Source organism: Flavobacterium ichthyis (genome assembly GCF_009915155.1).
GTDB classification, from domain to species: domain Bacteria; phylum Bacteroidota; class Bacteroidia; order Flavobacteriales; family Flavobacteriaceae; genus Flavobacterium; species Flavobacterium ichthyis.
On record NZ_JAABLM010000009.1, the window covers coordinates 57,672 to 158,139 of the forward strand.

Annotated in this window: 84 protein-coding genes (1 of these 84 running past the window's edge); 58 read left to right on the forward strand and 26 right to left on the reverse strand. The window is 35.7% G+C overall.

Translation table 11 applies throughout. From position 1 onward, the window contains the following. A protein-coding gene (locus tag GV828_RS08750) for a 2TM domain-containing protein (protein ID WP_166537106.1) crosses the window boundary here: on the reverse strand, positions 1–717 show its 5' portion. It extends 630 nt beyond the left edge of the window; only the first 717 of its 1,347 coding nucleotides appear in the window; its start codon is at positions 715–717; its stop codon lies beyond the left edge, outside the window. A 360-nt stretch (positions 718–1,077) separates the two neighbouring features. Here GV828_RS08750 and GV828_RS08755 point away from each other — a divergent pair, with 360 nt between their 5' ends. From GV828_RS08755 to GV828_RS08785, 7 genes are all read left to right on the forward strand, one after another. Further along, positions 1,078–2,241 carry a porin family protein gene (locus GV828_RS08755; protein ID WP_166537107.1) on the forward strand — a complete coding sequence of 388 codons (1,164 nt, stop codon included), beginning with the start codon at positions 1,078–1,080 and terminating at the stop codon, positions 2,239–2,241. A gap of 34 nt (positions 2,242–2,275) precedes the next feature. Next, the gene (locus tag GV828_RS08760; RefSeq protein ID WP_166537108.1) at positions 2,276–2,650 is read left to right on the forward strand and encodes a VOC family protein; all 375 of its coding nucleotides are present in this window, start codon (positions 2,276–2,278) and stop codon (positions 2,648–2,650) included. A gap of 10 nt (positions 2,651–2,660) precedes the next feature. Next, positions 2,661–3,050 carry an SMU1112c/YaeR family gloxylase I-like metalloprotein gene (gene gloA2, locus GV828_RS08765; protein WP_166537109.1) on the forward strand — a complete coding sequence of 130 codons (390 nt, stop codon included), beginning with the start codon at positions 2,661–2,663 and terminating at the stop codon, positions 3,048–3,050. Positions 3,051–3,135: 85 nt separating this feature from the next. Then, positions 3,136–3,669 (forward strand): plasmid pRiA4b ORF-3 family protein, encoded by a 534-nt coding sequence (locus GV828_RS08770; protein ID WP_166537110.1) that lies wholly within the window; start codon positions 3,136–3,138, stop codon positions 3,667–3,669. Between the two features lie 131 nt (positions 3,670–3,800). Then, complete coding sequence (locus tag GV828_RS08775; protein WP_166537111.1) at positions 3,801–4,859, forward strand: nucleoid-associated protein; 1,059 nt, start codon at positions 3,801–3,803, stop codon at positions 4,857–4,859. Positions 4,860–4,950: 91 nt separating this feature from the next. After that, positions 4,951–7,257 (forward strand): choice-of-anchor L domain-containing protein, encoded by a 2,307-nt coding sequence (locus GV828_RS08780; RefSeq protein WP_166537112.1) that lies wholly within the window; start codon positions 4,951–4,953, stop codon positions 7,255–7,257. A 33-nt stretch (positions 7,258–7,290) separates the two neighbouring features. Then, positions 7,291–10,029 (forward strand): T9SS type B sorting domain-containing protein, encoded by a 2,739-nt coding sequence (locus tag GV828_RS08785; protein ID WP_166537113.1) that lies wholly within the window; start codon positions 7,291–7,293, stop codon positions 10,027–10,029. A gap of 33 nt (positions 10,030–10,062) precedes the next feature. On the opposite strand, the gene GV828_RS08790 is transcribed toward GV828_RS08785, so the two are convergent. Both GV828_RS08790 and GV828_RS08795 read right to left on the reverse strand, forming a co-directional pair. Next, complete coding sequence (locus GV828_RS08790) at positions 10,063–11,106, reverse strand: RluA family pseudouridine synthase (protein WP_166537114.1); 1,044 nt, start codon at positions 11,104–11,106, stop codon at positions 10,063–10,065. Beyond that, the gene (locus tag GV828_RS08795; protein ID WP_166537115.1) at positions 11,106–11,714 is read right to left on the reverse strand and encodes a PASTA domain-containing protein; all 609 of its coding nucleotides are present in this window, start codon (positions 11,712–11,714) and stop codon (positions 11,106–11,108) included. The genes GV828_RS08790 and GV828_RS08795 overlap by 1 nt, the downstream gene beginning before the upstream one ends. Before the next feature lie 143 nt (positions 11,715–11,857). On the opposite strand from GV828_RS08795, the gene GV828_RS08800 reads away from it, so the two are divergent. Genes GV828_RS08800 through GV828_RS08820 form a run of 5 tightly spaced genes read left to right on the forward strand, consistent with a single transcriptional unit; the run spans position 11,858 to position 14,501 of the window. Beyond that, positions 11,858–12,844 (forward strand): D-alanine--D-alanine ligase, encoded by a 987-nt coding sequence (locus GV828_RS08800; RefSeq protein WP_166537116.1) that lies wholly within the window; start codon positions 11,858–11,860, stop codon positions 12,842–12,844. 37 nt (positions 12,845–12,881) lie between these two features. After that, positions 12,882–13,106 carry a DUF433 domain-containing protein gene (locus tag GV828_RS08805; RefSeq protein WP_166537117.1) on the forward strand — a complete coding sequence of 75 codons (225 nt, stop codon included), beginning with the start codon at positions 12,882–12,884 and terminating at the stop codon, positions 13,104–13,106. Next, a complete protein-coding gene (locus GV828_RS08810; RefSeq protein WP_166537118.1) occupies positions 13,103–13,444 on the forward strand; it encodes a DUF5615 family PIN-like protein in 342 nt (113 codons plus the stop codon). The genes GV828_RS08805 and GV828_RS08810 overlap by 4 nt, the downstream gene beginning before the upstream one ends. 4 nt (positions 13,445–13,448) lie before the next feature. Continuing rightward, the gene (gene coaD, locus GV828_RS08815; protein WP_166537119.1) at positions 13,449–13,910 is read left to right on the forward strand and encodes a pantetheine-phosphate adenylyltransferase; all 462 of its coding nucleotides are present in this window, start codon (positions 13,449–13,451) and stop codon (positions 13,908–13,910) included. A gap of 24 nt (positions 13,911–13,934) precedes the next feature. Then, on the forward strand, positions 13,935–14,501 hold the full coding sequence (locus GV828_RS08820; RefSeq protein ID WP_166537120.1) for a PhnA domain-containing protein: 567 nt from the start codon (positions 13,935–13,937) through the stop codon (positions 14,499–14,501). Between the two features lie 52 nt (positions 14,502–14,553). Here the strand turns inward: GV828_RS08820 and GV828_RS08825 are convergent, their stop codons facing one another. Next, positions 14,554–15,144 carry an NUDIX hydrolase gene (locus GV828_RS08825; protein ID WP_166537121.1) on the reverse strand — a complete coding sequence of 197 codons (591 nt, stop codon included), beginning with the start codon at positions 15,142–15,144 and terminating at the stop codon, positions 14,554–14,556. Between the two features lie 7 nt (positions 15,145–15,151). Between GV828_RS08825 and pyrE the strand changes: the two genes are divergently transcribed. The 5 genes from pyrE to GV828_RS08850 all read left to right on the forward strand — a co-directional run bounded on the left by pyrE (position 15,152) and on the right by GV828_RS08850 (position 19,645). Further along, entirely contained in the window at positions 15,152–15,805 is a 654-nt protein-coding gene (pyrE, locus tag GV828_RS08830) for an orotate phosphoribosyltransferase (RefSeq protein ID WP_166537122.1), read from the forward strand. A 9-nt stretch (positions 15,806–15,814) separates the two neighbouring features. Beyond that, on the forward strand, positions 15,815–16,207 hold the full coding sequence (locus GV828_RS08835) for an SRPBCC family protein (protein WP_166537123.1): 393 nt from the start codon (positions 15,815–15,817) through the stop codon (positions 16,205–16,207). 130 nt (positions 16,208–16,337) lie between these two features. Beyond that, a complete protein-coding gene (locus tag GV828_RS08840) occupies positions 16,338–16,772 on the forward strand; it encodes a response regulator (protein ID WP_166537124.1) in 435 nt (144 codons plus the stop codon). A gap of 8 nt (positions 16,773–16,780) precedes the next feature. Further along, positions 16,781–17,383, forward strand: coding sequence for a biliverdin-producing heme oxygenase (locus GV828_RS08845; protein WP_166537125.1), 603 nt, complete (start codon positions 16,781–16,783; stop codon positions 17,381–17,383). Between the two features lie 6 nt (positions 17,384–17,389). Next, positions 17,390–19,645 (forward strand): ATP-binding protein, encoded by a 2,256-nt coding sequence (locus tag GV828_RS08850; protein ID WP_166537126.1) that lies wholly within the window; start codon positions 17,390–17,392, stop codon positions 19,643–19,645. On the opposite strand, the gene GV828_RS08855 is transcribed toward GV828_RS08850, so the two are convergent. Then, positions 19,642–20,373: a biotin--[acetyl-CoA-carboxylase] ligase gene (locus GV828_RS08855; protein ID WP_166537127.1), complete on the reverse strand. Its 732-nt coding sequence runs from the start codon at positions 20,371–20,373 to the stop codon at positions 19,642–19,644. The two genes, GV828_RS08850 and GV828_RS08855, sit on opposite strands and share 4 nt — an antisense overlap. Positions 20,374–20,463: 90 nt before the next feature. On the opposite strand from GV828_RS08855, the gene rsfS reads away from it, so the two are divergent. The 7 genes from rsfS (at position 20,464) to GV828_RS08890 (ending at position 26,026) form a co-directional block, all read left to right on the forward strand. Continuing rightward, positions 20,464–20,835, forward strand: coding sequence for a ribosome silencing factor (gene rsfS, locus GV828_RS08860; protein ID WP_166537128.1), 372 nt, complete (start codon positions 20,464–20,466; stop codon positions 20,833–20,835). Positions 20,836–20,849: 14 nt separating this feature from the next. Continuing rightward, positions 20,850–22,796: an ATP-dependent zinc metalloprotease FtsH gene (ftsH, locus tag GV828_RS08865; RefSeq protein ID WP_166537129.1), complete on the forward strand. Its 1,947-nt coding sequence runs from the start codon at positions 20,850–20,852 to the stop codon at positions 22,794–22,796. Between the two features lie 117 nt (positions 22,797–22,913). Then, positions 22,914–23,513 (forward strand): LUD domain-containing protein, encoded by a 600-nt coding sequence (locus GV828_RS08870; RefSeq protein WP_166537130.1) that lies wholly within the window; start codon positions 22,914–22,916, stop codon positions 23,511–23,513. A gap of 1 nt (position 23,514) precedes the next feature. Continuing rightward, complete coding sequence (locus tag GV828_RS08875) at positions 23,515–24,318, forward strand: phosphatidate cytidylyltransferase (RefSeq protein ID WP_166537131.1); 804 nt, start codon at positions 23,515–23,517, stop codon at positions 24,316–24,318. After that, positions 24,311–24,967, forward strand: coding sequence for a phosphatidylserine decarboxylase family protein (locus GV828_RS08880; protein WP_166537132.1), 657 nt, complete (start codon positions 24,311–24,313; stop codon positions 24,965–24,967). The genes GV828_RS08875 and GV828_RS08880 overlap by 8 nt, the downstream gene beginning before the upstream one ends. Continuing rightward, positions 24,967–25,233, forward strand: a complete 267-nt coding sequence (locus tag GV828_RS08885; protein WP_166537133.1) for an acyl-CoA-binding protein — start codon at positions 24,967–24,969, stop codon at positions 25,231–25,233. The genes GV828_RS08880 and GV828_RS08885 overlap by 1 nt, the downstream gene beginning before the upstream one ends. 4 nt (positions 25,234–25,237) lie before the next feature. Next, positions 25,238–26,026 carry a superoxide dismutase gene (locus GV828_RS08890; protein WP_166537134.1) on the forward strand — a complete coding sequence of 263 codons (789 nt, stop codon included), beginning with the start codon at positions 25,238–25,240 and terminating at the stop codon, positions 26,024–26,026. Between the two features lie 57 nt (positions 26,027–26,083). Here GV828_RS08890 and GV828_RS08895 read toward each other — a convergent pair whose 3' ends face one another. Then, positions 26,084–28,729: a valine--tRNA ligase gene (locus GV828_RS08895; RefSeq protein WP_166537189.1), complete on the reverse strand. Its 2,646-nt coding sequence runs from the start codon at positions 28,727–28,729 to the stop codon at positions 26,084–26,086. A gap of 326 nt (positions 28,730–29,055) precedes the next feature. On the opposite strand from GV828_RS08895, the gene GV828_RS08900 reads away from it, so the two are divergent. Together GV828_RS08900 and GV828_RS08905 are read left to right on the forward strand one after the other, a co-directional pair. Further along, positions 29,056–29,484 carry a DUF1573 domain-containing protein gene (locus tag GV828_RS08900; RefSeq protein ID WP_166537135.1) on the forward strand — a complete coding sequence of 143 codons (429 nt, stop codon included), beginning with the start codon at positions 29,056–29,058 and terminating at the stop codon, positions 29,482–29,484. Between the two features lie 90 nt (positions 29,485–29,574). Continuing rightward, the gene (locus tag GV828_RS08905; protein ID WP_166537136.1) at positions 29,575–30,765 is read left to right on the forward strand and encodes a pyridoxal phosphate-dependent aminotransferase; all 1,191 of its coding nucleotides are present in this window, start codon (positions 29,575–29,577) and stop codon (positions 30,763–30,765) included. A 277-nt stretch (positions 30,766–31,042) separates the two neighbouring features. Here GV828_RS08905 and GV828_RS08910 read toward each other — a convergent pair whose 3' ends face one another. Beyond that, positions 31,043–37,981, reverse strand: coding sequence for a T9SS type B sorting domain-containing protein (locus GV828_RS08910; protein WP_166537137.1), 6,939 nt, complete (start codon positions 37,979–37,981; stop codon positions 31,043–31,045). A gap of 148 nt (positions 37,982–38,129) precedes the next feature. Here GV828_RS08910 and folE point away from each other — a divergent pair, with 148 nt between their 5' ends. The 6 genes from folE (at position 38,130) to GV828_RS08940 (ending at position 43,180) form a co-directional block, all read left to right on the forward strand. Beyond that, the gene (folE, locus tag GV828_RS08915) at positions 38,130–38,798 is read left to right on the forward strand and encodes a GTP cyclohydrolase I FolE (protein WP_166537138.1); all 669 of its coding nucleotides are present in this window, start codon (positions 38,130–38,132) and stop codon (positions 38,796–38,798) included. Positions 38,799–38,987: 189 nt separating this feature from the next. Next, entirely contained in the window at positions 38,988–40,472 is a 1,485-nt protein-coding gene (cysS, locus tag GV828_RS08920; protein WP_166537139.1) for a cysteine--tRNA ligase, read from the forward strand. Positions 40,473–40,514: 42 nt separating this feature from the next. Next, positions 40,515–40,766 carry a membrane protein insertion efficiency factor YidD gene (yidD, locus tag GV828_RS08925; protein WP_166537140.1) on the forward strand — a complete coding sequence of 84 codons (252 nt, stop codon included), beginning with the start codon at positions 40,515–40,517 and terminating at the stop codon, positions 40,764–40,766. Positions 40,767–40,831: 65 nt separating this feature from the next. Next, positions 40,832–41,764, forward strand: coding sequence for a prolipoprotein diacylglyceryl transferase (lgt, locus tag GV828_RS08930; protein WP_166537141.1), 933 nt, complete (start codon positions 40,832–40,834; stop codon positions 41,762–41,764). A 105-nt stretch (positions 41,765–41,869) separates the two neighbouring features. Continuing rightward, positions 41,870–42,262, forward strand: a complete 393-nt coding sequence (locus GV828_RS08935; protein ID WP_166537142.1) for a hypothetical protein — start codon at positions 41,870–41,872, stop codon at positions 42,260–42,262. Positions 42,263–42,331: 69 nt separating this feature from the next. Then, positions 42,332–43,180 (forward strand): HAEPLYID family protein, encoded by an 849-nt coding sequence (locus GV828_RS08940; RefSeq protein ID WP_166537143.1) that lies wholly within the window; start codon positions 42,332–42,334, stop codon positions 43,178–43,180. A gap of 55 nt (positions 43,181–43,235) precedes the next feature. On the opposite strand, the gene secDF is transcribed toward GV828_RS08940, so the two are convergent. The 7 genes from secDF to GV828_RS08975 form a co-directional block, all read right to left on the reverse strand. Continuing rightward, positions 43,236–46,238: a protein translocase subunit SecDF gene (gene secDF / locus GV828_RS08945; RefSeq protein ID WP_166537144.1), complete on the reverse strand. Its 3,003-nt coding sequence runs from the start codon at positions 46,236–46,238 to the stop codon at positions 43,236–43,238. Positions 46,239–46,456: 218 nt separating this feature from the next. After that, positions 46,457–47,392, reverse strand: a complete 936-nt coding sequence (mdh, locus tag GV828_RS08950; RefSeq protein ID WP_166537145.1) for a malate dehydrogenase — start codon at positions 47,390–47,392, stop codon at positions 46,457–46,459. A gap of 48 nt (positions 47,393–47,440) precedes the next feature. Next, positions 47,441–49,381 carry a DNA topoisomerase (ATP-hydrolyzing) subunit B gene (gene gyrB / locus GV828_RS08955; RefSeq protein ID WP_166537146.1) on the reverse strand — a complete coding sequence of 647 codons (1,941 nt, stop codon included), beginning with the start codon at positions 49,379–49,381 and terminating at the stop codon, positions 47,441–47,443. Positions 49,382–50,351: 970 nt separating this feature from the next. Beyond that, positions 50,352–51,968: an asparagine synthase B gene (gene asnB, locus GV828_RS08960; protein ID WP_166537147.1), complete on the reverse strand. Its 1,617-nt coding sequence runs from the start codon at positions 51,966–51,968 to the stop codon at positions 50,352–50,354. Positions 51,969–52,148: 180 nt separating this feature from the next. Beyond that, entirely contained in the window at positions 52,149–52,595 is a 447-nt protein-coding gene (locus GV828_RS08965; protein ID WP_166537148.1) for a hypothetical protein, read from the reverse strand. Positions 52,596–52,660: 65 nt separating this feature from the next. After that, entirely contained in the window at positions 52,661–54,415 is a 1,755-nt protein-coding gene (locus GV828_RS08970; protein ID WP_166537149.1) for a TonB-dependent receptor, read from the reverse strand. Positions 54,416–54,443: 28 nt separating this feature from the next. Next, positions 54,444–57,461 (reverse strand): tetratricopeptide repeat protein, encoded by a 3,018-nt coding sequence (locus GV828_RS08975; protein ID WP_166537150.1) that lies wholly within the window; start codon positions 57,459–57,461, stop codon positions 54,444–54,446. 225 nt (positions 57,462–57,686) lie between these two features. Between GV828_RS08975 and GV828_RS08980 the strand changes: the two genes are divergently transcribed. From GV828_RS08980 to GV828_RS08990, 3 genes are read left to right on the forward strand one after another with little or no spacing between them, the layout of a single operon-like run. Next, positions 57,687–58,370: a cell division ATP-binding protein FtsE gene (locus GV828_RS08980; protein ID WP_166537151.1), complete on the forward strand. Its 684-nt coding sequence runs from the start codon at positions 57,687–57,689 to the stop codon at positions 58,368–58,370. Then, entirely contained in the window at positions 58,371–59,258 is an 888-nt protein-coding gene (locus GV828_RS08985; protein WP_166537152.1) for a glycosyltransferase family 2 protein, read from the forward strand. Between the two features lies 1 nt (position 59,259). Then, complete coding sequence (locus GV828_RS08990) at positions 59,260–60,204, forward strand: glycosyltransferase family 2 protein (protein WP_166537153.1); 945 nt, start codon at positions 59,260–59,262, stop codon at positions 60,202–60,204. Here the strand turns inward: GV828_RS08990 and GV828_RS08995 are convergent. Continuing rightward, a complete protein-coding gene (locus GV828_RS08995; RefSeq protein WP_166537154.1) occupies positions 60,201–61,277 on the reverse strand; it encodes a glycosyltransferase in 1,077 nt (358 codons plus the stop codon). The two genes, GV828_RS08990 and GV828_RS08995, sit on opposite strands and share 4 nt — an antisense overlap. Before the next feature lie 42 nt (positions 61,278–61,319). Between GV828_RS08995 and GV828_RS09000 the strand changes: the two genes are divergently transcribed. Further along, the gene (locus tag GV828_RS09000) at positions 61,320–62,459 is read left to right on the forward strand and encodes a glycosyltransferase (protein WP_166537155.1); all 1,140 of its coding nucleotides are present in this window, start codon (positions 61,320–61,322) and stop codon (positions 62,457–62,459) included. Here GV828_RS09000 and GV828_RS09005 read toward each other — a convergent pair. Then, the gene (locus tag GV828_RS09005; protein WP_166537156.1) at positions 62,419–63,744 is read right to left on the reverse strand and encodes a glycosyltransferase family protein; all 1,326 of its coding nucleotides are present in this window, start codon (positions 63,742–63,744) and stop codon (positions 62,419–62,421) included. The genes GV828_RS09000 and GV828_RS09005 overlap by 41 nt on opposite strands. Positions 63,745–63,814: 70 nt before the next feature. Between GV828_RS09005 and GV828_RS09010 the strand changes: the two genes are divergently transcribed. After that, on the forward strand, positions 63,815–65,467 hold the full coding sequence (locus GV828_RS09010) for an ArnT family glycosyltransferase (RefSeq protein ID WP_166537157.1): 1,653 nt from the start codon (positions 63,815–63,817) through the stop codon (positions 65,465–65,467). Here GV828_RS09010 and GV828_RS09015 read toward each other — a convergent pair. Continuing rightward, positions 65,464–66,732, reverse strand: a complete 1,269-nt coding sequence (locus GV828_RS09015; protein ID WP_166537158.1) for an O-antigen translocase — start codon at positions 66,730–66,732, stop codon at positions 65,464–65,466. The two genes, GV828_RS09010 and GV828_RS09015, sit on opposite strands and share 4 nt — an antisense overlap. 283 nt (positions 66,733–67,015) lie before the next feature. On the opposite strand from GV828_RS09015, the gene GV828_RS09020 reads away from it, so the two are divergent. Continuing rightward, positions 67,016–68,833 (forward strand): gliding motility-associated C-terminal domain-containing protein, encoded by a 1,818-nt coding sequence (locus tag GV828_RS09020; protein ID WP_317163820.1) that lies wholly within the window; start codon positions 67,016–67,018, stop codon positions 68,831–68,833. Between the two features lie 3 nt (positions 68,834–68,836). On the opposite strand, the gene GV828_RS09025 is transcribed toward GV828_RS09020, so the two are convergent. Continuing rightward, on the reverse strand, positions 68,837–69,439 hold the full coding sequence (locus GV828_RS09025; RefSeq protein WP_166537159.1) for a trimeric intracellular cation channel family protein: 603 nt from the start codon (positions 69,437–69,439) through the stop codon (positions 68,837–68,839). Between the two features lie 14 nt (positions 69,440–69,453). After that, positions 69,454–70,197 carry an RDD family protein gene (locus GV828_RS09030; protein WP_166537160.1) on the reverse strand — a complete coding sequence of 248 codons (744 nt, stop codon included), beginning with the start codon at positions 70,195–70,197 and terminating at the stop codon, positions 69,454–69,456. Positions 70,198–70,216: 19 nt separating this feature from the next. On the opposite strand from GV828_RS09030, the gene GV828_RS09035 reads away from it, so the two are divergent. The 16 genes from GV828_RS09035 to GV828_RS09110 all read left to right on the forward strand — a co-directional run bounded on the left by GV828_RS09035 (position 70,217) and on the right by GV828_RS09110 (position 91,280). After that, positions 70,217–71,185 carry a stage II sporulation protein M gene (locus GV828_RS09035; RefSeq protein WP_166537161.1) on the forward strand — a complete coding sequence of 323 codons (969 nt, stop codon included), beginning with the start codon at positions 70,217–70,219 and terminating at the stop codon, positions 71,183–71,185. After that, the gene (locus GV828_RS09040; protein WP_166537162.1) at positions 71,182–72,114 is read left to right on the forward strand and encodes a hypothetical protein; all 933 of its coding nucleotides are present in this window, start codon (positions 71,182–71,184) and stop codon (positions 72,112–72,114) included. The genes GV828_RS09035 and GV828_RS09040 overlap by 4 nt, the downstream gene beginning before the upstream one ends. Continuing rightward, a complete protein-coding gene (locus GV828_RS09045) occupies positions 72,107–72,868 on the forward strand; it encodes a DUF4129 domain-containing protein (RefSeq protein WP_166537163.1) in 762 nt (253 codons plus the stop codon). The genes GV828_RS09040 and GV828_RS09045 overlap by 8 nt, the downstream gene beginning before the upstream one ends. Continuing rightward, positions 72,869–74,086, forward strand: a complete 1,218-nt coding sequence (locus tag GV828_RS09050; RefSeq protein WP_166537164.1) for a DUF4350 domain-containing protein — start codon at positions 72,869–72,871, stop codon at positions 74,084–74,086. Positions 74,087–74,096: 10 nt separating this feature from the next. Then, positions 74,097–75,122: an AAA family ATPase gene (locus GV828_RS09055; RefSeq protein WP_166537165.1), complete on the forward strand. Its 1,026-nt coding sequence runs from the start codon at positions 74,097–74,099 to the stop codon at positions 75,120–75,122. A 12-nt stretch (positions 75,123–75,134) separates the two neighbouring features. Then, positions 75,135–76,466, forward strand: a complete 1,332-nt coding sequence (locus tag GV828_RS09060; protein ID WP_166537166.1) for a DUF58 domain-containing protein — start codon at positions 75,135–75,137, stop codon at positions 76,464–76,466. Between the two features lie 122 nt (positions 76,467–76,588). Continuing rightward, positions 76,589–77,374 (forward strand): TrmH family RNA methyltransferase, encoded by a 786-nt coding sequence (locus GV828_RS09065; RefSeq protein ID WP_166537167.1) that lies wholly within the window; start codon positions 76,589–76,591, stop codon positions 77,372–77,374. A 21-nt stretch (positions 77,375–77,395) separates the two neighbouring features. After that, on the forward strand, positions 77,396–78,916 hold the full coding sequence (locus tag GV828_RS09070; RefSeq protein ID WP_166537168.1) for a serine hydrolase: 1,521 nt from the start codon (positions 77,396–77,398) through the stop codon (positions 78,914–78,916). 137 nt (positions 78,917–79,053) lie between these two features. Beyond that, entirely contained in the window at positions 79,054–81,276 is a 2,223-nt protein-coding gene (locus tag GV828_RS09075; RefSeq protein WP_166537169.1) for a RelA/SpoT family protein, read from the forward strand. Between the two features lie 370 nt (positions 81,277–81,646). Then, entirely contained in the window at positions 81,647–82,111 is a 465-nt protein-coding gene (locus GV828_RS09080; RefSeq protein WP_166537191.1) for a Fur family transcriptional regulator, read from the forward strand. A 34-nt stretch (positions 82,112–82,145) separates the two neighbouring features. After that, positions 82,146–83,417, forward strand: a complete 1,272-nt coding sequence (locus GV828_RS09085; protein WP_166537170.1) for an adenylosuccinate synthase — start codon at positions 82,146–82,148, stop codon at positions 83,415–83,417. 427 nt (positions 83,418–83,844) lie between these two features. Further along, a complete protein-coding gene (locus GV828_RS09090; protein WP_166537171.1) occupies positions 83,845–85,398 on the forward strand; it encodes an OstA-like protein in 1,554 nt (517 codons plus the stop codon). Between the two features lie 93 nt (positions 85,399–85,491). Then, on the forward strand, positions 85,492–86,685 hold the full coding sequence (locus tag GV828_RS09095) for an aspartate aminotransferase family protein (protein ID WP_166537172.1): 1,194 nt from the start codon (positions 85,492–85,494) through the stop codon (positions 86,683–86,685). A gap of 135 nt (positions 86,686–86,820) precedes the next feature. After that, positions 86,821–88,215: a tetratricopeptide repeat protein gene (locus GV828_RS09100; RefSeq protein WP_166537173.1), complete on the forward strand. Its 1,395-nt coding sequence runs from the start codon at positions 86,821–86,823 to the stop codon at positions 88,213–88,215. A 73-nt stretch (positions 88,216–88,288) separates the two neighbouring features. Then, positions 88,289–89,035 (forward strand): shikimate dehydrogenase family protein, encoded by a 747-nt coding sequence (locus GV828_RS09105; RefSeq protein ID WP_166537174.1) that lies wholly within the window; start codon positions 88,289–88,291, stop codon positions 89,033–89,035. Positions 89,036–89,306: 271 nt separating this feature from the next. Then, entirely contained in the window at positions 89,307–91,280 is a 1,974-nt protein-coding gene (locus GV828_RS09110) for a DUF349 domain-containing protein (protein WP_166537175.1), read from the forward strand. Positions 91,281–91,312: 32 nt separating this feature from the next. Here GV828_RS09110 and mazG read toward each other — a convergent pair whose 3' ends face one another. From mazG to GV828_RS09125, 3 genes are all read right to left on the reverse strand, one after another. After that, positions 91,313–92,089 carry a nucleoside triphosphate pyrophosphohydrolase gene (gene mazG, locus GV828_RS09115; protein ID WP_166537176.1) on the reverse strand — a complete coding sequence of 259 codons (777 nt, stop codon included), beginning with the start codon at positions 92,087–92,089 and terminating at the stop codon, positions 91,313–91,315. 66 nt (positions 92,090–92,155) lie between these two features. Beyond that, on the reverse strand, positions 92,156–93,622 hold the full coding sequence (locus GV828_RS09120; protein ID WP_166537177.1) for an aminoacyl-histidine dipeptidase: 1,467 nt from the start codon (positions 93,620–93,622) through the stop codon (positions 92,156–92,158). Then, positions 93,619–93,897: a (2Fe-2S) ferredoxin domain-containing protein gene (locus GV828_RS09125; RefSeq protein WP_166537178.1), complete on the reverse strand. Its 279-nt coding sequence runs from the start codon at positions 93,895–93,897 to the stop codon at positions 93,619–93,621. The genes GV828_RS09120 and GV828_RS09125 overlap by 4 nt, the downstream gene beginning before the upstream one ends. Before the next feature lie 79 nt (positions 93,898–93,976). Between GV828_RS09125 and GV828_RS09130 the strand changes: the two genes are divergently transcribed. Continuing rightward, complete coding sequence (locus GV828_RS09130; protein WP_166537179.1) at positions 93,977–95,068, forward strand: DUF3810 domain-containing protein; 1,092 nt, start codon at positions 93,977–93,979, stop codon at positions 95,066–95,068. Positions 95,069–95,099: 31 nt separating this feature from the next. Here the strand turns inward: GV828_RS09130 and GV828_RS09135 are convergent, their stop codons facing one another. Continuing rightward, on the reverse strand, positions 95,100–96,404 hold the full coding sequence (locus GV828_RS09135) for an NAD(P)/FAD-dependent oxidoreductase (protein WP_166537180.1): 1,305 nt from the start codon (positions 96,402–96,404) through the stop codon (positions 95,100–95,102). Positions 96,405–96,831: 427 nt separating this feature from the next. Here GV828_RS09135 and GV828_RS09140 point away from each other — a divergent pair, with 427 nt between their 5' ends. After that, complete coding sequence (locus tag GV828_RS09140) at positions 96,832–97,326, forward strand: RNA polymerase sigma factor (RefSeq protein WP_166537181.1); 495 nt, start codon at positions 96,832–96,834, stop codon at positions 97,324–97,326. A 12-nt stretch (positions 97,327–97,338) separates the two neighbouring features. Continuing rightward, positions 97,339–97,980, forward strand: coding sequence for a hypothetical protein (locus tag GV828_RS09145; RefSeq protein ID WP_166537182.1), 642 nt, complete (start codon positions 97,339–97,341; stop codon positions 97,978–97,980). A gap of 30 nt (positions 97,981–98,010) precedes the next feature. Here GV828_RS09145 and GV828_RS09150 read toward each other — a convergent pair whose 3' ends face one another. Both GV828_RS09150 and GV828_RS09155 read right to left on the reverse strand, forming a co-directional pair. Beyond that, on the reverse strand, positions 98,011–98,826 hold the full coding sequence (locus tag GV828_RS09150; protein ID WP_166537183.1) for a lysophospholipid acyltransferase family protein: 816 nt from the start codon (positions 98,824–98,826) through the stop codon (positions 98,011–98,013). A 43-nt stretch (positions 98,827–98,869) separates the two neighbouring features. Next, entirely contained in the window at positions 98,870–99,508 is a 639-nt protein-coding gene (locus GV828_RS09155) for an NUDIX hydrolase (RefSeq protein ID WP_166537184.1), read from the reverse strand. Positions 99,509–99,556: 48 nt separating this feature from the next. On the opposite strand from GV828_RS09155, the gene GV828_RS09160 reads away from it, so the two are divergent. Then, a complete protein-coding gene (locus GV828_RS09160; RefSeq protein WP_166537185.1) occupies positions 99,557–100,000 on the forward strand; it encodes a DUF4268 domain-containing protein in 444 nt (147 codons plus the stop codon). A gap of 268 nt (positions 100,001–100,268) precedes the next feature. On the opposite strand, the gene GV828_RS13125 is transcribed toward GV828_RS09160, so the two are convergent. After that, positions 100,269–100,468, reverse strand: a 200-nt coding sequence (locus GV828_RS13125; RefSeq protein WP_208103167.1) for a hypothetical protein, incomplete at its 5' end; no start/stop codon positions are given.

Genomic DNA, 100,468 nt, shown 5'->3' on the forward strand with positions numbered 1-100,468 from the left:
GTTTTCAAATCGCATTTTCAACAACTTCATATAGGTTTTAGCAAAAGATAATTCTTCCTCCAAACTCACCAATTCTTTGTCTTTATGCTCCAAAACATAGCGGTAAATTTTTGACAGCGAAGCCGTAAATTTTTGGGCATTATCCGGATTTTCCTCAATTAAAGACGACAGCACATTTAAACTATTGAACAAAAAATGAGGATCAATCTGATTTTTTAAACTTTCAAATTGAGCCGATGCGGTTCCGGCAATCATTTTTTGTTCTTTCACGCGGTTTTCGTTGTAAGCTTTGTAAAAATAAAAAGCGTGAATCGCAAGGGTTACAACAAATGTTATGAGCGTTGCTACAATATAATTTGCAAAGGTTTCTTGAGTGAAAAATTCTTCAAAAGTCCTTCCTTCAATAATGACGTCTTCAAAAATTCGGAGTAAAAAAATGGTGAAGATTGTAATGATGAAAGAGATGAAAAACCCCAAAGCAATTCGTTTTGGCGTAAATCTATTTTTTTCAAAAATTTTATCTAACCAAATAAAAACCGCCGCATTTATCATGTAGAGCACCAATCCGTAAAGCATGGTGTAACCAAAATTGGTCAGCATTTTATAGTCAAAAGCAATGCTTGATCCCGCCATAAATCTTATTCCAACCAATATCATAAAAACCACAAAAGAGATGATTGTAGCGTGAAAAAGTTCTTTGATTAGTTTCTGTATCATTTTTTCTGAAATTAAATTTTTAAAAATTTACTATCGTTTAATTTTTGTAAAATTTTGCTATGCAATCGATTTTAAATGTAGCAAAAAGTTTGTCAGCTTTTAAAACAACTTCGCAATCGCTTTGAGGTTGTTGGGCTTGAATTTTAAATCCATTTTAAGATTTGTCTAAACACAAAAATCCAAGATTGTTAGTATCGTAAAAGTAAAAATTGTGCTCATGCTTATTGTTTTATTTGAAGCAAAGTTGCATCAGTTTTGTTTCTTGGCATAAAAAATATTTCTGAACTGTAGAATTTCGCGGATGAATTGTAAAAAATGTATTTGGAAAAATACTATTTTTGATTTTAATAAATTTTTAAGATGAAAAAACTGATAATATTGCTTTTGATTTCAATGTCAGTAAAAGCTCAAAAGAGTTTCGAAAGTGGCTCGTATATTACGAACGATGGAGTAAATAAATCTGGACTTATAAAAAATGTAGGTTGGAATGCGACTCCGGAAAGTTTCATTTTTAAAGAATCGGAAAGTCAGGATTCAAAAACGATAACTTCTGAACAAGCAAATGAATTTCAAATAAGTGGCTTTAAATTTAAAAAATTCACTTTTGACTTGGATGAATCTGTCAATAAATTGAGTCAAATTTCAGAAAATCGTGAACCTAATTATCAAACTAAAACCGATTTTTTAAGAGTTTTATTGGAAGGAAATATCAGTCTTTACGAATATTCAAAAGGTAATATCACACGCTTTTTTATTAGTGAAAATAATTCGGGAAAACTGATACCTCTGGTTTACAAAAAGTACAAACAGAAGGATAAAGTTTTAGAAAACACTGAATTTAGAAAACAACTCTCTTTATTATATCAAAACCAAAACGCAACGGTTCCCAAAATTTTAAAGGTAAATTACAACCGGGAAGATTTAACCGATTTCCTACAGCAATACGACCCAAATGCAATCTCACTAAAATCGACCGATGCAGCAAAGTTGAATTTAAAAATTTTGCTGGGAGGTGGAATTGCGAATGCCAAGGCAACACGTTTACATCATCTAAATTCTTTCAATATTGACGACATCTTTGGCTTAAAAATTGGTATAGAATTGGAACATATTTTTGCTTTTAACAGAAATAAATGGTCGCTTTTTGTTGCGCCAAACTTCCAAACATTCTCAAGTAAAAAAGATATTGTTTACGGAAATAATTTAAGCCATAAATCCGAATTAAAAAATAATTTTTTGCAGTTTCCGGTTGGTGCCCGACATTATTTCTTTTTAAACGATAATTCAAAAATATTTGTAAATGCAGGTTATGCTTTCAACTTTTTATCATCAAAATTCAGCTACCAAAACGACACTGTCAAAACTAAACCAAATGCCGGATTTTTAGCAGGAATAGGCTTTAACTACAAAAAGTTTGGACTTGAAGCACGTTACGAACCTGCCAGACAAATTCTCGAAACAAACCGTTTTTACACAGTAGATTTCCAACCTTATACTTTAACAGCGAGTTATACTCTATTCTAAATTTTTTCGCTAATTTTAGAAGAAAATCAGCATCATGAAAATCCCTGAAAATTACCTTCCCGTAATGCCTTACCTCATTTTAAACAAGGCAAATGATTTTTTCGAATTTGCTAAAATTGTTTTTTCGGCAAAAGAACAACTCATCGTTCCTGCGGAAAATCGAGGAATCATGCATGGCGAAATTAAAATTGGCGACGCCGTAATCATGTTTGCACAATCTACAGAACATTGGCATCAAAAAACTTCGGGAATATTTTTGTTCGTGGAAAATGTAACCGAAACATACAATTTAGCGGTGAAAAAAGGTTCTAAAAGTTTACAAGAACCCGGTTTGCAAGATTATGGTTTTACGGCCGGTTTTGAAGATCCTTTCGGAAATCAATGGTGGATTAATGAAGCTGAAAAATAATTTTTTTGAAATGCTCAAAATCAATAAAATCCATCACGTTGCTATCATTTGTTCGGATTACGAGATTTCTAAAAAGTTTTATACCGAAGTTTTAGGATTTCAAATCAAACAAGAAATTTTCAGGGCAGAACGAAATTCGTATAAACTCGATTTATCACTTGATGAAAATTATGTCCTCGAACTTTTTTCGTTCCCAAATCCACCTAAAAGACTTTCATTCCCGGAAGCTGCTGGATTGCGGCATTTGGCATTTGAAGTGAATGATTTAGAGGAAACACGGCAATATTTGGAACAAAAAAAATTAAATCCCGAAGCCATCCGGATTGATGAATTTACCGGAAAAAAATTCACCTTTATTGCAGATCCGGACGGTTTGCCAATTGAATTTTACCAAGCCTAACAATCATTCAATACATAAAATTAGGAAAAAGCCAAACCTAAAATTTAGAATTTATATTTTACCTTTGACAAATAATTTTTAGGATATGATTTATAAATTTAGAGCAATTCTTGACGCCGAAGAAGATGTTTTTAGAGACATCGCGATTGATGAAAATGACAACTTGGAAGATTTGCACAACGCTATCGTAAATGCATTTGGTTTTGATGGTTTAGAAGTGGCATCTTTTTACACAAGTGATGATACTTGGAACCAAGAGGAAGAAATCCCCATGTTTGACACGGGAGATGTTCCGGGCGAACAAAAAACCATGGCAGATTATACGCTAAACGCCATTCTTGATGAAGAAAATACTAAAATTATTTACGTGTATGATTTTATTAACATGTGGACATTTTTAGTAGAATTAGCCGCTATTGAAGAGCATGAACCAGGACAATCGTATCCGCAGGTTTTATTTTCGGTTGGCGAATTACCGGCAGAAGCCCCAGAAACTGACTTTAGCGATTCTGGCGAAGACGATTTTGATTATGACGACGACGGATATGATGATGATTTAAACGACTTCGAAGACATGGATAACTTTGAAGATTTCGGTTTCGAAGAAAATTGGAACTAAATCATTTTTCAAAACTAAAAAATTTCAATTAAAATAACCTTTTTTCAGCAGTTGCTTTTGGTAATTTCGCTTACGCAAAATTCAGAAAAGTGCAACATTGGCTTGTCCAAAATTTTACAACTTTCCCTTTTATGATCAACCTTTTTAACACACATATTGAAACACTTTCCATTCACAGAGTGGGAAATAAAAGCCGTAATGAAGCCCTTTTTTTATCGGAAAACACTTACGGATTAAACGATGAAATCATGCCGCTTTTAAAAGAATTTTTCTTCAAGCCATTCCGAGAAAAAGAAGAAAATTATTTCCAATTTGCCCATGATGTAGATTTAGAATATAACGATATGTTCAACTTCGCTTCGGAAATTTTCGCAAATCCTTCGAGTGTTCACGATGTTTCAAAAAAAATTACCAAACATTTATTTGAGCAATCCAATCATCCCCATATTAAAAATGGTGAAGTTTATGTAACATATCTTACCAATTTAAGCATTGACAACAATGTTGTTGACGCCATCGGTATTTTTAAAAGTGAGCTGCAAACGGATTTTTTGCAATTTGAAGAAAAAGAAAGCAACCTTGAAATGATTTTACAACAAGGAATCAACCTTAATAAACTTGACAAAGGTTGTCTCATTTTTAACCATAAAAAAGACGAAGGTTATAAAATTTTAACGGTTGATAGTAACCGTTACGATGCCAGATATTGGTTAGAACATTTCCTTTCTGTAGATGCTTTTCAGGATGAGAATTTTATCACCAAAAAATATCTAAAATTCTGTCAAGATTTTGCCAAAGATGTTGTGCTTCCGGCCGAAGACAAAAAAGAGGAAGTAATGTTTATGAACCGTGCCGTAAATCATTTTGCCAAAAACGATGAATTTCTTGAGCAAAATTTTTTAAATGAGGTAATCGACAATCCGGATTTAATGGCTGAATTTAAAAACTATAAAGTGGACAAAGGCGAAAAATACAGCATTGAAGATGTAACAAGTTTCCCAATTGCCAATGCCGCTGTTTCTGATGCGAGAAAAAAGATTAAAAACGTCATTAATTTGGACACCAATATCCAGATAAAATTAGACTTTATTAACCCTGAAAGTGCCGAAAAATTTGTAGAAAAAGGGTGGGATGAAGAAAAACAAATGTATTACTATTTAGTGTATTTCAACAAAGAACAAAAATCATAAAAATTTCCCCGCATGTCGGGGATTTTTTTTGGTGATATTCGAATGAAAAACAGTAAGTTGTCTTTAAATTTGTAGTATCTTTGCACCCGCTATGAAAACAATAAATCACCACCTTTTTATTTTTTTTACTTTTTGCGGAATTTTTTCGGCAAAAGCACAATTCATTCAAGTTGACGACACTTATACCCCACAACAACTTGTTGAAAATATTTTAGTTAACAGCACATGCGCTACAGTTTCAAACATTTCTGTTTTGGGCGGAAATTTTGCTGATGGTTCTCAAAGTTACGGTTATTTCAACGGAAATTCCAGCGGTTTTCCTTTCACCGAAGGTATCATTTTAAGTTCAGGTCGCGCGGCTTCGGCAGTTGGACCAAACAATAGTTTACTGGATGATGGCGGAGGAATGAATTGGCCTGGAGATCGAGATTTAGAAGAAGCATTAGAAATTAATAACTCTATAAATGCAACCCTTTTAGAATTTGATTTTGTGCCGCTTGGCAATAAAATAAGTTTCCGGTACATGCTTTCTTCAGAAGAATATCACGACAATGCACCTTGCCGATACAGCGACGGATTTGCATTTTTGCTTCGCGAAGCTTCTTCATCTGTTTATCAAAATTTAGCTGTAGTTCCCGGAACTTCAATTCCAGTAAAAGTAACATCAGTTCGCCCGCAAATTGGCGGTTCTGGTGGTTGCGAAGCACGGAATGAAGAATATTTTGGAGGATTTAATGGCGCCACACATCCTACTAATTTTAATGGTCAAACCGTTCCGATGATAGCTGAAGCCGAAGTCATCCCTGGAACTTTGTACCATATTAAATTAGTAATTGCTGACGAAGGAAACTACCGTTATGATTCGGCTATTTTTTTAGATGGTGGAAGTTTTACCGTAGAAACCGATTTAGGCAACGACCGTTTGATTTCCAACAACAATCCTTTGTGCCAAAACGAAACTTTGCTATTAGATGCCACAAGTGCTTTTGCAACCCAATATGATTGGTATGTTGATGGGGTTTTGCAAGCGGTTCACACCCCAGATTTTTTAGTGGAAAATCCCGGAACTTACACCGTAGAAGTGACGCTTTCAGCTGGCTGCATTTCCACAGGAGAAATTGAAATTGAATATGCTACAAATCCTACTGGAATTAACAGTACTTTGATTCAATGTGATGCTGATAATGATGGATTTGCCGCTTTTAATTTGTTTTTAGCCGATAGTTTAATCGTGGGAAGTGATCCGGATATTATGGTACAAAACTATTATTTTTCCGCGATTGATGCCCGAGATGGTACTACACCAATTCCCAATCCGGATAATTTTACGAATACACAAAACATTGTTTACGCCAGAATTCTCAATAATTACGGTTGTGTTGGCGTTGCCGAATTGACGCTTGATGTTTCGAACAACATATTGACAAATCCGCCAAATATTGAAGAGTGCGACGTTGACAGTGATCCTTCGGATGGATTTTATGTTTTCGATTTAACCGAAAACGAATCTGCAATTTTAACAAATTTTCCCACTGGATCAGTCCATTATTTTACTTCGGAACAAAACGCACTTTTGAATCAATCTGAAATCACATCGCCAGAGAATTTTGTAAATACGAATGCCTTCAGTCAAACGATTTACGCCAAATTACGCAATGGAAGTGATTGTTTCGGGATTGTTTCGTTTGAAATTATTGTGAATTCTTTTGGCGAAAGCCTAAATGACGTTACCAGAATTATTTGTTCGGGAACGCCAATTACCTTGAATGCAGGAGCTGGTTTTAGCAGTTATACTTGGAACACAACGCCACCACAAAATACGCAAACCATTACCGTGGATAATCCTGGAACCTATACGGTTACTGTTACAAATGCTAATAATTGTGAAGGCACAAAAACTTTTACCGTAACAGGTTCATCCGTTGCCACAGTGCAAAATGTGGAGATCAACGATTTTAACGGCGGAAATAATTCGGCGACTATAATTTTAACACCAGATAGTATTGGCGATTATGTGTATAGTTTAAGTGGAAGTCCGTTTCAAACAAGTCCTGTTTTTGAGAATCTGTCTTCCGGCGAATACACTGTTTTTATTGCGGATCAAAATTTTTGCGGCACGAGTTCACATACTTTTTTTGTGATGGATTATCCCAAATTTTTCACGCCAAATGGTGATGGTTACAACGAAATTTGGCGTATTCCATATCTTCAAACACAACCTAATGCTACCGTAAATATTTTTGACCGCTATGGAAAATTACTGTTTTCATTTAAAGGAAACCAGCCCGGATGGGATGGCACTTTTCAGGGTAAAAATGTATTTTCAAATGATTATTGGTTTGTGATTTCGTTAGAAAACGGTCGCACAATTAAAGGGCATTTTTCATTGATTCGATAGTTTTTTGTTACATTTGGAAATATATTTTTAGCAATGAAAAATTATTTCCTCCTTGCTTTATGCTGCATTTTTGGCAATCTCGGTGTTTACGGACAAGGTGAAGCTGCAAACTGGTTTTTTGGCAATCGTGCTGGGCTTCGTTTTAATGCAGACAATTCAATTACAGTTTTGTCAACGCCGGAAAATCCTATTCAAATTGTAACCAATGAGGGTTGTAGTTCTATGAGTGACGCCTTTGGAAATTTATTGCTTTACACTGATGGTAGAACTGTTTGGGATAGAAATCACTTAGTCATGCCAAACGGAAATTTTACACTTTTGGGAGATCCTTCAAGTACGCAATCCGGAATAATTGTACCAAATCCTGTTGATCAAAACATTTACTACGTTTTTACTGTTGACGAACCACATCATGAAAATGCTGCCGTTTATCCAAATCGCTTTTCTGGAAATTATTCCGATGGCGGAACTATTCCAAATGACGATGATGGATTTAACAACGGATTTAATTATTCTACTGTTGATTTTTCGGTTTCGGGAAGCAATGGAAGCATTGGCGATGTAATTTCGCTCAACAATCATTTAGTGACCTATGACACCGATGCATTAGGTGAAGAAATAAAGTATAAATGTTCGGAAAAAATTACAGCGGTAAAAACTAGAAATGGCAATGGTTATTGGGTTGTCACACATTTTGTTGATAAATTTTATGCCTTTAAAGTTGACGGAACAGGTGTAAACACAACTCCAGTAGTTACTCAAATTACACCGTTTATTCCAGTTACAGGATATCGAAGAAATGCAATTGGACAAATAAAAATTTCCCCTGACGGAAAAAAATTGGCCATTGCCCATCAACAGCAATCCACCGTTGCGGGTTCGTCAACTCCAGATGGTTTTGTGTATTTATATGATTTTGACAACCAAACCGGGATGGTTTCAAACCCTGTAATGTTGATCGATAATTTCAATCCATATGGTATTGAATTTTCACCTCAGGGAAAAAATATTTACATTACCTCAACTGCTGGTTTACATCAAATAAATATAGAAGATTTAAGCCTACCAATTTCAATGACCATGTTACAAAATGGCAACGTTGGCGCTTCTTTACAATTAGGTCCCGATGGAAAAATATACAAAGCTAACCTTAACTCTAATAGAATTGACTTGATTAGTAATCCCGAAATCACGGGAGTTGGTTGTGATTATCAACCTAATGCAGTAAATTTAGGAACCGGAAGATCTTTATTTGGTTTACCGCCTTTTATTACTTCGATTTTTAATTCTGCCATTACTGCCGAAAATTTTTGTTTAGGCGATATGACAAATTTTACCGTACAATCAAACGGAACCGTTGATAGCGTTATCTGGGATTTTGGCGATGGCAATACTTCCACTTCATTAAACCCTTCACATCAATATTTATCTCCCGGAAATTACACCATTTCCGTTGATCTGGTAGTAGAAGGTGTGGCAATAAATAATACCAAAAATATTATCATCTATCAACCGCCAACTGTCACCTCTGTAACGTTAGAACAATGCAGCCCTACAAATGTAGAAACTGGAATCATTTTCCCTCTTAACAATGCTATTGAACTATTGACAGGAAGCGACAACAACTTGTCGGTTACATTTTTCAATGATGTTTTAAATGCTACCAATCTCACTAACGCAATAAGTACACAATTTACTAATACAGCGAATCCGCAAAAAATTTATGCACGTGTAACCCACAATAATTCTGGTTGTTTTGTGATTTCAGAAGTAAATTTACAAGTCAACGTTTTCAATTATCCCACTATCGTAACCCAAAAGTGTGATGATTCCACAGAAGATGGTTTAACCAATTTTAATCTATCTGAAATTACATTTCCAGTTCCGGGAACAGCTGTTTTTTATGCAAATTTAAGCGATGCCTTTTTGCAACAATTTCCGCTAAATACTGCTTTCACTAATACCATTACCAACTCACAAATTATTTATGCGCAAATAAGTAGTGGAACTTCTTGCAATGCCATTTTTACAGTAGAGCTAAAAGTTTTGCCGCTTCCGCAAATTGAAAGTTCGGACGAAAAATATTTTTGTACCAACATTCCAAATTTTACGCTGCCATTACATTCTGGAATTCCTGCAAATCAGGTAGCCAATTATAGATTTGAATGGTCAACTGGCGAAACAACTGCTTCGATAAACGCTCCCAATCCAGGAATTTATAGCGTAGAAATTTTTAACGTAAATAACTGTAGTAAAACCCGCACAATTAACGTAATTCCGTCAAATGCCGCCATTATTCAAAATATTGAAATCGAAGACTTATCTGACAATAATACTGTAACAATCATTTTAGCAAATACTAGTATTGGTGATTATGAATACAGTTTAGATGCGCCAACAGGACCGTTCCAAGAGTCAAATATTTTTACAGATGTAGCACCAGGATTTCATACCGTTTATGTAAATGATATCAATCGTTGCGGCGTTTCGCAACAGGAAATTTCTGTAGTAAAAATCCCGAAATTTTTTACTCCAAACCAAGATGGCTTTAATGATACTTGGAATATCATTGGCGTAAACGCTGACTTTTTCTCTAACTCTAAAATTTATATTTTCGACAGATTTGGAAAACTTTTAGCAGATATTGACCCTAAAGGTCCGGGATGGAATGGCGTTATCAATGGCAGAAACCTTCCGTCAACTGATTATTGGTATTTGGTAAAATTGGACGACGGCCGTGTAATTCGAGGTCATTTTAGTTTGATTCGATAAAAAAATTCCCCAACAAAACTGCTGGGGAACATTTTAATCTTCATCTTCTTCCATCGTGTGAGAATTGGAATAATTTCGCCACTTCTGGATACATTCTGACATATCTGAAGGCATTTCGGTATCAAACCGCATCATTTCTTTGGTTACAGGATGTTCAAATCCAAGCGTTTTGGCATGAAGTGCTTGTCTTGGCAAAACTTTAAAACAATTATCTACAAATTGCTTATATTTAGTAAAAGTCGTCCCTTTTAAAATTAAATTTCCACCGTAACGTTCGTCATTAAATAAAGTGTGGCCAATGTGTTTTAGGTGAACACGTATTTGATGCGTTCTTCCAGTTTCCAATTTGCAAGAAACTAAAGTGACATACCCAAATCTTTCTAACACTTTGTAATGTGTAACCGCGTGTTTTCCTTCGCCATCAGGCACAACTGCCATTTGCATTCTATCTTTTGCATGACGAGAAATATCTCCCACAATTGTACCTTCGTCTTGGGTAACATTTCCCCAAACTAAAGCTACATATTCTCTTTCGGAAGTTTTTTCTTCAAATTGTTTTGCCAAATGTGACATGGCAAATTCTGTTTTGGCAACTACCAATAATCCCGAAGTATCCTTATCAATTCTATGTACTAAACCCGGACGTTCGCTACTATTTAATGGTAAATTTTCAAAATGGAAAGCTAAGGCATTCACTAAAGTTCCGGTATAATTTCCGTGTCCGGGATGCACAACAAGTCCGGCAGGTTTGTTAATCACCAGCAAAGAATCGTCTTCAAAAACAATATCCAGCGGAATATTTTCGGGAATAATAATATTTTCAAAAGGCGGATGTGATAATAAAACCCTTACCACATCAAACGCTTTCACTTTGTAATTTGATTTTACCGGAACATCATTTACATATATATTTCCAGCAGTTGCCGCTTGCTGAATTTTATTTCGCGTGGCATTTTCCACTAAATTCATTAAAAATTTATCAACCCGAAGTGGCGCTTGACCTTTTGCGGCTTCAAACCGGTAATGTTCAAAAAGTTCGTCTTCTAAAGTTTCTTCTGCTAAATTGTTCGGGTTCATTATTCGGTATCTTCTAATTCTTCTTGTGGAATGGTATCTTGCTGGGTTTCTTCAAAGCTTAATTTTCCGTCGCCTAAAACTAAGTCAATTACTGATGCTTTACGGATTTTTTCGCCAGGAATTAATTTTTTACCCCCCGAATGCATTTCTAAAACCATATCTTTTCCTAAATACGGTTTGTAAGTTTTTTTGCCTATTTCAAGTCCCAAAGCTTTGATAGTGGTTTCTGCCTGACGCAGAGTTTTTTCAATTAAATCTGGTACTTTTATCGTAGAAAAGTTCGAAGAATTTAATTTGATATAAATTTTTCTGCCTTCCTTTACTTTTGCTCCCGGAAGTGGATCTTGTAAAACAACAGAGGCTTTAGGAAAATTCGGGTTATAATCAACACTGTCGAGCATTACGTACTCTAAATTTAGCTCTTCTAATTTTTCTTCAACTTGCTGTTCTGTTAGCTTACGCAAATCCGGAACATCAATTTCATTTCCATGATCCGTTGCAAAGTTGAGCCATTGCATCATTAAAAATGCCAAAATTGCAACCACAACAGCTGCTAAAAAAAGTTGTAAAAAAAATGCTTTACTCGTCAGGTATTTTCCTAAGGTCATAAAAAAATGTTATTTGTTGCAAAGATATAAAAATATCAAAGGTTTTTCGTTTCGATAATTAGTGTAATTTTGTTTTATGTTGATGGTGATTTCAGACAACAATGATTAGCATTAACTTTAAACTTTAAACTTTAAACCTAAAAATGAACGTAGCTGTTGTAATGGGAGGTTATTCGGACGAATCTGTGATTTCGCTTCGAAGCGGTCAACTGATTCTCAAAAATCTCGATACTCAAAAATATAAAACGTTTGCCGTACATATTTTATTGGATGGTTGGCATGTGATTGTGGGCGAAAATAAATTTGCCATTGATAAAAGCGATTTTTCTTTTGACTTAAATGGCGAAAAAATAAAATTTGACGTCATCCTAAACACCATTCACGGAACTCCAGGCGAAGACGGACATCTCCAGGCATATTGGGAATTATTGGACATTCCTTATTCGGGATGTAGTTTTTACCAATCGGCTTTAACTTTTAATAAACGTGATACACTTTCAGTTTTATCAAAATTTGGAATTCCCAAAGCAAAATCGATTTATTTGACGAAAGGCGAAAAAGTTTCGGCAGAAAAAATTGCAACAGAATTAGGGTTACCATTTTTTGTAAAACCCAATCAATCCGGAAGCAGTTTAGGCGTTTCGAAAGTGAACCGTATTGAAGATTTCGAAAAAGCATTAGAATTTGCATTTGCCGAAGACAACGAAATTTTGATTGAATCGTTTTTAAATGGAACCGAAGTTTCTGTTGGCGTTTTGAAATACAAAGGCGAAACGACAGTTTTAGGTTTAACCGAAATTGTTTCGGAAAATGATTTTTTTGATTACGAAGCCAAATATTTAGGAAAATCTGAAGAAATCACGCCAGCAAGATTAGACGAAAACACCGAGAAATTGGTTCGTGAGATGGCAAAAAAAGTGTATGATTCTTTGGCAATGAGTGGTTTTACCCGAAGTGAATTTATAATCATGGATGGCATTCCACATTTTTTAGAAATTAATACCAATCCTGGCTTGGCGCCTCAAAGTATTTTTCCGCAACAGGCTGACTATGCCAAAATCAATTTTTCGGATTTATTGGATAACGAAGTTGAACTGGCTTTAAATAGAAAAAGTTTATGGAGAAAATAGTTGGTAGTAATTTTCTTAACTTTACAAAAAATAGTATATGTTTGATTATAAACAATATATCGAAATAAATTCGGCAATTCGTTTCGGGAAACCAATCATCATTGGAACAAGAATTACTGTTTTTGATGTTTTGAATTGGCTTGCTAACGGAATGTCCATAACCGAAATTATCGAAGATTTTCCTGAACTAACTGAGAACCAGATCAAAGCTTGCCTTTCTTATGCGGCAGATCGTGAACATAAAATTCAGATTGCTTCGTGAAATTACTTTTCGACCAAAATATCCCATTTCGAATTCTTTCAAAAATAAATTCAGAATTTGCAGAAGCTCAACAAGGTAGAAATCTTGGAATTGAAAACTTTTCTGATGTGGAAATTTGGAAATTTGCGAAAGTAAATAATTATACGATTGTAACGTTCGACGCAGATTTTTTTGATTTAGCAAATTTAAAAAGACATCCGCCCAAAATTATCTGGCTTCGACTCGGGAATAGCAAAACTGATTATCTAGCGGAAGTTTTAAATTCAAAAAGTTCTATTATTAAAGAATTTATCGCTTCCAAAGAATTTGCAGAAACTGCCTGCCTCGAAATTAAATAAATTTATGGAAAAAATAGCTGTATTTCCGGGATCGTTCGACCCGATTACTTTAGGTCATTTTGATATTATTAAGCGAAGTATTCCGCTTTTTAACAAAATCATTGTGGCGATTGGTGTTAATGCCGAAAAAAAATACATGTTTTCTTTAGACGAAAGAAAAAAATTTATCGAAAATGCTTTTGCCGATGAACCTACCATTGAAGTCACTACTTATGAAGGTTTGACGATTGATTTTTGCAAAAAAAGAAATGCAAAATATATTCTTCGAGGTTTGCGAAATCCCGCAGATTTTGAATTTGAAAAAGCAATTGCCCACACCAACAGAACTTTGTCTAACATCGAAACCATTTTTCTCTTAACCGCAGCCGAAACTTCGTTTATCAGTTCGAGCATCGTGAGAGATGTGATTCGCAACAATGGCGACTATAAATTATTAGTTCCACAATCGGTTAGATTAGAAAAATAATTCCAAAAAAATTACTTAAATATCATGAGCTTAGAAAAAAATTTATTGTCGCGAAGTGGTGGCAAATGCGAAATCTCGGGGGAAACCGAAAACTTGAAAGTTTTTGCTGTACTTCCGTCAAGAACCAATGATTTGCAAGACCATGTTTTGTTAAACCAAAATTTAATTGACCAAATTGAAAATCCTGAAACAATGGATGAAAATTCTTGGCGAAGTTTAAGTGACAGTATGTGGAGCGAACATCTACCAGTACAAATTATTTCTTGGCGAATATTAAGCTGTCTTCAAAAACATGAATTGCTAGACCAAATGTATCTCGAAGAAGACGATTTAAATTGGGCAAAAGCAACAGGTGAAGGTGAAGATGACGAAAATAAAATTATCCACAAAGATTGTAATGGCGTGACTTTACAGACCGGAGATTCAGTAGTTTTAATCAAAGATTTAAAGGTAAAAGGTTCAAGTATGATTGCCAAACAAGGAACCGCAGTGAGAAATATTCGCCTTGACCACGAAAATGCAGAATATATCGAAGGAAAAGTTGACGGACAACAGATTGTGATTATTACGCAATACGTAAAAAAGGTCTAAAAGTTAAGGTTTAAAGATTAAGGTATAAAGATTAAGGTTTAAACTTTCGACTTTAAACTTTCTCAAACAACAACTTAATATTTTCGTAAGAATTTTTAAGCGCCGCCGGAATTTCTTCTGGTGAAAGCCATGCTACTTTTTCAATTCCTTCTTCGGCTTGAGGCAAAGGCGTTCCTACAAAGTCAGTTTTCATTTGAAACCAATGCGTTACTTTTAATCGGTATTTTCCATTTCTGAAAAAAATGTGATAAGTTTTCAATAATTTCTCGGTAATTGTTAATCCTGCCACTCCAGTTTCCTCCTCCACTTCGCGAATAGCCGTGTCTTCAATAGATTCGTTTTTTTCAATTCCGCCTTTGGGCAAATCCCATTTTCCGTTGCGATAAATAAACAAAATTTTTCCTTCGGTATTGTAAACCAATCCGCCACCCGCTTTATTTACCGGAATTTTTTCTTTAAGCTTTTTCATAATTTCCTTTTCATCAGGATGATACAAATAAGCTTTTTTAATTTTATCTTGAAACATATTCACAATAAACTGGTGAATATCTACACTTTCCAATAAAAAAAACTGAAAATCGGTTTCTTTAATGATTTGATTGGTTAAAAAAAGTGGTTTATCGTTGACAAAAACTTTATACATTTGTACTATGATTTTTAATAAAGACACCGCACAGAAAACTGCCGAATTGCTTTTACAAATAAATGCAATTAAATTGAATCCTAAAAATCCTTTTACATGGGCTTCGGGATGGAAATCGCCAATATATTGCGATAACAGAGTTACTTTGTCTTTTCCACCTATCAGAAATTACATTAGAGAAGAATTTGCCAAAAATATAGAAAAACAATTTGGCAAACCTGATGTAATTGCTGGAGTAGCCACAGGAGCTATTGGTATTGGGATGTTGGTTGCCGAATATTTAGGTTTACCATTTGTGTATGTTAGACCAGAACCCAAAAAACACGGGCGGCAAAATCAAATTGAAGGATTTTTGCAAAAAGGTCAAAATGTGGTGGTAGTTGAAGATTTAATTTCTACCGGAAACAGTAGTTTACAAGCCGTGGAAGCTTTAAAGCAAGCAGGTGCAAAAGTAAAAGGAATGGTCGCAATTTTTACTTACGGTTTTGAAATTTCTATCGAAAATTTTAAAAAAGCAAATGTGGAATTGTACACTTTAAGCAATTATGAAAATCTGCTTACTCTTGCTGTCGCCAAAAACTACATTACCGAAAAAGAACAACAAACATTGGCTTCATGGAGCCAAAATCCGGCAGAGTGGAATGCTGAAACTACTTTATAAAATTAAATTATGAATTTACAAAGCGCAAAAGTTAGCCTCAAAAAACCTGCTCAATATATTTTTGAACAATTAAACGATGTTCGAAACTTTGAAAAATTAATGCCCGAAAATATTGCAAAATTTGAAGTTACTGATAGTGAATCTTTTATTTTTGGTTTAAAAGGAATGCCCGAAATTAAACTTAAAAAGAAAGCTCAAACCGAATTTACCCAAATCGTTTTAGGTGCTGCAAGTGATAAAGTTCCATTTACATTAACTGGAAATATAACCCCAACGGACGATGAATCGAGTGATGTGCAACTTTTTTTTGAAGGCGAATTCAATGCCATGATGGCAATGATGGTAAAAGGTCCCATTAGTAAATTTATTGAAACCTTAGTTTCAAATATGCATAAGCTATAAAAAAAAATTCAAGTTAATTAGAAAAGCCTTTCCTTAACGAGAAAGGCTTTTGTATTGGATTATTAAAATATTAACCTTTACTAAATTTTTATTTGCTAAATTTGTTAGTTTACTACCAAGATGTTTTATAATGAAAAATGAGTTTACCATATTCTACACTGACGATGACTTAGAGGATCAAGAATTTTTCTCTGAAGCCATTGATGGTATCAAAGAAAAAATAGAATTGGTTACACAAAATAGTGGAAATCAGTTACTCAACGATTTAGAAAATCCACCACCTAACCCGCACGTGGTGTTTTTAGATTTAAATATGCCCGGACTAAATGGTTTACAAACATTAGAAAAAATACGTTCTATTGGAAAATTTAAAAAACTTCCAATTGTGATTTTTTCAACATCTGGTGACGAAGAAACTATTAACCAAAGCCGAAATTTGGGCGCTAGCTTTTACGTTAAAAAACCCAATGATTTTAATTTGTTAACAAAAACAATCCAGTTTGCCCTTAATATAAATTGGGAAACTTATATTCCAACAAAAGAGAATTTTGTATATTTAGCTTAAAATAATTTATGGACGTTGACACCACCACATCCCTTACATTTTTAGACAACCTTCGAGAAACAACCAAAGAATCCCACTTGTTCTTAGAATCTTTACCAGTTTCCAAATCTATACTTAGCCCGGAAATTGATATAAAATCTTACAGTTTGTACCTCAATTTAATGCTAGACGTAACACTTGCTCTGGAAAGCGAAGTTTTTCCGTTGATTAAAAACGAAGTTGATAATCTTGAGCTTCGCAAAAAATCTTCAGCTATTGAAAATGATTTGAATCAAATTAATCAATCTCGAAATTCAAGAAACTTTTCCTTTAACATTGATGCCAATACCTCAGTTGGTTTTGCCATGGGAATCATGTATGTTTTAGAAGGTTCAACCCTTGGTGGAAGATTTATTTTAAAAAATATTTCCGAAAAATTAAATTTAGACGAAAATAAAGGCGCGTCTTATTTTTCTGGGTATGGTAACAAAACCGGAAATTTCTGGAAAAACTTTTTAGCTAATCTCACTAGTTTTGAAGCGGAAAATAATGCGGAAATAACCATAATAGAAGGTGCCGATTTTGCATTTAAAAAAATTGCACAACATTTAAACAAGCCTGAATTTGCCTAAGTTTTTATGAAAATTAGAGATATAGTTAACCGCGAAATCGTTAACCTTAAAAATTGCGAATTCGAGCCCATTCATATTCCCGGAAGCATCCAACCCCATGGATTTTTAATTGCAATTCATCAAGAACATCATACCATCGACTTTTGCAGCGAAAATATCGATAAGTTTCTCGATACAAACGTCAAAACGGTGTTAGGTAATCGATTCTCAGATATTTTCGGAACCATTGCGTTACAATCTGTTATAGAATATCTAACCGAAAATCTGTCGCATTCTGCAAAGTTATTAAAGTTAAATATCAAAGAAAAAAAATTCCTTTGTACTGTTCATATTTCTGGTAATCAAATCATTATAGAAGCAGAACCAGAACTCGAAATTAAGATTCAAACGGATGTTTATGACCAAACGGCTCGATTTTTATCTTACATGAATGATACCGCGTCATTACAAGAATTATGTCAACAAGTGGCAAATGGAACAAGAGAAATCACCGGCTATGACCGTGTAATGATTTATCGTTTTGACAAGGATTATAACGGCGAAGTTTATGCCGAAAGCGTTCGTGAAGATCTTGAGCCCTTTTTAGGATTACATTATCCTCATACAGATATTCCGGTACAAGCCCGGGAATTATACTTAAAAAATTTGTTGCGTTTAATTACCGACATTCATTACCAGCCCGTTCCTATTTTTACGGCAGATGACGGAAACCATGACAAAAATCTAGACTTGAGTTTATCCATTTTACGAAGCACCTCACCTATCCATGTTCAATATTTACAAAATATGGGAGTTGGTGCCACACTTACCATTTCTTTGATTTACAAAAAAAAATTATGGGGCTTAATTGCTTGCCATCATTATAGCCAAAAAAATATTTCGCCAGATGTACGATTGGCTGCACAATTACAAGGTCATTTTATCACTTCACAAATTGATATTAGGCAATCAAATGAAGAGTACGATTTAGCTCGAAAATCGATAATGGCGGTCGAAAAATTAAATGCCTACAACTTCCCTGGAACAGAAAATTCATTCAGAGAAATAGTGGAAAAGCCAGAACTACTGGAAATTTGCAACGCTTCGGGGGCGGCAATTTTTTTCCGAAAAAAAGTATATTTAAACGGTAAAACTCCTTCTAAAGAAACCATTTCGGATTTAGCAAATTGGCTGACTAAATATACTAAAAACACCTTATTAATCACCAATAATTTAAGCGAACTTCTCCCCGAAAATTTGTCGTATATTCCGGAAGCCTCGGGAATCATTTATCAATCTTTAAGTATTGAAAGTACTGATTGCATAATGTGGTTTAGACCCGAAACCATTTCCGAAGTAAACTGGGCTGGAGATCCTACAAAAGCCATTATAAAAGATCAAAAGGGACTTTCGCCTCGAAATTCATTTCAATTATGGAAAGAAATTGTAAAAAATAAAAGTAAAATATGGTTACAACCCGAAATTAATGCTGCCAAAAGTTACGTTCATTCTTTGCAAAAACAAATCCATCTAGTAGTCGTTACACAAGAAGAAGAACGTTACCGTAAACTGAACGAAATTCTTAAGGAAACAAACTCCGAACTAGAAAATATAAACTGGATTAGTACCCACGATTTACAGGAACCGCTTAGAAAAATTCAAATGATTTCGTCACGATTACTTGGGAGAGATGACGAAAAATTTTCTGAAGTTGTCATTAACTCCGTGACAAGAATGAACAATTCCGCCAATAGAATGCAAACGCTTTTAATAGATATACTAAAGTACACCCGAATTCAGCACATCGACCAGTCTTTCGAAGTGTTAAATTTGAATGAAATTTTAAACGAAATAGTAAAAGATTTGAGTGATCAAATCGAAGAAAAAAACGCTGAAATTGTCATTGACGAATTGCCTAAATCTATTGGAATACTATTTCTGGTTAAACAGCTTTTTTCTAACTTGATACAAAACTCACTAAAATATTCAAAAGAAAACAAACCCCTAAAAATTCACATCACGGGTGAAAAAATTTTTATTGGAAAACAAGAATATGTAACATTAAAATTCACCGATACCGGCATAGGTTTTGACCAAAAATTTGCCCAATCTATTTTTAATATATTTAGTAGACTGCATGGTCAGGAAGAGTACAAAGGTTCTGGTGTGGGGTTAGCACTCTGCAAAAAAATCATGATGGTTCATAAAGGCACCATTGAAGCAGAAGGTAGAGTTAATGAGGGAGCTACATTTAAGTTAACGTTTCCACAGGAGGAATATTAGTAAAGCATTTTAATTTCTTTAATATTATAATGTTTAATGGTATCATCTGCCAGCAGTACAACTAATTTCCCAAAATTGTTTACCCCTTGAATAATACCCATAACCTTTTGGCCATCTAGAGTTTCAAAAGCCATGGGGATATTTTTCTTATATAAATATTGATGATATTTATTCCAAATTAAAGTAGTATTCTCGTTCATAACGCTTGAAATATTTCGACCTAAGTTATGAAGCAATTCAAGCATCAACTTAGTTTTATCAAATTCTACTCCCGTAACAGTTAAAAGCGAACCCGCTTGAGGCAAATGGTTAAAATCTTGCTGATTTACATTGATACCAATTCCAACTATCGAAAAAATTTCGCCGCCATTCCTAATCATGTTTTCAATAAGAATTCCGCCAACTTTTTTATTCCCTGCCAAAATGTCGTTTGGCCATTTTATGGCTAGATTGTCTATTTTAAGTATCGATAAAGTTTCGATAATACTCACAGCAACTGCCACGTTAAGATGAAAAATTGCATTAATATCTAACAACAAATCTTTTACTAATACACTAAAAGTTAAGTTTTTACCCTGTTCTACCAGCCATTGAGACCCCATTTGTCCTCGTCCATTAAACTGATGTTCCGCTGTTATCACAGTTAAATTTTCGACAAATTGCTTTTGTACTAATGATTTTAAATAATCATTTGTTGAATGAATGGCATCGAGTTTGATAATATTCATTTGATTTTTTCTCTTTTGCTTTTAATCTTGTGTTAAGGTTCAAAAATAAAGACAAAAAACAATAACTTTGCGAAAACATAAAAAAATTAAATGGCAAAAAAAAATATAAGCACTGATGAGCTTTTAGCACACATCATCAAAGGCATTGAAGAAGTAAAAGGTAATGACATTGATATATTAGATTTACGCGCTATAGATAATACCGTATGCGATTACTTTGTAATCTGTAACGGAACTTCCAATACACAAGTGAACTCCATTGTAAATTCTGTACAAAAAATAGTTTCCAAAGAACTTAAAGACAAACCATGGCACGTCGAAGGAGCGGAAAATGGTGAATGGGTTTTAATGGACTATGTAAATATTGTGGTTCATGTGTTCCAAAAACATATCCGTGAATATTACAACATCGAAAGTCTTTGGGGAGATGCCAAAATTACCACAATTGAGAACAAATACTAAATAGCAAACAAGCAATGGCTAAAGAAAATAATAATAACAACCCAAGTCCGAAAAAAAACAAAGTTAGCCCGTGGTGGATTTACGGCGGACTCATTTTGTTCTTCCTTGCCTTAAATTATTTAGCAACAGGTGGTTCGAGTCTTGAGGAGGCGAGTAAAATAAAAACCTCAGACTTTAACACTTTACTTCAAAGTGGACAAATTGATCGTGTGGTAATTTATAACCGTACAGAAGCGGAAATATTTTTAAACAAAGAAGGATTAGCAGACCCAAAAAATGCCAAAGTAAAAAATGACATTTTTGATAATCCAAATAATGGCCCCCACTATTCAATTGAAGATGTGGGCGACATTAAGTCCTTTCAAGAAAAATTAGAAACCGCAAAAGCTGAAGGAAAATTAAAAGATTTCGATTATAATTCAAAAAGCGATTGGGGCGGAATTTTCTTAACCCTACTCCCTATTCTGATTTTTGTAGCCATCTGGCTATTCATCATGAGAAGAATGTCTGGTGGCGGTGCCGCTGGAGGTGGTGGACAAATTTTCAATATCGGAAAATCAAAAGCAAAACTTTTTGACGAAAAAAACGATGTAAAAGTTACTTTTAAAGATGTTGCCGGATTAGAAGGCGCAAAAGAAGAAGTTCAAGAAATCGTGGAGTTTTTGAAAAACCCTGAAAAGTACACCAATTTAGGAGGAAAAATTCCTAAAGGTGCTTTACTTGTTGGACCTCCTGGAACCGGAAAAACCCTTTTGGCGAAAGCCGTAGCTGGTGAGGCAAAAGTGCCATTTTTTTCTCTTTCAGGTTCGGATTTCGTAGAAATGTTTGTAGGAGTTGGAGCATCTCGTGTAAGAGATTTATTTAAACAAGCTAAGGAAAAATCGCCTTCAATTATTTTTATTGACGAAATTGACGCCGTTGGTAGAGCCAGAGGAAAAAACAATTTTTCGGGGTCTAACGATGAACGTGAAAATACACTCAACCAGCTTTTGACCGAGATGGACGGTTTTGGAACTAATACGAATGTAATTGTTTTAGCAGCAACCAACCGTGCGGATGTTTTGGACAAAGCTTTAATGAGAGCCGGACGTTTTGACAGACAAATTTTTGTAGATCTTCCAGACATTCGCGAGCGCAAACAAATTTTTGAAGTGCATTTAGGTCCGCTGAAAAAAGTGGACGGATTAGACACCAGCTTTTTAGCCAAACAAACACCTGGATTCTCTGGAGCTGATATTGCAAATGTTTGTAATGAAGCGGCACTTATTGCTGCCAGAAAAGACAAAAAAGCTGTGGACAAGCAAGATTTTCTTGATGCCGTGGATAGAATCATTGGTGGTTTAGAAAAGAAAAATAAAATCATATCTCCAGAAGAAAAACGTGCCATCGCCATTCATGAAGCCGGACACGCTACAGTTTCTTGGATGCTAGAACATGCCGCTCCATTAGTTAAAGTTACAATTGTACCGCGAGGACAAAGTTTAGGAGCCGCCTGGTACTTGCCAGAAGAAAGACAAATTGTAAGACCTGACCAAATGCTCGACGAAATGTGTGCCACAATGGGAGGTCGTGCAGCTGAAAAAGTAACTTTTAATAGAATTTCTACTGGAGCTTTAAGCGATCTTGAAAAAGTAACCAAACAAGCAAGAGCAATGGTTACCATTTATGGATTAAATGAAAAATTAGGAAATATCACTTATTACGATTCCACAGGACAAACGGACTATAATTTTTCAAAACCATACTCTGAAGATACCGCAAAAATCATTGACAAAGAAATTTCTGATTTAATTGAAGGTCAATACCAAAGAGCAATTAATATTTTAGAAGAAAATAAAGACAAGTTAAACCAACTTGCTGATATTCTGATAGAAAAAGAAGTTATTTTCAAAGACGATTTGGAAACAATATTCGGAAAAAGAGCATTTGGCAATCACCACGAAGAAATTTTTGAAGAATAAATAAATTTATTTTACCGCAACATTTAAAAATCTTAATTCAAAATCCTTTTTTTGAATTAAGATTTTTTTATCTTTGATTTGAAATGAATTATTCAAACAGATTTTTGACCCGTATTTATGAGTCTTTTTAAAAAACTTTTTGGCACAGGAGAATCCTCAGAAGAGGAAAGAGATGAAAAGCAGAGTCCTTTCAACCCGGAGGCTGTAATTCCTGTTGATGAATTATTTACACTCAATTTTAAAAAGAACGGCGGTAAATTTCTTTATTGCGAAAATCTTGATGAAGTTAAAGATCATTTTGAACATATTTTAGAAGAAAATGACTGGTTTGAGTCCGAAGCATTATGTTTTGAACAAAAATTATTCTCTCTTTTAGAAGAAAACAAATTAAATTATACGAAACCTCAACAACCTAAATTTCTGTTCGCTAGTTGCGAAAACTTAATTGCTGATGAAGGTTCTGTATTATTTTCATCAAATCAAATCAAACAAAACAAGCCAAACGAATTACCGCCAAACATTATTATTCTCGCTACCACAAGTCAAATTTTGGCATCAAAAAGTGACGGTTTGAGAGAAATAAAAAAACGTTACGACAAAGAATACCCAACAAATATCACCACCATCAAATATTTCGAAAAAGCTAAAGAAGAAGATTTTCTACAATACGGAAGCGTGGCAAAAAACTTGTATTTGTTGCTTTTAGAAGACCTTTAAGATGCGTGAAACCTTAACCAGAAGTCTATCGGGATTGGTTTATATCGTGTTGCTCATTGGTGCAGCGATTTATTCAATAGAAAGTTTTAAAATTCTTTTCGGGATTTTTCTGCTCATTGCCGTAATTGAATTTTGCGTACTCATCAACCTCAAAAAAACAATTCCGCTATTAATTTCAGGAACATTGTACACACTTTTTGCATTAATTCCAGAAATCACGGGAACGCAAAAATTAATTCTCGCCTTTGTTACTTTATTCGTATCGTTGCGATTGTTTAGGTTTGTCTTTAGCAACAACCTTATTCGATTTGATCATTTGTCAAAATACGTTTTAGTCATTGGATACCTGATTTTTCCGATCATCATCATCACTTTACTTCCTTTTTCTGAAGGCGTTTACAATCCAAAAATAATTATTGGTATCTTTATCTTGATTTGGACCAATGATACTTTTGCTTACATTGTAGGAAAATCCATCGGGAAAAGAAAATTATTTGAGAAGATTTCGCCTAAAAAAACAATAGAAGGTTTCTCCGGAGGATTGATTTTTGCCATGATTGCAGGCGTCGTAATTGCTATTTTTTACCTAAAACAAGAAATATTTTTGTGGGTAATCACCGCCATTTTATGTGGAATCATGGGAACCGTGGGCGATTTAGTAGAGTCTAAATTCAAGCGATTAGCAGGAGTCAAAGACAGCGGCAAAATTATGCCGGGACACGGCGGTATTTTAGACCGATTAGATAGTATTTTATTTGTAGCTCCATTCATTTTTTTGTTTTACCAAATTTTAAATTATGCTTAAATTTCATAAAGAAGGCTCAAAAATCATCATGATTGCATGTGCTATCGTGGTTGCCATTATTTTAGCAGCAGATTCACTTTTAATTAACAGAGCCGCAATCATGTCGGTGCAAATTGTTTCGTTAGTTTTTCTTATCTTAGTATTACAGTTCTTCAGAAATCCAAATCGAAACACGCAAATATCTGATAAACAAATCATTGCTCCTGTTGACGGAAAAGTTGTGGTGATCGAAGAAGTTTTTGAGCCGGAATATTTTAAAGACAAACGATTAATGGTTTCAATTTTTATGTCGCCAATCAATGTCCACGTTACTCGATATGCCATGAACGGAATTGTGAAATATAGCAAATATCATCCCGGAAAATATTTGGTAGCTTGGCATCCCAAAGCAAGTGAAGAAAATGAACGCACAACGGTTGTGATTGAAAATGAAGTTTTTGGAGAAGTTATGTATCGCCAAATTGCTGGAGCACTTGCCCGAAGAATTGTAAATTATGCCAAAGAAGGAACTCGAGTAATTCAAGGTGAAGATGCCGGATTTATTAAATTTGGTTCACGTGTAGATTTATATTTGCCGTTAGGAACTGTTGTAGATGTAAAATTGAACCAAAAAGCCAAAGGAGGAATTACTGTAATCGCCAAAAAATAATGAGCGAAAAAGATTTAGAAATCCGTTTTGCGGAAGCATATGAAATCGCCTCAAACATGACAGAAGCGTTACCGCAAGATGTGATGTTAAGAATTTATGCGTATTATAAACAAGCCACACAAGGAAATGCCATGCACGCCAATTATTCCGGACATGATTTACGCGATGCCTTTAAAATTAATGCTTGGATGCAAATCAGTCATTTAACTTCTGCGGAAGCGAAAGAACTTTATATTGAAACAATACAGTCACTAATTAAAAAATAAAATTATGAAAAGAACAAAATTATTGTTGTCAGGAATGATTTTCACAATGCTTTTAACGTCTTGCGGAAAAGAAAAACAATTAGAAGAAGTGGAAGTTCCATCCCCTGAAAGCAGACAAGAAACTTCAACTGAAATGGGAAATCCTGAAGATGTTGCGGCAGATCCTGGAACATTTCAAATGATGAAACTTCCTTATAAATATGACGCTTTGGAACCACATATTGATGCCAAAACAGTTGAAGTGCATTATTCAAAACACCACGTGGGATATGTAAATAATTTAAACAAAGCCATCGCTGGAACTGAACTTGAAAAACAAACTATTGAAGATATTTTAGGCAAATTAGATTTAGAAAACAAAGCCGTTCGTAATAATGCTGGAGGTTATTGGAATCATAATTTATACTGGGAAGTAATGGCGGCAAACAAAGGCGGACAACCAAGTGGCGCTTTAGCGGAAGCTATAAATAAGGATTTTGGCTCGTTTGACGCTTTTAAAACGCAAATTTCTGAAGCCGCAAGTAAACAATTCGGTTCAGGTTGGGCTTGGCTTGTGGTGGATAAAACCGGAAAATTAGCTGTAGGAAGTACCGCTAATCAAGACAATCCTTTGATGCCAGGTCAATCCATTTCGGGAACGCCTATTTTAGGACTTGATGTTTGGGAACATGCCTATTATTTGAAATACCAAAACAAACGACCAGACTACATTGAAGCATTTTTCAAATTGGTTAACTGGGATGTGGTTGCTAAAAAATACGAAGCCGCAAAAACACCCGCTCCAAAAGTATAACTTGTAATTTTTTATTCAAGAAAAAAGCCATCCCGATTGTGAGATGGCTTTTTATCTTTATTGAAGTCCAGCTAAACTTTGTTCGATGGTGGCAATTTTTGCCAAAGCGTCTGCTTCTTTTTTGCGTTCCATTTCCAAAACTTTTTCCGGAGCGTTATTTACAAATTTCTCATTTGAAAGTTTTGCCTGAACCGATTTCAAAAATCCTTGATTGTATTTCAACTCTTCGTTTAACTTTTTAATTTCCTCCTCAACGTTGATTGAACCCGTGATTGGAATAAAATATTCGTTCGACTTTACTCGGAAAGTTAACGCTCCGTCGATTTTTTCGTTTAAATAATTCACAACGGAAACATTGCCTAATTTCATAATCACATCGTCAAATTTCGTCGATATGTTTTCTGAATTAATGGTTTTTAATTCGATGTTGTCTTTAAACGGAATATTTTTTTCTTTGCGAATATTTCTAATGCCCGAAATCACTTCTGTAGCAAAATCAAAATCGCTAATTAAGGATTCATCAAAAGATTTAATTTCTGGCCAAGAAGCAATAATCAAGGCTTCGTCCGGAGTTCTTTCGGCGATATGTTGCCAAATTTCTTCTGTTAAAAATGGCATAAATGGATGCAATAATTTCAAATTGCTTTCAAACATTTCAATCACTTTATCAAATGTTTTTCTGTCAATTGGCTGTTGGTATCCCGGTTTGATCATTTCCAAAAACCACGAACAGAAATCATCCCAAACCAATTTATAAATTGCCATCAATGCGTCAGAAATTCTGTATTTTTCAAAATTATCTTCGATTTCGGCTAAAGTTTTTTGCAATTTTGCTTCGTACCATTCTACTGAAATTTTGGCGTAATTAGGTTGTTCGATTGTATCGCTTACCTCCCAACCTTTTATCAATCGGAACGCATTCCAAATTTTATTGGTGAAAGATTTCCCTTGACGGCACAATTCTTTGTCAAATAAAATATCGTTCCCAGCAGATGCACTTAACAGTAACCCAACCCGAACGCCATCGGCACCAAATTCTTCAATTAAATCTAACGGATCTGGCGAATTTCCTAATGATTTCGACATTTTTCGGCGTTGGTTATCACGAACTAATCCGGTCAAATAAACATTAGAAAACGGTTTTTCGCCCGCATATTCGTAACCCGCGATAATCATTCTCGCCACCCAAAAAAATAAAATATCCGGACCGGTTACCAAATCATTTGTGGGATAATAATATTTAAAATCCTCGTTTTCAGGATTTAAAATTCCTCCGAAAACCGCCATTGGCCAAAGCCATGATGAAAACCACGTATCTAAAGCATCGACATCTTGCTTCAAGTCGGCAGTTGTCAGGTTTGAATTGCCCGTTTTAATTTTTGCCAATTCTAAAGCATCTTCAATATTTTCGGCTACCACAAAATCCTCTTTTGCTCCCGAACCTTCGGAACTATAATAATATGCCGGAATTTGCTGACCCCACCAAAGTTGGCGCGAAATATTCCAATCCCGAATATTTTCTAACCAATGACGGTAAGTATTGTCAAAACGTTTTGGGTACAATTTAATTTCTTCGGTTTCCAAAACGGCTTTGATGGCAGGTTTTACCAATTCCTCCATTTTTAGGAACCATTGGTCTGACAAGCGAGGCTCAATTACACATTTTGTTCGTTCTGAAGTTCCCACTTTGTTCAAATGCGTTTCGGTTTTTGCCAAACTTCCATTAGATTCAAGTTCTTTGGCAATTTCCTCACGAACCACAAAACGGTCTTTCCCTTGGTAATGTAATCCAAAAGAATTTAGCGTGGCATCTTCATTAAAAATATCAATAACTTCTAAGTTGTGTTTGTCGCCCAAAGTTTTATCGTTCATGTCGTGAGCTGGTGTAACTTTTAGGCAACCTGTCCCAAACTCTACATCTACGTAATCGTCTTCGATAATTGGAATGCTTCTGTTGGCAATGGGCACAATCGCTTTTTTACCTTTTAAATGCGAAAAACGTTCGTCATTTGGGTTGATACAAATAGCGGTATCGCCAAAAATGGTTTCCGGACGCGTTGTGGCAACAGTTAAAAAATCTTCGGTTCCTTCAATTTTATAGTTGATGAAATACAATTTTCCCTGTCTTTCTTCGAAAATTACTTCTTCGTCAGACAGTGTGGTTTTGGCTTCGGGATCCCAGTTTACCATTCGGTAACCACGGTAAATCATGCCTTTGTTGTATAAATCCACGAAAGATTTTATCACGGAAGCTGACATGTCAGGATCCATAGTAAATTTTGTACGTTCCCAATCACAAGAACAGCCTAATTGCTTGAGTTGTTCTAGTATTGTCCCTCCGTATTTGTCGGTCCATTCCCAAGCGTGCTTTAAAAATTCTTCACGAGAAAGGTCATTTTTGTTAATGCCTTCCGCTTTTAATTTTGCCACGACTTTTGCCTCAGTTGCAATTGAAGCGTGATCAGTTCCGGGAACCCAACAAGCATTGAACCCTTTTAATCGTGCACGACGAATTAACACATCTTGGATGGTATTGTTGAGCATATGTCCCATGTGCAAAACTCCGGTCACGTTTGGCGGTGGAATGGTGATGGTGTATGGTTTTCTATGATCTGGTTCGGAGTGAAAATAATTGTTTTTCATCCAGTAATCGTACCATTTTTTTTCTACAGATTTGGCTTCAAATTGCGCAGGAATCGTCATTATCTTTTGTTCGTTGTTAGTTTTTATTGTTTTGGCAAAAGCCGAAAGATTACAAAAATGCCTAAAGTTTTTCATTTAGCCCCGATTGAAGCGGAAATCCTTTTATCAATTATCTCGGGTTACAACCGAGGGAATTGATAAAAGATTGCAGCGAAAAGCGGGAATATGGCTGACTGAAACTAACTGATGTTTCGCTCCAACAAAAACCTTTCGGATTTAGGCAAAAATAGTCAACAAACCGCAGTAATGAAAATTTAGATTTTATTTATTTGCAAATTGTGGCGAAAGGATTTATTTTTACCATTATTTTATTGATTTTAAACAAAATGAAACAACTTTTTACATTAATTGCGTTTGCTGTTTTTGGTATTTCGGCAATTGCGCAAACGGGTCCGAAAATTGAATTTAAGCAAGAAATTATTGATTACGGGACGGTTTCGAGAGATGATTCGGGCGTTAGAATTTTTGAATTTACAAATGTGGGCGATGCTCCATTGGTGATTAGCGATGTGAAATCGAGCTGTGGTTGTACGGTTCCGAAACGACCTACTGAACCGGTTGAACCTGGAAAAACCGGGCAAATTGAGGTGAAATATAATATGAATCCAGGAACGATTAATAAAACGATAACGGTAATGAGTAACGCTGTAAATAAAACTGATGGCGTTGTGTTGCTGAAAATTACCGGGAATGTGGTGGTGAAAGAGGAAGTAAATTTGTTAGAAAAGAAAAAATCTTTACCGAATACCTTATAATTAAAACCGGCAAATTTGCCGGTTTTTTTATGCTTATATTTTGAAATTTTGTAGAAAAAAAACCGCAAATTTGCAATAAAACAAACCATCATGCCTAAAGTTTCGCAAAAGGGGCAAAATATGCCCGAATCTCCTATTCGAAAGTTAGTTCCTTATTCTGAAATTGCTAAGAGAAAAGGACACAAAGTGTATCATTTGAATATTGGCCAACCGGATATTAAAACGCCGGAAGTGGCTTTGCAAGCGGTAAAAAACGCCGATTTGCAAGTGTTAGAATACAGCCATAGTGCGGGTTTTGAAAGTTACAGAAATAAATTAGCGACTTACTACCAAAAACAGCATTTACCAATAGAAAGTAAAGATATTATTATCACAACCGGAGGTTCAGAAGCATTGCTTTTTGCCATGGGAAGCACGATGGATGAAGGCGATGAAATTATTATCCCGGAACCGTTTTATGCCAATTATAACGGATTTTCAACCGCTTCGGGCGTGAAAGTAGTACCAGTAATTTCTACCATTGAAGACGGTTTTGCCTTGCCACCTATTTCGGCATTTGAAAAATTAATTACACCAAAAACCAAAGCAATTTTGATTTGTAATCCTGGAAACCCAACGGGATATTTATACTCTAAAGACGAAATTGCACAATTGGCAGACATCGTCAAAAGACACGATTTATTTTTAATTGCAGATGAAGTGTATCGCGAATTTGTTTACGACGGTGAAGAACATTTCTCCATTATGAACGTTCATGGAATTGAGCAACATGCCATTATGATTGATTCGGTTTCTAAACGTTACAGTATGTGTGGCGCAAGAATTGGCTGCATTGTTTCTAAAAATGCTGAAGTGATGGCTACCGCAATGAAATTTGCCCAAGCCCGTTTGAGTCCACCAACTTATGCGCAAATTGCCAGCGAAGCTGCTCTCGAAACACCACAAAGTTATTTTGATGCCGTGATTGATGAATACAAAGAACGCAGAGATATTTTGATTAAAAAATTAATTGAAATTCCGGGCGTAAAAGTCGCTATCCCAAAAGGCGCTTTTTATTGCATCGCTCAACTTCCCGTTCGTAATGCCGACGATTTTGCCCAATGGTTACTAGAATCTTACGACCTTAATGGCGAAACCGTGATGGTAGCTCCAGCCGCCGGATTTTATTCCACTCCAGGCGTTGGCCAAAACGAAGTTCGCATCGCCTACGTTTTGAAAAAAGAAGACCTTATCAAATCGGTTGACATTCTCAAACAAGCACTTGCGGTTTATCCTAACTAAAATAAAATCACACTAAACGTTTCCACATCGGAGGCGTTTTTTTTTTATTGTGGAGCAACACCTTAGGTATTTTTTAAACCTCAGGTTCCTGCTGCTTCGCCATATCTTTTTTAAAATCGCCCGAAGTGTCGGGATTTTAAAAAAGGATATTTGCGAGCATCAGGGCTAAAAAAAAACACTTTAGGTTTCTTTTAAACTTTCTCAAAAAAACGGCAAAGTTTCGGACAAAAAAATAGGCTTCCATTTGCGGAAGCCTATTTTTATTTCAAATTAAAAATTATCGTTTGAGAGAGAAGTGAGCTCTAAATTCTTTTTGCTCTGTTCCTTCGGTGTACAATACTTTAAACCAGTAATCTGTAGAAGGAAGCGGATGACCATTCATTGTTCCATCCCAACCATCGCCTTCAGAACCTACAGTTTTCACTAATTTCCCGTATCGGTCAAAAATATAGATAATTGCATCTGGTCCTAAACCTCTAATTGTCCAAGTATCATTATAGCCATCTCCATTTGGCGTGAAGAATTTAGGATAATTAATCACCATTACTTCAATAGGAATTGGCATCACACAACCTCCATTGTTTAAATCTCTCACTTCAAGTAAATAAGTTCCCGCGGCAACAGGACCAAATACATTAGAAGCTTGCCATTCAGTCGGACCACCTTCAGCTGTAATTAATCTAAATTCATAGTTTCCTAAACTTGACGGATCAACCACAACTGTAATTGTTGCATTGTCGGTAAAGTATCCGCTTACTACAACATCACTAATGATTGGTGCAGAAGTAGCATCAACAGAAGCAGAAGATTCTGGTGTTACAGCAGAGATACAACCCGTTGCAATATTTGTTGCAATTACGCTGTAAGTTCCTACTTCATTCACAAAAATAGACGAACCTGTATCTGGTAACGGATTTGTACCGTTAAACCATTGGTAAGTATAATCCGCAGGATTTGCTCCACCATCAACATTGGCAACTAATTCATAACTGTTCAAAGGATCTAAAGTGGTTGGATCCACACAAAAGAAACCTCCTTGTAATGTTACTACTGGTAGTTGATTTACAATCAAATTAATTGGTGTAATTTGTGGACAACCTGTTGTGGCATTTCTATTAATTACTAAAGCATAAACAGTTGTTGTAGCAGTATTAAACGGATTTACATCTACGATAGCACGTGAATTGGTAGTTGTCGGTCCTTCGGCACCATCTAAAATTGCATCAGCTTCAGTTAAATAATAATGAACTGTGAAATCAGGTGGTGTTTGGGTACCTAAAACTGTGTTATCAAATGCAGACAAGTCGAAATCTGTATAGCCATCATTTGTTCCATCTAAATCATCACAAACCACTTGATCCGCAACTGGATTTGCAACGGCTGGTTCATCAACTACCAAATTAAATGTTCCTACGTTGAAACATCCGGTTGTGTTGTTTTGTACTCTAACCCAAATTGCTTCTGGATTAGTAGTATTTGGATAACTATTTGGCAACACACCAAGAGTTCCACCAGCCTCTGCGTTTATTTGAGAATCATAATAAGTGAAAGTATAATCTGCAACATTTAACGAAGCATCCAAAACACTCGAATTATGATCGCTTAATGTAAATGTATGCGTTGCACCTCCCACACAAGCTACAAAGTTTGGAATTACACCATTCACTCCTAAAGCCGGAATTGGATTCACGATAATATCAAACTGAACCATTTGCGAACATTTGATTGAAGCATTGTTGGCATTTGTGGTCATCAATACATAAATTGTTCCTGATGGTCCTGAATAATCTGTAGGATCTGGAATTGCGTTTGCGAAAGTTCCTGCAGCAGCATCTGCTTCGGCAACCGCTTGATCAGTGTAGTAGTAAAATGCTACAGAAGCTGGAGATGCACCGTTTCTGATGTATGTTTCGTTAACTGTCAAATCAATATTTTCGCCAATTCCATCGCCTTCAACGCCATTGTCACATAAGTTAACGAGATCTTGTGGATCTGTTCTTGGGTTTGGCAACGGCTCAACTCTAATGGTTAATGTAGTGTAACTCACACAACCTGTTACGGTATTTGTGATTACAACATTTAAGGTTTGGGCTCCTGGATTTGCGTTCGTATAACTTGTAGCCGGATCAATCAAAGTACCAGCTAAAGTATAGAAAGCTACATCATAATCAGGAAGATTTCTAGTAAGATTACCGATTTGAGTGGTTAAATCAAAACTAGTGAAACCATCGTTTGGTAAGCCTTCATCACAAAGTGAATATTCCACCGGAGCAAAAGCAAGCGCTGGATTAATAGTAATTGTAAAACTTCCAACGTTGAAACAATTTGTGGCAGTGTTAGTTATTCTTACCCAAATTTGTTGACCATCTGTTGCTAAATAATTTGTTGGATTTGGAATGTTATTTCCTAAACCTGCATTAGCATCTATTGCATCAGTATAGAAACGAATGGAATAAGTTCCAGCTGGTTGTCCAGTCAATAAATCCAATGTATCGATATGAGCCTGAAGATTTACACGTGTAGTTCCATCTTCATTAGTGTCACATACAATTAACGGATCAATCGTGGTTGGAACGGTTGGAGCCGGATTGACAATAAGTTGCATTGGTGCAATTGAAAAACATCCTGAGTTGTTATCAACTGCTCTAATCCAAATCATTCCAGAAGCCAAGTTGCTGTATGGAGAAGTGTATGGGAACAAATTATTTTCGGCATTATAGCTTGTTTCATGGAAAGTGATGGTGTACGGTGCTCCACCAGTAATTCCAGGAATCAGTGAATCTAAATCAAATTGCTCTGTTCCATTATTGTCAGGATCACAAGCCACTTGTGGAGCAGGAACATTAATTAACGGTAATTGTTCTACTCGAAGCGTTAAAGTTGTTTGGGAAGTACACCCCGTAGCTCCGTTAGTAACTACTACTAATATAGTTTGAGCAGGGCTTACTTGGTTTTCATAATTTAATGGCAGTTCCGTTCCAGCAGCATAAGCAGCAGCATCAAAATAATATCTGATGTCCATTCCTGCTTCTGTTGTAATAAATCGTTTGTAATCTTCTAAGTCAAATTCTTCTATTTCATCACCCGGATTGTTGATGTCACACAAAGTATATTCTGGCAATACTCCTGGAGCAGGAATCACCGGATTCGGGTTCACAATCAAATCCATTGGAACGGCTTTGAAACAGCCTGTTACTGCATTTTCCACACGAATCCAAATCGTTTGTAAAAACGGAACGGTATTATTAAAGTTTATTAAACTTGTGATAGGCGGATTTGCTGGTACAGCCGCTTCTGCATCTGATTGATTAATATAATATATAAAATTGTATGTATCCAAAGGATTCAAATCAGCAATCATGTCAGCTTCTCTAATTGTAATATCAGGGAAAGTTGACAAACCATCAGCGGTTGCATCGTCACAAACCTGAATTGGATTTGGAGAAACCGGTTGTGGCGTTCTGTTTACAATTAATCTTAATTGAACAAATGATGGACATGCACTTCCTCCTGGTTCCTCAACTCTCACATACATGAAGTATGGTGTAAGTTCTGGAGAGGCATCCACTAAGTTTGCATATGGAAAATTCTGTTTAGGAAATGCGTTATCCAAAGCATTCTGCATTGTTTCGTGGTAACTCAATATTAACGTTGAAGGACCTCCGGTAATCTCAAGATTTTTGTCTGTCAAATTAAAGAATCCAATACCATCTTCATTGTCATCACAAATTTCTAATGGGGTTGGGTTAATTACCACTGGAGCAGCAATTGTATTTACAGTCACCGAACCAGAAAGGGTATTTGAACAAGCTGGAGTTCCATCGCCTAAAATTGAAATCAAATCGAAAGTGGTTGCGGCAGAAAGATTAGCAGTTGTATATAAGCCGTACCCCATTCCATCCAGTAAAATTGTATCAGTAGTAACGCCTCCATCAGCTGTAAATGTAACCGTACTATTTGGAGTTCCTGTAAATTCAAGTTCTGCAGGACGGTTTTGACAGACATTTACCGGACCCGTAAAAGTTGCCGTTGGCAACGCCTTAACCTGAACAGTTACAGCAGTAGAATAGGATCTTGAACAAGGAACCGCATCGGCAGATTCCACATTTAAAAGCGTATAAGTAGTTGGCGTTGTTAAATTTCCTGTTGGTAAACTAAAGTTTCCGGTTCCATTTAATGTAAGTGTAGTTGGCGTTCCAGAATTTATAGAATAAGTAATTATGCCATTAACTGGTCCTGTGAACAAAACAGAAGTCGCATCATTCTCACAAACAGTATTTTGAGCCAAAGCGATAGTTGCAGTTGGTAGCGGATTTACCGTAATAGTCGCATCGACCCCGGTAAATGAAGCTGTACAAGGAGAAGCACCAGTTGTAGTAATGCTTACTAATGAATAAGTTGTATTGGCAGTTAATGTCGATGAAATTGTAGCCTCCCCAATTAATGGATTTGCAGTTGGTGTAGAAAGGTTTACAACTTGAGGAGTACTTCCATTTACCGTATAAGTAACATCGGCATTTAACGTTCCAGAAATAACAACACCACCAGTAGTATTTTCGCAAATTACAGGACTAATAGGTGAGATTGTTGCGCTCGGATTTCCAATAACGGTTACTGTTGCGGTTCCAGTTTGAGTTTGAGTACATGTTGACGGAGAAGCTGCCGAAACTGATACTAAGTCATAATCATAAGTAGCATCGGATGGCAACGTTTCTGTAAGAATAAATTCACCTGAAGCATCTAAAGTAACCGAGGCTGGTGCACTATTTAATGTATAGTTAACAGTAGCCAAAGGTGTTCCCTGAAATCTAATTCTTGAAGGAACTCCTAAACATATTTGAGTATCTAATGCAGTTATTGATACAGTTGGCAATTCTTCGACAGTAATTGTAACTGAACCTGTAAGCGTTTCTACACAAGGTGGAGTTCCCGCTGTTGAAACCTCATCAAGGGTGTAAGTATAAACCCCATTTGTGGTAGTATTTGGAACTAAAATAGAGCCAACACCGGAACCATCTAATATAACCGTCTGTGGAGTTCCAGTAGCATCAAGAAATGTTACGGTCGATCCAGCGGTACCGGAAATCCCAATTGTCGTGGCATCGCCTTCGCAAATTGTGGTATTTCCAGTAGAAAATACAGCTGTTGGTTGTGGACCTACATTTATAGAAGCAACACCTGTCAATGGTTCCACACATGTTAATCCACTTGTTGTTAACGAAACACTAACTAATGTATAATTATATGGCGATGAAGCAGCTACAACCGCAGGAGATGTAATTGAAGCTGTCCCGGTATTAGTTCCTGTTCCATCATCAACCAGAGTAGTGGTTTGAGTTGCACCAGTTTCATCAGTATAGGTTACTGTTGCGCCAGCAGTTCCGCTAAAATTAATTGGCGCTGTTGACCCTTCGCAAACCGATGCCGAACCAGATATAACTGCGGTTGGATTTGGATTTAATAATAAAGAGTAATAATAAATTAAATAATCTGTAGGATCAGTAATTCTTGACGCTCTTACGTAAATGACTGCACCAGTACCTGAGGGATAAGATGCAACCTGAGCTGGTGTTAAGGCAGTTGCTAAATCATCAGTTGCAATTAATGATTCATGATAAGTAAGAGAGAAATCGGCAGGGACAAATCCATCAGCTGTGATTTGAGCCTGTACGTCAGCTAAGTTATCTTCTAAATTAAAATTTTCAGTACCGTCGTTTGCTACATCACACATTGTAATTCCAGCAACCTCAGTTTCGGTACAACTTCTAATACTAATTGTAAAAGGCAAAATTGCATAACAAGGCGTTGGAGAGTTATAATCTGTTACACGCACATAAATGGTTTGAGTTCTTAATGGTACAGGAAGGTTGTAAATTACTGGTGCTGCTGTGTTTGAAGGGTCATAGAAATTATTAATAGGTGGTGTGTAAAGATCTCCTATTTCATTTTCAGCATCGAATTGACTTAAATAATATCCCACCGTATATAAATTAGGATCTAAAACCTCTGTAGGATCCGTACTAAAAGTACCCAATACCACATCTGTATTAATTCCTATATTGAATTCACGTGGATTAGCATCAGTATCACAATGGGTTATGTCTTGAGGCGCTAAACCCGCTGACTCTCCAACCCTTACAGTCGCAACGTCAGATGCTCTTTGAGGTGGTATTGCAGGATCACAACTTCCAAAAGTAGCGATTACTTGATAATCAGTTGTAGCAGTTGGACAAACAGTAAACGTGGGTGTTGTTGCTAAAATAGTTCCAGGATCTGCAACTGTTGACCATGCATAAGTGATAGGAACCTGAGCACCATTTGGGCTAAATCTCCACGCTTCAGATGTTGTTCCAGTACCATCAACATTCACGCTCCAAGGGTTATTACTAGTATCTCGACCAGGAGCTGCATAACCCATATTCCCAGCTTGATTTTGAATTCCTAGAGTTCCTGCACCGCTAATCCATTGGGGACAAGACACTCTTCTTCTTACATGAATCTCGATAATATTTGTAGATTCGAATAAAACGATTTGATATGACTGATTCCCTTCGTCAGCACATCCGCCTCCATAAAGCGGGACGTTTTGCCAGTTAGCCACAAATGCACGACAAGGGTATGTACCAACGGTAAAATAATTAATTTGAGTCGAATTAGGATCACTTGGAGGTCCAACCACTCTAGTTGAGCCCGTAATAAGTAAATCCTGCAACATCATAATTGCATTTTTATAAGGAGGTCCATAACCTGGACCAGAACCACCATTGATGTTCGCCGAAAAGCTAAAACCGCTACCAGAATTTGGAGCATATAAACCTCCCGGAGAATCAGGATGGCCTTGAATACTAAACGTTACCGCTCCATTATCACCAATTAAACATTCGGCATATTTCTCACCAAAAAAACAAAAGTTAAATGGAGTAGTTTGTTTCCCTCGCAAAGGAATAGTTTGAGACCATCTATCATCCGTAGTAATACTGGTAATATCATTGATATTATCCGGACTTCTCCATACAAAAGGTGTAGATGACACTACGTAACTATCCGTTTGTCTTGGGATACGGTTAATGGGAGGTCTTGCTTCTAAAGTGACGCAATCACCTACCGCACAAGTACCCCTATCATTGGCGATAATATCCAAACAACCAAGGTCTTGAGCATTCAAGGCGGCAAAAAACAGCGTAAATAATAAAGATAAAAGATAATTCTTCTTCATTTTGGGAATATTTTGAGGAGCGAAATTTACATAAATTTAAGAAACTATTATCTTAAATTTTGAATATTTTTAATTTTAACATCGTACAACTGTTTGTATTTTATTAGTTATCTTTGCTGTCTTAAATTTTTATTTTATCAAAACATCGATGAATAACGAGAATTTTCTTGACGAAATAGGTGATAACCACCTTGCTTCGAGCGCACAAAATCCACTTCGAAGTGACGCATTTGACCTAACGGATGATCAAAAAATCGAAAGCATCAAAAAAGATGTGGAAAGCATCTTGATTACTTTAGGAATGGATCTTACTGACGATAGCTTAAAAGGCACTCCAAATCGCGTGGCGAAAATGTTTGTAAAAGAAATTTTTGGCGGCTTACATCCCGACAAGAAACCTGGAGCGTCCACGTTTGACAATCATTATAAATATGGCGAAATGCTGGTTGAAAAAAACATCACGGTTTATTCTACTTGCGAACATCATTTACTACCAATCATCGGGAGAGCTCACATTGGCTACATTTCAAGCGGTAGAGTTGTAGGATTGTCTAAAATGAACCGTATTGTAGATTATTTTGCCAAAAGACCTCAAGTTCAGGAAAGGTTAACAATGCAAATTGTGCAAGAATTACAGAAAGTCTTAAACACCCAAGACGTGGCTTGTGTAATTGATGCCAAACATTTGTGCGTAAATTCTCGCGGAATTAGAGATATTGAAAGCAGTACCGTAACATCAGAATTTGGCGGAAAATTTAAAGATGAAGCTACCAGGAGAGAATTTTTAGATTACATTAAATTCGATACGAGCTTTTAAGCACTTTGCCGCAGCCCTGATGGAAATGGAAATCTTTTTGCAGTAAGGCGTATTTTTTTGCCGAAATCAAAAAGCGACCAGCGGAAGCTCTTTTGATAAGTGCAAAAAAACGCCGAGCCAAAAAAATTGAAATGTACAGCAGGAATGGCTGCCCAAAAGATCATTACCCATTTTTAGCAATAACTTTTTATGACGCCTTTGTACCAAAACCAAACTTTGAAAATTTATAATTCGCTTTCGGGCGAAAAGGAAATATTCACGCCTTTACACCAAGGAAATGTGGGAATGTACGTATGTGGACCAACGGTTTACAGCAATGTTCACTTGGGAAATGTGCGGACTTTTATGTCGTTTGACGTGGTTTTCAGGTATTTTTCACATTTGGGTTACAAGGTTCGTTATGTAAGAAACATCACGGATGCCGGACATTTGGAAAATGATGCGGATGAAGGCGAAGACAGAATTGCAAAAAAAGCGCGACTGGAGCAAGTGGAACCGATGGAAATTGTGCAACGATATACGGTGGATTTTCATTCGATTTTGAATGATTTTAATTTTTTGCCGCCAAGTATTGAGCCAACGGCTACGGGACATATTATTGAACAGATTGAAATTATCAAAAAAATTATCGACAACGGATTGGCTTATGAAGCGAACGGTTCGGTTTATTTTGATGTTAAAAAATACAACGAAACCAATCATTATGGGATTTTAAGTGGCAGAAACATTGAAGACATGCTGGCGAATACCCGTGAATTAGCAGGACAATCGGAGAAAAAAAATCCGCAGGATTTTGCACTTTGGAAACGGGCCGAACCGCAACATATTATGCGTTGGCCATCACCTTGGAGCGATGGTTTCCCGGGTTGGCATTTAGAATGTACCGCAATGAGTACCAAGTATTTAGGCGAACAATTTGACATTCATGGTGGCGGAATGGATTTAAAATTTCCGCATCACGAATGTGAAATTGCGCAAAACCAAGCTTGTACCGGAAACGCTCCGGTAAATTACTGGATGCATGCCAATATGTTGACGCTTAACGGAAAAAAAATGGCGAAATCTACCGGTAATAATATTTTGCCTCGCGAAATTATTAGCGGAAATAATGATATTTTGAGCAAAGCATTTTCGCCATCGGTAACAAGATTTTTTATGCTTCAAGCGCATTACAGAAGTATTTTGGATTTTAGTAATGATGCGATTTTAGCTGCGGAAAAAGGTTACAACCGATTGATGGAAGCGTTTAATTCGCTTTCGGAAATTGAAGTTTCAGAAAATTCTTCTGTGGACATCAATACTTGGAAACAACGCTGTTACGATGCGATGAACGATGATTTCAACACACCCATTTTAATTGCAGAATTGTTTGAAGGTGTGCGTTTTATCAATTTGTTAAAAGAAAAAACGGAAAGCATTTCAGCAGAAGATTTGAAAACTTTTAGCAATGCGATGAGTGGTTTTATCTTTGACATTTTAGGATTGAAAGATGAAAAAACGTCTGGTGCTGGAAATGATAAGTTAGAAAACGTGGTCAACATGTTGATTGGAATGCGAAACGAAGCCAGGGCTAATAAAGATTTTGCCTTGTCTGACAATATTAGAAATCAGTTAACTTCTTTAGGCATTCATTTAAAAGACGGAAAAGATGGCACAACTTTTACCATTAATTAAATACAAAATGATGAAGTGTTAAGGCTTCATCATTTTTTTTATATGGAAAAATTAAAAAAAATAACAATCGCACCGTTCATTTTCTTAATCAGAATATACCAACACGGCATCTCCCCTTTTTTGCCTTCGGCATGTAGGTATTCGCCAACATGTTCTCATTATGCAGTTGAAGCTTTGCAAAAACACGGACTCTTGAAAGGTGGTTTTTTGGCGGCAAAAAGAATTTTGAGCTGCCATCCTTGGGGCGGAAAAGGTTATGATCCAGTACCAGAAAAATTTCCTAAAAAAGATTAACAAGAATTTGTAACGACAGTTTAACTTCAAATTTTTACTTTTACAATTATTTTCAATTTAAAAATATGACTGCACTTAATTTCGTTTGGAATCCCAGCGAAGGAATAGACCTAGGTTTTTTTGTAATTCGATACTACAGTTTAATGTTTGTAGTGGCGTTTGTTTTGGGTTGGTATTTGATGAAAAGAATTTACCTGCGCGAGGGTGAAACTATTGAAAAATTAGACAGTTTGTTCATTTACACTTTTTTTGCCACGCTTTTTGGCGCCAGAATTGGTCACGTTTTATTTTACGAACCTGAACTTTTTAGCCAGGATTTTTGGAGCGTTTTTCTTCCAATTCGTACCAAACCAGAATTAGAGTTTACTGGATTTTCGGGATTAGCGAGTCATGGAGCGGCAATCGCGATTATCATTGCGATGTATTTTTATTCAAAAAAAATTATCAAACGCCCAATTTTGTGGGTTTTAGATAGAATTGTGATTCCGGTTTCGGCGGGGGCCATTTTCGTACGATTAGGGAATTTTTTCAACTCGGAAATTGTAGGAAAAACTACCGATTCTGCGATGGGAATTAAATTTCTTCGCGATGCCATTAAACCGGGGCAAGCGATGCAAATTGTGCAAACGAATGATGCGAACGAAGCCTACAACCAAATTGCGACCAACCCGAAATTTGCTTCGGTTTTGGCACAAATACTTCCGAAACATCCTGCACAATTGTATGAATCATTTTCATATATTTTTGTGTTTGCGATTTTATTTTATTTGTATTGGAAAACCAACGCTAGATTAAAACAAGGTTATCTATTAGGTGTGTTCTTAATTTTGCTTTGGGCTGTTAGATTCATTGTAGAATTTGTAAAAGAAAGCCAAGGCGGTTTTGAAAAAGATATTTTGAATGGAGCGCTTTCTACCGGACAATGGTTGAGTATTCCGTTTATCATCATTGGATTTATTTTGATTTTCCGGGCGAAAAAAGAACCTCGAACCCTTTAAATAATTATAAATAAAATCAAGAGAACCAAAGCGTTCTCTTTTTTTTTACATTTTTTTAGGAAGTTTTTGTTGTAAAAATTGTAATTATGCATTTTAAAATATTGTATGTTTCAACTGATAAAAAATAGCACTTTTACTCCTTTCTTCTGGTTTATGCTAGGGCTTTTTTTCCTAAATATCAGTGTGAATCCGGCTGACATTGATCTTAAAACAAAAACGGCTTCCACTTACAACGAACAAGAAAGTTTAATTGAAATTATAGTAGAGAAAGTGTTTGGGTTTGAAGATGCGATTGCAGAACAAGACGATACAGAGTTAGAAGATTTTTCATTGAAGAATAACTTTAAACTTTCAGTTTTAATGTTTCCGGAAAACAATTATTTTGAAATTTTATTTTTTGAAAATCACTCTTCAAGAAAAATATTTTTGACCAAAAATTTCACTTCATTTCATTATTTTAACCTGATTTCTCCTCCTCCGGAGATGATTTTTTTGTAATCAGTTTAAAATAATTTTGTTTCCAAATGTGAAAAATCATTTGGGAATTATCACAACACGTATTTAAAAATGAAGAAAAAAATACTGCTGTTATCGTTATTTTCGGTAACGGCTCACATGGCGTTGGCTCAAAATGATGCCACGCTCGACAGCTTGTACATTGAAGAAGTACAAGAACAAAAATTACCAGTTAAAGTTTTACATGCCGAACCGCTTTACATTGATTTGATTCGCGATTTAGGAGCTCGAAAAGGCGAACGCGAATGGAATCTTGGTTTAGGCTTGACCGATAATTTAAAATACGATTCATACGAAGCTTTGGTAGAATATGAATGGGCTCCAATTGACCGATTGGGTTTGGAGGTTGAATTGCCTTTTACGTTTTATTCTCCATTACAATCAACAAGCCGTGATTCTATTCCGTCGAATCAATTAAATAGTTTGAAAGTGGCAGCACAGTGGTCATTTTTTGTTAATGAAAAATATGCTACCTCGATGGCAATTGGTTACATCAACGAATTTGAATTGTCTAGTTTTAGAGAATTTGGAAAACCTTTGGTAAAAGGAAATGTTTACAATCCGTTTTTGGTGGTGGCGAAACGTTGGGGAAATAATTTCCATTCCTTAATTTATACGGGTCCAATGATTCATCAGGATTTTGAAAATAACAATTTTCATACTACGTATGACATCAACACCAGTTTTCACTACATGATTCCGGGAACGCGAAATTTTTTGGGTATTGAGTTCAACAAAACTTTGGACAAAAAAGATTTTGACATGACAATAAGACCTCAAATGCGGGTTGGCGTTACCGAACAATTGATGATTGGCATTGTAGCCGGAATTCCAGTAGAACGAGAAAATGAGCGTTTTAGTTCGTTTCTGCGTTTAATTTGGGAACCTAAACACCATTAAACAAAAAGCCCCGACGTGAAAACATCGGGGCTTTTTTTATGATTTAAAACTTAAATTAAGCTACTTCTTCAGCGTTGTGTAAGTCTTCAATTCTTTTGTGTTCTGATTCGGGAATACTATCCACTAATACTGGAGTTGCAATGAATAGTGAAGAATAAGTACCAACTAAAATACCTATCAACATTGCGAAAATAAATCCACGGATTGAATCCCCACCGAAAACAAACATAATCAATAATACGATGATCATTGTTAATGAAGTATTGATGGTACGTGACATGGTTGTATTTACAGAACTATTTACAATTTGTTTGAAATTACCTTTCATTCTTCCGGCTAAATATTCACGAACACGGTCGAATACAATCACGGTGTCATTCATTGAATATCCGATCACAGTAAGAATTGCTGCAATGAAATGCTGGTCAAGTTCCATGTGGAAAGGCATAAATTTGTAGCAAAGCGAGTAAACTCCTAAAACGAAAATTACGTCGTGAGCTACTGCAGCGATTGCACCAAGTGAATATTGCCATTTTCTAAAACTTACCATTAAGTAGAGGAATACAATGGCCATTGCTCCTAAAACTGCCCAAATAGAGTTAGTTTTAATATCTTGAGCTACCGCCGGACCTACTTTTGAAGATTGCATAATTCCAGTTTGTTTACCATCATATGCATTTACAAATTTTTCATATGTAATATCGGCATTGTAATATTTTTTTAAATTGTCGAACAACATTTTGTTTACCTCAACGTCAGCTTCGGTACTTGGATCTTCAATTTTATATTTGGTTACAATTTTTAATTGTTGGTCATCACCTAAAACTTTTGCTTGCACCACGCTTCCGAAAACTTCAGAAAGTTCTTCAGAAACTACTGATGCTTCAACTGGCTTTTCAAATCGTACTTGTAATGTTCTTCCTCCAACGAAATCAACACCTTGATCAAAACCGTTGATGAAGAATGACGCAACCGAAACGAGTACCACAACTCCTGAAATTGCATAGGTGATTTTTTTCTTCCCTAAGAAATCAAAGTTGAATTTCGTAAATAAATTTTTAGAGAAACCTGTAACGAAAGTCAATTTATCTCCTCTGTTAACACTCCACTCTAATAAAATTCTAGTGATGAAAATGGCGGTGAAAAGTGATGTAAAAATACCAATTAACAATGTAGTTGCAAATCCTTTAATAGGACCTGTTCCAAAGATAAATAACACAGCTCCAGTTAAAATGTGGGTTACGTTAGCATCTGTAATTGATGACATCGCACCTCTCCAACTGAATGAAGTTTTAATAGCTTCTTCCAACGAATGTCCTAATCGCAATTCTTCTTTTGCTCTTTCGTAAATAATAATGTTAGCATCTACGGCAGTTCCCATTGTTAACACGATACCGGCAATACCTGGTAAAGTTAAGATGGCTCCAATACTTGCCAAAATTCCGAATAAGAATAATAAGTTAACTGCTAACGCAATATTAGCGAACCAACCTGATTTACCGTAATAAATAATCATCCAAAGCGAAACTAATAACAATCCTACTAATGCAGAAGTAATTCCGTTATCAATTGCTTCTTGTCCTAATGATGGTCCAACAGCATCAAACTGCACGATATCTGCAGAAGCAGGTAGTTTACCAGCTCTTAAAATATTCGCTAAATCTTTTGTTTCAGCAATGTCAAAATTTCCTGTAATTTGAGAAATTCCTCCAGTAATAGCACCACTGGTAACTCCAGGAGCAGAATACACTACATCATCTAAAACAATGGCGATAAAACCTCTTTCTGCGTAAGCTTTTCCAGTTAAAGATTCCCAGTCTTTTGCGCCACGGCTGTTCATTACCATCTCAACAGACGGTTTACCCATTTGGTCAAATTTATCCGAAGCATCAGTTACAACTGCACCACTCATTGAAGGTGTTCCTTGACGGTTACCTTTTAAAGCGTATAATTCAACTACTTCTACTTTTTTCGAGTTTGGTGTAACTTTAGGATCAACGATTTGTTGGTTCAAAACGTTAATAGTTTGCTCTTTACTCCACACGAATTTTGCGTAACGTTGGTCTCCGGCTAATAGCGATTTTACTTCTTGTTTGTTCAAATATTTGTTAACAGCAGCCGTATCTTTTGGAGAAAAATATCCTAAAACCGGACCACTACCAAAAGCGGTGAATTTATCAACCAAAGGATTAGCGCCAGTAACAGCAGCAGAATCTTTTGAAGCATCTGTCAATAAAGTATCAATACCTGTTTTTGGTAATTCTGGAGCGGCAACAGCTACTTCAGTTTTCTTTAGAAGTTCGTTAGTAGCCATAAGGAAATTACTCATTTCCTCTACTTTATAAGTTTCCCAAAACTCTAATTGAGCTGTACTTTGTAATAATTTTTTAATACGATCAACATCTTTAGCACCAGGCAATTCTACCAAAATTCTGCCTGATTCTCCTAACATTTGAATGTTTGGCTGAACTACTCCAAATTTATCGATACGCTCTTGTAAAACACGGAAAGCACTTTCTACTGATTCTTTTACTTTTGTTCTTACAACAGTAGTCACTTGAGCATCTGACATCTTGATGTTCACTTCCTCTAAGTTTCTGTGTGCAAAAATCTCAGGATCGGCTAATCTAACAGTTCCTTTAGATTCTTGATCGAATGCTGCAAAAAAAGCATCGATGTAATCTTGGTTTCCGGCTCTGTTTTTGTCAGCTGTTTCTAAAGCTTTAAGGAAAACCGGATTTTTAGAATCGTTTGCTAAGGTTTTCAAAACATCTTTTACAGAAATCTGCAAAATTACGTTGATACCTCCTTCAAGATCCAAACCTTTCTGGATTTGCTTGTCGGCTACTTCTTCATAGGTAAATTTTGTAAAACCTAAGTTGTACACATTCACCTTGCTGATTGAATCAAGGTATTTCAATTCTTTTTGATCATCGCCTTGGGCAAAAGCTTTTGCATCGCTTTTTACCTTATTTGCAACGAACGTGAACGAAAGCTGGTAAATACTTACCAATGCAAATAAAATTGCAAAAAATTTAACGAGTCCTCTATTCTGCATTATTACTAAAATTAATTAAATTCTTTTTTTTTGAGGTATTTTTAATTTAAAAAACAATATATCAATCACTTACATTTATTAAAATACAAATGATAATAATCGCTTTTTTTTAAAACGAGCAAATATATAATTAACCGAATGATTAACCAATTAATTTGCTAATTATATCATAAAAAAAAGACTGCACAAAGCAGTCTTTTAAAACTTTAAAGTTTATTTTATACCAAAACCGATTTTAAATCGGCATTCATATTTCGAACAGCGTCTGCACTTTTAGCAAATAACGCTTTTTCCTTTTCGTTCAAATTGATATCCAAAATTTCTTCGATTCCGTTTTTGCCGATGATACATGGAACGCCCACACAAATATCTGATTGACCATATTCACCTTCAAGCATTACAGAACAAGCAATCATTTTTTTCTGATCATTCAAAATACTGTCAACCAAATAAGCTACAGAAGCTCCAGGAGCATACCAAGCAGAAGTCCCTAACAATCCAGTAAGTGTAGCTCCTCCAACCATGGTATCAGCCGCTACTTTTTCTAAAACTTCTTCCGTTAAAAATTCTGAAACCGGAATTCCGTTGTAAGAAGCCAAACGCGTTAAAGGAATCATGGTCGTATCTCCGTGACCTCCAATTACCATTGCAGAAACATCGTTTGAAGGTTTGTTTAAAGCTTTTGACAAATAATATCTAAAACGTGAGCTATCTAAAGCACCACCCATTCCGATGATTCTATTTTTAGGCAATCCTGTTGCTTTTAAAGTTAAATAAGTCATGGTGTCCATTGGATTTGAAACCACTACGATGATAGCATCTGGCGAAAATTTTAAAACATTTTCTGCAACCGATTTTACAATTCCGGCGTTAATACCAATCAATTCTTCACGTGTCATTCCTGGTTTTCTCGGAATTCCTGAAGTGATGACTACTACATCACTTTTAGCAGTTTTAGAATAATCATTTGTTACACCCGAAACTTGTGTATTAAACCCTGTGTTAGTTGCACATTGCATAATATCCATTGCTTTTCCTTCGGCAAAACCTTCTTTAATATCTAATAAAACCACTTCACTTGCAATTCCTCTATAAGAAATGACATCTGCACAAGTAGCGCCAACATTTCCGGCACCTACGATTGTTACTTTCATGCTTAATTGTATTTAGTTGTTATTTGTTTGTTTTTATTTTTGCAAAAATTATGCATCGATATTAGCGTAAACCGCATTTTTCTCAATAAATTCTCTACGAGGTGGAACTTCGTCACCCATCAACATAGAGAAAACCCTATCGGCTTCTGCCAAACTATCAATGGTTACCTGACGCAAAGTTCTAAAACTCGGATTTAAAGTAGTTTCCCACAATTGTTCCGCGTTCATCTCTCCTAAACCTTTATAACGCTGAATATTAAAACCAGAGCCCATTTTTGAAGAAATTTCATCGCGTTGTGCATCTGTCCAAGCATATTCTTTTTTGTTTCCTTTTTTTACCAAATATAAAGGTGGCGTTGCGATGTAAACGTGACCGTTTTCAATCAACTCCTTCATAAATCTAAAGAAGAACGTTAATATTAAGGTAGAAATATGTGAACCATCAACATCGGCATCACACATAATCACAACTTTATGGTATCGTAATTTTTCTAAGTTCAATGCTTTTGAATCTTCGGCTGTTCCAACAGTTACTCCAAGTGCGGTAAAGATATTTCGAATCTCTTCGTTTTCAAAAACCTTGTGATGCATGGCTTTTTCGACGTTTAAGATTTTTCCACGCAAAGGTAAAATTGCTTGAAAATTTCTATCTCGTCCTTGTTTAGCCGTTCCTCCTGCTGAATCTCCCTCTACTAAGAAAATTTCACATTTTTCCGGATCCTGCTCTGAACAGTCAGATAATTTTCCTGGTAATCCGCCGCCTCCCATGACAGTTTTTCTTTGCACCATTTCACGTGCTTTTTTCGCAGCGTGACGGGCTTGTGCAGCCAAAATCACTTTTTGAATAATGGTTCGGGCATCATTTGGATTTTCTTCCAAATAATTTTCTAACATTTCAGCAACGGCTTGACTTACAGGAGAAACAACCTCTCTGTTACCTAGTTTGGTTTTGGTTTGTCCTTCAAATTGTGGTTCAGAAACTTTTACTGATACAATTGCTGTTAAACCTTCACGGAAATCATCTCCGGTAATTTCAAATTTTAATTTTTCAAGCAATCCCGAAGCATCCGCATATTTTTTCAAGGTACGTGTCAATCCACTTCTAAAACCTTGCAGATGCGTTCCTCCTTCGTGAGTGTTGATGTTATTTACGTAAGAAAAAATATTTTCAGAGTAACTGGTATTATAAATCAAAGCTACTTCTACCGGAACTTCTCCTTTTTCGTTCTCCATCGAGATCACGTGCGAAATAATCGGTTCACGGTTACCATCCAAGAAACGGATGTATTCTTTCAAACCTTCATCAGAATGGAAAGTTTCGCTTAAAAATTCACCTTTATCGTCTTTTTCTCTCTTATCCGTAAAATGAATCGTAATTCCTTTATTTAAAAAAGAAAGTTCACGCATACGAGCCGAAAGCGTATCGTAAGAGAACTCTGTAGTTTGCGTAAAAATCGTATCGTCTGGGTAAAAAGTTTGGCGAGTTCCGCGTTTGTCGGTTTCCCCAATTTGTTTTACAGGATAAAGCGCTTTTCCTTTTTCGTATTCTTGCTCGTAAATTTTTCCTTCGCGGAAAACGGTAGATTTCATATGGTTAGACAACGCATTTACCACCGAAACCCCAACACCGTGCAAGCCTCCTGAAACTTTATAAGAATCTTTGTCAAATTTTCCTCCGGCACCAATTTTGGTCATTACAACTTCAAGAGCCGAAACGCCTTCTTTTTTATGAATATCAACCGGAATTCCACGACCGTTATCTTCAACCGTAATTGAATTATCTTCGTTAATTGAAACCGAAATCGTGTCACAATGACCTCCCATTGCTTCGTCAATGGAATTATCCACAACTTCATACACCAAGTGGTGCAAACCTCTCACTCCTACGTCACCAATATACATGGAAGGTCGCATTCTCACGTGCTCCATTCCTTCTAATGCCTGAATACTATCCGCTGAATAATTGTTCTTCTTAATTTCTTCGCTCATAAATATTATCTAAAAAAAAGGTATTTTTTGTTTTAACGAACAAATATAAGCAAAACCAGCAGATTACCTATTGAAAATACTAATAATCAATGGTAAGTTATTAACATCTTAACATAAATTTCCAATAAAAAAATTGCTTCGCCTGTTCGGTAATCGCTCGAGTTCAAATTCCAAAAAAATAAACATCAAACAAATGTCTTAATACTTAATACTCCAATCTTAATACTTTTTTCCAGGTGCGAATCAGCCGGCATTTTAATAATCCACATTCCCGCTTTCGCGAAAATTCCAAATTCCAAAAAACTAAACCTCAAACAAATATCTTAATACTTAATACTCCAATCTTAATACTTTTTTACGGGAGCGAATCATCAGGCATTTTAATAATCCACATTCCCGCTTTCGGCTTTATCCACGCCAAATTTTGTTGGCATTAAGACGTGGGATATCGCCTCTATCGGGGCTAATGGAAAACTTTTGGCTTCTTTGGAAACTTTAGGAAAGAAAAATTCTAATACGAAAATTGCTTCGCCTGTTCGCTAATCGCTCGAGTTCAAATTCCAAAAAACTAAACCTCAAGCAAATGTCTTAATACTCCAATCTTAATACTTTTTTACAGGAGCGAATCATCAGGCATTTTAATAGTCCACATTCCCGCTTTCGGCTTTATCCACGCCAAATTTTGTTGGCATTAAGACGTGGGATATCGCCTCTATCGGGCTATTGGAAAAACTTTTGGCTTCTTTGGAAACTTTAGGAAAGAAAAATTCCAATACGAAAATTGCTTCGCCTGTTCGCTAATCGCTCGAGTTCAAATTCCAAAAAATTAAACCTCAAGCAAATGTCTTAGTACTTAATACTCCAATCTTAATACTTTTTTTTCAGGAGCGAATCAGCCGGCATCACAAGCCAAAAAAAAGTGCCGCTTAAAAAAACGACACTTTGCAAAAATATAAACAAACAAACTGCTTTAAACCGCAACTCCAGGTTTTGCGATGGAGGTATCTGCTTTGACATGTGCGGCATTCGCGCGACCGCTTGGGTCTTGGTTTTCTTGCCATTTCGGAATCCATTTTCGCACGGTTTGAGCTGCACTTAATTGTGGATAATGTTTGTGGAAAATATCGCGGTAAAAATACGCTTCTTTGGTGGTTGGCGTGTTGTATTCAAAGCGTTCGGAAGCTTTTTCCATTTGCTCATCGGTAATTTGCGAACTGCAATATTCAATCAACGTATCAATCCAGTTGTAACCTACTCCATCCGAAAATTGCTCCTTTTGGCGCCACAAAACTTCTTGCGGTAAATACGGATTTTCCGGCGTGTCAAATGCTTTTCGAAGGATATATTTTTCAACGCCATCGTAAGTTTTAGGTTGCTTTTCCTCTGGTTTAATTTTGACAGCCATGTCCAAGAAATCTTTGTCCAAAAACGGAACACGAGCTTCTAAACCGTGAGCCATCGTGGATTTATCAGCACGAAGCAAATCGGCAGTGAATAATTTTTGAACTCTTTCAATGGTTTCTTTTTGAAAATCTTCTGAACTTGGTGCATTTCTGAAATACAAATAACCTCCAAAAATTTCATCAGCTCCTTCACCGGAAAGCACCACTTTCACACCTTTTTCGGTAATGGCTTTAGACAAGAAATACATTGGTGTACTGGCGCGAACCGAAGTTACATCATAGGTTTCGAGATGCCAAATTAATTTTTCAAGCACTTCAATTCCTTGCTCGATGGTGAAATGAATTTCGTGATGTTCGGTTCCTAAAAATTCAGCTACTTTTCTGGCAGCAACAGCATCTGGCGCTTCTGGATCAAGACCGATTGAGAATGACAACAATTTTTTTCCTTTTTCTTTTAAAAGTCTTGCCGCAATTGACGAGGTTAAGGACGAATCTAACCCTCCTGAAAGCAATACGCCAATTGGTACATCGCTCATCAGCCTTTTTTGAGTCGCTTCGGTTAGGGTTTCGCGAATTTTTTGCAAATCTAAAGCATCGGTACATTTTGTAAAATCTTCATATTCAGGACGGTAATATTTTACAAAGCCGGTTTTGGGTGTATAATAATGTCCCGGAGGAAAAGTGGCAAAAGTTTTACATTGGTCAGCAATAGGTTTCATTTCTGATGCAAAATAAATTCTGCCGCGATCGTCAAGACCATAATACAAAGGCTTCACACCTATAGGGTCGCGACCTGCGATAAAATCATCGCCATCGATAACTACGAAGGCAAAATCACCATCGAGGTAGTTTAGAAATTCATAACCAAATTCTTCGTACAAATGCACAATAACTTCCGAATCAGATTTTGTGCGGAACGTATGGCTTTTTAAAACCGTTTCACGTAATTTTTGATGGTTGTAAATTTCGCCGTTGTGTACCATCCAAGCCGATTTTGTCCCTTGAATGGGTTGTTTCCCCGAATGTAAATCGATGATTGACAAACGTTCGTGGCTTAAAATATGTCCATTTTCAGTAACGTGCAAGTCGCTTTCATCGGGACCGCGATGCGACATTCTTTTAGAGAGCTGTTTTACTAATACTTCGTCTTTTCCTTTTCCTATAATTGCTAAAATTCCGCACATAACTTTTAATTTTTAATGATAAATATTCAATTGGTTATTGTTGAAGCAAAATTGAATTTTTTATTACAATTTAAAAATCAGGAAAGCATTTTAGGTTATTATTTTAAACGTAAAAATGTATTTTTATTTATTTTTTAAATTTGATGCCCTAAAAAAAAGCGATTTAATTACAAATAGTAATCATTCGATTTTTTGGATAGTGTAATTTGTGCCGTTGATTTCAAATTGGTAACCTTCGGATTGTCCCATTAATTTTTGTCCCAATGGCGATTGTGGCGAAAGCGCAATGATATTTTTTCCTTCAATCGAAATTTTAGGCAAGGCCGAACTCACGAAAAGCAAAATATTATTGGCGGTAACCAAACTTCCAATGGCTATTTTTCCGGAAACAAAATCAGCATCAATTTTATCTAAAATTTCTTTTTGCGAAATATATTCAGCGATTTTATGATTGAGTTTTTCTTGCTCGAGATGCATCATGGACAAAGCCGTTTCATGTTTGTCTCCGGCAGAACCTTTGGCATCGTTTTGGGCATCGATTGTTAGCCCAGAAATCATATCTCGAAACACATCAATTTTGTCTTGAACCATTTGGCGGTATCGTTCCAGCACTTGTTTTTTCATCATGGGCAAAAATAAAAAAACCTGCAAAAATACATTTCGCAGGTTTATTTTTTATTGAAATTAGTTTTTTAAAAATCAAATTTATAACTGGCCCCCACTAAGAACTGAAATCCTTGAACCGGGAAGTTTTGCCAACGTTGGTAATCTTGATTCGCAATGTTATTTGCTTTCAAAAACGCGGTCAATCTTTCGTTGTATTTGTAACCCACGTGAGCATTTAGGTCGAAAAAGCTATCTAAAGTAACCGTTTCATTTTCTGTTCGAAACGGTGAATTGTAACGGAATAAATCTTTTCTTTCTCCAACGAAGTAGATGCTGGTTCCTGCATACCATTGATCAGTAATGGTAATTTCAAGATTGGCGGCTACATCAAGTGTGGGTAAATTCCATGCTTCTGCCTGAAATTCTGTGTTGAAACTATTAAAAGTTCCGGAAATTCCGAAATTCACCTTATCGGTTACATCTGCTTTAATTTCTCCAAAAAAACTAATGGTTTTCAATCGGTCATAAACCACGTCAAATGAATTTCCAAAAGCGTAACCTTCCCTATTGGCATTTGTAAAATCATACGGATTGTTTACAAAAAGCGCCCGATTGTCTTCATTTTTGTAAGATCCACGAATATTGAAACCTACGTTACTTGCCAATTTTCCTTTTAAACCAACATATACATCATATTTTTGATCAGTTGGCGCAATGGCCAAAGTCGGTGACACGAAGAAATTTTGCTGGGTAAATTCGCGGAAAGAATTTTGGCGAAGCGTTCCTTCAGCTCCTGCATAAGCGATGACCACATCATCCACAATTCGGTAAGTTGCGGTTACATTTGGATATACAAAAAAATCACTTTCGCTGTTTTCGCTGTCCATGCTGTAAAATAATCCGGCTCCAAGATTGATGGTCAAATCGTCTTGCTGGTACACGAAACTCGGCAAAACGCCAATGTTGAAAAAGCTGTAGTCAATTGGAGCTTCGGTCAAATAATTTCTCTCGAATGAACCGCCGAGATAGTCAAATACAAATTTGGCATTCACTTGCGTATTATTGAAATCAAAACTTACTTCGGGCTTTACTACAAAACGATTTTCGGCTGAACCAAAATCATCGCTGAAACGGCTGAAACGCAACGTGGCTTCATCGAAAAAACTTTCTTTAGCCGATAATCTTCCGCCAATGTAAATGTTTTGGTACACTTGTTTAGGGTCAATTCCTTGAATGATGGCATTTCTATCATCATCAATTAAATCCGAACCAAAATCGTTTCTCAAACCGTACCAATTGTAAATTTGGTGTTGGTAACCCGCATCAACACTCCAAGAAAAATCTTTTTGGTTGTTGCCGTAAGTCAAGTCGAGGGAAGTGTCGAAAAATTTATCGTTATCCAAAAGCAAATCGTCTATCCCGCCTTGAGACGAGTGATGACGCAACATTCCACCAACATATTCATTTCGGTTGATATTTTCGGTAACGAATAATTCACCCATGACGGTTCCGTAATTTCCAATGCCGAGAGTGGCGTAATTTTTATACAATTTTTCTTGTTTTGCTTTATCCACGCTTGCCGCACGACCTTTTGCAGGTGTAAAAGTTGACGCTACCGGAAAAGAAAAAATATTGTATTGGATATTTTCTTTAGCCGAATTTTCATCGTCGTTGAGATTTGGCGTTTCTTTCACTTTAAAAGCATCGGAAATAGTTGGCGTGTATGGTTTTACCACATTTACGACTTCTGTCCCGATGTTTTCGTCTTTTTTCTGTGCCGAAAGCGTTTGGATTCCGGCTAATACGATGATTGAAGCGATGTATTGAAATTTATTTTTCATAATGATTCTCTTGATTTTAGTTCCCGAATTAATTTTTTACTGATGAATTGCGCTTGGCTTCTTCAGTTTTAATCAAATTGAGTTCGGTTTGCGCTTCCTCGATTACGTCCGGATAATCTTTGAAATTTTTGATCACACTTTCCAAAATGTAATTGGCTTGGAAACTATCTTTTAATCCGTAGAAATTTTTCGCCATTAATACCAAACCTTTGGCTCCAAAATATTTATATCCAGAATAATCTTTCGCTAATTTTTGAACCGCGGTGTTTGAGGCTTCAAATTTTCCTTCTTTGTTTTTGAAATACGCATCATAATACAATGCTTCTGCCGCCAATTCACCTTTGGCAATCGATTGTAATTTGGCGTAAGCTGCTTTTGCTTTCGTTTCGTCATTAATTTTAATGGCAGATCTTGCCACAATCACTTGGGCATCACTTTTTACACGATCATCAGTTTTTGCATTGGCCAAAACTTTATCAGCATAATTAACAGCATTGGCATAATCTTGTTGTTCGTAATACGCTTTCATCAAATTTGATTGTGCAAAAGTTACGTTTTGCGGATAATCGGCTTCACTTTCTAAACGTTTTAAAACCGGCATGGCTTTAGCATAATCCGCTTTTTTGAGGTGAATCTGCCCTAACCTTGCTAAAGATTGTTCGGTAAATTCATTTCTTGGTTTGGCAATGACAAACTCGTAATGCGAAACGGCATTATTTTCTAAACCATCAGCAAAATAAGATTGTGCCAAATAAAAATTAGCCTTCAAAGCGTTGACACCGTTTGGAAATTTGGCCACGTAACCGCTCAAAGCACTAATAGCTTGCTTGGTATTATTTTGCAAATAATATTTTTCGGCAGCTGTGTAAGTATCGTTATCGAGTTCAGCATCAGTAACTTCCACAAAATCAAGTGTTTTTACCCAAGAAGCATATTCGTCCACTCTTCCGGTATCCATGTAAATTAACCGGGCGGTTGCCACGGCTTCAAGCGCTTCAGGAGTATTAGGATATTCTCCCACTACTTTTTTTAATTTTGCCAAAGCTTCATTATTTTTTCCGCCGTTGTAATACACTAAACCTTGACGCAAAATCGCTTTTGAAGAATAAGAACCGCCTTTGTATTCCGCAATGAGTTGATCATAAGTTTTTACCGCACTTTCTATTTTTTCTTCGGCAACATAAGTGTTTCCTAACTCAAACATGGCGTCGTCGCGCAATTGAGATTTTGGATAATTTTTGATGAAAATAGTCAAATCCTCAATTTTCTTTTCATTTCGGCTTACAAAACCATAGCTGATGGCTTTTTGAAAAGCCGCATAATCTGCATCAACGCCTTTCATTTCGATGGCTTTATTGTAAGCTTCCATTGCAGGCCAATATTTTGCCGAAACAAAATGACTGTCGCCCAAACGCAAATAAGCGTCATTTAATCTGGTTTTGTCATCTTTATTGGAAGCAATATAACTTTGAAAACTGGTAATCGCTTGATCGTAATCTTTTTGCTTGAAATAAGCATACCCTAAATTATAATTGATGTTTTTAAATTCTGGGGTATTTTGTGCATTGGCGTCCGCTAAAAATTGTTTGAAAGTAATAATGGCTTCGCCAAAATTATCTAAGGTATATTCCGTTTCGGCTTTCCAAAACAAGGCTCTTGCCGTGAATTTTGGATTGTTTCTTTCCGCTAGAGATTTTTTGAACATATCTAAAGCTTCGCGGTAATTTCCATCGGTATATAATTCTAAACCTCGGTAAAAAGTAACTTTTTGGTACGCTTCGCGGTTTCCGGCTTTATTTTTTTCCAATAAAACCAATGCTTCTCGGTAATTTTTTGAAGTGATGTAAGAATTAATCAATAAAGATTCAACCTCAGCACGATTAGGATTGTTTGGATATTTTTCTAAAAAACCGCTTAAAATACCTGGAATACTTTGGTACGAATTTCCAATTTCATAACTCAATTTGGCATAATTCAAATGCGCATCTTCCTGAATTTTGGCATCAAAAGTCATTTCCGAAGCCGTTTTGAAAGCGTTCAAAGCCTGTTGCTTCTTGTCGGTTTTTAGATAACTTTCACCCAAATGATAATAGGCATTTTGGGCTACAAAATCTTTTCCGTCGATAATTTTATTGAATTGCGCAATGGCATTTTCGTAGTCATTTTGCTTGTAATAAGCATAACCCAATTGGTAAAAATCAGTGTTGCTCCATCTGCCTTTTTTACCCTTATACTCATTTAAATAAGGAATCGCTTGATCATATTGCTTCAAGTTAAAATAACTTTCGCCAATAATTTTATTCAATTCCGATTTTTCTTGCGCATTAGATTTTGCCATTGCGGCCTTTCCTAATTTGATGGCTTCGTCAAATTTTCCCAGTTTAAAATTCATGTCCGCTTGAAAATATGACATTTTTTCCTGGTATTTTTCTTCGCCCGAAACCTCATCAAAAAGCTGATTGGCCTTGGTATAATCATCAGATTCGTATGCCATGAACCCCAAATAATATTTCGCTTGCGAACCGTATTCGTTGCTATTAACCACTTGGTTCAAATAGTTTGCCGCTTCTTTTTTATTTCCGGCGGCGAAAAGCGCATAACCTTTTTGAAAATGGTATTTATCTCGTTGCGAACCACTTAAATTATCCTCGTCCACTTTTTCAAACCACTTTAAGGATTGCGGATAATTTCCGGAGTCAAAATAATAGTGGGCAACTTCAATGTAAGCCTGATTTCTCTTGGTACTTGTGGGATGATCTTCCACAAAACTTTCCATCAATACATCCGCGTTCGACTGATTCAAGCGAATGGCACAATTGGCAATGTAGTAGGCACAATCGGCTTCAATATCTGAATTATCATCGGTATTTTCGGCTTTAATTTTTTCAAAAATAATTTGAGCCGCCTGATATTGCTTGTCATTATAAAGCGATACAGCACGATTGTACTGCGACAAATCATGAGTGTAAATGGCGGTTTGCTGTGAAAAAACCGGAGCACTTCCGGCTAAAGTGGCCAGCAAAAATAACTTCGAGAGTTTATGCATTGCGTGAGTTTTTGTTTTAACTTTCAAATATATCAATCTTCAAAATGATAACGAGACGGCTTCGTTGTTTATTGTAAACATTTTTTTTAACAATTTTCACACCTATTGGATTTGAGGAATTTGCAATATATTTTTAACAAAAAACAATAATTTTTTCGCAACCCAACAATTAAATTTTGATACCCAAATGGAACTTCTTACTTTTACGCAATAATCATTTCCACTATGTCGCAACCTGTGCTTTTTTTAAGAAACGTAAATATTTACCAAGATAAAAATGCGGTTTTAACCAATGTAAATCTCGAAGTAAAACACGGCGAATTCCTTTATATCATTGGAAAAACGGGTTCCGGCAAAAGTAGTTTGATGAAAACTTTGTATGCTGATTTGCCGTTAACTGACGGTCAAGGAAGCATTGCTGATTATGATTTGGCGGCTTTAAAAGAAAAAAATATTCCGTATTTGAGAAGAAAAATCGGTATTGTTTTTCAAGATTTTAAACTGCTTCCCGACCGAAACATTCAGGAAAATATGATTTTTGTGCTTCGCGCCACTGGTTGGACCGACAAACACGAAATGAACGTGAAAATTGAAGAAGTGTTGGAAAAAGTGGGCATGAAAAATTTTGCACACAAAATGCCACATCAAATTTCGGGTGGAGAACAACAAAGAATTGCCATTGCAAGAGCGCTTTTAAATGATCCTGAAATTATTTTGGCAGACGAACCTACCGGAAATCTCGATCCACAAACCAGTGTCGAAGTAATGGAAGTGTTGCGAAAAATTAATGCCAACGGCAAAACGATTATCATGGCAACCCACGATTATGCGTTATTATTGAAATATCCTGCCAAAACTTTAAAATGTGATTCAGGTTCTGTGTTTGAAGTGGTGCAACGAACGGTTTAAATGCTTTCGGTTTTAATTCCTACATATAATTACAATATTTTCCCGTTGGTGAAAAATGTGGCGGCTCAACTTGAAAAAGCCAAAATTGATTTTGAAATTATTTGTTTGGATGACGATTCAAAAAATTATAATACTGAAAACCAGAATATTAATTCTATACAAAACGCATCTTACGAAATTTTACCAAAAAATATCGGGCGAAGTGCGATTAGAAATTTACTCGCCCAAAAAGCATCTTTTGAAAGCTTATTGTTTTTAGATGCCGATGTGATGCCGAAGCAAAATGATTTTGTGGCAAAATATCTTCCGTTTTTAAACAACGAAGAAAAAGTGGTTTACGGCGGAATTGAATACCAACCCGAAAAACCAGATAAAAACGAGCTTTTACGCTGGATTTACGGCAATTCCCGTGAAGCATTATCAGTTGAAACCCGAAAAAAAAATCCGTACATTTCATTTTTAACGCTCAATTTTTTAATTACAAAATCGGTTTTTGAAAAAGTGTCGTTTAATGAAAACATCCCGAATTTAAGACATGAAGACACGCTTTTTTCAAGTGATTTAGCCAGAAAAAAAATTAAAATGTTTCACATTAATAATCCTGTCATTCACAACGGATTAGAAAGCAGCGAAAAATTTTTACAAAAATCCGAAGAAGCACTTTTGGGACTTAAAAACCTCATTGACAATAATTTGATTGATGAAAAATATGTGAAATTAGCCCGAATTTCCAAGAGATTAAACCAATGGAAATTGACTTTTTTGCTGATGCCTTTTTTTAAAAATTACCGCGAAAAAATGATTAAAAATCTGTTAGGCGAAAATCCATCACTTTTTATTTTTGATTTATACCGATTGGGTTATTTTTGTCAATTAAACCAAAAATAAAATGGCTTTTTTTTCGGTAATCATTCCACTTTACAACAAAGAAAATTTTGTAGCAGCCACGATTCAAAGCGCTTTGAATCAAACTTTTACCGACTTTGAAATCATTGTCATCAACGATGGTTCTACTGATAAAAGTGCCGAAAAAGTGAGCCAAATTTCCGATTCCCGCATTCAACTTTTTACCACCGAAAATCAAGGCGTTTCCGCAGCAAGAAATTTTGGAATTGAAAAAGCTTCCGGCAAGATGATTGCCTTTCTGGATGCCGATGATTATTGGTTTCCCAATCATTTAGAAAATTTATTTGAATTGGGGGAAAGGTTTCCGGAATGTGGAATGTTTTGTACCAATTACGAGCGTTTTTTTAACGAAAAAAATATTGTAAAACCTCATTTTGTTGATGTACCAACCCAACCTTGGAAAGGGATTGTATCCGATTTTTTCAAATCAAGTTACGTTGATCGAATTGCTTGGACTTCGGCAGTTGCCGTTCCGAAAAAAGTTTTAGAAAAAGTAGGAAATTTTGATACGAAAATCACACTTGGAGCTGGAGAAGACACCCAACTTTGGATTAGAATCGCTTTGCAATATAAGGTGGCTTTCAACAATGAAATTTCGGCGAGGCACGTTTTAAATTCCGAAAATAGAATTTCACTTGCGAACACTTTGAAACGTTCTTTTGCAAAGTTTGACGAATTTGCAGAAGCGGAAAAAAAAAATCTGTCGCTCAAAAAATATTTGGATTTATACCGAACAGAATTTGCCCTAAAACACAAAATTGCTGGAGATTTAAAAACCTATCGTTATTATCTTCAAAATACAAACCAGGAAAATATTCCGCTTAAAACCAAACTACTGTTGAAGTTGCCGGTTTTTTTACTTCAAAAATTATTTGGTTTCAAAAAGTTTCTAGAGCGAAAAAACATTATGATTTCGGTTTATCATTAAGGTTTTGATTGCAAGAGTGATATCCATTGTTTTCCTATAATTTCCGGCGAAAAACGAGCAACACTTGACTTTGCGTTAGCCTTGCATTTCTCGTGTAATTTTTCATCATCTATCATTCGATTCATGGCTTCAACTAACTTTTTAAAGTTTTGATCTTCAACCAAAAGACCATTTTCTTCATTAAATATTAATTCCGAAGGACCAGATTTACAATCAAAAGAAATAACTGGAGTTCCACAAGCCAAAGATTCCATAATGATGTTAGGCAAACCTTCATTTTTACTGGTTAACGTAGTAAAAGTGGCGTTTTTCATGTAAATAAACGGATTATCGACAAAACCTTCAAAAACAATTTGATCTTCAACATTCAATTGTTTTGCCAAAGAAATTAAGGCAGGTTTTTGAGGTCCGTCGCCTAAAAAAAGTAGCTTGATATTTTTTTGCGGAAGCATACTTTTGGCATAACTTTCAATCAGCAAGTTAAATTGTTTGTTGTTATCCAAAACCATTCGTCCAACCGCCAGAATATATTTAAAATCTACCTCAAAATGCTGTTGCAACTTCCTTTCAATCGCCTGGGTTTCGAGCATATTGTAAATAGTCGTCACATTTTGATAACCGTATTTCTCTCTAACTTTTGCCTCAATCAATTTTGAAACTGTTACGATTGCATAGGCTTTTTTAAAAATATTTTGGGAAAGCCATTTGTTTTCAGGAAAATACCAAGAAGTTTGGTAGCTGTGAACCGTGATGATATAAGGTTTTGTATATAAAAATTTGGTGATTAAAAATTCTTTCCATTGGTTATTTCGGTTTCGAAAATCAACGATAAAGTCAAAATTATTGTCGGAAATAAATTTTTTGAGGATGAAAAATTTGCGAAAACTACCTGCTTCTATTTTTCCTAAATTTATTAATTTGCCCGAAAATTCATACGTAATCAAGTCGTTAAAAATCACATTATGAACCTCGAAACCTTGGCTAAAAAAATAGTTGGACATCACAGCATGAATTTTATCAGCGCCACCATTAGAAAAATTTATGCCAATCAAACAGATTTTAGTTTTGCCCATGCAAACGTGTTTAGTTACATTTGGAAACAAATATAAACATTTATGAAGATTTTACTCGTGGGCGAATTTAGCAGATTGCACAATTCTTTGAAAGAAGGATTGGAATTTTTGGGTCACGAAGTGAAAATTGTTGCCACAGGAGATGATTTTAAAAAATTTCCAATGGATTATAATTTTGCTGCTAAAAGCGTAAATTCTTCAATATTATTAAGTTCGATTAATCGCGTTTCGAGAAAGATTTTGAAAATCGACTTAGAGAAAATTGAAAAAGCCATTCGGTTTCAAAAAATGTTGCTCAAGTTAAAAAACTATGATGTAGTGCAAATTATCAATTCCGACGCTTTGGAAACGTATCCTTTTTTGTCCAAAAAATTATTTGCAAAACTTTTCTATCAAAATAAAAAAATATCACTTTTAATTTGTGGTGACGAAACACCAATCGTGGAAGTTCAGTTAAAAAACAATTTGAAATATTCTGTTTTAACACCTTTGTTTGAAAATAATAAATACAAAAAATTTTACAATTACACCTTAAAGTTCGTAAAAAAGAACCATCAAAATCTATTCGCTTTTTTACTTAAAAAATCGAATGTTGTGGTGGCTTCAGACTTAGACTATGTGATTCCATTGCAGCAAACCAACATTAATTTTACGCATATTCCAAATCCTGTAAACGTTGACAAACTTCGGTATCAATCTACGGAAATCACTGATAAAATTGTCATTTTTTTAGGCAAAAATAAATTTAGTGCATTAAAAAAAGGAACGCTTTATTTTGAAGAAGCTTTGACCATTATCGCTAAAAAATATCCCCAAAAAGTAACGATTAAAACCGCTAACAGCATTCCTTACGAACTGTTCCAGCAATGGATTGATGAGTCGCATATTATTTTAGATCAAATTTACGCTTTTGACCAAGGTTACAACGCTTTGGAAGCAATGGCGAAAGGCAAAGTGGTTTTTACCGGAGCCGAAACAGAGTTTTATGAGTATTACAATTTAGAACAAACAGTTGCGGTTAATGCATTACCAAATGTGGATTTTTTAGTAGAAAAACTTTCTTACCTAATCGAGAATCCTGAAGAAATCACTGCAATAGCGCAAAATGCAAGACAATTTATCGAAGAAAAACACCATTATGTTAACGTTGCAAAAAAATACCTCGGAGTTTGGAATGCTTAACAACCGATTTGAAAAATAGAAAAATCAGCAGCACTATTAGATATTCAAAAGGAAAACCGTAGCGAGAATTGCTACCAAAAGTTGCCAACGCTTGTAAAACAGAAGTCGCTAAAATTATCGTAACGCTGATAATTTCAAAGGATATTTTTCTTATTTTAATAAACAGTACGATATAGAAAACACTTACAATCCAAAAAAAATGTTTTAGCAATGTAAGCAAACTTCGTTGTAAAAAATCTATTCTAAAAATTATTTCTTGAAAGGTTTGATTTTTGTGATTAAAATAGTTTTTTAAGTCGGTCACATTCCAGAAATCTTTCCACGACCGAAACACTTGCGTAAAATAATCATTCGGATTTTGAGCGATTGTTTCCTTTGCGAATTTTCCCAATTCATTCGAAAAATCCGGGAAGTTTAAATTTTTATCGTCGTATTCACCCGCATTGTATGCAAACCAAATTGCCATGGCTGGATCATCATTTCTGGCAATCGCCAATTCGCGATGTTTTACGAAAGGTTGCGTAATCCAGTGGTATTTTTCGGGTGCTTTTTCGGCAAACATGGTGCAATTTTGTGCCATATTCAAACCCCAAAATGTGGTAGAAACAAAATATCCGGTATTGATTTTATTAACCAATGACCAACCCAAAAAAGCAGTAAGCGGAATCGTCAATACCACTAAAGTTTTTGCCAATTTTAACCGCCATTTTGTTTTTGAAATAACAATGAACGCACTCAAAACAAACGGTATGAACATAAAAAAGGGTTTGATTAAAACCAGGAAAAACAAAACTAACGACACGTAAATAAGTTGTTTTAAATTGCCTTGAAGAAAATTTTTGCTGAGAAAATAGAATAACAAACTTGAGGAAAAAAGTAAGGTCGTTTCCGCTAAAATTAAATGTTCGTAAAAATGAATGGATAGATTGAATTGCAAGAAAATTACCAGCCAAAAACTAAATTTTGAATTCAGTTTATTTTGTAAAAATGTTTCAAACCACAGTAATCCTGTCAAAATTCCGAGGAAAATTTGGAACACAATTGTACCCAAAACCTTTCCGAAAGCCAAAGCAATTAACAGCGGATATCCCGGACTTCTTTCGCCGGAATAACCTTGTAAATTAAAGGTGAGTAATTTTCTACCTAACTCCATAAATGCACCACTGTCCGGTGGATGAACTACCGAAAACTGAGATGCTACAAATACCAATCGCAACAAAAGCAACAGCAAAAGCAATTGTAAGTAGGGTTTTTGAGAAAATTTTGAAATTATATAACGAAACATTATAAGGATTTAATTGTCGCAAGCTACTAATTTTTGCCGAAATCCGATTGGTTTGAGTACATTTGCTGTTATGAAAAATCTGTTGTCAAAAAATGTAATTTACGCTTCCGTTTTTGTAATTCTTTTGCTGATTTACGGTTTGTTTTTTGCCCGTATGGGATTTGAACTTTGGGATACTGGTTACATTCCGAGTTATTCTTGGCGAATTGTTAATGGCCAAAATGTTTATGAAGATTTTGTGTATAAAGCACCGCCAATCACACTTTATTTTCATGCGTTATTCATGAAAATTTTTCCCAACCTTCAACAATTTTGGCTAATAAAAATTTGTAATTATTTGCTTTTTGCAGTTCAAGTCATGCTTTGTGTTTTTGGTTTTAAAAATTTTTATCCAAACAAAATCTCGTTTAATATTTGGAGTTTAATTAGTTTTTCATTTGCGATTTCATTACTCAATTTTACCGCATATCCGTGGCCAACAACGGATGGATTGCTTTTCGCAAGCGTTGCTTTTTTCATTCTTTCGTTACAACGAAAAAACCTCTTGCATTGGTTTCTCATTGCGTTATTTGTCACGCTTTCCTCGTTAACCAAACAGTCATTTTATTTAATTCCAATTGGTTTTATCGTAACGATTTATTTTATGTTCGAAAGAAAAAATCTTTACGTTTTCCTGCTGTCTTTAATAATTTGCTATGGTTTATTTTTCCTTTGGATTGAAACATTTACTTCCTGGGAAACTTATCGAAAACAAACCACGGGAGAAACGCATTTCATCGATTTATTTTATACCGGATTTTTAAATTATTTCATCAATTATGGCAAGAAAATAATTATACCGTTGTTTCTTATTGCACCAATTGCACTTTTTTTCAACCGAAAAAACTTCTCTTTTTTAAAATTTTTCAAAATAATTGCTGTCGTTTTAATTGGTTACAGCATCATATTGTGCATTGCAACAGAATTTCTTTTTGCCTCGAGAATTGCATTTATCGGAACCGGAATATTTGTGATTGTAAAAGCAATTGAGAAAAAAAATTTGAAAAATTACTTTCCCGTTTTTCTGGCACTTTTATTGGCTTGGAGCTGCTCGGTAAGTATGGGTTACAACTACCCTATTTTGTTTTCAACCGGAATTATTATGTCGATTGTCGTGGTTTTACAAGAATATTTGGTAAAATTCAAATCCAATAAACTCATACTTTTTTTAGGCATTTTATTGACCTTTCTTGCCATGGCAAAAAATTTTAATCCATATCGAGAAGCAAATATCTTGGAACTCAATCATGATTTAGGCGAAGTTTCTCCAAAACTAGCAGGAATTAACACTTCTGAAAAAACTAAAAATAAGTTAGTTGAGGCCAAAAAATTGATTGAAAAATATGGAGAAAAATACATCATGGCACCAGGATTTCCAATGGCACATTACATTTTTGATACACAAAGCGTGATGAAATCTGACTGGTTAACTAACAACGAAATCAACCGTCAAGCGGGAACTTATATAGAAACTGCCGCACGTGTTGATCATTTTGTTTTTTTGGAAAAATCGTTCATCGAAGGCGAATTGTATTTACCGGAAAATCGTTCAGAGTTTAGCGCGGTAACGGTTTACATTTTGAATAATTTCAAAAAAATTGAAGAAACCGAACATTTTATCATTTTCAACACCAACGAAAAAAAATCAGCATTACCCGTTTTAATCAGTAAATCAGTGTATTAGCGCAATAATTCTTTTCTAAAAAAAATCGATAGTCCTAAAAAATAGATAAGGTAAGTGATAAAATAAGCGATAACCACGCCTTGACTTCCTTGTGCTTCGATAAAATACAAACTACTGCAATACAAAATGCTAAGCGATAAAATTTCGGAAATAATGAATGTTATAGTCATTTTTTTGGCAAAAAACTGATAGCCTAAAATCAGCGAGGCAGCTTTGAAAAAATCGCCTGCCAATTGCCACGGAAGCAATTCGCCGATCGGCAAAAAATCTGCCGAAAAAAGGATTTTGGTAATGAATTCTCGGAAAATGTAAATGCCGATTAGCAATAGGGCAAACACGGGCAAAACACTTTTAAAGTAATTTCTAAAAATTGCTCCGGTTTGTACTGTGGTTTTGGCTTCTACTAATTTTGGCATAAAATAAACGGTTAGCAAAGTAGAAACAAACAGCATATAATTGAAAGAAATTCTTTCGACGGCAGCCCAAAATCCGGCTTCGGTAGTACCAATTGTGTTGATTATATTATTTCGAATCATCAAATAAATCATCGGACCGATAAATCCGGACACAAATGTCATCAGCGAAAAACCCGCCAATTGTTTGATGATTTTAAAATCGAAATGTGCTGGAGAAACCATCTCAGCCAAACGAATTTCTTTGGAAACAAAAATAAGCGACACTAAAAAAATGAAAGCCGGAAGTAACACTGTGGCAATGAAAGCACCGTTGATGCCGTACCAGATTACCAAAAAAACCGTTAAAAGTAAACCTAAAATATTGCCGGCAATATTGATAAAAATCACGGCCTTAAATTGTGCAAAACCGTTGAGAATATTGGTAAATAATAAACCCAAAATGTAAAATGGCAACGCAAATGCCATCAACTGAAACACAAAACCAAATGCGCCAAAACCAAAGACTTCCTGGCGTAAAAATTCGGCAGCAAAAAATAGAAAAATCCCCACAATAATTGCCGCACAAAGCATGCTGATGAACAAAGTAGCGACGGTTTTTTTGAGTTGGCTGACATCGCTTTTATTTTCGGCGGCATATTTTACAATCCCGTTTTGAAATCCCAGCGAAGCCACAGTTTCCACCGAACTGTAAAAATTGCGAAGATTGCTCAAAAGTGCCATTCCCGAAGCACCCAAAAAAGTCGCCACAATTTTAGAAGTGATTAACCCGGAAAGGATTTTAATCACTACAGAAAAACTGTTTAATGACGCCACTTTAACGAATGTAGAATGTAAAACTTTTTTGTACAAAACACAATTTTTGGAGTGCAGAAATGTACATATTTTATTTTATTCCCGCAGCTAATTAATGCGTTATTTTAATGGTTTTTGAAATTCCAGCCTGATAATGTAACCTTAAAGTATGGATAGTGTATAGATGATGTATGGATAGTGTAGGGTTGTAATAGGCTAAAATAAAAATAAAAATAAAAATAAAAGTCAAAATTAAGAATTATTGAAGTACCTCTTTCTAACTCAAACTTAATTACTTAAAAGTTTTTCACTACATTTAAAGCCTTAACCGGATTGTAAGGTGCAAAAAATACTACCATATTATCTTAGTTGTATTTTGTCTTTTGTTTTTGCGTATTCTTTTGCGCAAAACGTAACGCTTTACGAGCAATTCAACGGTAGGTTCGATTTTATTTTCATCGGAAACACCATGAACCTTCTGGAAAACAACCTGACCAACTCGTGCAACATCACCCGAACAACTGCTTCAGCTCACCTCAACTTGTCGTCCACACAACAAATTCACCGGGCTTATTTGTATTGGGCGGGTTCGGGAACGGGAGATTTTTCGGTGAAATTAAATGACAGCATCATCAAGGCTCAAAGAAATTTTGATTTGTTTCAAAACGATCTTCCCTATTTTGCTGCTTTCGCAAATGTTACGCAGCTGGTGCAACAAACCGGAAACGGAATTTATACTTTATCAGACCTTGATGTGACGCCATTTTTAAGTCCGTCGCAATATTGCAACAACCGAACAAATTTTGCCGGGTGGACTTTGGTCATCGTCTATCAAGACGAAAACCTTCCTCAAAATCAAATTAATATTTACGACGGTTTACAAGGTGTTTCGCAACAACAACAAAACCTCACACTTCGGCTCGAAAATCTTTTTGTTCGGGATAATGCCAATTCTAAAGTGGGTTTTGTGGCGTGGGAAGGTGACGTGAATTTGCCTTCGTTACCCATTTTTACGGAAGCACTTAAAATCAATGGCTATACGTTAAGCAACGACTTGAATCCACCCAATAACGCCTTTAATGGAACCAACAGTTTTACTGGCGAAACCAATCTTTACAACATGGATTTGGATGTTTACGACATTCAAGATTATATTTCGGCAGGAAATACTTCCGCGGAAATCACGCTGACTTCCCAACAGGATTTTGTGATGATAAGCACCGTGGTTACCAAACTCAACAGCCAACTTCCCGATGCGATTATTGCCATTGATTCCATTGAAACGGAATGTAATTCCCGCAGAATTATCGTACATTTTACCGTGACCAATTACCAAAGTACCGCACTTTTACGAGCCGGAGTTCCCATTGCCATTTACGCCAATGACGAATTTATCGAATATGCCGAAACTTTCGTGGAACTAGCCATTGACGAAAGCCACCAAGACCGGATTTGGTTAGAAATTCCCGATTATATTCCCAATAACTTTGAACTGAAATTAGGAATTGATGATTTAGGAAATGGCGAAGGAATTGTCAACGAATTAATTGAAACCAATAATATTTTTATCGAAAATGTAACGCTTCCGGTTTCGCCTGAATTTAATGTGTTGCCCAATTTACAAAGCTGCAACATCGGATTTGGTGCCGGAATTTTCGACTTTTCGGAATATGAAAATTTTGTTAAAACCGAAGCTTCACAATTGGTTGCCTTTTTTGAAAATGAAGCCAATGCTGTCCAGAATATTTTTCCAATTTGGAACACAAATGATTACCGCTCTGAACAGAATCCGAAAGAAATCTTTGTGAGAATATCTAACGACAATTGCTTTAGCATCACTTCTTTTTGGATTGACACCAAAAATTGTCCCCCAACGGTTTACAATGCTCTAACACCAAATGGTGACGGTTACAACGACTTCTTTTTCATTGACGGGTTGCAAAATATTTTTACGAATTACGAACTTTTCATTTTCAACCGCTGGGGAAAATTAGTGTGGACCGGAAACCATCAAAGTGAAAACTGGACCGGAAACTCTAATAACGGTGTTCATTTTTTAACCGAAAATTTAGCTGCCGGAACCTATTTTTACATTCTTTATTTAAACGATAAAGATTATCCCGATGCGTTAAACGGTTTTGTTTTTCTTCAAAAATAAAAATTAGTTACGCGTTAGAGGTGGCAAACTCCATCGGTTTTTCACCGCTAAAAGCCTGATAAAAATCATGACCAACGAAGTAGAAAGGTACAAAATATCGTCTTTGAGGTTGAAATATTTCAGTACAAAAAATAAAATTCCACCGATGATACAAATCGTAGCATAAATTTCTTTCCTAAAAATCACAGGAATTTCGTTACACAATATATCTCTGGTAACGCCACCAAAACAGGCTGTCATCGTTCCTAACGAGATGCAAATCAGCGGATTAAGGTTGTTTTCCAAGCCTTTTTCAAGACCAATTAATGTGAAAACACCCAAACCAATTGTATCGAACAAAAACAGCGACCGCCGTAAATATTCTAACTTTTTTCTGAAAACAATCGACAAAAAATAACCTAAAATAATACAATATACATAATTAATGTCACGCATCCAACCTACTGGAGTTCTGCCAATTAAAATATCGCGTAAAGTTCCGCCTCCAACTGCCGTAACAAATGCAATGATAAAAACCCCAAACGGGTCTAAGCGTTTGTTCATAGCCGTTAAAGCGCCCGAAAGCGCAAAGGCCATCGTCCCGATAATATCTAAAGTGTGAAACATTTTTACTGAAAAATTTACATGTTGCCGGTGTAATAATTGTAGTCTTTTAATACTGTCCGGATAAAATCGGCTTGATTGCCGCTTTGGTTTTTTATTTTGGCAACTTCTTCTATTTTGGCAACCAATTTATTAATTAAAATTACATCGTGGGAAGCCATTGCGGCTTTAAAAGTTTCCTTGATAATTCGGGCATCATTATCAGAAAGTCTGATTACTGAAGGATATGTTGGTACATAACCCGAATCAATTTCTTCTAAAATGGTATGGTTGATATTGATGTCGTTTCGCAAACTAATCACAGAAGTTCCTGCGGTAATATCGCCCAATCGTTGCGTTTTTTTGCTGGTCACCATTGAAACCAATCCAACCACCGCAAAACTCAAATTAATATCCACGATACGAAAAGCCCATCTCATAAAATAATCGCCAAAAGACGCTTGGTATCCATCGATTTTCACCACTTTCATTTTCAATAATTTTTTCCCAAATGTTTGTCCTTCAAGCATACTTTCGAGAATGAGTGAGTAAAAAATAGCAGGTAAATAAAATATAATTTGAATGGTAGCAGCACTCCATCGGTCCATTCCATCAATGAGTTTGTTAATCCCCAATAAATAAAAAAACAACCAATAGACCACAATTATGTAGGCAAATTTGATAATCATGTCCAGCAAACACGCCAACATTCTTTCGCCAACAGAAGCTGCTGTAAAATTGATATCAACATTTTGCGTAGTTGTGATGGATAATTGTGTCATATTTTATATTTTAGCGGAGATGAGAGAAGTTGCATTTATTAAGCAAAATAAAGAAAAATGGCTCGAATTTGAGCAGGCAATTTTTGGTAAGATACAAAAAAATCCTGACGAACTCGCGAGCCTGTACATTCATTTGGTGAACGATTTGTCTTTTGCCAAAACCTATTATCCCAAAAGCAAAACAGTAGTTTACCTCAATTATCTCGCGTCGCAAATTTACCAGAAAATTTACAAAACCAAGCGAACCGAACGCAACAAATTTGTGGACTTTTTTGCCTTAGAAGTGCCGCTTTTGGTCTATCAATACCGGCGGTATTTGTTGTATGCTTTTTCCATTTTCTTTTTATTTGTGGGAATTGGCGTGCTTTCGGGGAAATATGACCCTGATTTTGCACGGCTGGTCATGGGAGATCAATATGTAAACATGACTTTAGAAAATATTAAAGATGGAAATCCTGTGGCAGTTTACAAAACGGGTTCTAACTGGGGTTCGGCTTTTGGAATTACCTTAAATAATTTATATGTAGGATTAAATTGTTACCTCTATGGTATTTTTGGTGGCATCGGTACCTTATATATTTTATTGCAAAATTGTATCATGCTGGGATCATTCCAATATTTTTTTTACGAACAGGGCGTTTTTTGGGAAAGCGTTCGTGGGATTTGGATCCATGGTTCGATGGAAATATTTGCCATTGTGATTGAAGCTGCCGCCGGATTTATTTTGGGCGCTTCCATCTTATTTCCCAAAACCTATTCCCGAATGAATTCGCTTAAGATAGGATTTAAAGATTCTTTTAAAATATTAATTAGTACGATGCCTTTTACAATTGCCGCCGGAATTTTAGAAGGATTCATCACCCGTTATGCATTAGAAATGCCGAACTGGTTGAATGTGTTCATCATTCTTTCCACTTTGTCGCTGATTTCTTTTTACTACCTGATTTTCCCTAGAATTGTTTACAAAAAATTGAATTTAAAAAAATGACAGAACTTTACAAGAGTAGAAATTTTGGCGATTTAATCTCCGACACATTTAGTTTCATCCGACAACACGGAAAACATTATTTCCAAACTTATTTTACCGTAAATGGTGCATTTTTGTTAGTGATGGCTATTTTAATGTATTTCTTTTCCAAAATTTATACCGATTTTATCTTTTTTTCTATCCAAAATCCGGGAATGCAACCCGCATTTATGGAAAATTATAGTACTTGGATTTGGGGCGGTATTTTCGGCTTTTTTCTTTTTATTTTTGTTACCATCATTCACCACGCTTTTCCGGTTATTTATTTCAGATATTTCGAAATTGACCCTGAAAAAAAATTTGGAGCCCGGGAAATTGCTATTTCACTTCGCTCCTATTTGAGTAAAATTGTGGCGTTTTTTGTGATGTCAATTTTTGCCGTTTTGCTTCCGGCAATCATCGTCTTCACAATTTTGGTTTTATTGTCGATGTTTTTAATCGGAATTCCAATGTTGATGATTGCCATTCCGGTTTTTTTCACTTGGGTTCAACAATCGCTTTTTCATTACCTAAATACTGAAGATACTTACTTTACTTCTTTGGGCGAAGGTTGGAATGTAACGTTCAAAAATTTTTGGCCCAACATCGGTTCGTGTTTAACCATGCATATTTTGATGCAAGTAATTTTGGGAATTTTTGGAATGATTATATACGTGGTGGGTGCATTTTTGGTAATGATGGAAATGAATAATTCAGGTGATCCCGAAGCTCTTTTCCCAATGTTACAAGTCATTATTTCCATTGTTTTTATTTTTTCTACCTTGTCATCTCTAATATTGAACAATTTGATTTTTATCAACCAAGCCATGATTTATTATAGCCATCGCGAAAAAACAGAAAACATCAACTCCTTTAAAACCATCGACAGCATTGGTCAAAGCTTTGAATAAATTTTTGCTCATCATCGCGTTTATTTTCTGCGGAAGTATTTCGGCACAAGATACCGTTTCTATTGCACAAGATTCGGTAAAAGTGGCTGTGAAATTCACCGAAGACATGATTTTAAAAGACAGTTCAGATATCAAACCGCTGTCTTTTGAAGAAAATTTTCAAGAAAAATATACCGATTCGGATTATGAATATGAAGCCAAACCTCGTGGAGAAAACTGGTGGGATCGCTTTTTAGAATGGTTGGCTTACTGGTTCCAAAAAATTTTCGGAATGAGCAGTTCACAATCTGCTGGAAATGTGATTAATATTATTTTGCAAATATTAGCCGTTTTGGTCGTTTTATTTGTCATTTATTTAATTGCAAAAGCGATTTTGAACAAAGAAGGAAGATGGATTTTTGGAAAATCGAGCGATGCCAAAATGATTCGCTATGAAGATTTGGAAAAAAATTTGCAACTTGTAAATTTCGAAAAATTAATTGACGAAGCCATGCAAAATGGCGAACAACGACTGGTGGTTCGTTATTATTATTTGTGGTTGCTCAAGAAAATGTCGGCTTCAGGAATTATTAAATGGGATCCTGAAAAAACCAACTCCGATTATGTTTATGAGATTTCTTCGGAAAAATTAAAATCAGAATTTTCTTATCTTTCCTATTTGTACAATTATATTTGGTACGGAGAATTTGCTTTGGAAGAAAATACATTCGAAAAAACCGTGAAAGCTTTTCGCAAAACCATTTCTACCTTATAAATGACAAAAACTATTAAAATATACATTGCTATTTTAGTCTTGCTGTTGGTTGGAACGGTTTACATTGACGCCACACGACCAAAACCAATTGATTGGACGCCAAATTATGACATTAGCAAAAAAACACCGCTTGGGCTAAAAGTTTTTGATAAGGAAGTGACGAAACTTTTTGGCAAAGAAAAAATTCAGCGGGTAAGCCAAACCGCTTATGAATTTTTAGAACCTCAGTATAATTATGACTCGCTCGTAAAAACTTACAACATCAGCGGAACCATGATATATATTGCAAAAGAATATAACATTGACGACGAATCGACTCAAGAATTATTGTATTTTGCCGATCACGGAAATAAAATTTTTATCAGTTCCGAAACGTTTCCGGAGAAGTTGATGGACAGCTTAAAATTTGATTATTCGTCAAAATTTAATCCTTCTGACAAAATTTTTACATGGGTGGCCAATCCGAATTTGGGCACGGAAAAAGTCAATACAACTATTGGTAACGGATTTAATTATTTCAAAAAAATTGATACGCTTACCACTGAAGTTTTAGGCTACCGAATTAATCAAAAAGATACGGCCACAACGTTTATCCGTGTGCCGTTTGGCAAAGGCGAATTTTTGCTTCACATCCAACCGAACATTTTTACCAATTATCATTTGCTCAAAAATAAAAATTACCAACTCGCCGAAAAAACCCTTGCGTATGCACAAAACAAAAATATCTATTGGTTAATCAAAGGACAAAGCGGTGAAGTGATTTCAAATTCAAAACTGCGGTATATTTTGAGTCAACCGCCGTTAAAAGCCGCTTGGTACGTGTTTTTGTTCGGTTTGTTAGTATTCGTTATTTTTAATGTGAAAAGAAAACAACGCATCGTCCCGATTGTCAAACCAGTTGAAAATACTACGGTAGAATTTACCAAAACCATCGGAAATTTATATTTTCAGGAAGGCGATCACAACAATATTATTGATAAAAAAATTATTTATTTCTTAGAAAAAATCAGAACCGAATATTTGATTGACACCAGTGTTTTGGATGAAAATTTTGAACAAAAACTACAACAAAAAACCGGCAAGAAACCCGAAGATGTAAGAAAAGTAATTTCGCTCATTAAAAATTTTAGAAAAGGTTATCATCAAAGTATCGAAGCAGATTTGCTGGAATTAAACGAAGCCATCGAAAAAATAAACTCAACAGAAAAAGACACCTAACATTTTGATTATGGAAGAAAATACAAACGGAAATATACCTGAAAACACCGAAAATATTTCGGAAAATGTAAATTTTAAAGCCCGTCTCAACCTCGAACCTTTGCAGCAAAGCATTGCCAAAATTCGTCAGGAAATTGCAACGGTAATTGTGGGACAAAATAAAATGATTGACCAGTTATTAGTGGCGATTTTGTCAAACGGACACGTTTTACTCGAAGGTGTTCCTGGAGTTGCCAAAACCATCACGGCAAAATTATTGGCAAAAACCTTGAGTATTGGCTTCAACCGTATTCAGTTTACGCCAGATTTGATGCCGTCAGATATTTTAGGTACTTCCGTTTATGACTTAAAATCAAGTGAATTTGAGTTTAGAAAAGGACCTGTTTTTTCAAATTTGATTTTAATTGACGAAATTAATCGTGCTCCTGCAAAAACCCAAGCGGCACTTTTTGAGGTGATGGAAGAACGCCAAATTACCATGGATGGAACACGTTATCAAATGGATGCGCCGTTTTTGGTAATTGCTACGCAAAATCCAATTGAGCAAGAAGGAACTTACCGTTTGCCAGAAGCGCAATTGGATCGTTTTTTGTTCAAAATTAATGTGGATTATCCAAAGTTAGCCGAAGAAATTTTAATTCTCCAAAAAGAACATCAGCTCGAAAATCACGGAAAATTAGAAAATATTCAAGCGATACTTTCTGGCGAAGCAATCAAAAATTATCAGGATTTGGTAAAAAAAATTGTGGTAGAACCCAACTTGATGGAATACATTGCAAAGTTGGTGATTAATACACGAGAAAATGCTTTTTTATATTTAGGAGCTTCGCCTCGAGCTTCCATCGCGATTCTTAACGCTGCTAAAGGTTTTGCAGCCATTAACGGACGTGATTTTGTCACTCCAGAAGATATAAAAGAAGCGGCAATTCCCGTATTACAACATCGTGTTATTGTAACACCAGAACGCGAAATGGAAGGTATTTCGAGCGTGCAAATCATCAAACAAATTATTGAAACCATCGAAATCCCGAGATAAATTTTATAAAAAGTGAGATTCTTCAGACAATTATACCTCAACAATTTTTTCTTCTACCTGTTAGGAGTGATTGGCATTTGCTACTGTGTTGCCTTTATTTTTCCAGCATTTTACAATGCCGTGAACTATTTATTGTTGGTATTAATTGGCTTTTTAGGATTGGATATTTTAATTCTTTTTGCCGCAAAAACTGGGGTTGAAGCCAGCCGAACAACGCCGGAAAAATTGTCTAACGGAGACGAAAACGCAATTGGTATTGAAATCAAAAATTATTACACTTTTCCAATTGTCACGAAAATTATCGATGAAATTCCGGAACAATTTCAAGTTAGAAATTTCAATATCACAAAAAGAATCAAAGCGTCTTCTCAGGAAAATTTACAATATTTTTTACGACCAACTGCTCGTGGCGAATATTTTTTTGGAAGGTTAAATGTGTACGTAATTTCGCCATTACACTTAATTTCCCGTCGTTTCAGTTTTGACAAAGACCAAATGGTTCCCACTTATCCGTCATACATTCAACTCAGAAAGTACGATTTGATGGCGTTTTCTAACCATCTTTTGCAATATGGCGTGAAAAAAATCAGGCGAATTGGTCATACGATGGAATTTGAACAAATTAAAGAATACGTTCAGGGAGATGATTTTAGAACACTGAATTGGAAGGCGACGGCTAAAAAAAATGCCTTCATGGTCAACCAGTTTCAGGACGAAAAATCGCAATCAGTTTATATGTTGATTGACAAAGGTCGTGTGATGAAAATGCCGTTTAATGGCTTGAGTTTATTGGATTACGCCATAAATTCTTCATTGGTTTTGGCAAATGTCATTTTGAAAAAACAAGACAAAGCCGGACTTTTTTCTTTCTCAAAAAAAGTAGAAAACCGTGTCGCTGCAGAAAGACGTTCGGGACAAATGAACCGCATTTTGGAAAGTTTGTACAACGTAAAAACAGATTTTTTTGAAAGCGATTACGGCAGATTATATGCAGATGTCAGAAAAAATATTACCCAAAGGAGTTTGCTGATTTTGTACACCAATTTCGAAACCATGGACGGTTTAAAACGCCAGTTGACGTATTTGAAAGCGATGGCAAAAAACCACTTGGTGGTCGTAGTGTTTTTTCAAAATACTGAAGTTCAGGAAATTATAAACAAAAAAGCCGATACCATTCAAGAAGTTTACGATAAAGTAATTGCGGAAAAATTTGCTTTTGAAAAAAGATTGATTGTCAACGAATTACGAAAATACGGAATTTATTCGGTGTTAACCCAACCCGAAAACTTGACTTTGGATACTATCAATAAATATCTGGAAATCAAAGCGAGAGGGATTTTGTAGAGGATTTTAGAATTATGATTTTAGATTTATGAGTAACTTGCAACACGAAAAAATTGACTAAATTCCAAAATCATAAGTCCTAAATCAAATATCTTAAATCATAATTCATAATTCCTGACATTTTGAAACAAATAACATCTGCTCAAAATCCGTTTATCAAATCGTTGGTTTTGCTTCAAGAAAAATCAAAAGCACGAAAACAATCCGGTTCCTTTTTAATAGAAGGAAAACGCGAGATTGACTTGGCGCAAAAAGGCGGTTATGTAATTGAAACGGTTTTATTTGTTCCCGAAATTTTGGCTTTCGCCGAAGTAAAAAACATTACTAATTCGGCGGAAATCATCGAAATCAGCAAAGAAGTTTACCAGAAATTGGCGTATCGCGACACCACCGAAGGCATTTTAGCGGTAGCCCAAACCAAAAATCTTTCCCTAAACGAATTAAAATTAAGCGAAAACCCTTTAATTTTAGTGGCAGAAGCTCCCGAAAAACCCGGAAATATAGGTGCAATTTTAAGAACCGCAGATGCCGCCAATCTCGATGCCGTGATAATTGCCAATCCAAAAAGCGATTTGTACAACCCGAATATCGTGCGTTCGAGCGTGGGTTGTCTTTTCACTAACAACATTGCCGTAGGAACTACTAACGAAATCATCACCTTTTTGCAGCAAAAAAATATTAACATTTATTGCGCTACTTTACAAAATTCCACCGGTTATCATACGCAAAATTACACCACCCCAACAGCTTTGGTTGTTGGAACTGAAGCCACAGGTTTAACTCAAGAATGGCGGGATAATGCTACTCAAAACATTATCATTCCCATGCAAGGCGCGATTGATTCGATGAATGTTTCGGTAGCGGCAGCAATTTTAATTTTTGAAGCCAAAAGACAAAGAGGATTTTAAACTATTTTATTGAAATTAATCATGAAAATTATATTTTATTGCATTACACTTTGTGTATCGTTCAATGGTTTTAGCCAAATTTCTTCAGCGGAAATCGACAATGTTGTGGCGAAAACCATGACAACTTTTGATGTTCCCGGAATAGCAGTTGCCGTAATAAAAGACGGAAAAATTATTCACGAAAAAGGTTACGGCGTAAAATCAATTTTAACCAAAGAAAAGGTAAATGAACACACACTTTTTGGGATTGCTTCAAATAGTAAAGCTTTTACAAGTGCGGCTTTGGCCATTTTGGTTGATCAAGAAAAATTAAACTGGGATGATAAAGTGATACAGTATCTTCCGGAATTTAAAATGTACAACGATTATGTGACGCAAGAATTTACCATCAGAGATTTATTGACGCACAAAAGCGGTTTGGGTCTTGGTGCCGGAGATTTGATGATTTGGCCTGATGGTTCAGATTTTAAAGCTGACGATATTATTAAAAATATTCAATATTTAAAACCCGTTTCAGGATTTAGAACTCAATATGACTATGACAATTTGTTGTACATTATTGCTGGAGAAGTGATTCACAAAGCCAGCGGATTGACTTGGAACGAATTTGTGGAACAACATTTTTTCGATCCTTTGCAAATGAAAAATTCAGGTTCAACATGGAATAGAGTTCGTGATACGTCAAATGTAATCGTTCCACACGTGCCAATTGACGGAAAATTAAAAGTGATTTCTCGGTATAAAAACCAAACCTTCGATGCCGCTGCCGGAATTTATTCAAGCGTTCACGACTTGAGCAATTGGCTGATTATGCAAATGAACAAAGGAAAATTTCAAGACAAAATTATTTTTTCTGAAAAACAGCACAACGAAATGTGGACACCACAAACTTTGATGCCAAACCGAACTTCCCCTCCATACAACTCTATTTTCAAAGCTTATGGTTTAGGTTGGCAACTTACTGATGTCAAAGGAAAATTACAAGTTTCGCACACGGGTGGTTTGGAAGGAATTGTAACGCAAACCATCATGATTCCTGAAATTAATTTGGGAATAATTGTATTAACTAACCAACAATCTGGTGCGGCATTTATGGCGATTTCTAACACCATTAAAGATAGTTATTTAGGTATTGAACCGATTGACCATGTGGCGCAATTTTCTTCAAGAATGCAATCAAATACTGAAAAAGCGGACAAAATCACAACGGAAGTTTGGAAAACTGTTGAAAACAATAAAAAAAATAAAATCGACTTAAAAAAATATGTTGGAACATATCGAGATAATTGGTTTGGCGAAATAACCATTTCCAGAGAAAAAGGAAAATTAATTTTTGCATCAAAAAGATCGCCACAGCTCAAAGGGGAAATGTTTTTTCATAAAGAAAATAGTTTTGTGGTAAAATGGTTCAACCGATACTTCCATGCGGATGCACACGTATTTTTCAACGACAATAATTCAGGATTTACCATGCTACCCATTTCCCCAGAAACCGATTTTAGCTATGATTTTCAAGATTTAAATTTTGTAAAAGTCAATTAAAAATATTTCGAAAAATATCTAACAAAAAACCATCAATTCACGATGGTTTTTGTTTTTAAGAGAAATTTTTAAAAATATTGCACAATACAAAAGTTTATTTTACTTTTAAAGAGGTACAAACATCCCCATAAAACGCCATGACAGAAATAGATTTAGAACAAGAAAACAAGGCTATCGCTCGCGAATACAAAGAATTATTGCGTATTAGTTATCAAACACTTACGGAAGATGACAAAAAATTAATTCGGAAAGCATTTGATGTAGCGGTTGATGCCCATAAAGACCAACGTCGTAAATCAGGCGAAGCCTATATTTTCCATCCCATTGCTGTGGCTAAAATTGTAGCTTCAGAAATTGGTTTGGGAGCTACTTCTATTGCGGCAGCTTTAATGCATGATGTAGTGGAAGATACGCCAATTACCGTGGAAGATATTGAACGCATGTTTAACCCTAAAATAGCAAAAATCGTTGAGGGTTTAACTAAAATGGCGCAGGTAAAAACGGACAACGAAATTTCAATTCAAGCCGAAAATTTCCGCAAAATGTTGTTAACATTAAACGATGATGTTCGGGTAATTTTAATTAAAATTGCGGATAGATTGCACAATATGCAAACTATGGAATCGATGGTGGATTACAAACAAGCCAAGATTGCATCTGAAACATTGTACATCTATGCGCCACTTGCACATCGATTAGGATTGTACAACATTAAAAATCAATTAGAAGATTTAGGATTAAAATACACAGAACCAGAAGTTTACAACGATATTGTTTCGAAAATTAAAGAAACTAAAGAACAGCAAGACGCTTATATCAAGTCGATTTCGGATGTGTTGCAAGAATCATTAGATGCCGAAAATATTGAATATACCATAAAAGGACGACCTAAATCTATCTTTTCCATTCGCAAAAAAATGTTGGTCCAAGGGGTAACTTTTGACGAAGTTTATGACAAATTTGCCCTGAGAATTATTTACAAAGCTAATACTCAGGAAGAAAAATTTCTGGCCTGGAAAATTTATTCAATAGTTACGGATCATTACCGTCCAAGTCCAAGTCGTTTGCGCGATTGGATTTCTTCACCAAAATCCACCGGTTACGAAGCTTTGCACATTACGGTAATGGGACCAAAAGGGCGATGGGTTGAAATTCAAGTCCGAAGTGAACGCATGGATGAAATTGCCGAAAAAGGATATGCCGCACATTACAAATACAAACAAGGCGGAAACGAAGAACACGGTTTGGACACTTGGCTGAATTTGCTGAAAGAAGCTCTAGAAAATTCGAGCACCAACAATGCTGTGGATTTCGTTGAAGATTTTAAACTCAATTTATATTCCAAAGAAATTTATGTTTTTACCCCAAAAGGCGAAATTAAATCCTTACCAAAAGGTGCAACTTCACTCGATTTTGCCTTTAGTATTCACTCCGAAATTGGGGTAAAAACCAGAGGAACAAGAGTGAACGGAAAATTAGTACCGCTGAATCACGTGTTGAATAGTGGTGATCAGATAGAAATTATTACCTCGCCAAACCAAAAACCAACGCCACATTGGTTGGATTATGTGACCACTTCTCGCGCCAGAACGAAAATTAAAAATGTTTTAAACGAAAATACCAAAAAATTAGGCGAAGAAGGAAAAGAATTATTGACCAGAAAATTGCGTCATCTAAAAATTACACTCAATGAAACGGTGGTAAATGAATTGGTAACATATTTTAAACTCAAAACCAGTTTAGACCTTTTTTACCGCGTGGGAATTGGTGCTATTGACAACCAACAACTAAAAGATTTTGCTTCGCAAAAAAGCAATTCTTTTATGAATTTTTTCAAAAACAGAATCAGAAAAACGCCTACTGCTAATCCCGAAGTGATTAACAAACCCGAGTTAAGTCAAAATTATGACATGCTGGTTTTTGGCAAAGAACAGGACAAACTGGATTATAAGTTGGCAACCTGCTGTAACCCAATACCAGGCGACGATGTTTTTGGATTTGTGACGATAAATGAAGGAATTAAGGTTCATAAAAAAGATTGTCCAAATGCCATTAGCTTGCAAAGCAATTATGCTTACAGAATTATTCCCGCCAAATGGATTGACTCTACCCAACAAGAATTTAAGGCAATTCTAAACATCACCGGAATGGATTCACTAGGATTAACAAATGAGTTAACCAAAGTAATTTCTAACAACATGCACGTGAACATACAAAGTATTTCATTAAGTGGTGATGCGGGAATTTTCAACGGACAAGTCGTGGTTATCGTACAAAATAACACGATTTTGAAAAAACTCATTGAAAACATTAAAAAAATTGACGGAATTGATAAAGTAACGAGGATTAATAAAAGTTAGAGATTTAGGATTTTCGATATTTGATTTTAGATATTTGATTGTACAATTTCAAATAAAAATGTCGCCAGCATAAATCAATTTGAAATTTATCAGTTATAATTTTTTTTTCTTCTTCAAATTTTAAATCTACAATCCCATAGCCCCAATTGTAGCGGAAATCCTTGAGAAGAAAAATCTAATTTTTGCCAACAGTAAAAGCGACTCCCGACGCTTCGGAAGAAGCTCTTTTACTGGCGTTGAAAAAAAGATTTTGCGCCGAAAGATTCTACTACCGAACCTTCAGGACGGGAAGCAGCTCCTTAAAAATTTGGCTAAAATTCAATAAACGAGAAACTTGAAACTTGAAAAAAATAATTTACCTTTGCAGGATATGACACTCATCTCTGTTGACAATAATAAAAATCAGGAAATTGTAAAAAATGTTTTTACAAAATATCTTGAAACCAAAGGGCACCGAAAAACGCCGGAACGCTACGCAATTTTGCAGGAAATTTACGATAATGAAGAGCATTTTGACATCGAATCATTGTATATCAAGATGAAAAATAAAAATTATCGGGTGAGTCGTGCTACGCTTTACAACACGATTGAATTGCTGCTGGATTGTGCTTTGGTGCGAAAACATCAGTTTGGGCAAAACCAAGCGCATTACGAAAAATCATATTTCGATAAGCAACACGATCACATTATAATGACCGATACAGGCGAAGTTATTGAGTTTTGCGATCCGAGAATTCAAACGATTAAAAAAACAATCGAAGAAATTTTTGACATCGAAATCCATAATCACTCGCTTTATTTTTATGGCAACAGAAAGGTGAAAACTACTGAATAACTTCACAAAAAAATAAACAACTAACAACTAAAAAATGACCGTAGATTTACTACTCGGATTGCAGTGGGGCGATGAAGGCAAAGGAAAAATTGTTGACGTTCTCACTTCAAAGTACGATATTATTGCCCGTTTTCAGGGAGGCCCAAATGCCGGACACACGCTTGAATTTGATGGGATTAAACATGTTTTGAGAACGATTCCGTCGGGGATTTTCCACAAAAATTCTATTAACATTATTGGAAATGGCGTGGTGATTGATCCAGTGGTTTTTCAAAAAGAAATTGAAGGTTTGGCAAAATTTGACATAGACCTTCAATCGCGTTTGCTCATTTCGCGGAAAGCGCATTTAATTTTGCCAACACATCGCTTGCTTGACGCGGCTTCTGAAGCTTCGAAAGGCAAAGCCAAAATTGGTTCTACGTTAAAAGGAATTGGTCCAACTTATATGGACAAAACCGGACGAAACGGACTTCGGGTTGGTGATATTGAATTAGCTGATTTTGCTGACAGATACAGATCTTTGGCTGATAAACACGAAGCAATGATTGCTTTTTACGATGTAGATTTAGAATATGATTTGCAAGAAATGGAGGAAGAATTTTTTGCATCAATCGAAGTATTAAAAACTTTACAATTTATAGATAGCGAAGCGTACTTGCACGATGCGATGAAAGCCGGAAAATCTATTTTAGCCGAAGGAGCTCAAGGTTCATTATTAGATGTAGATTTCGGGACTTATCCTTTTGTAACTTCTTCAACTACTACAGCTGCTGGAGCTTGCACAGGTTTAGGAATTGCGCCAAATAAAGTAAAAGAAGTTTTCGGAATTTTTAAAGCGTATGCTACTCGAGTTGGGAGTGGTCCTTTTCCTACGGAACTATTTGACGAAGTAGGTCAAACGATGGCAAAAGTAGGAAACGAATTTGGTTCGGTTACCGGAAGAGCCAGACGTTGCGGATGGTTAGATTTGGTTGCCTTAAAATATGCTATTGAAATTAACGGTGTAACAGCGTTATATATGATGAAAGGCGATGTTCTTTCGGGATTTGATACTTTAAAAATCTGTACGTCTTACCAATATAACGGCATAGAAACCAATCATTTACCATACAACATTGAGCCGGAAAATGTAGCTCCAGTTTATGTAGAGAAAAAAGGCTGGAAAGCGGATTTAACCGGAATGACGAGTTATGAAGAACTTCCTTTTGAACTAAAAGAATACATAGAATTTATAGAGAATTTCGTGGAAGTTCCCATTAAAGTAATCTCAGTTGGTCCTGACCGAAAACAAACAATTCTGAAATAATCAAAAGAGCCTCGAATTTCGGGGCTTTTTTGTTAGTTTTTTTTGCTACAGAATAAAAGATATTTTTGATTATTTTTTAAATTAAAATTTTAACCGCAATCCCGAAGATTCGGGACGCAAAGTTTTTCGGAATGTTTGCAAAGTAAATCTATCGGAATTTGGAATTTAAAAAAATTGGAATTTCACTTGAGTTCCGCCACTGATTAGAAGTTTTATTTCTATTACAATAAAAATTCGTGAATTAGTGGCTTAAATAAAACAGTGCCATCTGAGGCAAACTCTCAAAAAATTCTTAATTAAAAATAAGGTTCATAGAAATTACTTAAATTTGAACCCAAAATATTTTCAATTGAAGAACCTTTTTTTACTGCTTGCTTTTTTGATTTCCGCAGCAATTTCGGCACAAGCACCGCCAAAAAAAATTGTGATGGAAAACTCAGATTTTGTGGATATCCAGCAAAATGATATTCCAGGAGCCATTCGCTATCGCGGAAACGTTCGGTTGTTGCATGATGGCGTTCGTATGAATTGCAATACGGCTTATCTTTTTCAAAAAGAAAATTACGTTTTGGCATTTGGAGATGTTAAGATGAACCAAGGCGACACGGTTTTTATGGACAGTAAATATGCGGAATATCGTGGAAATACAAAATTTGCTTTTGCCACTGGAAATGTTGTGATGCGTGATCCAAAAATGACGCTAACAACCGACACCATTAATTTTGATAGAAGAATCCAACAAGCATATTACACCACTTATGGTACCATTAAAGACCAAGAAAACACGTTACGAAGCAAATCCGGACGGTATTATTTAGATCAAAAAAAGTTTCAGTTTTTAACGGCTGTTACCATTACCAATCCTAAATATGTGATCAAATCTAATCATTTAGATTATTATTCAAATTCTGGTCATTCATATTTGTTTGGACCTTCAACCATTAGCAGTAAAGAAAATTTTATTTATACCGAAAAAGGTTTTTATGACACTAAAAAGAATTTTGCCCATTTTGTCAAAAATTCTTACATCAAATACAATAACCGGCTCATAGAAGGCGACAGTTTGTACTATGACAGAAACCGGGAATTTGCTTCGGCAACACGACGGGTAAGAGTAACGGATTCCATAAATAAATCTATCGCTCGCGGACATTATGCAGAAGTTTACCGAAACCAAGATTCCCTCATGATGACCGGACGTGCTTACACCGCAACTTTGGTGGAAAAAGACACTTTGTATATGCATGGAAAAAAAATGTTGGTCACCGGAAAACCCGAAAATAGAGTGGTCAGGGCGTTTCCCAACGTGAGATTTTACAAAATAGATTTAAGTGGAAAATGTGATTCGTTACATTCTTCGGAAAAAACAGGAATCACGAAATTAATTGGAAGACCTGTTTTATGGAACGGCGAAAACCAATTAACCGGTGATGTCATGCATCTTATTTCCAATACCCAAACCGAAAAACTTGATTCTTTAAAAGTACTCAACAATGCCTTTATCGCTTCAAAAGATACTTTGGGAAATGGCTACAATCAGGTGAAAGGTGTAAATCTTTACGGAAAATTTCGGGATAATAAATTGTACGAAGTAGATTTGGTCAAAAACACCGAAAAAATTTATTTTGCTTACGATAAAGGTGAACTTGCCGCAATTGATAAAGGCGTTAGCAGCGCCATCAAACTTGAATTAGAAGACAATAAAATTAATACTATTACCTCTTTTAAAAATATTCAAAGTGATAGCTATCCCGAAAAAGAACTTCCCGAAAATGCTAGGAAACTCCGAGGATTTATTTGGCGTGGCGACGAAATGATTACCAAAATGGAAGATATTTTTCCACCGGAAGAACAGCTTTATCATGAAAAACAAGAAAAAGCAGGTGCCATTGACGATGCCAAAAAACCCGTACCAATGGAACCACGAAAAGAAACTTTGGAGTATGACAAAAATAATCCGTCGCAGAATAAAACGCAGTAATATTTGAAGATTTCAAGATTTGAAAATTTGTCAGTAGAAACTTTGCAACTTCAAACTTGAAACATTTATACTCTGAAACTTTGAAACTTAAAAATGATTAAAGATTTTTACCAATACCAAGCACAAACATCACCATATCCTTTAGGAATGGAGGTTTCTCACGCAATTGGTTCTTATATTTACGATACTAAAAACAACAAATACCTTGATTTTGTGGCAGGCGTTTCGGCTTGTACTTTAGGACATCAACCCAAAAGAGTGAACGACGCCATCAAAAATCAGCTTGACAAATATTCTCACGTGATGGTATATGGCGAATATGCGCAAAATCCCGCAACAGAATTTTGTAAATTGTTGGCTTCGTTACTGCCAAAACCGCTCAACAAAACGTATTTAGTAAATTCTGGAACTGAAGCCACCGAAGGTGCTTTAAAATTAGCTCGTCGCGTGACCGGAAGAAGCCAATTAATTTCTTGCAAAAATGCTTATCACGGGAACACCATGGGATCGATGAGTGTAATGGGTTTTGAAGAACGAAAACAAGCGTTTAGACCGTTAATCCCTGATGTTGATTTCATTACCTTTAACAATGAAGCCGATTTAGAAAAAATTACTGAAAAAACTGCTGGAATTATTCTTGAAAGTATTCAGGGAGGTGCAGGATTTATTGAGCCTGAAAATAATTTTCTGCAAAAGGTTAGAAAAAAATGTACCGAAGTTGGCGCTTTAATGATCATTGACGAAATTCAACCGGGATTTGGAAGAACCGGAAAATTATTTGGATTTGAAAACTACAATATCGTTCCTGACGTAGTTATTTTAGGAAAAGGAATGGGAAGCGGAATGCCGGTTGGCGCTTTTGTAGCTTCGGCAGAAATGATGGATTTGCTTAGTTTCGGTCCGAAATTAGGTCATATTACTACATTTGGTGGACATCCTGTCATTGCAGCAGCTTGTTTGGCAACCTTGCAGGAAATCACCGAAACCAACCTGATTGCTGATACGCTTGTGAAAGAAAAAATTTTCAGAGAAAATTTGGTACATCCTTTGATAAAAGAAATAAGAGGAAGAGGGTTAATGCTTGCCGCAATGACGGAAAGCGACGAAATTACCAACGAAGTAATTTTAAAATGTCATCAACGAGGTTTAATTCTTTTTTGGTTATTGTTTGAAGGAAAAGCCATCCGGATTACACCTCCCCTAACCGTTTCTAAAGAAGAAATTGTTGAAGGTTGCGCAATTATATGTAATGTATTAGATGAGGTTCAAAAAGCGCACAGTTCATAGGATTTATTAAATAAAAACCGTAACTTAATATTTTTGAACTGTTAATTAAATTGTTCACAACAATTTACTACACCACCAGATTAGCTTAATTAAGCTAACTAAATTTATTGAAGGATAATTTTTAAAATATAGCCTATGCATTTGAGTCATGATGAAGAAGACCACAACTTATCCTTATCTCGTTTTGAATCGATGTTAAAAACGAATAAAGTTCTCTTTTTCGATTCTGAAGAATTTGAAGAAATTGTTCTTCATTACATGGATATGGGTAAAATGTCTTTGGCAAAAAAAGCTTTAAAATTGGCATTAGATCAGCATCCGAAATCTACGGGCCTAAAATTGGTACAGGTCGAAATGATGATATTTGAGGACAAATTAGATGCTGCCGAAAAACTCCTAAACGAGTTATATGCCATCGAACCCCGAAACGAAGAAATTTACATTCAACACGCTAATATTTATTCTAAAAAAGACAATCACGAAAAAGCCGTTGAACTCCTGAAAGAAGCTTTAAATCTTACTGAAGATTATGCCGATGTTTACAATTTAATTGGCATGGAATATCTTTTTATGGACAATTTAGAGTTGGCAAAGCAAAATTTTATTCTATGTTTAGAAGAAGATTTTGAAGATCAGTCAGCCTTGTATAATGTGGTGTATTGCTTTGAATTTTTAGACCAATATCAGGAAGCAATTGATTTTCTTGAAAAATACATTAACAAAAATCCTTATAGCGAAATTGCTTGGCATCAAAGCGGAAGGCTTTACTATAATCTAAAAGATTATGAAAATGCTTTGCGTTGTTTTGATTTTGCCTCATTGATTGACGAAGATTTTATGGGCTCTTTTATGGAAAAGGCCAAAGCGCTCGAAAAATTAAAACGTTATGAAGAAGCCATTGATAGCTATAACCGTACCATTGAACTAGACGATGCTACCTCTTATGCATTGTTAAGGATGGGTAAATGCTATGAAAAACTTGGAAATAAAAATCAAGCTCTAAAGTATTATCATAAAACCGTTCATGAAGATCCGCTTTTAGACAAAGGTTGGATTGCCATTACAGATTTCTACGTACGTCAAAAAAATTTCCAAAAAGCATTGTTTTATGCCAATAAAGCAATCAGTATAGACAATGAAAATAAATTATACTGGAAACGTTACGCCATGATCAACCGCGAACTTGGATTTTATGAAGAGTCCGAAATTGGGTATAGAAAAGCCATTGAACATGGAGAATTTGAACTCAACTCCTGGACATCCTGGGCAGATATATTAACAGAGTTAGGAGAATACGAAGCCGCAATACATAACCTTTTAAAAGCTACAGAATATTTTCCGGACGAGTATGAAATTGAATACCGACTAGCGGGATTTTATTACGGGCTTAATAATATTGAGAAAGGCAGTTTTCATCTCACCAAAGCTTTACAATTCAATACACATCAAAAAACGAAGTTTGAACAAACTTTTCCTGACACGTTAAAACGCCCTGAGGTACAAAAAATTTTTTCGCAATTTAAAAAATAGCTATAAAGCAACAACTTGAAGGAAAACCTGACAGCATTTTGTCAGGTTTTTTTTTATTTTTGAAAGAAAAATCATGGCTAAAATCAATTTTTTGTTTGGACTTATCGGAAAACAAATCGCATATTCTTTTTCGCCGAAATATTTTAAAGAAAAATTCAATTCTCTTGGTTTAACCGATTATGAATATCAAAACTTCGATTTACCAGAAATTGATTTACTGCCAGAAATTGTAAAAGACAATCCAAATCTAAAAGGCTTGAATGTGACAATTCCATATAAAGAAACCGTGATGCCATTATTGGACAAAATTTCAAAAAAAGCTACTGAAATTGGCGCCGTAAACACGATTAGATTTACACGTAAAAACAAATTAAAAGGGTACAATACAGATTTTTATGGTTTTAAAAAATCACTAAAACCATTATTAGAACCACATCATAAAAAAGCATTGATTTTAGGAACAGGTGGCGCTTCAAAGGCGGTGGCTTTTGCATTGAAAGAGTTAGATATCTTGTACACTTTTGCCTCGAGAGAAGGTTCAGCAAATAATATTTCGTACCAATTAATTAATGCCACGACTTTTGACAATCATCAAATTATTATTAATTGCACGCCTTTGGGAACTTCGCCAAATGTGGATGCATTTCCACCTTTACCATACGAATTTTTTACAGCAAAACATTTGGCGTACGATTTAATTTACAATCCTGAAGAAACTATTTTTTTGAAAAAAGCCAAAAAGCGAGGTGCCAAAATCAAAAACGGTTTGGAAATGCTAGAACTTCAGGCGGAAAAAGCCTGGAGGATATGGAATAAATAAAATATATAGAGAATTAACCCAAGCTTAAAAAAAGTAAACAAGATTGATTTTAGCCCTGATTAAAGCGGAAATCCTTTTATCGATTGCCCGGATAAAATCCGGGGCAATCGATAAAAGATTGTAGCGGAAAGCAGGAATTGCGTTTCTGGAAACGAGAGATAGATTGGCTCCTAAATAAAAAAGCAAGTTCAGATTTTAACAGAAAATTTTGAATTTTGCGTGGGCTTTCTTATCTTTCCCAATTAATTATAACCCTTAAACATTTTTTGTGATGTTAGAAGAAAAGAATGACAACCTGCAAAATGCAGATGGAAATGAGGAAAATATGGTTCCAAATCAGGCAGAAACCTCTATTGAGGCTGTAGGTGAAACAATTGAGCCGGTAACAATTTCGGCAGAAGAATTAGAAGAAACGATTGTAGGAAATCAAAATCAGGAGGCAATTGATGTAATTGCTGAACATAATGCTGAGGAAAGTGAAGACGAAACTTTAAAGGACCGACACGAAATTCCAATGCTGGATTATGAGGCGATGGAAATGGAAGCGCTTGTGGAGGAGTTTGAAAAATTAGCTTCGGTGGAAAAAGTAATGTCGGTTAAGGATCATATTGAGGAAATCAAGTCGGCATTTATGTCGAAATACCATCATTTTATTGACGAAAAGAGAAAAGAGTTCGAAGCGCAAAATGAAGGGGCTGAAAATACAGAAGATTTTCAATATCATTTACCGCTAAAATCTAGGTTTGATCATCTATTTCACCAATATCGTGATAAGAAAAATGCGCATTTCCAGAAACTTCAAAATAATTTGAAACATAATTTAGAGGTACGTTTGGCCATCGTGGAAGAATTAAAAGAGTTGATTAATCCTCAAGAAAATATTAAAGATACGCTTAAACATTTTAACGAATTACGTGAACGATGGAAAGCGGCAGGTCCGATTCCGCGTGATAAATATAACCATGTTTGGAATAATTATCATTTTCACGTAGAAAATTTTTATGATTATTTGCACCTTGACCGCGAGGCTCGTGATCTAGATTTTAAGCATAATTTAGAATTAAAACAAAAGATAATTGCTCGCGTTGAAGAGTTAACGCATGAAAGCGATGTGAATAAGGCTTTTAGAGAATTGCAGGATTTACACCGTATTTGGAAAGAAGATATTGGTCCGGTTTCGAGAGAAAATCGTGAAGAAATCTGGGAACAGTTTAGTGCTTTGACCAAAAAAATTCATGATAAAAGAGAACTTTTATTTGAAAAATTAAGAGGAAATGAACGCGAAAATTTATCCAAAAAGAATGGAATTATATTTGAAATTTCGGAGTTAGCAAAAGAAAATGTAAATTCACATTCGGCTTGGCAAAAGCAAATTGAAAAGGTTGAAGCGTTACGTGAAAGTTTTTTTGCCACTGGAAAAGTTCCGACGGAAAACAATGAGGAAACGTGGAGTGCTTTTAAAAATGCAGTTCGGGATTTCAATGTTTTGAAAAATTCATTTTATAAAGACATTAAAAAAGATCAAAACGAAAACCTGAATAAAAAAATCGCTTTGGTGGAAAAAGCAAAAGCTTTGAAAAACAGTGAAGATTTCGCTGCCACAACTCCGGTGATGAAGCAAATTCAGGAGGAATGGAAGCAAATTGGTCACGTGCCAAGGAAATTTTCTGATTCACTTTGGAAAGAATTTAAAGAAGCTTGCAATTTTTATTTTGACAAACTTCATGAACAAAGAAATGCTGCAAGTGCGGACGAAATTGAAGCTTTTGAGAAGAAAAAAGCTTATCTTGAAACGATGCGAGAATTTGAAATGACCGGTGATCATAAAACAGATTTAGACGCAATAAAAGCCCATATTGAAACTTGGAAAGGTTTTGGAAAAGTGCCGCATGCCAGACGACATATTGAAGGAAAATTCAATAAAATTTTAGATGTTTTATTTGACAAATTGAGCTTGAGCAAAAAAGATAGCGAGATGGCGCGATTTGCCTCCAGATTAGACCAATTAGCTCATAACGATGATTCTCGTAAACTGGAGAACGAAAAAGTTTTCATTATGAAAAAAATTGACGAAGTACAGTCAGAAATATTTCAATTAGAAAACAATATTCAGTTTTTTGCGAATGCAAAAAAAGACAATCCCATGGTTTTAGAAGTAAAGAAAAACATCGAAAAGCACAAGGAAAGTTTACAGCTATGGAAAGAAAAACTAAAGCAATTGAGAGAATTAAATACAAATCAATAAACGAAAAACGCTGCAATTGCAGCGTTTTTTTTTTACGGTAATTTCTTAGCTTGGTTCCAATAAACATCCATTTCTGCAAGGGTCATTTCACTTAATTGTTTACCAGACTGGTTGGCTTTTTGTTCTAAATATTGAAACCTTTTGATGAATTTTTTATTGGTTTTTTCAAGCGCATCTTCCGGATTTATTTTTAAGAATCGGGCATAATTTATTAAAGAAAAAAGCACGTCGCCAAATTCGGATTCCATTTTATCTTGATTGGCATTTTCGATTTCCGCTTTAAATTCTGTTAACTCCTCTTCCACTTTTTCCCAAACTTGCTTTGGCTCTTCCCAATCAAATCCCACTCCTTTTACTTTGTCCTGAATTCGGGACGCTTTGACCAAAGCCGGTAAACTTTTCGGAACGCCTTCTAAAACTGATTTTTTGCCTTCTTTTAATTTTAATTTTTCCCAGTTTTGCTTTACTTCTTCTTCATCGTTCACCTTTACATCGCCATAAATATGTGGATGACGGTGAATGAGCTTTTCGCAAATATCGTTGCAAACATCAGCAATATCAAAGGTTTCGGTTTCGCTTCCTATTTTGGCATAAAAAACAATGTGTAACAAAATATCGCCTAATTCTTTTTTGATTTCTTGCAAATTATTATCCAAAATGGCGTCGCCTAATTCGTAGGTTTCTTCAATGGTGAGATGGCGTAATGACTGCAACGTTTGTTTTTTATCCCACGGACATTTTTCGCGCAAATCGTCCATGATATCAAGCAATCTGCCGAAGGCTTCTAGTTTTTGTTGTTTTGAATTCATCTGGAAATTAATGTAAAAAAAAATTGCCACAGAAAAAATAAATTTGCTGTGGCAATTGGAAGATTATTAGTTTTTAGCAGGAATATTTTCGAGAATTTCCAACACAAATTTCCAATATTTTTGTGCCGAAGAAATACTAGCGCGTTCATCCGGACTATGAGCTCCTTTGATGGTTGGGCCAAAAGAAATCATGTCCATTTCCGGGTAATTGGTTCCCAAAATTCCGCATTCTAAACCTGCGTGACAAGCCACAACGTTAGGTTTTGAATTGTTTTGTTTTTGATAAATATCTTTGAGAACCTCAAAAATTTCCGAGTTTGCATTTGGTGTCCAACCCGGGTAAGATCCGGAAAATTCCACTTCGCAACCTATCAATTCAAATGCCGCACGAAGCGCATTTGCCAAATCAAATTTAGAACTTTCTACCGATGAACGGGTGAGGCATTGCACTGAAAGTTTTCCATTTCCAACTAAAACTTTTGCAATATTATTTGACGTTTCTACCAAGTCTGCAAAATCCGGACTCATTCGGTAAACGCCATTGTGTGCCGTGTACATTGCTCTTACAAAATAAAATTGCGCAGCCGTGGGCATTACTTTTTTAGGAGTTTCGCTTAATCTTTCGAAGGTAATTTCAAGTTTGGGTTCTGTGGTTTTGAATTCAGTTTTGATTTCGTTAACAATTTCTTGCATGTCAAAAACAAAAGCTTCGTCGTAAACTTCGGCAATAATTACTTTCGCCACGCTTTCTCGGGGAATGGCATTTCGCAAACTTCCACCTTGAATTTCAGATATTTGCAAACCAAAGTTATCAAAACCGTCAAACAAAAGTCGGTTCATAATTTTATTGGCATTGCCTAAACCTTTGTCAATATCCATCCCGGAATGTCCACCGTTTAAACCTTTTACGGTAATTTGGTAACCCACCGAACCTTCAGGCGTTTCTTCCTCATCATATTCTGCAGTGGCCGTCACATCAACGCCTCCAGCACAACCGATATCAATTTCATCGTCTTCTTCAGTATCGAGATTAAGTAAAATTTCGCCCGAAAGCAAACCACCTTTTAATCCCATTGCACCCGTCATGCCGGTTTCTTCGTCAATGGTAAAAAGCGCTTCAATTGCGGGATGCGGAATATCTTTGGATTCTAAAATTGCCATAATTGTGGCAACACCAAGACCGTTATCGGCACCAAGAGTTGTTCCTTTTGCACGAACCCAATCACCATCCACAAACATCTCAATTCCTTGTTTGTCAAAGTCGAAAACAGTGTCATTATTTTTTTGGTGAACCATGTCTAAATGCGATTGCATCACGATGGTTTTACGATTTTCCATTCCGGAAGTAGCTGGTTTCTTGATAATTACGTTACCCACTTCATCTTCAATGGTTTCTAATCCAAGATTTTTTCCGAAATCTTTCATAAAAGCGATGACGCGTTCTTCTTTTTTCGAAGGACGAGGTACGGCGTTTAAATCGGCAAATTTATTCCAAAGTTGTTTTGGCTCAAGGTTTCTTATTTCTTGATTCATTCTTTATGATGGTTTTCTATTAAATATTCGCTAAAAATTTTTTCGACATTTCGCTCAGAAACTTCTCCAAACCAAAGATTCTGGGGTTGTAAAGCAATAACAGGAGCGCATTTACAATTGTCTGTACAATACATTTTTTGGATCATAATTTCTTTTTTCAAACCAGCTTCTTTTAAAATTGATTTAAAAATTTTCCGGTTTTGCTTGTTTTCCTTTCCACATTTGCTTCCATCACAAAAGAGCACTACTTTTGAAGGAACGTCCAGTTTTTTCATCTTGCTAAATTTTGCCTTACAAAGTTACAAAATACAAGACGATTGAGCAGGTAGTATTTATTCTTTATCTCAAAAAACAATGTCACGTAAATATATTTTACCTATTTTTTTAGTGATTCAAATTATTATGGTGAGAATTGCAGCCCAATTTCCCGAAGTTATTGAAAATTATTACAGCAATGGAATTTATTTGTGTATTTCAAAAATTTCTCACACTTTATTTGGGAAAATTCCATTTTCAATGGGCGATGTTATGTATATAGTTTTAATTCTTTTAATAATAAAATACATTTTTAAAAACAGAAAAAATATTTTCAGCAGAACCGCTTGGAAATTGTATTGGAAATCATTTTTTTTAAAAATAACAAGCTGTTTATCAATTATTTATTTTATGTTTCATTTGCTTTGGGGAATGAATTACTACCGATTGCCATTATTTGAAAAAATGGAAATGGACAAAGAATACACCGAAGCAGAATTAATGGTTTTTACCAAAAAATTGATTGCCAAAACTAATGAAATTCAATTGAAAATTACAACTGATAGTTTGCAAAAAATTGAAAATCCTCTAACGGAAAAAATGATTTATCAACAATCTGTAATTGGATATAAAAATTTGTCGAAAGAATATCCTTACCTTAGATATGAAATTCCGAGCGTGAAAAATTCTTTGGTGAGTTTGCCCTTGACTTACATGGGATTTGGCGGTTATTTGAATCCGTTTACCAATGAAGCGCAAGTAAATTATAAAATTCCGAAATACAATTTCCCAACGACTTCCACGCATGAAATGGCACATCAATTGGGTTATGCCTCTGAGAGTGAAGCCAATTTTATTGGGTTTTTGGCTTCCATTGAAAATGAAAATATTTACTTTCAATATTCAGGTTATGCTTATGCTTTAAAATATTGTTTGGCAAATTTGGAAAGATTTGGAGAAGGAAAAAGCGAAAAATTTTTACCATTAATCAACCCTGGAATTTTAAAAAATTTTCAGGAATCACGCGATTTTTGGGACAGTTACCAAACCCCAATTGATACATTTTTTCATTTTTTTTACGATAAATTTTTAAAAGCCAACCAGCAAAAAGACGGCTTGGAAAGCTATAATAAATTTGTGGGGTTGATGATGGGGTATTTTCATAAAAATCCCGAAGCGTTTGGGTTTTGACTAAAATTAATTCTGTAAAATTAATTTCCAATCAAATCTCATCAAACGTAAAGCTGGTGAAATTTTTCTTTTTGTACGGACGGATAATCAATCTTCCTTCGCGGTCGAAACGGATGTAATTGTAAAGCCAATTCAGGAACACAACGGCTTTGTTCTTGAATCCAATCAACGAAAAAAGGTGTACAAACATCCATACGAACCAAGCAAAAACGCCGTGAAAATGGTATTTAGGCAAATCTACAACGGCTTTATTTCTACCAATTGTTGCCATCGAACCTTTGTCATTGTAGCTAAAAGGTTTCATGGCTTGGTTTTTTAATAACCTTTCCAAATTTTCGCCTAAATGTTTTCCTTGCTGGATGGCAGGTTGCGCCATTTGTGGATGACCTTGCGGAAATTCTTCGCTGGTCATGGAAGCAATATCGCCCAAGGCAAAAATATTTTCAAAACCTAAAACTTGGTTGAAGTGATTGACTTTGATGCGTTCTACTCTTTCAACCATAGCAGAAACTGGCAATCCGTTGACGGTTGCTCCTTGAACTCCAGCTGTCCAAATTAATGTGGCGGTTTCGAGCGTTAGTGAAGTGTTTGTAGTGATGTTTCGACCGTCGTAACTCGTAACGCGAACATTTTTGAGCACATTTACTCCTAAATTAATCAAATATTTTTCGGCAGCGGCAGACGATTTTTCGCTCATGGTGTTGAGGATTCTGTCGCCACTTTGAATGAGGTTGATTTGCATTTTGCTGATGTCGAGATCCGGATAATCTTTTTGGAGAATGGCGTTTTTCATTTCGGCTAAAGCTCCGGCAAGTTCGACGCCTGTTGGTCCGCCACCAACTAAGACAAAGTTAATTAATGCTTGTCGCTCGTGTTCATCAGTGCAAAGCAAAGCTTGTTCAAAATTTTCGAGAATTAAACTGCGAATGTTGAGCGATTGCGGAATGGTTTTCATGGCAATGCTGTTTCGCTCAATTTCTTTGTTGCCAAAATAATTGGTTTTGGAACCTGTGGCAATGACGAGATAATCATAAGAAAGTTCGCCAATATCGGCAATGATTTTTTGGTTATTGGTGTCAATTTCGTTGACGTGACATAAACGAAAATAAAAATTTTCATGATGGTGAATTACTTTTCTAATGGGATATGCAATGGAACCTGCTTCTAAACCACCTGTTGCCACTTGATAAAGCAAAGGTTGAAAGGTGTGGTAATTATGCTTGTCTAACAGTACGACTTGAAGGGATTGGCTTTTTAATTTTTTTGCCAAAGCAATTCCGGCGAAGCCGCCACCGATGATGATAATTCTTGGGAGTTTACTGTCAGGGATATTCATTTGGTTGGATTTGATTAAATGATTTAATGATTGAAATATTAAAAAAATTATAATTCAGATGATTATTGAACCATTAAGGGATTAAGATAATTAAGGTTTTTGTTTTTGTTGGTGCAATGTACGAAAGTTTTTAGGTAAAGTGATATGGTTTATTTGGCAGAAAAACATTGTGTTTAAAATTTTCTAAAGATTTTCTATTTGATTTACCTTATAAAAAATATAAGAATTTTTAAGTTTTTGGGGTGCAAAGTTGAAATTTTGAACCTTGAATCTTGAAACTTTAAAACCTGAAACTTTAAACTTTAAACTTTAAACTAACTTTCCAAAAAGCGAACTACTTTTTAGCCCCGTCCCGAAGCTTCGGGAGGCTTCTGAAAAAAATTATTTTATTTTGTAACGTTTTTGGTTTTTTACTTACTAACGTGTAATGGAACAAAGTTTAGAACAGTCTTTTGTGAAGCAGTTGAAGGATAATCAAAATATTATCCACAAGATTTGCCGACTTTATACTTCTGGGGAAGATGCCCATAATGATTTGTTCCAGGAAATTACGATTCAATTATGGAAAGCTTATCCGAAGTTTCGAGGTGATGCAAAATTTTCGACTTGGGCTTATCGGGTGGCATTGAATACGGCGATTACGTTGTACAGAAAAAGTACGCGAACTGTAAATACGATGGAGTTTGACACGGCCAAACATTTTGTGAAACAGGAGGAGTATGATTATGAGGAGGAAGAACAAATAAAATTGTTGTACAAGGCTGTTTATCAATTAAATGACATTGAAAAAGCACTGGTTTTTATGTACTTAGAAGATAAGAATTATGAGGAAATTGCGGAAACTTTAGGGATTAGCGAGGTGAATGCTCGGGTGAAAATGAACAGGATTAAGGGGAAGTTAAAAAAAATATTGAACCCGTAAGGGCAAGGAAATATGGAAGAGTTAGATTTATTAAAGAAAGACTGGAAACGAAGCGAGGGTAATTTTCGCCAAATTTCTGAGCTTGACATTTACAAAATGATCCACAAAAGTTCGTCGTCTGTGGTGAAGTGGATTTTGGTAATCAGTATGATTGAATTTGTCGTTTTGACCGTTTTAGGACTTGTGGTTTCAGACGAAAACTACGTTCAACGGTTAGAAATGATGCATATCTTGACGGTGATGAATGTGTTGACGTATTTGAACTACGCCGTGGTAATTGGCTTTATTTATTTTTTCTACAAAAATTTCAGAGCGATTTCGGTGACGGACTCAGCTAAAAATTTGATGAAAAGTATTTTAAAGTCACGCAAAACGGTACAATATTACATTTACTACAACCTGACGATGTTTGTATTTATTTTTGCGTTGGTGCTAGTTTGTAGTTGTATGTACGATCCAAAAATGATTGAAACTTTTAATCAGATTTCTCAGCATGACAATTCGACGCTTATCTGGATTGTAACGGCAGTTTTATTTATAGTCATGTTTGCCGCCATGTTTGGACTATTTTGGTTGTTTTACCGATTGGTTTACGGATTTTTACTACGTAAATTGTATAAAAACTATCAAGAGTTAAAAAAGATTGAGTTATAAAAGAAAATCCGCCGATGCGGATTTTTTATTTTAGTATTCCCATCGGCGTTTTTTGTTGAGTTCTTCTTCGGTTTGTAAAACTTCTTCCTGAATTTCAGGCGCCAAAACTTTTAAAAAAGACGGGTGCTGCTCGATGGCGTATTCTACCATTTCCACAATATCTTCAACCGAATTATTTTCGTAATCAATTTGCAAAGGTTCTTTGATGATAAACGATTGAAGAATACCTTTTTTCTTTAATCGAAGTCCTTTACGGTCAAACGATCTGCGGAAACCGTCAATAACAATCGGAACCACGATGGGTTTATGTTGCTTAATAATATGAGCCGTTCCTTTCCTAACTGGTTTAAACGAACGCGTGGTGCCTTGCGGGAAAGTGATGACCCAACCGTCTTCAAGAGCGATTTTTATATTTTCGGTATCGTTTAAATTTACTTCACGTTGCACATCTTTTCCTTTGGAACGCCATGTTCTTTCTACCGTAATCGCTCCAGCATACGATAAAATTCGTGGTAGCAAACCTTCTTTCATGGTTTCCTTGGCGGCAACGTAATAAATATTTAATTTGGGATTCCAGATATAACCAATGTTTTTAATGCTGTCTTCTCGGCCTTTCAATGCGGCGTTGAAAACATGAAACATGGCGACAACATCGGCAAAATAAGTCTGGTGATTGGAGATAAAAAGTACGTTTTTGTCGGGTAAATTTCTAATGATTTCCGAACCTTCGATTATGAGTTCGTTGAAGCCTCGGTACCTCCGATGCGTGAGCATTCCAAAAAACCGAATGAGCCATTTTTTTAAAAAAAGTATATGTCCGAAAGGATTTCTTTTAAATAATCCCATATTTTATTTTATATTTTAGAACGGCAAATTTACGAAAACAACCTTATTCTAACGCAGACTTTATCACTTCTTTAAGTTCATTTAGCATCATGGCTGTTGCACCCCAAACCACAAATTCGCCAAATTTAAACGCCGGAACTTCCCAGTTTTCGGCGTAAGAAGTGGTAAGTGAAACTTCTGAAACATTGGCATCGTCTAAAATTTCATCAATGGAAACTTCGATCATGCCGGCAACTTCTCGTTCGCTTGGATTGAAAATAATTTCAGAATGTGACAAACCCAAAAAAGGTGTTACCACAAAATTACTTGGCGGAATAAATATTTCTGAAAATTGGCGAATGACTTCGATGGAATCCTTGTTAATACCAATTTCTTCAAACGTTTCCCGCAAAGCCGTTTGTTCTAAATCGACATCAGAAAGTTCTACTTTTCCACCGGGAAAGGCAATTTGCGACGAATGAACGCCTCTGTACGAATTTCGTAAGATTAGGGCTAAAAAAATTTCGTTGTTTTTAGGATAAAAAAACATCATCACGGCTGCTTTTTCAATATTTTCAGAAAAAAAAGGCGGTTTGAGCGTGGCAATTCGATCCAAAGGAGCCATTTTAGCGTGGGCTTCAAAACCCGGTAAGTAAAGATTTGTTATTTTTGGGAGAAATTTTACAAACTCAGAATATTTCATTTTGGTATTTTTTGTAAATTAAAGATACCAAATAAAAATTAGAAAATCATGTACAGCAAAGCCGAAGCACAAATCATCAAAAAAGAATTCTGGATAAAATTTGCCGAAGAATACCCCCGAAAATGGTTGCTGTACGACACCAAAATAAAAGATTTTACCTTTAAGTTTTATGTGGATAATAAAAAAGCGCAAGTGATGATCGACATTGAACCAAAAGACGAAAACAAACGGAAAATCTACTTCGAGAAAGTGGAGTCCTTGAAGCAGATTTTGTTAGATGACTTTTTACCTGAAGCGATTTTTGAAAGAAATTTTCATCTAGAAACCGGAAAAGTCATCAGCAAAGTGTGGGTTGAAAAAAACGGAATTAGCTTGATGAACCGCAATACTTGGCAGGAAATCTTTGATTTCTTTTACCAAAATATGGATGCGTTTGAGCGATTTTTTTATGAGTATCGGTATTATATTGAGGATTTGGAAGTGAATACTTGATTGATTTTTTTGGGCGTGTCCCTCCGCAAGCTCCGGGTCGGGCTTTTCGTTTCAAGTCCTCCCTCGTCGTTCCTCCTCGCTGTGGGCTTTTCACTTCAATCCCTCACGCAAGTAAGTGCACACCAAAAAAAACAATCTACAAATTTCTATACATCCAAAAGGAAAAAAACCGTAGAAATGTACAAGATAAATTTACTTAAACCCTATGGAGTTCATCTCCTGAGCAGGCTTGTAAAGAACGATTGCCTGATACCCACTTCAATGCCTATTAACTCTTCCACTGGATTTCGATCGTTAGTCCACTTATTTCAGGACAATACACAAATAAAAAAATCCTCATCATTTCTGATGAGGATTTTAAAGAAAGGCGGCGGATCGAGCCCGAAGGTCGACACGCCGCACCTATAAAAAAAAGAAGCCCGCTCTTTTCAGAGCGGGCTATCTTAAAGAAAGGCGGCGACATACTCT

Coding starts and splice junctions, on each gene's coding strand:
- GV828_RS09095 (WP_166537172.1), top strand. CDS start 85,492: ATGATTAAAGATTTTTACCAATACCAAGCACAAACATCACCATATCCT.
- GV828_RS08970 (WP_166537149.1), bottom strand. CDS start 54,415: ATGAAAAATAAATTTCAATACATCGCTTCAATCATCGTATTAGCCGGA.
- GV828_RS09155 (WP_166537184.1), bottom strand. CDS start 99,508: ATGAAATATTCTGAGTTTGTAAAATTTCTCCCAAAAATAACAAATCTT.
- GV828_RS08990 (WP_166537153.1), top strand. CDS start 59,260: ATGGCTTTTTTTTCGGTAATCATTCCACTTTACAACAAAGAAAATTTT.
- GV828_RS09130 (WP_166537179.1), top strand. CDS start 93,977: ATGTCACGTAAATATATTTTACCTATTTTTTTAGTGATTCAAATTATT.
- coaD (WP_166537119.1), top strand. CDS start 13,449: ATGGAAAAAATAGCTGTATTTCCGGGATCGTTCGACCCGATTACTTTA.
- GV828_RS08820 (WP_166537120.1), top strand. CDS start 13,935: ATGAGCTTAGAAAAAAATTTATTGTCGCGAAGTGGTGGCAAATGCGAA.
- GV828_RS08895 (WP_166537189.1), bottom strand. CDS start 28,729: ATGACGATTCCTGCGCAATTTGAAGCCAAATCTGTAGAAAAAAAATGG.
- GV828_RS09040 (WP_166537162.1), top strand. CDS start 71,182: ATGACAGAACTTTACAAGAGTAGAAATTTTGGCGATTTAATCTCCGAC.
- rsfS (WP_166537128.1), top strand. CDS start 20,464: ATGGCAAAAAAAAATATAAGCACTGATGAGCTTTTAGCACACATCATC.
- GV828_RS09000 (WP_166537155.1), top strand. CDS start 61,320: ATGAAGATTTTACTCGTGGGCGAATTTAGCAGATTGCACAATTCTTTG.
- folE (WP_166537138.1), top strand. CDS start 38,130: ATGAATAACGAGAATTTTCTTGACGAAATAGGTGATAACCACCTTGCT.
- GV828_RS09030 (WP_166537160.1), bottom strand. CDS start 70,197: ATGACACAATTATCCATCACAACTACGCAAAATGTTGATATCAATTTT.
- GV828_RS09105 (WP_166537174.1), top strand. CDS start 88,289: ATGGCTAAAATCAATTTTTTGTTTGGACTTATCGGAAAACAAATCGCA.
- GV828_RS08880 (WP_166537132.1), top strand. CDS start 24,311: ATGCTTAAATTTCATAAAGAAGGCTCAAAAATCATCATGATTGCATGT.
- GV828_RS08980 (WP_166537151.1), top strand. CDS start 57,687: ATGTCGCAACCTGTGCTTTTTTTAAGAAACGTAAATATTTACCAAGAT.
- ftsH (WP_166537129.1), top strand. CDS start 20,850: ATGGCTAAAGAAAATAATAATAACAACCCAAGTCCGAAAAAAAACAAA.
- GV828_RS09055 (WP_166537165.1), top strand. CDS start 74,097: ATGGAAGAAAATACAAACGGAAATATACCTGAAAACACCGAAAATATT.
- GV828_RS08805 (WP_166537117.1), top strand. CDS start 12,882: ATGTTTGATTATAAACAATATATCGAAATAAATTCGGCAATTCGTTTC.
- GV828_RS08770 (WP_166537110.1), top strand. CDS start 3,136: ATGATTTATAAATTTAGAGCAATTCTTGACGCCGAAGAAGATGTTTTT.
- mdh (WP_166537145.1), bottom strand. CDS start 47,392: ATGAAAGTAACAATCGTAGGTGCCGGAAATGTTGGCGCTACTTGTGCA.
- GV828_RS08760 (WP_166537108.1), top strand. CDS start 2,276: ATGAAAATCCCTGAAAATTACCTTCCCGTAATGCCTTACCTCATTTTA.
- GV828_RS08875 (WP_166537131.1), top strand. CDS start 23,515: ATGCGTGAAACCTTAACCAGAAGTCTATCGGGATTGGTTTATATCGTG.
- GV828_RS09140 (WP_166537181.1), top strand. CDS start 96,832: ATGGAACAAAGTTTAGAACAGTCTTTTGTGAAGCAGTTGAAGGATAAT.
- asnB (WP_166537147.1), bottom strand. CDS start 51,968: ATGTGCGGAATTTTAGCAATTATAGGAAAAGGAAAAGACGAAGTATTA.
- cysS (WP_166537139.1), top strand. CDS start 38,988: ATGACGCCTTTGTACCAAAACCAAACTTTGAAAATTTATAATTCGCTT.
- GV828_RS08775 (WP_166537111.1), top strand. CDS start 3,801: ATGATCAACCTTTTTAACACACATATTGAAACACTTTCCATTCACAGA.
- GV828_RS08975 (WP_166537150.1), bottom strand. CDS start 57,461: ATGCATAAACTCTCGAAGTTATTTTTGCTGGCCACTTTAGCCGGAAGT.
- GV828_RS09110 (WP_166537175.1), top strand. CDS start 89,307: ATGTTAGAAGAAAAGAATGACAACCTGCAAAATGCAGATGGAAATGAG.
- GV828_RS08790 (WP_166537114.1), bottom strand. CDS start 11,106: ATGAACCCGAACAATTTAGCAGAAGAAACTTTAGAAGACGAACTTTTT.
- GV828_RS08935 (WP_166537142.1), top strand. CDS start 41,870: ATGTTTCAACTGATAAAAAATAGCACTTTTACTCCTTTCTTCTGGTTT.
- GV828_RS08800 (WP_166537116.1), top strand. CDS start 11,858: ATGAACGTAGCTGTTGTAATGGGAGGTTATTCGGACGAATCTGTGATT.
- yidD (WP_166537140.1), top strand. CDS start 40,515: ATGGAAAAATTAAAAAAAATAACAATCGCACCGTTCATTTTCTTAATC.
- GV828_RS09085 (WP_166537170.1), top strand. CDS start 82,146: ATGACCGTAGATTTACTACTCGGATTGCAGTGGGGCGATGAAGGCAAA.
- GV828_RS09075 (WP_166537169.1), top strand. CDS start 79,054: ATGACAGAAATAGATTTAGAACAAGAAAACAAGGCTATCGCTCGCGAA.
- secDF (WP_166537144.1), bottom strand. CDS start 46,238: ATGCAGAATAGAGGACTCGTTAAATTTTTTGCAATTTTATTTGCATTG.
- GV828_RS08755 (WP_166537107.1), top strand. CDS start 1,078: ATGAAAAAACTGATAATATTGCTTTTGATTTCAATGTCAGTAAAAGCT.
- GV828_RS08940 (WP_166537143.1), top strand. CDS start 42,332: ATGAAGAAAAAAATACTGCTGTTATCGTTATTTTCGGTAACGGCTCAC.
- GV828_RS08850 (WP_166537126.1), top strand. CDS start 17,390: ATGAAAATTAGAGATATAGTTAACCGCGAAATCGTTAACCTTAAAAAT.
- GV828_RS09135 (WP_166537180.1), bottom strand. CDS start 96,404: ATGAATATCCCTGACAGTAAACTCCCAAGAATTATCATCATCGGTGGC.
- GV828_RS09080 (WP_166537191.1), top strand. CDS start 81,647: ATGACACTCATCTCTGTTGACAATAATAAAAATCAGGAAATTGTAAAA.
- GV828_RS09050 (WP_166537164.1), top strand. CDS start 72,869: ATGACAAAAACTATTAAAATATACATTGCTATTTTAGTCTTGCTGTTG.
- GV828_RS08900 (WP_166537135.1), top strand. CDS start 29,056: ATGAAACAACTTTTTACATTAATTGCGTTTGCTGTTTTTGGTATTTCG.
- GV828_RS09010 (WP_166537157.1), top strand. CDS start 63,815: ATGAAAAATCTGTTGTCAAAAAATGTAATTTACGCTTCCGTTTTTGTA.
- GV828_RS08825 (WP_166537121.1), bottom strand. CDS start 15,144: ATGTATAAAGTTTTTGTCAACGATAAACCACTTTTTTTAACCAATCAA.
- GV828_RS08780 (WP_166537112.1), top strand. CDS start 4,951: ATGAAAACAATAAATCACCACCTTTTTATTTTTTTTACTTTTTGCGGA.
- GV828_RS08795 (WP_166537115.1), bottom strand. CDS start 11,714: ATGACCTTAGGAAAATACCTGACGAGTAAAGCATTTTTTTTACAACTT.
- GV828_RS09035 (WP_166537161.1), top strand. CDS start 70,217: ATGAGAGAAGTTGCATTTATTAAGCAAAATAAAGAAAAATGGCTCGAA.
- GV828_RS08885 (WP_166537133.1), top strand. CDS start 24,967: ATGAGCGAAAAAGATTTAGAAATCCGTTTTGCGGAAGCATATGAAATC.
- pyrE (WP_166537122.1), top strand. CDS start 15,152: ATGATTTTTAATAAAGACACCGCACAGAAAACTGCCGAATTGCTTTTA.
- GV828_RS09125 (WP_166537178.1), bottom strand. CDS start 93,897: ATGAAAAAACTGGACGTTCCTTCAAAAGTAGTGCTCTTTTGTGATGGA.
- GV828_RS09120 (WP_166537177.1), bottom strand. CDS start 93,622: ATGAATCAAGAAATAAGAAACCTTGAGCCAAAACAACTTTGGAATAAA.
- GV828_RS09005 (WP_166537156.1), bottom strand. CDS start 63,744: ATGTTTCGTTATATAATTTCAAAATTTTCTCAAAAACCCTACTTACAA.
- GV828_RS08905 (WP_166537136.1), top strand. CDS start 29,575: ATGCCTAAAGTTTCGCAAAAGGGGCAAAATATGCCCGAATCTCCTATT.
- gloA2 (WP_166537109.1), top strand. CDS start 2,661: ATGCTCAAAATCAATAAAATCCATCACGTTGCTATCATTTGTTCGGAT.
- GV828_RS09150 (WP_166537183.1), bottom strand. CDS start 98,826: ATGGGATTATTTAAAAGAAATCCTTTCGGACATATACTTTTTTTAAAA.
- GV828_RS08910 (WP_166537137.1), bottom strand. CDS start 37,981: ATGAAGAAGAATTATCTTTTATCTTTATTATTTACGCTGTTTTTTGCC.
- lgt (WP_166537141.1), top strand. CDS start 40,832: ATGACTGCACTTAATTTCGTTTGGAATCCCAGCGAAGGAATAGACCTA.
- GV828_RS08840 (WP_166537124.1), top strand. CDS start 16,338: ATGAAAAATGAGTTTACCATATTCTACACTGACGATGACTTAGAGGAT.
- GV828_RS08995 (WP_166537154.1), bottom strand. CDS start 61,277: ATGGGCAAAACTAAAATCTGTTTGATTGGCATAAATTTTTCTAATGGT.
- gyrB (WP_166537146.1), bottom strand. CDS start 49,381: ATGAGCGAAGAAATTAAGAAGAACAATTATTCAGCGGATAGTATTCAG.
- GV828_RS09070 (WP_166537168.1), top strand. CDS start 77,396: ATGAAAATTATATTTTATTGCATTACACTTTGTGTATCGTTCAATGGT.
- GV828_RS08845 (WP_166537125.1), top strand. CDS start 16,781: ATGGACGTTGACACCACCACATCCCTTACATTTTTAGACAACCTTCGA.
- GV828_RS09090 (WP_166537171.1), top strand. CDS start 83,845: ATGGAAAACTCAGATTTTGTGGATATCCAGCAAAATGATATTCCAGGA.
- GV828_RS08835 (WP_166537123.1), top strand. CDS start 15,815: ATGAATTTACAAAGCGCAAAAGTTAGCCTCAAAAAACCTGCTCAATAT.
- mazG (WP_166537176.1), bottom strand. CDS start 92,089: ATGAATTCAAAACAACAAAAACTAGAAGCCTTCGGCAGATTGCTTGAT.
- GV828_RS08965 (WP_166537148.1), bottom strand. CDS start 52,595: ATGATGAAAAAACAAGTGCTGGAACGATACCGCCAAATGGTTCAAGAC.
- GV828_RS08870 (WP_166537130.1), top strand. CDS start 22,914: ATGAGTCTTTTTAAAAAACTTTTTGGCACAGGAGAATCCTCAGAAGAG.
- GV828_RS09100 (WP_166537173.1), top strand. CDS start 86,821: ATGCATTTGAGTCATGATGAAGAAGACCACAACTTATCCTTATCTCGT.
- GV828_RS08890 (WP_166537134.1), top strand. CDS start 25,238: ATGAAAAGAACAAAATTATTGTTGTCAGGAATGATTTTCACAATGCTT.
- GV828_RS09145 (WP_166537182.1), top strand. CDS start 97,339: ATGGAAGAGTTAGATTTATTAAAGAAAGACTGGAAACGAAGCGAGGGT.
- GV828_RS08985 (WP_166537152.1), top strand. CDS start 58,371: ATGCTTTCGGTTTTAATTCCTACATATAATTACAATATTTTCCCGTTG.
- GV828_RS08855 (WP_166537127.1), bottom strand. CDS start 20,373: ATGAATATTATCAAACTCGATGCCATTCATTCAACAAATGATTATTTA.
- GV828_RS09025 (WP_166537159.1), bottom strand. CDS start 69,439: ATGTTTCACACTTTAGATATTATCGGGACGATGGCCTTTGCGCTTTCG.
- GV828_RS08785 (WP_166537113.1), top strand. CDS start 7,291: ATGAAAAATTATTTCCTCCTTGCTTTATGCTGCATTTTTGGCAATCTC.
- GV828_RS09160 (WP_166537185.1), top strand. CDS start 99,557: ATGTACAGCAAAGCCGAAGCACAAATCATCAAAAAAGAATTCTGGATA.